This window comes from Streptomyces polyasparticus, from assembly GCF_014493765.1.
Classification (GTDB): domain Bacteria; phylum Actinomycetota; class Actinomycetes; order Streptomycetales; family Streptomycetaceae; genus Streptomyces; species Streptomyces polyasparticus.
The window spans coordinates 57361-170047 of sequence record NZ_JACTVJ010000006.1; the positions used below are offsets into that span (position 1 = coordinate 57361).

At 71.5% G+C, this 112687-nt stretch carries 103 protein-coding genes and 2 pseudogenes (2 of these 105 running past the window's edge); 65 read left to right on the top strand and 40 right to left on the bottom strand.

Annotated features, from left to right (window positions below; all coding sequences use genetic code 11):
- Together H9Y04_RS12270 and H9Y04_RS12275 are read left to right on the top strand one after the other, a co-directional pair.
- Positions 1-1515, top strand: partial view of an ATP-binding SpoIIE family protein phosphatase gene (locus H9Y04_RS12270; RefSeq protein ID WP_187813840.1) — the 3' portion only. It extends 912 nt beyond the left edge of the window; only the last 1515 of its 2427 coding nucleotides appear in the window; the start codon falls outside the window, past its left edge; its stop codon occupies positions 1513-1515.
- Between the two features lie 153 nt (positions 1516-1668).
- The gene (locus tag H9Y04_RS12275; protein WP_187813841.1) at positions 1669-2406 is read left to right on the top strand and encodes a class I SAM-dependent methyltransferase; all 738 of its coding nucleotides are present in this window, start codon (positions 1669-1671) and stop codon (positions 2404-2406) included.
- 89 nt (positions 2407-2495) lie between these two features.
- Here the strand turns inward: H9Y04_RS12275 and H9Y04_RS12280 are convergent, their stop codons facing one another.
- A complete protein-coding gene (locus tag H9Y04_RS12280; RefSeq protein WP_187813842.1) occupies positions 2496-3086 on the bottom strand; it encodes a TetR/AcrR family transcriptional regulator in 591 nt (196 codons plus the stop codon).
- A 247-nt stretch (positions 3087-3333) separates the two neighbouring features.
- Here H9Y04_RS12280 and H9Y04_RS12285 point away from each other — a divergent pair, with 247 nt between their 5' ends.
- Genes H9Y04_RS12285 through H9Y04_RS12300 form a run of 4 tightly spaced genes read left to right on the top strand, consistent with a single transcriptional unit; the run spans position 3334 to position 8153 of the window.
- Positions 3334-3930 (top strand): (2Fe-2S)-binding protein, encoded by a 597-nt coding sequence (locus tag H9Y04_RS12285; protein WP_187813843.1) that lies wholly within the window; start codon positions 3334-3336, stop codon positions 3928-3930.
- A complete protein-coding gene (locus tag H9Y04_RS12290; protein ID WP_187813844.1) occupies positions 3927-4916 on the top strand; it encodes an FAD binding domain-containing protein in 990 nt (329 codons plus the stop codon). Before H9Y04_RS12285 ends, H9Y04_RS12290 begins: the two co-directional genes overlap by 4 nt.
- Positions 4913-7033 carry a xanthine dehydrogenase family protein molybdopterin-binding subunit gene (locus H9Y04_RS12295; protein WP_187813845.1) on the top strand — a complete coding sequence of 707 codons (2121 nt, stop codon included), beginning with the start codon at positions 4913-4915 and terminating at the stop codon, positions 7031-7033. Before H9Y04_RS12290 ends, H9Y04_RS12295 begins: the two co-directional genes overlap by 4 nt.
- A complete protein-coding gene (locus H9Y04_RS12300; protein WP_187813846.1) occupies positions 7026-8153 on the top strand; it encodes an XdhC family protein in 1128 nt (375 codons plus the stop codon). The genes H9Y04_RS12295 and H9Y04_RS12300 overlap by 8 nt, the downstream gene beginning before the upstream one ends.
- A 17-nt stretch (positions 8154-8170) precedes the next feature.
- Here the strand turns inward: H9Y04_RS12300 and H9Y04_RS12305 are convergent, their stop codons facing one another.
- Positions 8171-8815: a VanZ family protein gene (locus H9Y04_RS12305; RefSeq protein WP_236070777.1), complete on the bottom strand. Its 645-nt coding sequence runs from the start codon at positions 8813-8815 to the stop codon at positions 8171-8173.
- Between the two features lie 311 nt (positions 8816-9126).
- Between H9Y04_RS12305 and H9Y04_RS12310 the strand changes: the two genes are divergently transcribed.
- Positions 9127-9579 carry a hypothetical protein gene (locus tag H9Y04_RS12310; RefSeq protein WP_187813847.1) on the top strand — a complete coding sequence of 151 codons (453 nt, stop codon included), beginning with the start codon at positions 9127-9129 and terminating at the stop codon, positions 9577-9579.
- A gap of 99 nt (positions 9580-9678) precedes the next feature.
- Positions 9679-10500: a DUF1206 domain-containing protein gene (locus tag H9Y04_RS12315; RefSeq protein WP_187813848.1), complete on the top strand. Its 822-nt coding sequence runs from the start codon at positions 9679-9681 to the stop codon at positions 10498-10500.
- 30 nt (positions 10501-10530) lie between these two features.
- Here the strand turns inward: H9Y04_RS12315 and H9Y04_RS12320 are convergent, their stop codons facing one another.
- Positions 10531-11226, bottom strand: a complete 696-nt coding sequence (locus tag H9Y04_RS12320; RefSeq protein ID WP_187813849.1) for an aspartate/glutamate racemase family protein — start codon at positions 11224-11226, stop codon at positions 10531-10533.
- 240 nt (positions 11227-11466) lie between these two features.
- Between H9Y04_RS12320 and H9Y04_RS12325 the strand changes: the two genes are divergently transcribed.
- The 4 genes from H9Y04_RS12325 to H9Y04_RS12340 are packed head-to-tail and all read left to right on the top strand — an operon-like array spanning position 11467 to position 16645.
- A complete protein-coding gene (locus H9Y04_RS12325) occupies positions 11467-12300 on the top strand; it encodes a M55 family metallopeptidase (protein ID WP_187813850.1) in 834 nt (277 codons plus the stop codon).
- Complete coding sequence (locus tag H9Y04_RS12330; protein ID WP_187813851.1) at positions 12293-13642, top strand: M20/M25/M40 family metallo-hydrolase; 1350 nt, start codon at positions 12293-12295, stop codon at positions 13640-13642. Before H9Y04_RS12325 ends, H9Y04_RS12330 begins: the two co-directional genes overlap by 8 nt.
- A gap of 4 nt (positions 13643-13646) precedes the next feature.
- Positions 13647-15656: a prolyl oligopeptidase family serine peptidase gene (locus H9Y04_RS12335; protein ID WP_187813852.1), complete on the top strand. Its 2010-nt coding sequence runs from the start codon at positions 13647-13649 to the stop codon at positions 15654-15656.
- A 56-nt stretch (positions 15657-15712) separates the two neighbouring features.
- A complete protein-coding gene (locus tag H9Y04_RS12340) occupies positions 15713-16645 on the top strand; it encodes a S66 peptidase family protein (RefSeq protein WP_187814408.1) in 933 nt (310 codons plus the stop codon).
- Between the two features lie 418 nt (positions 16646-17063).
- Here H9Y04_RS12340 and H9Y04_RS12345 read toward each other — a convergent pair whose 3' ends face one another.
- A complete protein-coding gene (locus H9Y04_RS12345) occupies positions 17064-17888 on the bottom strand; it encodes a class I SAM-dependent methyltransferase (protein WP_187813853.1) in 825 nt (274 codons plus the stop codon).
- A 189-nt stretch (positions 17889-18077) separates the two neighbouring features.
- On the opposite strand from H9Y04_RS12345, the gene H9Y04_RS12350 reads away from it, so the two are divergent.
- The 4 genes from H9Y04_RS12350 to H9Y04_RS12365 all read left to right on the top strand — a co-directional run bounded on the left by H9Y04_RS12350 (position 18078) and on the right by H9Y04_RS12365 (position 20422).
- On the top strand, positions 18078-18317 hold the full coding sequence (locus tag H9Y04_RS12350) for a LapA family protein (RefSeq protein WP_187813854.1): 240 nt from the start codon (positions 18078-18080) through the stop codon (positions 18315-18317).
- Entirely contained in the window at positions 18314-18628 is a 315-nt protein-coding gene (locus H9Y04_RS12355) for a hypothetical protein (RefSeq protein WP_236070778.1), read from the top strand. The genes H9Y04_RS12350 and H9Y04_RS12355 overlap by 4 nt, the downstream gene beginning before the upstream one ends.
- Before the next feature lie 83 nt (positions 18629-18711).
- The gene (locus tag H9Y04_RS12360; protein ID WP_187813855.1) at positions 18712-19257 is read left to right on the top strand and encodes a GNAT family N-acetyltransferase; all 546 of its coding nucleotides are present in this window, start codon (positions 18712-18714) and stop codon (positions 19255-19257) included.
- 61 nt (positions 19258-19318) lie between these two features.
- A complete protein-coding gene (locus tag H9Y04_RS12365) occupies positions 19319-20422 on the top strand; it encodes a methyltransferase (protein ID WP_187813856.1) in 1104 nt (367 codons plus the stop codon).
- 23 nt (positions 20423-20445) lie between these two features.
- Here H9Y04_RS12365 and H9Y04_RS12370 read toward each other — a convergent pair whose 3' ends face one another.
- Positions 20446-20781 (bottom strand): DUF6204 family protein, encoded by a 336-nt coding sequence (locus H9Y04_RS12370; RefSeq protein WP_187813857.1) that lies wholly within the window; start codon positions 20779-20781, stop codon positions 20446-20448.
- Between the two features lie 176 nt (positions 20782-20957).
- Between H9Y04_RS12370 and H9Y04_RS12375 the strand changes: the two genes are divergently transcribed.
- Positions 20958-22931, top strand: coding sequence for a DUF5107 domain-containing protein (locus H9Y04_RS12375; protein WP_187813858.1), 1974 nt, complete (start codon positions 20958-20960; stop codon positions 22929-22931).
- A 52-nt stretch (positions 22932-22983) separates the two neighbouring features.
- On the opposite strand, the gene H9Y04_RS12380 is transcribed toward H9Y04_RS12375, so the two are convergent.
- On the bottom strand, positions 22984-23340 hold the full coding sequence (locus H9Y04_RS12380; protein ID WP_187813859.1) for a VOC family protein: 357 nt from the start codon (positions 23338-23340) through the stop codon (positions 22984-22986).
- A 92-nt stretch (positions 23341-23432) separates the two neighbouring features.
- On the opposite strand from H9Y04_RS12380, the gene H9Y04_RS12385 reads away from it, so the two are divergent.
- A complete protein-coding gene (locus H9Y04_RS12385; RefSeq protein WP_187813860.1) occupies positions 23433-24011 on the top strand; it encodes a phage holin family protein in 579 nt (192 codons plus the stop codon).
- 57 nt (positions 24012-24068) lie between these two features.
- Here H9Y04_RS12385 and H9Y04_RS12390 read toward each other — a convergent pair whose 3' ends face one another.
- Both H9Y04_RS12390 and H9Y04_RS12395 read right to left on the bottom strand, forming a co-directional pair.
- Positions 24069-24656: a nucleoside/nucleotide kinase family protein gene (locus tag H9Y04_RS12390; protein WP_236070779.1), complete on the bottom strand. Its 588-nt coding sequence runs from the start codon at positions 24654-24656 to the stop codon at positions 24069-24071.
- Positions 24657-24735: 79 nt separating this feature from the next.
- On the bottom strand, positions 24736-25833 hold the full coding sequence (locus H9Y04_RS12395; RefSeq protein WP_187813861.1) for an enolase C-terminal domain-like protein: 1098 nt from the start codon (positions 25831-25833) through the stop codon (positions 24736-24738).
- A 128-nt stretch (positions 25834-25961) separates the two neighbouring features.
- Between H9Y04_RS12395 and H9Y04_RS12400 the strand changes: the two genes are divergently transcribed.
- The 12 genes from H9Y04_RS12400 to H9Y04_RS12455 are packed head-to-tail and all read left to right on the top strand — an operon-like array spanning position 25962 to position 34409.
- Positions 25962-27278 (top strand): NAD(P)/FAD-dependent oxidoreductase, encoded by a 1317-nt coding sequence (locus H9Y04_RS12400; protein WP_187813862.1) that lies wholly within the window; start codon positions 25962-25964, stop codon positions 27276-27278.
- Positions 27262-29118, top strand: a complete 1857-nt coding sequence (locus H9Y04_RS12405; RefSeq protein ID WP_187813863.1) for a transketolase — start codon at positions 27262-27264, stop codon at positions 29116-29118. The genes H9Y04_RS12400 and H9Y04_RS12405 overlap by 17 nt, the downstream gene beginning before the upstream one ends.
- Positions 29119-29172: 54 nt before the next feature.
- A complete protein-coding gene (locus H9Y04_RS12410) occupies positions 29173-29583 on the top strand; it encodes a gas vesicle protein GvpO (RefSeq protein ID WP_187813864.1) in 411 nt (136 codons plus the stop codon).
- A gap of 46 nt (positions 29584-29629) precedes the next feature.
- The gene (locus H9Y04_RS12415; RefSeq protein ID WP_187813865.1) at positions 29630-30055 is read left to right on the top strand and encodes a gas vesicle structural protein GvpA; all 426 of its coding nucleotides are present in this window, start codon (positions 29630-29632) and stop codon (positions 30053-30055) included.
- The gene (locus H9Y04_RS12420) at positions 30052-30807 is read left to right on the top strand and encodes a GvpL/GvpF family gas vesicle protein (RefSeq protein ID WP_187813866.1); all 756 of its coding nucleotides are present in this window, start codon (positions 30052-30054) and stop codon (positions 30805-30807) included. Before H9Y04_RS12415 ends, H9Y04_RS12420 begins: the two co-directional genes overlap by 4 nt.
- Before the next feature lie 3 nt (positions 30808-30810).
- Positions 30811-31065, top strand: coding sequence for a gas vesicle protein GvpG (locus tag H9Y04_RS12425; protein WP_187813867.1), 255 nt, complete (start codon positions 30811-30813; stop codon positions 31063-31065).
- Positions 31066-31070: 5 nt separating this feature from the next.
- The gene (locus H9Y04_RS12430) at positions 31071-31712 is read left to right on the top strand and encodes a DNA primase (protein ID WP_306660134.1); all 642 of its coding nucleotides are present in this window, start codon (positions 31071-31073) and stop codon (positions 31710-31712) included.
- Positions 31705-32799 carry an SRPBCC family protein gene (locus H9Y04_RS12435; RefSeq protein WP_187813869.1) on the top strand — a complete coding sequence of 365 codons (1095 nt, stop codon included), beginning with the start codon at positions 31705-31707 and terminating at the stop codon, positions 32797-32799. The genes H9Y04_RS12430 and H9Y04_RS12435 overlap by 8 nt, the downstream gene beginning before the upstream one ends.
- Positions 32796-33158, top strand: a complete 363-nt coding sequence (locus H9Y04_RS12440; protein WP_187813870.1) for a gas vesicle protein — start codon at positions 32796-32798, stop codon at positions 33156-33158. Before H9Y04_RS12435 ends, H9Y04_RS12440 begins: the two co-directional genes overlap by 4 nt.
- Positions 33158-33943, top strand: a complete 786-nt coding sequence (locus H9Y04_RS12445; protein WP_187813871.1) for a GvpL/GvpF family gas vesicle protein — start codon at positions 33158-33160, stop codon at positions 33941-33943. Before H9Y04_RS12440 ends, H9Y04_RS12445 begins: the two co-directional genes overlap by 1 nt.
- Positions 33940-34137, top strand: a complete 198-nt coding sequence (locus H9Y04_RS12450) for a gas vesicle protein (RefSeq protein WP_187813872.1) — start codon at positions 33940-33942, stop codon at positions 34135-34137. The genes H9Y04_RS12445 and H9Y04_RS12450 overlap by 4 nt, the downstream gene beginning before the upstream one ends.
- A gap of 8 nt (positions 34138-34145) precedes the next feature.
- A complete protein-coding gene (locus tag H9Y04_RS12455; RefSeq protein ID WP_236070780.1) occupies positions 34146-34409 on the top strand; it encodes a gas vesicle protein K in 264 nt (87 codons plus the stop codon).
- A gap of 81 nt (positions 34410-34490) precedes the next feature.
- Here H9Y04_RS12455 and H9Y04_RS12460 read toward each other — a convergent pair whose 3' ends face one another.
- Both H9Y04_RS12460 and H9Y04_RS12465 read right to left on the bottom strand, forming a co-directional pair.
- Positions 34491-35300, bottom strand: a complete 810-nt coding sequence (locus tag H9Y04_RS12460; RefSeq protein ID WP_236070781.1) for a class I SAM-dependent methyltransferase — start codon at positions 35298-35300, stop codon at positions 34491-34493.
- 122 nt (positions 35301-35422) lie between these two features.
- Positions 35423-36949: a bifunctional phosphatase PAP2/diacylglycerol kinase family protein gene (locus H9Y04_RS12465; protein WP_187813875.1), complete on the bottom strand. Its 1527-nt coding sequence runs from the start codon at positions 36947-36949 to the stop codon at positions 35423-35425.
- Positions 36950-37594: 645 nt separating this feature from the next.
- Between H9Y04_RS12465 and H9Y04_RS12470 the strand changes: the two genes are divergently transcribed.
- Entirely contained in the window at positions 37595-39214 is a 1620-nt protein-coding gene (locus H9Y04_RS12470; RefSeq protein WP_187813876.1) for an ABC-F family ATP-binding cassette domain-containing protein, read from the top strand.
- 70 nt (positions 39215-39284) lie between these two features.
- Positions 39285-39860, top strand: coding sequence for a TIGR03086 family metal-binding protein (locus H9Y04_RS12475; RefSeq protein ID WP_187813877.1), 576 nt, complete (start codon positions 39285-39287; stop codon positions 39858-39860).
- Between the two features lie 30 nt (positions 39861-39890).
- On the opposite strand, the gene H9Y04_RS12480 is transcribed toward H9Y04_RS12475, so the two are convergent.
- Both H9Y04_RS12480 and H9Y04_RS12485 read right to left on the bottom strand, forming a co-directional pair.
- Positions 39891-40319: a CBS domain-containing protein gene (locus tag H9Y04_RS12480; RefSeq protein WP_187813878.1), complete on the bottom strand. Its 429-nt coding sequence runs from the start codon at positions 40317-40319 to the stop codon at positions 39891-39893.
- 120 nt (positions 40320-40439) lie between these two features.
- Positions 40440-40577 carry a hypothetical protein gene (locus tag H9Y04_RS12485; RefSeq protein ID WP_187813879.1) on the bottom strand — a complete coding sequence of 46 codons (138 nt, stop codon included), beginning with the start codon at positions 40575-40577 and terminating at the stop codon, positions 40440-40442.
- Positions 40578-40903: 326 nt separating this feature from the next.
- Between H9Y04_RS12485 and H9Y04_RS12490 the strand changes: the two are divergent.
- Positions 40904-41695: pseudogene (locus H9Y04_RS12490) on the top strand (RNA polymerase sigma factor SigF); the annotation flags it as partial.
- Positions 41696-41820: 125 nt separating this feature from the next.
- On the opposite strand, the pseudogene H9Y04_RS48445 reads toward H9Y04_RS12490, so the two are convergent.
- Positions 41821-41889: pseudogene (locus H9Y04_RS48445) on the bottom strand (hypothetical protein); the annotation flags it as partial.
- 61 nt (positions 41890-41950) lie between these two features.
- Positions 41951-43072, bottom strand: a complete 1122-nt coding sequence (locus tag H9Y04_RS12495) for a PAS domain-containing protein (protein WP_187813880.1) — start codon at positions 43070-43072, stop codon at positions 41951-41953.
- Positions 43073-43221: 149 nt separating this feature from the next.
- Between H9Y04_RS12495 and H9Y04_RS12500 the strand changes: the two genes are divergently transcribed.
- The 4 genes from H9Y04_RS12500 (at position 43222) to H9Y04_RS12515 (ending at position 47121) form a co-directional block, all read left to right on the top strand.
- Positions 43222-43941: an ANTAR domain-containing response regulator gene (locus tag H9Y04_RS12500; RefSeq protein WP_187813881.1), complete on the top strand. Its 720-nt coding sequence runs from the start codon at positions 43222-43224 to the stop codon at positions 43939-43941.
- A gap of 212 nt (positions 43942-44153) precedes the next feature.
- Complete coding sequence (locus tag H9Y04_RS12505; RefSeq protein ID WP_187813882.1) at positions 44154-44717, top strand: hypothetical protein; 564 nt, start codon at positions 44154-44156, stop codon at positions 44715-44717.
- A 128-nt stretch (positions 44718-44845) separates the two neighbouring features.
- Positions 44846-46093, top strand: coding sequence for an aminotransferase class I/II-fold pyridoxal phosphate-dependent enzyme (locus H9Y04_RS12510; protein WP_187813883.1), 1248 nt, complete (start codon positions 44846-44848; stop codon positions 46091-46093).
- Entirely contained in the window at positions 46090-47121 is a 1032-nt protein-coding gene (locus H9Y04_RS12515; protein WP_187813884.1) for an MBL fold metallo-hydrolase, read from the top strand. Before H9Y04_RS12510 ends, H9Y04_RS12515 begins: the two co-directional genes overlap by 4 nt.
- A gap of 28 nt (positions 47122-47149) precedes the next feature.
- On the opposite strand, the gene H9Y04_RS12520 is transcribed toward H9Y04_RS12515, so the two are convergent.
- Both H9Y04_RS12520 and H9Y04_RS12525 read right to left on the bottom strand, forming a co-directional pair.
- Positions 47150-47785: a DedA family protein gene (locus tag H9Y04_RS12520; RefSeq protein ID WP_187813885.1), complete on the bottom strand. Its 636-nt coding sequence runs from the start codon at positions 47783-47785 to the stop codon at positions 47150-47152.
- Positions 47782-48555 carry an MBL fold metallo-hydrolase gene (locus H9Y04_RS12525; RefSeq protein WP_187813886.1) on the bottom strand — a complete coding sequence of 258 codons (774 nt, stop codon included), beginning with the start codon at positions 48553-48555 and terminating at the stop codon, positions 47782-47784. The genes H9Y04_RS12520 and H9Y04_RS12525 overlap by 4 nt, the downstream gene beginning before the upstream one ends.
- A gap of 115 nt (positions 48556-48670) precedes the next feature.
- On the opposite strand from H9Y04_RS12525, the gene H9Y04_RS12530 reads away from it, so the two are divergent.
- The 6 genes from H9Y04_RS12530 (at position 48671) to H9Y04_RS12555 (ending at position 56242) form a co-directional block, all read left to right on the top strand.
- Complete coding sequence (locus H9Y04_RS12530) at positions 48671-49075, top strand: hypothetical protein (RefSeq protein ID WP_187813887.1); 405 nt, start codon at positions 48671-48673, stop codon at positions 49073-49075.
- A 167-nt stretch (positions 49076-49242) separates the two neighbouring features.
- Entirely contained in the window at positions 49243-51333 is a 2091-nt protein-coding gene (locus H9Y04_RS12535) for a phage holin family protein (protein ID WP_187814411.1), read from the top strand.
- A 19-nt stretch (positions 51334-51352) separates the two neighbouring features.
- A complete protein-coding gene (locus H9Y04_RS12540; RefSeq protein WP_236070782.1) occupies positions 51353-52744 on the top strand; it encodes an amino acid permease in 1392 nt (463 codons plus the stop codon).
- Positions 52745-52876: 132 nt separating this feature from the next.
- On the top strand, positions 52877-53938 hold the full coding sequence (locus H9Y04_RS12545; RefSeq protein ID WP_187813889.1) for an ATP-binding protein: 1062 nt from the start codon (positions 52877-52879) through the stop codon (positions 53936-53938).
- Complete coding sequence (locus H9Y04_RS12550) at positions 53935-55731, top strand: vWA domain-containing protein (protein WP_187813890.1); 1797 nt, start codon at positions 53935-53937, stop codon at positions 55729-55731. Before H9Y04_RS12545 ends, H9Y04_RS12550 begins: the two co-directional genes overlap by 4 nt.
- A gap of 85 nt (positions 55732-55816) precedes the next feature.
- Entirely contained in the window at positions 55817-56242 is a 426-nt protein-coding gene (locus H9Y04_RS12555) for an OsmC family peroxiredoxin (protein WP_187813891.1), read from the top strand.
- A gap of 77 nt (positions 56243-56319) precedes the next feature.
- On the opposite strand, the gene H9Y04_RS12560 is transcribed toward H9Y04_RS12555, so the two are convergent.
- Both H9Y04_RS12560 and H9Y04_RS12565 read right to left on the bottom strand, forming a co-directional pair.
- Complete coding sequence (locus H9Y04_RS12560) at positions 56320-56874, bottom strand: S1 RNA-binding domain-containing protein (RefSeq protein ID WP_187813892.1); 555 nt, start codon at positions 56872-56874, stop codon at positions 56320-56322.
- Positions 56875-56919: 45 nt separating this feature from the next.
- A complete protein-coding gene (locus H9Y04_RS12565) occupies positions 56920-57354 on the bottom strand; it encodes a VOC family protein (RefSeq protein ID WP_187813893.1) in 435 nt (144 codons plus the stop codon).
- Between the two features lie 147 nt (positions 57355-57501).
- Here H9Y04_RS12565 and dnaK point away from each other — a divergent pair, with 147 nt between their 5' ends.
- Positions 57502-59391 carry a molecular chaperone DnaK gene (gene dnaK, locus H9Y04_RS12570; RefSeq protein WP_187813894.1) on the top strand — a complete coding sequence of 630 codons (1890 nt, stop codon included), beginning with the start codon at positions 57502-57504 and terminating at the stop codon, positions 59389-59391.
- A 71-nt stretch (positions 59392-59462) separates the two neighbouring features.
- Here dnaK and H9Y04_RS12575 read toward each other — a convergent pair whose 3' ends face one another.
- On the bottom strand, positions 59463-60431 hold the full coding sequence (locus H9Y04_RS12575) for an ArsR/SmtB family transcription factor (RefSeq protein WP_187813895.1): 969 nt from the start codon (positions 60429-60431) through the stop codon (positions 59463-59465).
- Positions 60432-60593: 162 nt separating this feature from the next.
- Between H9Y04_RS12575 and H9Y04_RS12580 the strand changes: the two genes are divergently transcribed.
- Complete coding sequence (locus H9Y04_RS12580) at positions 60594-61832, top strand: MFS transporter (RefSeq protein WP_438818098.1); 1239 nt, start codon at positions 60594-60596, stop codon at positions 61830-61832.
- Here the strand turns inward: H9Y04_RS12580 and narI are convergent.
- From narI to H9Y04_RS12600, 4 genes are read right to left on the bottom strand one after another with little or no spacing between them, the layout of a single operon-like run.
- On the bottom strand, positions 61760-62485 hold the full coding sequence (narI, locus tag H9Y04_RS12585; protein ID WP_187813897.1) for a respiratory nitrate reductase subunit gamma: 726 nt from the start codon (positions 62483-62485) through the stop codon (positions 61760-61762). The two genes, H9Y04_RS12580 and narI, sit on opposite strands and share 73 nt — an antisense overlap.
- The gene (gene narJ, locus H9Y04_RS12590) at positions 62482-63051 is read right to left on the bottom strand and encodes a nitrate reductase molybdenum cofactor assembly chaperone (protein ID WP_187813898.1); all 570 of its coding nucleotides are present in this window, start codon (positions 63049-63051) and stop codon (positions 62482-62484) included. Before narJ ends, narI begins: the two co-directional genes overlap by 4 nt.
- Complete coding sequence (gene narH / locus H9Y04_RS12595; protein ID WP_187813899.1) at positions 63048-64664, bottom strand: nitrate reductase subunit beta; 1617 nt, start codon at positions 64662-64664, stop codon at positions 63048-63050. The genes narJ and narH overlap by 4 nt, the downstream gene beginning before the upstream one ends.
- A gap of 1 nt (position 64665) precedes the next feature.
- Complete coding sequence (locus H9Y04_RS12600; RefSeq protein ID WP_187813900.1) at positions 64666-68349, bottom strand: nitrate reductase subunit alpha; 3684 nt, start codon at positions 68347-68349, stop codon at positions 64666-64668.
- Between the two features lie 229 nt (positions 68350-68578).
- Between H9Y04_RS12600 and H9Y04_RS12605 the strand changes: the two genes are divergently transcribed.
- The 5 genes from H9Y04_RS12605 to H9Y04_RS12625 all read left to right on the top strand — a co-directional run bounded on the left by H9Y04_RS12605 (position 68579) and on the right by H9Y04_RS12625 (position 72009).
- Complete coding sequence (locus H9Y04_RS12605) at positions 68579-68746, top strand: hypothetical protein (protein ID WP_187813901.1); 168 nt, start codon at positions 68579-68581, stop codon at positions 68744-68746.
- A 30-nt stretch (positions 68747-68776) separates the two neighbouring features.
- Positions 68777-69931, top strand: a complete 1155-nt coding sequence (locus tag H9Y04_RS12610; RefSeq protein WP_187813902.1) for a sensor histidine kinase — start codon at positions 68777-68779, stop codon at positions 69929-69931.
- Complete coding sequence (locus H9Y04_RS12615; protein WP_187813903.1) at positions 69919-70563, top strand: response regulator transcription factor; 645 nt, start codon at positions 69919-69921, stop codon at positions 70561-70563. The genes H9Y04_RS12610 and H9Y04_RS12615 overlap by 13 nt, the downstream gene beginning before the upstream one ends.
- 73 nt (positions 70564-70636) lie before the next feature.
- On the top strand, positions 70637-70930 hold the full coding sequence (locus H9Y04_RS12620) for a hypothetical protein (RefSeq protein WP_308800961.1): 294 nt from the start codon (positions 70637-70639) through the stop codon (positions 70928-70930).
- A gap of 92 nt (positions 70931-71022) precedes the next feature.
- A complete protein-coding gene (locus tag H9Y04_RS12625; RefSeq protein ID WP_187813905.1) occupies positions 71023-72009 on the top strand; it encodes an aldo/keto reductase in 987 nt (328 codons plus the stop codon).
- 4 nt (positions 72010-72013) lie between these two features.
- On the opposite strand, the gene H9Y04_RS12630 is transcribed toward H9Y04_RS12625, so the two are convergent.
- Positions 72014-74530, bottom strand: a complete 2517-nt coding sequence (locus tag H9Y04_RS12630; RefSeq protein ID WP_187813906.1) for an ABC transporter permease — start codon at positions 74528-74530, stop codon at positions 72014-72016.
- Positions 74527-75315 carry an ABC transporter ATP-binding protein gene (locus H9Y04_RS12635; protein ID WP_187813907.1) on the bottom strand — a complete coding sequence of 263 codons (789 nt, stop codon included), beginning with the start codon at positions 75313-75315 and terminating at the stop codon, positions 74527-74529. Before H9Y04_RS12635 ends, H9Y04_RS12630 begins: the two co-directional genes overlap by 4 nt.
- 394 nt (positions 75316-75709) lie before the next feature.
- Here H9Y04_RS12635 and H9Y04_RS12640 point away from each other — a divergent pair, with 394 nt between their 5' ends.
- Positions 75710-76129 (top strand): hypothetical protein, encoded by a 420-nt coding sequence (locus tag H9Y04_RS12640; protein ID WP_187813908.1) that lies wholly within the window; start codon positions 75710-75712, stop codon positions 76127-76129.
- A gap of 9 nt (positions 76130-76138) precedes the next feature.
- Here H9Y04_RS12640 and H9Y04_RS12645 read toward each other — a convergent pair whose 3' ends face one another.
- The gene (locus H9Y04_RS12645; protein ID WP_187813909.1) at positions 76139-76966 is read right to left on the bottom strand and encodes a helix-turn-helix domain-containing protein; all 828 of its coding nucleotides are present in this window, start codon (positions 76964-76966) and stop codon (positions 76139-76141) included.
- A gap of 107 nt (positions 76967-77073) precedes the next feature.
- Here H9Y04_RS12645 and H9Y04_RS12650 point away from each other — a divergent pair, with 107 nt between their 5' ends.
- The 5 genes from H9Y04_RS12650 (at position 77074) to H9Y04_RS12670 (ending at position 80642) form a co-directional block, all read left to right on the top strand.
- Positions 77074-77379, top strand: coding sequence for a 4a-hydroxytetrahydrobiopterin dehydratase (locus H9Y04_RS12650; RefSeq protein ID WP_187813910.1), 306 nt, complete (start codon positions 77074-77076; stop codon positions 77377-77379).
- Positions 77380-77418: 39 nt separating this feature from the next.
- The gene (locus tag H9Y04_RS12655; RefSeq protein ID WP_187813911.1) at positions 77419-78147 is read left to right on the top strand and encodes a class I SAM-dependent methyltransferase; all 729 of its coding nucleotides are present in this window, start codon (positions 77419-77421) and stop codon (positions 78145-78147) included.
- A 194-nt stretch (positions 78148-78341) separates the two neighbouring features.
- Complete coding sequence (locus H9Y04_RS12660; RefSeq protein WP_187813912.1) at positions 78342-79280, top strand: class I SAM-dependent methyltransferase; 939 nt, start codon at positions 78342-78344, stop codon at positions 79278-79280.
- Between the two features lie 127 nt (positions 79281-79407).
- Positions 79408-80034 carry an ATP-dependent Clp protease proteolytic subunit gene (locus tag H9Y04_RS12665; protein ID WP_187813913.1) on the top strand — a complete coding sequence of 209 codons (627 nt, stop codon included), beginning with the start codon at positions 79408-79410 and terminating at the stop codon, positions 80032-80034.
- 2 nt (positions 80035-80036) lie between these two features.
- Positions 80037-80642 carry a ClpP family protease gene (locus H9Y04_RS12670; protein ID WP_187813914.1) on the top strand — a complete coding sequence of 202 codons (606 nt, stop codon included), beginning with the start codon at positions 80037-80039 and terminating at the stop codon, positions 80640-80642.
- 89 nt (positions 80643-80731) lie between these two features.
- Here the strand turns inward: H9Y04_RS12670 and H9Y04_RS12675 are convergent, their stop codons facing one another.
- Positions 80732-81148: a helix-turn-helix domain-containing protein gene (locus tag H9Y04_RS12675; RefSeq protein WP_187813915.1), complete on the bottom strand. Its 417-nt coding sequence runs from the start codon at positions 81146-81148 to the stop codon at positions 80732-80734.
- A gap of 92 nt (positions 81149-81240) precedes the next feature.
- Positions 81241-81570, bottom strand: coding sequence for a helix-turn-helix transcriptional regulator (locus H9Y04_RS12680; protein WP_187813916.1), 330 nt, complete (start codon positions 81568-81570; stop codon positions 81241-81243).
- A 171-nt stretch (positions 81571-81741) separates the two neighbouring features.
- Between H9Y04_RS12680 and H9Y04_RS12685 the strand changes: the two genes are divergently transcribed.
- Positions 81742-82440 (top strand): ANTAR domain-containing protein, encoded by a 699-nt coding sequence (locus H9Y04_RS12685; RefSeq protein WP_187813917.1) that lies wholly within the window; start codon positions 81742-81744, stop codon positions 82438-82440.
- 76 nt (positions 82441-82516) lie between these two features.
- Here the strand turns inward: H9Y04_RS12685 and H9Y04_RS12690 are convergent, their stop codons facing one another.
- The 7 genes from H9Y04_RS12690 to H9Y04_RS12720 form a co-directional block, all read right to left on the bottom strand.
- The gene (locus tag H9Y04_RS12690; RefSeq protein ID WP_187813918.1) at positions 82517-83350 is read right to left on the bottom strand and encodes an aldo/keto reductase; all 834 of its coding nucleotides are present in this window, start codon (positions 83348-83350) and stop codon (positions 82517-82519) included.
- 229 nt (positions 83351-83579) lie between these two features.
- Complete coding sequence (locus H9Y04_RS12695) at positions 83580-84353, bottom strand: ABC transporter ATP-binding protein (RefSeq protein ID WP_187813919.1); 774 nt, start codon at positions 84351-84353, stop codon at positions 83580-83582.
- Positions 84350-87286, bottom strand: a complete 2937-nt coding sequence (locus H9Y04_RS12700) for an ABC transporter permease subunit (RefSeq protein ID WP_236070783.1) — start codon at positions 87284-87286, stop codon at positions 84350-84352. The genes H9Y04_RS12695 and H9Y04_RS12700 overlap by 4 nt, the downstream gene beginning before the upstream one ends.
- A gap of 12 nt (positions 87287-87298) precedes the next feature.
- Complete coding sequence (locus H9Y04_RS12705; RefSeq protein ID WP_187813920.1) at positions 87299-88561, bottom strand: ABC transporter substrate-binding protein; 1263 nt, start codon at positions 88559-88561, stop codon at positions 87299-87301.
- A gap of 142 nt (positions 88562-88703) precedes the next feature.
- Positions 88704-90530 (bottom strand): AMP-dependent synthetase/ligase, encoded by a 1827-nt coding sequence (locus tag H9Y04_RS12710; protein ID WP_187813921.1) that lies wholly within the window; start codon positions 90528-90530, stop codon positions 88704-88706.
- Between the two features lie 204 nt (positions 90531-90734).
- Positions 90735-91208, bottom strand: a complete 474-nt coding sequence (locus tag H9Y04_RS12715; protein ID WP_187813922.1) for a hypothetical protein — start codon at positions 91206-91208, stop codon at positions 90735-90737.
- Positions 91209-91267: 59 nt separating this feature from the next.
- The gene (locus H9Y04_RS12720) at positions 91268-91756 is read right to left on the bottom strand and encodes a hypothetical protein (protein WP_187813923.1); all 489 of its coding nucleotides are present in this window, start codon (positions 91754-91756) and stop codon (positions 91268-91270) included.
- A 39-nt stretch (positions 91757-91795) separates the two neighbouring features.
- Here H9Y04_RS12720 and H9Y04_RS12725 point away from each other — a divergent pair, with 39 nt between their 5' ends.
- Complete coding sequence (locus H9Y04_RS12725) at positions 91796-92746, top strand: helix-turn-helix transcriptional regulator (RefSeq protein ID WP_187813924.1); 951 nt, start codon at positions 91796-91798, stop codon at positions 92744-92746.
- Positions 92747-92857: 111 nt separating this feature from the next.
- On the opposite strand, the gene H9Y04_RS12730 is transcribed toward H9Y04_RS12725, so the two are convergent.
- Together H9Y04_RS12730 and H9Y04_RS12735 are read right to left on the bottom strand one after the other, a co-directional pair.
- Positions 92858-93151 (bottom strand): DUF1905 domain-containing protein, encoded by a 294-nt coding sequence (locus H9Y04_RS12730; protein WP_187813925.1) that lies wholly within the window; start codon positions 93149-93151, stop codon positions 92858-92860.
- Positions 93152-93186: 35 nt separating this feature from the next.
- Positions 93187-93975 carry an ABC transporter ATP-binding protein gene (locus H9Y04_RS12735; RefSeq protein ID WP_187813926.1) on the bottom strand — a complete coding sequence of 263 codons (789 nt, stop codon included), beginning with the start codon at positions 93973-93975 and terminating at the stop codon, positions 93187-93189.
- 180 nt (positions 93976-94155) lie between these two features.
- Between H9Y04_RS12735 and H9Y04_RS12740 the strand changes: the two genes are divergently transcribed.
- A complete protein-coding gene (locus tag H9Y04_RS12740) occupies positions 94156-95145 on the top strand; it encodes an ABC transporter substrate-binding protein (protein WP_187813927.1) in 990 nt (329 codons plus the stop codon).
- On the opposite strand, the gene H9Y04_RS12745 is transcribed toward H9Y04_RS12740, so the two are convergent.
- The gene (locus H9Y04_RS12745; protein WP_187813928.1) at positions 95120-96463 is read right to left on the bottom strand and encodes a M20 family metallopeptidase; all 1344 of its coding nucleotides are present in this window, start codon (positions 96461-96463) and stop codon (positions 95120-95122) included. The genes H9Y04_RS12740 and H9Y04_RS12745 overlap by 26 nt on opposite strands.
- A gap of 170 nt (positions 96464-96633) precedes the next feature.
- Here H9Y04_RS12745 and H9Y04_RS12750 point away from each other — a divergent pair, with 170 nt between their 5' ends.
- From H9Y04_RS12750 to H9Y04_RS12760, 3 genes are read left to right on the top strand one after another with little or no spacing between them, the layout of a single operon-like run.
- Entirely contained in the window at positions 96634-104079 is a 7446-nt protein-coding gene (locus H9Y04_RS12750) for a non-ribosomal peptide synthetase (protein ID WP_187813929.1), read from the top strand.
- A complete protein-coding gene (locus H9Y04_RS12755) occupies positions 104076-104279 on the top strand; it encodes an MbtH family protein (protein WP_187813930.1) in 204 nt (67 codons plus the stop codon). Before H9Y04_RS12750 ends, H9Y04_RS12755 begins: the two co-directional genes overlap by 4 nt.
- Before the next feature lie 17 nt (positions 104280-104296).
- Complete coding sequence (locus H9Y04_RS12760) at positions 104297-105730, top strand: DHA2 family efflux MFS transporter permease subunit (RefSeq protein WP_187814412.1); 1434 nt, start codon at positions 104297-104299, stop codon at positions 105728-105730.
- 53 nt (positions 105731-105783) lie between these two features.
- Here H9Y04_RS12760 and fes read toward each other — a convergent pair whose 3' ends face one another.
- On the bottom strand, positions 105784-106971 hold the full coding sequence (gene fes, locus H9Y04_RS12765; protein WP_187813931.1) for an enterochelin esterase: 1188 nt from the start codon (positions 106969-106971) through the stop codon (positions 105784-105786).
- Between the two features lie 31 nt (positions 106972-107002).
- Positions 107003-109144 (bottom strand): Fe(3+)-hydroxamate ABC transporter permease FhuB, encoded by a 2142-nt coding sequence (fhuB, locus tag H9Y04_RS12770; RefSeq protein ID WP_187813932.1) that lies wholly within the window; start codon positions 109142-109144, stop codon positions 107003-107005.
- Between the two features lie 111 nt (positions 109145-109255).
- Between fhuB and H9Y04_RS12775 the strand changes: the two genes are divergently transcribed.
- From H9Y04_RS12775 to H9Y04_RS12785, 3 genes are all read left to right on the top strand, one after another.
- Complete coding sequence (locus H9Y04_RS12775) at positions 109256-110053, top strand: 2,3-dihydro-2,3-dihydroxybenzoate dehydrogenase (RefSeq protein ID WP_187813933.1); 798 nt, start codon at positions 109256-109258, stop codon at positions 110051-110053.
- A gap of 122 nt (positions 110054-110175) precedes the next feature.
- Complete coding sequence (gene dhbC, locus H9Y04_RS12780) at positions 110176-111375, top strand: isochorismate synthase DhbC (protein WP_187813934.1); 1200 nt, start codon at positions 110176-110178, stop codon at positions 111373-111375.
- A protein-coding gene (locus H9Y04_RS12785; protein WP_187813935.1) for a (2,3-dihydroxybenzoyl)adenylate synthase crosses the window boundary here: on the top strand, positions 111372-112687 show its 5' portion. Its footprint extends 307 nt past the window's final position; only the first 1316 of its 1623 coding nucleotides appear in the window; its start codon is at positions 111372-111374; its stop codon lies off the right edge, out of view. Before dhbC ends, H9Y04_RS12785 begins: the two co-directional genes overlap by 4 nt.

Consider the following 112687-nt stretch of genomic DNA (forward strand, 5'->3'; position numbering starts at 1 on the left):
TTCCCCGACGGACCGCCGGACGCCACGACGATGTGGCACCGGGTCGCCCTCGAGCACACCGACGAGCCGGGGCGCTGGGACGACGTGGTGCCGGTCGGCGAGTCGATGCCGTTCCCGGTGCACACGCCGTTCTTCCAGTGCATGACGACCGGGCAGCCGGTCCTGGTGCCGCGGATCAGCGAGGAGATGGGCACCAAGATCGCGGCGCAGTTCGAGAAGCGGGACATCCGGCCGCTGATCAACAACCGCTCGATGCTGGTCGTGCCGCTCAAGGCCCGCAATGTGGTGCTCGGCTTCATGATCCTGCTGCGCCACCCGGAACGGGCGGTCTTCAACGATATGGACCGCGTCACCGGAGCCGAACTCGCCGCGCGTGCCGGCCTCGTGCTCGACAACGCACGGATGTACACGTACCAGGAGAGCGTCGCCGAAACCCTGCAGGACTCGATGCTGCCCCATATCGCCCCGCGCATGGCGGGCTGTGACATCGCCACGCGCTATCTGCCGGGCACGCTGCTCGGCCGGGTCGGCGGCGACTGGTTCGACTCGGTGAAGCTGCCGGGATCGCGGACCGCCCTCGTCGTGGGCGACGTGATGGGGCACGGGCTCAACTCGGCTGCGATGATGGGCCAGTTGAGGACCGCCGTGCAGACCATGGCGGCGCTCGACCTGCCGCCCGCGCAGCTCCTGCGCAATCTCGACGATCTCGCGCAGCGGCTCGGCGAGCAGTACCTCGCGACCTGTCTGTACGCGGTGTACGACCCGATCGCCGGCGAGCTGCAGATCGCCAACGCCGGGCACATCCCGCCCGTCGTGGTGCGCGCCGTGGACGGCCGCAGCGAGCTGCTCGACCTGCCGACCGGCGCGCCGATCGGTGTCGGGGGAGTGCCCTTCGAGACCGTACGGGTGTCCGTGGAGCCCGGGGACCGGCTCGTGATGTGCACCGACGGTCTGGTCGAGATGCGCGGCGAGGACATCGGCGTGGGCCTCGCGACCCTCTGCGAATCGGCCGCGCACCCGGCCGCGTCCATGGACGACGCCTGCGACACCATCATCCGCGCGCTCAACACCCGCGGGGGCCGCAAGGACGACGTGGCGCTCCTGATGGCCCGGCTCAACGGGGTGACGCGGCAGGACGTGGCGAACTGGCGGCTCGCCCTGGACCCGCGCGAGGTGGGTCGTGCGCGGCGCCTGGTGCGCGAGAAGCTGGTGGCCTGGGGGCTGCAATCGGCGGTGGAGAACGCCGAGTTGCTGGTCAGCGAGCTGGTCACCAATGCGGTACGGCATGCGCACAGCCGACAGATCGAACTGCGGCTCGTACGGACCGACGTCCTGTTCTGCGAGGTCGAGGACGACGACCACACCCTGCCCACGCTGTGCAGCGCCGGACCCGAGGACGAGGCCGGACGCGGTCTGAACGTGGTCGAGCGGGTGGCCGTCGAGTGGGGCGCGAACCGGACCGCGGCGGGCAAGTCCGTCTGGTTCGAGCTGGCGTTGCCCAAGCGCAGGGGCTGACCGCTGCCGCAGGTGAGGCAGGGGGCGCGCGAAGGCGCGCAAGAGGCGTGCGCGGCTCGAACGATGAGTGAAGGTGTGCGCCCGTGGGTTGTCCGGGGACCCCTGCCGAGGGTAGACCGATCTCTACATGCGGCAACCTGGGGAGAGTCGGTCATGAGCGTGACGAGCCGGTACAAAGAGGCCTGGGAGGGATTCTGGCGCGAAGCGCCGGAAGAACAGGGCGCGGTGTTCTGGGATGCGGAGCCCGCACTCACCGCGGGGCTCCATCTCGCCCTGGCCGAACCGCACTTGGCGGCCCCGGGCCTGCCGCTGGTCGACCTGGGCTGCGGCAACGGTACGCAGACCCGCTTCCTCGCGGACCGCTTCCCGCGCGTCGTCGGCGTCGACCTCTCGCAGGCGGCGATCGACCACGCCGAACATGCGGACCACGCCGCACCCGACACGACCGGCCGGGCCGAGTACCGGCAGCTGGACGCGGTCGACAAGGCGGCCATAGAGGCGCTGCACGACGAGCTCGGCGATGCCAACGTCTATATGCGCGGTGTCCTGCACCAGTGCGAACCCGTCGACCGCCGCCCGTTCGTCGACTCGATCGCGGCTCTGGTCGGTACGCGCGGCCGCGCCTTCGTGGTCGAGCTCTCCGAACGGGCGGGACCGATCCTGATGGGCCTCGCCCAGGGCCCGGCCGGCCCGCCGCCCAAGCTGCTCCCGGTGTTCCAGCACGGCATCGCCCCCGCGGAGGTCTCCGACGAGGCCCTGTCCGAGCTGTTCGCCGCGGCCGGTCTCGGCATCCTCGCGAGCGGTGAGATGCCGCTGATCACCACGGACTTCACGCCGGACGGCTCACGTATCGAGCTGCCGTCGAGGTGGCTGGTGGCGGGGCGGCCGTGAGGATCGGGTGACCGGGGCGATCGGCATTCGCTGACCGGAGCGATCGGTATTCAGCGACCGGGGCGATCAGCATTCAGTGACCGGGGCGATCAGCTGGGCGCCCCGGTCCGCAGGCTGTCCATCACCAGATCGAGCAGCCGCGTCGACCGCTCCTTCCACTGCTCGTCGGCCGGAATGCTGAACAGGCCCGCGATCAGGTAGAAGAAGTCCTCCGCCGTCACCCCGGTGCGGATCGTGCCGGCCTCCTGGCCCGCGGTGAGCAGGGTGCTCACCGCCGCCATGAGGTCGGCGGGCGAGGGCTTCTGTGCGCCGGTCGCGCTCATGGCGCGGCGCAGCGCCTCCATCAGGCCGGCCTTCGCCAGCGCGTGCTCGGCGAGGCGGTCCATCCAGGCGCGCAGCGCCTCGTCCGGTGCCATGGTCCGCAGGAGCTGGCCCGCGCTCTCGGCCACCTGCGTCATCTCGTGCCGGAACACTTCGAGGACCAGTGCGTCGCGGCTGGGGAAGTTCCGGTAGAAGGTGCCCTGCCCGACGCCCGCCGCGCGGGCGATCGCGCTCAGCGGTACCTCCGGGTCGCGGGTCATCTCGGCCAGGGCGACCTCGAGGATCCGCTCACGGTTGCGCTGGGCGTCCGAGCGCAGGGCGGCGGGCTTCTGCGGCTCGTCCGGTCGCTGCTCCGCCATGGGCTGCCTCATTCCTCCTGCCACGTTCCCCGCGTCCCTTCGGGTGGCCGTGGCCGTGTTCTCTCGCGCCGCGCGTTCGCCCGCGAGTGTGTTCTCTTGCGAAGCGGACAGCTGTCCGGTACGTTCCGGGTTAACGGACAGCTGTCCGCTTGGCTCCAGAGTACCGAGATCCGCAGCTGTTGGACACCGCCGATCCGGCGGGCCCGGTCTGCACCCCCACCGCGGCCACGCGAAAGAGGGCTAGCTCATGATCACGTCCGATCCGACCGCATCCCAGACGGCCGGCGCCATCATCCTCCACGTCAACGGCGAGAAGCACGCGCTGACCGTCGACCACCGCACCACCCTGCTCGACGCCCTGCGCGAGCGGCTCGATCTGACCGGCACCAAGAAGGGCTGCGACCACGGACAGTGCGGGGCCTGCACGCTCCTGGTGGACGGCCGCCGCTCCCTGTCCTGTCTGCAGCTCGCCGTCGCGGCCGAAGGGCGCGAGATCACCACCATCGAAGGGGTGGCCGGGCAGGGCGCCGATGAGGGTGAACTCCACCCCGTACAGCAGGCGTTCCTCGAATTCGACGGCTTCCAGTGCGGCTACTGCACACCCGGGCAGATCTGTTCGGCCATCGCCGTGATCGAGGAGCACGCGGCCGGCTGGCCGAGCGCCGCGACCGGTGATGTGCATCCCGGGGCCCCGCCGGAGCCCCTGACGCCGGAGGAGATCCGGGAGCGGATGAGCGGCAATCTCTGCCGCTGCGGGGCGTACACCTCGATCGTCCGGGCCGTGGCCCATGCGGCCGAGGCCGGTGCGGTACGGGACGCGCGTGACGAGGAGGCCGCGGCATGAAGGAGTTCAGCTACCGGCGCGCCACCGATGTCGAGGGCGCCGTGGCGCTGCTCGACGCCGATCCCGGCGCCCGCTTCCTCGGCGGGGGCACCAATCTCGTCGACCTGATGAAGGCCGGTGTCGAGAGCCCCGAGCGGCTGGTCGACATCCGTGAGCTGCCGCTCGACGGCATCGAGGTCACCGGGGACGGCGGTCTGCGGATCGGCGCGACGGTGACCAACAGCGATCTCGCCGCCCACCCCGAAGTACGCCGCCGCTACGCGGCGTTGAGCCAGGCGGTGCTCGCCGGGGCGTCCGGGCAGCTGCGGAACATGGCGACCGTCGGCGGCAATCTGCTCCAGCGCACCCGCTGCGGCTACTTCACGGACATCAGCAGCCCCTGCAACAAGCGCGAACCCGGCAGCGGCTGCCCCGCCGTCGAGGGCGAGCACCGCAACGCCGCCATCCTCGGCGCGTCCGGCCACTGCGTGGCCGTGCACCCCTCGGACATGGGCGTCGCCCTGGCCGCCTTCGACGCGGTGGTCTCGTATCGCACGCAAGAAGGGGAAGGGGAGTTGGCGCTCGCCGACTTCTACCTTCCCGTCGGCGACACCCCGCACCGCGAGACCGCGCTGCCGCCCGGTGCCCTGATCACCGCTGTCACGCTGCCGCCCGCGCCGGTCCGCTCCCGCTACCGCAAGGTGCGCGAGCGCGCCTCGTACGCCTTCGCGATCGGTTCGGTCGCGGCGGCCCTCGACGTACGGGACGGGGTGGTGCAGGACGTCAGGCTGGCGTACGGCGCCGTCGCGTCCCGGCCGTGGCGTGCGCGGGCCGCGGAGGCCGCGCTGCTCGGCGCCCCCGCCGCGGCCGCCTCCTTCGCGGCGGCCGCGGACGCCGAGCTCGCCGCCGCCGTGCCGCTCGCGGACAACGCGTACAAGGTGACGCTCCTTCGCAACCTGACGATCGCGGTGCTCACCGAACTCCAGCAGGAGGGAACGGCCCGATGACCACCACGCTGCCCACCACCACCGCGTTCGGTACCTCCCGTACCCGCGTCGAAGGCCGCGAGAAGGTCACCGGCGCCGCACGCTACACCGGCGACATCCCGCTCACCGGGCTCGCCCACGGCAGCCTGGTGCTCTCCACGATCGCGCGGGGCCGCATCCGGGCGATCGACGACGCCGCCGTCCGCGCGATGCCCGGCGTCCTGGCCGCGCTGCACCACCTCAACGCCCCACGCGTGGACGGCGATTACGCCAGTCTCATGGGCATGGCCCCGGACCCCACGGTGCGGGCCTTCCAGGACGACCGGGTGCCGCACTGGGGCTGGCCCGTCGCGCTCGTCGTGGCTGAGACGCCCGAACAGGCGCGGGCGGGGGCCGACGCGCTGGTCGTCGAGTACGCGGCCGAGGCGCATGACACGGCTTTCTCTGCGGAGCGCGCGGACGCGTACGGCGTGGACGGCGTCGTGCCCGCGACCCTCGCCAAGGGAGACGAGGACGCCGGGCTCGCGGCCTCCGCCGTGGTGGTCGACGCCTCGTATACGACGCCGGAAGAGCACCACAACCCGATGGAGCCGCACGCCGCCACCGCGTACTGGCAGGACGGCCGCCTGGAGGTCCTGGACTCCAATCAGGGCGCGAGCTGGGTCGCCGAGGACCTGGCCAAGGCCTTCGGCCTGGCCCCGGGCCTGGTGCGGGTGCGCTCCGAGCACGTCGGCGGAGGCTTCGGATCCAAGGGCGTACGGGTGCATCAGATCGCGGCCGTGATGGCGGCCACCGAGCTGCGGCGGCCGGTGCGGGTGGCGATGACCCGCCGGCAGATGTTCAGCCTGGCCGGCTACCGCAGCCCCACGGCGCAGCGGGTACGGCTCGGCGCGGACCCCGACGGGCGGCTGCGGGTGCTGTCGCACGGTTCGGTGAGTCAGACTTCGAGTGTGTACGAGTTCGTGGAGCCGGCGGCGGCCGCGGGCCGTGTCCTGTACGACGCGGACGCGCACCGCACGAGCGCCCGGGTGGTCCGCCTGGACGTGCCCACGCCGACGTCGATGCGCGCGCCCGGCATGGCGCCCGGCTCCTTCGCGCTCGAATCCGCGCTCGACGAGCTGGCCGAGCGCTGCGGGACCGACCCGGTCGCGCTGCGGCTGCGCAACGAGCCCGCGGCGGGTCCGCTGAGCGGGCTGCCGTTCGCCGGGCGGAATCTGCTCGCGTGCTTCGAGGAGGGTGCCCGGCGGTTCGGCTGGGCGGACCGCGATCCGCGTCCGCGGGTACGGCGCGAGGGGCGCTGGCTGCTCGGGACGGGGACGGCCGCGGCCACGTTCCATGCCTTCGCGGTGCCGTCCACGGCGGCGGTGACGGCCTGGGCGGACGGCACGTTCACGGTACGGATCGCCGCGGCCGACATCGGTACGGGGTCGCGGACAGCGCTCCAGATCGTGGCGGCCGATGCGCTGCGGGTCGCGCCCGAGCAGGTCGACGTCCGGATCGGGGACAGTGCGTTCGGGCCCGCTTGGCTCGCGGGCGGCTCGGCCGGCACCAGCTCCTGGGCCTGGGCGATCACTCCGGCGGCCGAGGAGCTGCGCGAGCGACTCGCACTCGGCGCGGACATCCCCGCGGACGGCCTGACGGTCCGCTCGGACAGCACGGCCGCGCTCGCCGGACAGGAACCGGCCGAACGGCACTCCTACGGCGCCCAGTTCGCCGAGGTCGCCGTGGATCCCGGGACCGGTGAGGTGCGGGTGCGGCGGATGCTCGGGATGTTCGCGGCCGGCCGGATCGTCAACCCGCTGACCGCACGCAACCAGTTGGTGGGCGGCATGGTCTGGGGCGTCTCCATGGCCCTGCACGAGGAAGCGGTACGCGACCGGGCCTCGGGCGCTCTCGTCGGCGCCGACCTCGCGGGCTACCACGTCGCCTCGCACGCCGATGTGGCGCACATCGAGGCCGACTGGGTGGACGACCCCATGCCCGGCGATCCGATCGGGATCAAGGGCGTCGGAGAGATCGGCGTCGTCGGTGCGGCCGCGGCGATCGCCAACGCCGTATGGCATGCGACCGGCGTACGGCACCGGCAGCTGCCGATCCGTCCGGACCGGGTCATCGCCGGGGAGTCCCCCGATGCTTGACATCGCCGCCGACCTGAACCGGTGGCTGTCCGAGGGCCGGGCCTTCGCCGTCGCCACGGTCGTCGGCGCGAGCGGCAGCGCGCCGCGCGGTCCGGGCGCGGCCCTCGCCGTGGACGCCGAGGGCACGGTCGTCGGCTCGGTCTCCGGCGGGTGCGTCGAGGGCGCCGTCTACGAGCTGTGCGCACAGGCCCTGGCGGACGGCGTGCCCGTGCTCGAACGGTTCGGGTACAGCGACGAGGAGGCCTTCGCGGTGGGGCTCACCTGCGGTGGGGTGATCGACATTCTGGTCACACCGGTGGGTGCCGACTCCGGTCAACGCTCCCTGTACGGCAAGGCTGTTGAGGCCGCCGTACAGGGGGAGGGGGTCGCGCTCGCACGCGTGGTGCGGGGGCCGGTCGAGGTGGTGGGGCGGGCGTTGGTGGTGCGGGCGGATGGGTCGTACGAGGGGAGCCTGTCGGGATCGCCGTCGGATCCGCCGTCGGATCCGCTCGCGTCGGCGCCGGCCGGGACGCTCGCCGAGGAGGCGAAGGCGCTGCTCGACGGCGGCCGCACCGGCACCGTGGAACTGTCCGAGGACGGTTCGCGGTGCCCGGGCGGGCTCCACGTGTTCGTGGAGTCGAGCCTGCCGCCGCCGCGGATGATCGTCTTCGGGTCGATCGACTTCGCGGCGGCACTGGTCAGGGCGGGCAAGTTCCTCGGCTATCACGTGACGGTGTGCGACGCCCGTGAGGTCTTCACCACGCGGGCCCGCTTCCCCGAGGCGGACGAGATCGTGGTCGAGTGGCCGCACCGGTATCTGGCCCGCACCTCCGTCGACGCGCGCACGGTGCTGTGCGTCCTGACCCACGACCCCAAGTTCGATGTGCCGCTCCTGGAGCTGGCGTTGCGGCTGCCGGTCGCCTATGTCGGGGCGATGGGCTCGCTGCGTACCCATGAGGACCGCAACCGGCGGCTGCGGGAAGCGGGCGTCGGGGAGGCCGAGTTGGGGCGGCTGAGGTCGCCGATCGGGCTCGACCTCGGGGGACGTACGCCCGAGGAGGTCGCGGTCTCGATCGTGGCGGAGACGGTGGCGGTGCGGTACGGGAGGGGTGGCGGGCCGATGAGTTCGGGGCTCGGCTGAGGGCGGTGGGCTCCTGGCTACTTTCGCTTGCGACTCGTATGGCGACTCGTATGGCGACTCGTGTTACGGCTCGTACGAGGATCTTCCGCAGCCGGATCAGGCCTTCCGTACCACCAGAAGCGGCGCCGGCGCGGTGGGTGGATCGAGCGGGAGAGCCGGCGGCCGATCAGGAGATAACCGAGCAGCGCCCCACCGGTGTTGAGCAGGACGTCGTCGATGTCGAAGGCGCGGCCGGTGATCACCGCGCCCTGCACCACCTCGACCGCCAGCATGACCAGGGTGGTCAGGGCGAGAACCCGCAGGATGCCGCGGGCTCCTGGGGCCACCAGCGGCAGCAGGACACCGAAGGGGACTCCGAGGAGGATGTTGCCGCCGAGCTGTTTGACGGTGTCGCGAAACGCGGGCTGTGCGAGATAGTCGCGAATCGAGTCGCCCGGGCGCAGGTTGGTGTGCGTGAGCGGTACCGAGGCGGAGGACGGCTGCAGGGTGAGCCGGGCGAGCACCACGCCGAACGCCACCATCGCGGCGCAAGCGAGCAGCATCACCAGGGCGCGGACAAGCCAGGGGACAGGGGCGCGCGGCGGCGCGACGGGTCGCTCTCGTCGACCGCGGATGCGGCCCCCGGTCTTTCGGGTGGCGCGCCGGACGGTGGACTGCGCCATCACTGCTCTCCGGAGGTGGCGGGCGGGCAGGGGATCCCGGGTGCCGGGGCGGGCAGGAACTCCCGGGTGTGCGAGCGGGAAGAACTTCCGTGTACCCGGGTGGAGTTGAGGCAATCGGTCCGTGGCGGCGCATCTCGCGCCCACGGGCGCACGCCGTCCGTCGGCGGGCGCCTCTGCGCAGGATGTGCGCCCCCTCCCGGGGGTTCGCGGCCCGCGTGCCCGGGAGATAGGTCTGAAGGTGCGCGCAACCGCGCCCTCCGCACGATCGGGCGGACCGGCCTTGAGCGAACTTGAGTGAAGGGGAGATCCCCATGGCGTCCTACGACACCGGGCGGCTGACTGCGATCGTCAAGATCCTCGACCACGCGGGTACTCAACTGCGGCTGGCAGCACGGGAGCAGGGGATTCTCGTGACCGGGCCCCTGTCCTGCCAGCCGGCCGACGCCCAGGATCTGTCGGGCATCACCTCACTGCTCGCGGTGGTGGAGCGGGCCTCGGGCGGTGTGCGGCGCGCGCTGGCACACCTGCGGGCGGGCGACACGGGACAGGCCCAACTGGCCCTGGAGGCGGCGGGGACCGGCCCGCGCCTCGACGCCCTGCCGCTTGCCGCACTGCCGCGGCCGCTGCCCGGCCGGGTCACCGCGGCCCTGCAACTGATGCGCGGCATCTCGGGCTTCTTCGCGGCGGACACGGAGGAATTCCTCGTGCGCCAGCTCAGTCCGGCGGGACGGGTGACGGGGCGAGTGGCGGCAGGGGTCGGCTGAGGCCGGCCGGATGGCCGAGCCCTGCCGTATATCGGCCAAGGCCTGTCGGATGGATCACGCCGGAGTGTAAATACGGCAGGCCGGGCTATCCGTCCCGCCATGGTGGAACTCTCCCGCCGGGCCCGCCGCTTGGGCCGCCGCGCGGACAACAGCGACTGGGTGGACCGGGCGGCCGGCCTCGGGCTGATCGCCTACGGCGTGGTGCACCTGGTGGTGGGCTGGCTCGCCGTGCAGCTGGCGGTCGGTGACCACTCGGGCGAGGCCTCGCCGACCGGAGCCATCGGCGAGCTGGCGGACCGGCCGTACGGAGCGGTGATCGTGTGGGCCACCGCGGTGGGCCTGTACCTCCTGGTGATCTGGCAGCTGATCGAGGCCGCGGCCGGGCACCGGTTCGCGCGCAGGCGGACGTGGAAGCGCCTCCTGTCGGGCTGCAAGGCGATCGTGTACGGCGCTCTGGGCACCAGTGCGCTCAAGGTGGCGCTCGGTTCGGGGGCGCAGGGGAACGAGCGGAAGACCGACGACGCGACGGCCCGTCTGATGGATCTGCCGGCCGGCCAGGCGCTCGTCGCCGCGGTCGGCGCGGTGATCATAGGGATCGGTGTGAACCTGCTTCGTCTGGGGTTCACCGACAAGTTCCTGAAGTCCTTCGACGGCAAGGGCCGGTCCGGCACCACCGGCACCGCGTACACCTGGCTGGGGCGCGTGGGGCATGTGGCGAAGGGCCTGGCGCTGTGTATGGTCGGTGTGCTGTTCGGCTGGGCGGCGCTCACCCACGACCCCGACCGCTCGGGCGGCCTCGACGCCGCGCTGCGCGAGGTCCTGAGCCAACCGTTCGGACCGGCCCTCCTGACGGTGATCGGGCTCGGGTTCTGCTGCTACGGGCTGTACTGCTTCGCCTGGGCGCGGCACTTGGACCGTTAGGGCGATGGCGGGGCGGGCCGGGTTCTCGCTTCAGCTGCCGGACAACGCCAGATCCACCGCAGCCTGCGCATGCAGGCGTGCCGTTGGGAAGACGGGGACGGGGCTGTGCTCGGGGCCGATGAGCAGCTCGATCTCGGTGCAGCCCAGGACGACCCCCTCCGCGCCCTCCCCGACGAGCCGGTCGATGACGGCCCGGTACGCGGTGCGGGACTCCTCCCGTACGACGCCCAGGCAGAGCTCCTCGTAGATGACACGGTGCACGAGCGCGCGCTCCTCGGGGCCGGGCACAAGGACGTCGAGCCCGTGGGCGGCGAGGCGGCCGCGGTAGAAGTCCTGCTCCATCGTGAACGCCGTGCCGCGCAGGCCCACGCGGCGCATTCCGGCCGAAGTGACCGCGTCCGCCGTCGTGTCGGCGAGGTGGACCAGCGGAACCGGGATCGCCTCCTGCACCGCGTCCGCGACCTTGTGCATCGTGTTGGTGCAGATCAGGACCATGTCCGCGCCCGCGGCCACCACACTGCGCCCGGCGTCCGCGAGGATCTTTCCGGCCGCGTCCCACGCGCCGGCCACCTGGAGCTCCTCGATCTCCGCGAAATCCACGGAGTACAGCACGCAGCGCGCGGAGTGCAGCCCGCCCAGGCGTTCGCGGGTGAACTCGTTGAGCAGTCGGTAGTACTCGGCGCTCGACTCCCAGCTCATCCCGCCGATCAGCCCGATGGTCTTCATACCCGTGCCTCCTGCTGCCGGTCGCCGCCCATGCCGCGGTCAGTGCACGTGCCGGCGCCACTGTCCTTGTCGCGGTCACTGTCCTTGCTGCCGTCACTGTGCCGCATAAGCGAATCTTTGCCCTGCTGCAGGGTGTTGCCGAGGTGCCTGGCAACCCCTGTGGAAAAGCCAGAGGTCCAGTCCAGCGACAGTTATCCACAGCTCTGGTTCCGCCTCGGCGCAACGCGTACGGTCTTCCGCATGAAGATCCTCATCAGCGCCGACATGGAAGGCGCCACCGGTGTGACCTGGCCTGCCGACGTGCTGCCGGGCCATCCGCAGTGGGAGCGCTGCCGCTCCATGTTCACGTCCGATGTGAACGCCGCGGTGCTCGGCTTCTTCGACGGCGGCGCCGATGAAGTCCTGATCAATGAGGCGCATTGGTCGATGCGCAATCTGCTCCTCGAACAGCTCGACGACCGGGCCGAGATGCTCACCGGACGGCACAAGTCCCTGAGCATGGTCGAGGGCGTGCAGCACGGCGACGTGGACGGCATCGCCTTCGTCGGCTACCACACGGGCGCGGGTACGGAAGGGGTGCTCGCGCACACGTATCTGGCCAACTCCATCACCGGCGTGTGGGTCAATGACGTGCGGGCGAGCGAGGGCCTGCTCAACTCCCATGTGGTGGCCGAGTTCGGTGTCCCGGTGGTCCTGGTCACGGGCGACGATCTGACCTGCGAGGACGCCCTCGGCTATGCGCCGGGCGCGCTGAAGGTCGCGGTGAAGGATCATGTGTCGCGGTATGCGGCGGTGTGCCGCACCCCGGCCCGTACCGCCGCCGACATCCGGGCCGCCGCGAAGGAGGCGGCCGCCCTGGCGGTGCGTCATGAGCCGGTGCGGGGCGGGCCGTTCACCGTGGAGCTCGAGTTCGACGCGGATCATCTGGCGGGGGCCGCCACCGTCGTACCGGGGGTCGAGCGGTCCGGCGAGCGGAGAGTGGCATACACCAGTCCGACCATGTATGAGGGGATTCGTACGTTCAAGGCGGTCACCACGGTCGTCTCCGCCGCGGTCGAGGAGCAATATGGCTGAGCAGAGCACGCAGCAGACGGACAGCGAGGTCGATGCGACCGGGCTCGACGAGGTGGTCGGGTTCACCTCCGACCTGATCCGCATCGACACCACCAACCGGGGCGGCGGCGACTGCCGCGAGCGGCCCGCCGCGGAGTACGCGGCGGAGCAACTGGCGGGCGCCGGGCTCGAACCGGCCCTCCTGGAGCGCACGACCGGGCGCGCCAATGTCGTGGCACGGATCGAGGGCACCGATCCCTCGGCCGACGCGCTTCTCGTGCACGGTCATCTGGACGTCGTGCCGGCCGAGGCCAAGGACTGGCAGGTGGACCCCTTCTCCGGGGAGATCCGCGACGGGGTCGTCTGGGGTCGTGGTGCGATCGACATGAAGAACATGGACGCGATGATCCTTGCGGTCGTCCGCTCCTGGGCCCGCCAGGGCATCCGCCCCCGGCGCGATCTCGTGATCGCCTTCACCGCCGACGAGGAGGCCAGCGCCGAGGACGGCTCCGGCTATCTCGCCGACCGGCATGCGGGACTCTTCGAGGGCTGTACGGAAGGCATCAGCGAATCCGGGGCGTTCACGTTCCACGCGGCCCCCGGGATGGCGCTTTATCCGATCGCGGCAGGGGAGCGGGGCACCGGCTGGCTGAAGCTCACCGCCCGGGGCCGGGCGGGCCACGGCTCCAAGGTGAACCGGGCCAATGCGGTCACCCATCTCGCCCAGGCCATTGCCCGGATCGGCGAGCACCAGTGGCCGGTGCGGCTGACGCCGACGGTACGGGCCGCGCTGAGCGAACTGGCCCGGCTGCACGGCGTCGAGACCGACGTCCACGCACCGGACTTCGACGTGGACGCCCTGCTCGGCAAGCTGGGCCGGGCCGCCGCTCTGGTGGAGCCGACCGTACGCAACAGCGCCAACCCGACGATGCTGCAGGCCGGATACAAGGTCAATGTGATCCCGGGCGAGGCCGTGGCCTATGTGGACGGGCGCTATCTGCCCGGCGGCGAGGAGGAGTTCAGGGCCACGCTCGACGAACTCACCGGACCCCATGTGGACTGGGAGTTCCACCACCGCGAGGTCGCGCTCGAAGCACCGGTCGACTCCGCCACGTACCGGAAAATGCGCGCGGCTCTCGAGGAATTCGAACCGGAAGGGCATGTCGTTCCGTACTGCATGTCAGGAGGGACGGACGCCAAGCAGTTCTCCCGCCTCGGCATCACGGGGTATGGCTTCTCGCCCCTCAAGCTGCCGGAGGACTACGACTATGCGGCGATGTTCCACGGCGTCGACGAACGGGTGCCCGTAGAGGCGCTGCACTTCGGCGCACGGGTGCTGAGCCGCTTTCTGCGAACGGCTTAGCGGGATGGGGGACATGGTGCGCACCGAGCCATACGGGGACTGGCCCTCGCCGATCGACGCCGCGCTCGCCGCCTCGCACGACGGCCGGCCCGACTGGGTCGGCTTCGTCGGCGACGAGGTGTGGTGGACCGAGCCGCGCCCGGCCGAAGCGGGCCGCCGTGCCCTGGTGCGCCGGCGCTCCGACGGGCGCTCGGAGCCGGTACTGCCCGCGCCGTGGAATGTGCGCAGCCGCGTCATCGAGTACGGCGGCCGTCCCTGGGCCGGGACCGAGGGGCCCTCGGGACCGCTCGTCGTCTTCTGCGACTTCGCTGACCAGCGGCTGTACGGGTACGAGCCGGATGCGCCCGGAGCGGTGCCGCGGGCGCTCACTCCGGTGTCGTCCGTGGGCGGCGGGCTGCGCTGGGCCGATCCGCAGATCCGGGTCGAACGCGGTGAAGTGTGGTGCGTTCTGGAGGAGTTCACCGGAGAGGGGCCCGAGGAGCTGCACCGGGTCCTGGTCGCCGTGCCGCTCGACGGTTCGGCCGCGGACGACCGCGGCGCGCTGCGCGAACTGTCCGACGGACGCCACCGGTTCGTGACCTCGCCCCAGGTGTCACCGGACGGAAGGCATGCCGCCTGGATCGGCTGGGACCATCCGCGGATGCCCTGGGAGGGTACGGAGCTGCTGGTCGCTGAAGTGACGGCGGACGGCACCTTCGGCACGGCCCAGGTGGTCGCGGGCGGGCCCGAGGAGTCCATCGCCCAGGCCGACTGGGGCCATGACGGGACCCTCCTGTTCGCCTCCGACCGCAGCGGGTGGTGGAACCTCTACCGCGGTGAACTGCGGCCCGGGCACGGCGAAGCACCGGCCTTGCACGTGACGGCGCTGTGTCCCCGCGCCGAGGAGTTCGCCGGTCCGCTGTGGACGATCGGGCAGCGCTGGTTCGCCCCGCTGGAGAACGGCACGGTGGCCGTCGTGCACGGCGTGGGCACCACCGCGCTCGGCATCCTCGACCCCGAGACCACGGATGTCGTGGACGTGGCGGGTCCCTGGACCGCCTGGTCGGCGACGCTCGCCGCGCACGGCTCCCGTGTCGTGGGGACGGGGGCGAGCCCGCGCAGCGCGGCCGAGGTCGTCGAGCTCGACATCCGCACGGGCCGCGCCCGGGTCATCGGCGCCCCGCACGACGACCCGGTGGACCCCGCGTACTACCCCGAGCCGCAGCTGCGCACCTTCAGCGGACCGCTCGGCCGGGACATCCACGCCCACATCTATCCACCGCACAACCCCGGTTATCGGGGGCCCGACAATGCCCTGCCGCCCTATGTCGTGTGGGCGCACGGCGGGCCCACCGGGCACGCGCCGCTGGTGCTCGACCTGACCGTCGCCTACTTCACCTCGCGCGGCATCGGCGTCGCCGAGGTCAATTACGGAGGCTCGACCGGCTATGGCCGCGCCTACCGCGAGCGGCTGCGGGAGCAGTGGGGCGTGGTGGACGTCGAGGACTGCGCGGCGGTCGCCCGCGCGCTCGCCGAGGAGGGCACCGCCGACCCGGACCGGCTCGCCATCCGCGGCGGCAGCGCGGGCGGCTGGACGGCGGCGGCCTCGCTCGCTACCACCGATGTGTACGCATGCGGCACCATCATCTATCCGGTGCTCGACCTCGAAACGTGGGCCACCGGGACCCATGACTTCGAATCGCACTACCTCGAGTCGCTCATCGGCCCGCTCGCCGAGGTCCGCGGCCGCTATGCCGAACGCTCGCCGCACACCCAGGCCGAGCACATCACCGCGCCGTTCGTGCTGCTCCAAGGGCTCGACGACGTGGTCTGCCCGCCGAGCCAGTGCGAGCGGTTCCTCGCGCGGATGGCCGGGCGGCAGGTCCCGCATGCGTACATCGCCTTCGAGGGCGAGGGGCACGGCTTCCGCAGAGCGGACACGATGATCAGGGCGCTGGAAGCCGAACTCTCCCTGTACGCCCAGGTGTTCGGGCTCAATCCGCCCGGGATCGCCAGACTGGAGCTGAGCAAGTGAGGCGAGAAGGAGAGTCGATGGCGAGCGGCTGGGACGATGCCGGAACGCCCCGGGGCATCGCGCCCCTCACCCGGCCGCAGCGGCTCGCGCCCGGCGCGCGCGTGGCCGTCGTCGCGCCCAGCGGTCCCGTACCGGAGGAGCGGCTCGAAGCCGGCCTGGACATTCTGCGCGGCTGGGACCTGGACCCCGTCGTGGCGCCCCATGTCCGTTCCACCCACCCGGAGTTGGGCTATCTCGCCGGAGGCGACCGCGAGCGCGCCGCCGATCTCCAGGCCGCCTGGTGCGACCCCGCCGTGTCGGCGGTGTTCTGCGCGCGCGGCGGCTACGGGGCGCAGCGCATGGTCGATCTGCTCGACTGGGATGCGCTGCGGGCGGCCGGGCCGAAGGTGTTCGTGGGGTACAGCGACATCACTGCGCTCCACGAGGCGTTCGCGGTCCGGCTCGGCCTGGCCACGCTGTACGGGCCGATGACGGCGGCGGCCGACTTCCTCAAGAACGCGCGGGCGCAGGAGCATCTGAAGGCCACGCTGTTCGCGCCCGAGACGGTGCAGACGATCGCGGGCGGCCGGGTCCTGGTGCCGGGGCGCGCCCGCGGGGTCCCGACCGGCGGCTGCCTCAGTCTGCTCACCGCCGACCTGGGCACCCCGCACGCCCGGCCGTCCGCCCGCGGCGGTCTGCTGTGCATCGAGGATGTCGACGAGGAGGACTACCGCATCGACCGCCACCTCACCCAACTCCTGCGCAGCGGCTGGCTTGAGGGCGTGGCCGGGGTGCTTCTCGGCTCGTGGGAGGAGTGCGGTCCGTCCGAGCAGGTCCGCGCCGTGTTCACCGACCGCCTCGGCGGGCTGGGCGTCCCCATGGTCGAGGACTTCGGCTTCGGCCACTGCGACGGGGCCCTGACGATGCCGTTCGGGGTGCCGGCGGTCCTTGAGGCGGAGACGGTGGGGGGTGCGGCGGAGCTGCGGGTGGAGGTGCCGGCGTTGAGGTGAGGTGACGTCGTTGAGGTGAGGGGCGGGTGTTGGGGTGAGGGGCGGGTGTTGGGGTGAGAGGGCCCTGGGCGGGGCGAGGTGGGGTGACAGGGACGAGGTGGGGTGCAGGGGTGGGGTGAGGTGACAGGGCGGGGCGGAGTGAGGGGTCCGGGAGAGGGGTCGGGGTGAGTTGAGAGAACTCGGTGAGGGGCGGAGTGAGGCGTCCGGGCGCGGGGTCGGGGTGAGTTGAGAGGGCCTGGTGTGGGGCGGAGCGAGGCGTCCGGGAGAGGGGCCAGAGTGAGCTGAGAGAACTCGGTGAGGGGCGGAGTGAGGCGTCCGGGCGCGGGGCCGGAGTGAGTTGAGCGGGCCCGGCGAGGGGCTTAGTGAGGCGTCCGGGCGAGGTGTCGGCCCCGACCTGGGCGCGGGGTGCGGGGTGCGGTCAGGACGTCACGGCGAAGCCGTAGCGTACGAAGCGCAGGGCGTCGCCCACGCCAGGGACCTTGCCGAGGCCCCGCAGGGCCGTACGGGAGACCGTGCCTCGGCGGCAGCGGCCGAGTTCGTCCAGGGCCGGGATGTCGCTCAGGAGACGCAGCGGCGGGTGCGCGCGGGCGAAGGACGTGGGGGAGTGCAGCGCCCAGCGGAAACGGGTGTCCGCGCGGCGCAGCGCCGGGTGGAGCCCGGACACGGACCTCACCCAGGGCACCACCGCGTCGAACACCAGCCGTCCTGACGGGAAGTGTCCCACGACCCGGTTCACGAGGCGGCTGACGTCGTCCGGCGACAGATACATCAACAGCCCCTCGGCGAGGACCAGCGCCGGCCGGTCGGCAGGCACCTCGTCCCACCACCCCGGCTCCGTGACCGAGGCGCTCACCGTCCGCACCCCGTCGACCGGCCCGTACACGCGCTCGCGCAGCGCGACGACCTCCGGATAGTCCACGTCGATCCACACGGTCGACGCCGGCCGCGCCACGCGCAGCGGACGGCTGTCCAGGCCGCAGGCCAGATGCAGCACCACGGCGTCCGGGTGCTCGTGCAGGAACTCGGCGGTCCAGGCGTCGAAGCGCCGCGCACGCGCCGCGACCAGGGAAGCGCCACCGCGCAGGCCCCGCAGCCGCCCGAAGTCGTAATCGATCTGCGCCATGACCCGCTGCGCATGAGGGTCACCGAGGACGGGCCGCGCACGCCCGCTGTCGACCGCGCGCAGGTACAGCGTCATCAGGAGCGTTTCCTGCTCACGGCCGAGGTGGACCTGCTGCGTCATCGACCGTCTCCGTTCCCGAGGAAACTCCCTGCACCCAGTGAGCCGGAACCCCGCGCCCGCGGCCACCCGCCCTCACCCGTTAGGCCCACCGAGCCACCCCCAGGGGTACCGGCCGCGTGCGCCACCGGCGCCCACCTGCTCATGCTGGGCCCAGGGGGCGACGGCGCTACTCCGGACGGAAGGTCCCGCATGAGCTCCAACGACTCCAAGAGCAGCGGCGGCGGCAAGGCCAAAGGGCTGATGACACCCGGACGTCTGACCGTCGCCGCCATCGGCATCCTCGGCCTGATCTTCATCTTCGAGAACACCCGCAACACCAAGATCCGCCTGCTGATCCCCGAAGTGACCATGCCTCTGTGGATGGCACTGCTCGGCACGGGGCTGATCGGTGCCCTCTGCGGGGCCTACCTCATCAGGAGACGGAAGTGACACCTCTCATCCAGCGCGCAGCCGTGCTCACCGGCACCGTGCTCGCCGCGACCGCCCTCACCGTGACCACTGCCGCGGCGGCCGGTCCGCCCATGCCGGACTTCAGGGGCAAGGCCCTGATGGACGTCTTCCAGACGGTGGACTACCGCACCCGCGTCGACCTGCACGACGTCAGCGGCTTCCAGCGCCATGTCCTGTGGCCGCTGAACTGGAAGGTCTGCACCCAGACCCCGGCCCCCGGCGTCGAACTGAACGGTCAGGCGCTCGACATCGGCGTCGTGAAGAAGACGGAGACCTGCCCCAAGAAGTAGCCCCGCCCCAAAGGCAGCCCCGCCCCCAAGGTGGCGCCGCCCCCAATCAGCAACCCCGCCACCGGGGTTCTAGGGTTTCGGGCATGCCCCACCGCACCACTTTCCTTGCCGCCGGGCCTCGCGTCGGCATACGTCGTCTCACGTATGCCGACGGCGAGGCCTTCACCGTGTTCGCCCGCGCCAGCCGCGAGCTGCACCACCCGTGGCTCGCGCCCCCGGCCACGGCCGAGCAGTTCACGACGTACGCCCAGCGGCTGATCGAGGACCCCGCACGCGCCGGCTTCGTCGTCTGCGAGCGTGACAGCGGACGCCTCGCCGGCTACGTCAACATCAACAACATCGTCCACGGTGCCTTCCGCTGCGGCGCGCTCGGCTACGGCGCCTTCTCCCACGCCGCCGGCAAGGGACTGATGACCGAGGGGCTGCGCCTCGTCGTCGGACATGCCTTCGCGCCTCCGCTCGACCTGCACCGCCTGGAGATCAACGTCCAGCCGCGCAATGCCGCATCGATCGGGCTCGCCCGCCGCTGCGGCTTCCGCTTGGAGGGGTTCTCGCCGGACTTCTTGTACATCGACGGGGCGTGGCGCGACCATGAGCGGTGGGCCCTCACGCGGGAAATGGTCCGGTAGCGGACACCATCGCGTTCACCGGCGGGGAGAGGGCCCGGGGGAGCTGGGGAGAGGACGCGCCATGACTGCGGACATTCCGGGCAGCGGGACCGAGGGTCCCTCCGAAGAAGCCGGCCCACGGGCCACCGCGTTGACTCCGACTCCGACTCCGCCCCCGGACCCTGCCGCCGCGCCGCCCGGGCAGCCGGAGCTGGCACGGCTGGCCGACCTGGCCACTCCCGTGGCCATCCGCGCGGCCGCCACCCTGCGGATCGCGGAGTCCCTCGACGACGGTCCGCGCACCGCACGCGAACTGGCCGCCGTCGTGGGCGCCGACGCCGACGCCCTGGAGCGGATGCTCGCGCATCTCGCGACGAAGGGTGTGTTCGACCGTGACGGGGACGGCCGGTATGCGCTCACGGAGCTCGGTGCCCCCCTGCACTCCGCCCACCCCTCCGACCTGCACCCCTGGCTCGACATGGGTGCCCCGGTGGGGCGGGCCGATCTGTCACTGGTGGAGCTGCTGCACTCCGTACGGACCGGGCTTCCGGGGTTTCCGCTGCGGTACGGGGCGTCGTTCTGGGACGACCTGGCCACGCAGCCGGAACGGCAGGAGCGTTTCGACGCGCACATGAGCCGGGACATCGCCGCCGACGGGCCCGCGATCGCCGCCGCGTACGACTGGACCTCGCTGGGACGTGTGCTCGACGTCGGCGGGGGCAACGGAGCGCTGCTCATCGAGCTCCTCAAGGCCCACCCCGAGCTGCACGGCACGGTGCTCGACCGGGACCGTACCGCCGAGTCCGCCCGGATACGGTTCACCGCCGAGCGGCTCAAGGGGCGGGCCGACGCGGTCGAGGGCAGCTTCTTCGACGAACTCCCGACCGGCTACGGCGGCTATCTGCTCTCGTCGGTCCTGCACGACTGGGACGACTCCTCCGCCCTCGCGATCCTGCGCCGCTGCGCCGAGGCGGCCGGCAGCACCGGCCGGGTCTTCGTGATCGAGAAGATCGGCGGCGACGGCGAGCAGGTCCGAACGGACATGGATCTGCGGATGCTGGTCTTCTTCGCGGGCAAGGAGCGCCCCGCGTCCCAACTGGCCGAACTGGCGGGGGAGTCGGGACTCAAGCTGGTCGCGGTGCACCCGGCGGGCACACTCGCCGTCGTCGAGTTCGCGGCGGGGTGAAGCGAGGTCGTCACCGAAGGCGCTCAGCGGCCCTTGCGGTTGATCTTCATGGTGTCCATGTCCGTCACCGTCGACTTGAGCGCCCCGTGCCCGGTCCCCAGCTCCCGCAGCGCGCCTTCGGCCCGGTCCTCCGCGATGGCGCCGGCCATCTCCTCGCCGTCCTCGCTGTCCGAGACGGCGACGTAGCGGAACGAGAAGTGCTTCAGCGTCCGGTCGTAGGCGAGCGAGCCCTCCTCGGAGAAGCGCATCGCCGTCATGCCGTGCTCGTCGACCTCGGCGAGCAGCCGGGCGCGCGTCTCGTCGCCGAGGTCCTCGAAGGCGCCCCGGACGATGACACGGTACGTGTGCGCTGCGCCCATGCCGTGCTGCTTCCCTCGGAGTCGAATGGGGCATGAGATCCCGTGAATGCGGGACGGAAGATCCCCTGAATGCCGTCGGCGAACCACCTTACGTGGCCCCTGCATCTTTCGCCTTTGCGTAATTCTGACCAGGAGGTCCCCTGGTCACCGGTGCGGACAGCGGGTTCCATGGTCGGGTGACGACGATCCGACGTGCCGAACTGACCTTGCCCGGTGCCCCCTTGGGGCCGGCGAACCCGCTGCCCGCCCTCTGCCCGCCGGCCAAGGTCCACGCGGTCTCCGTGGACGAGCGCCTGCGCGAGACGCTGCCGCTCGACATGCGGCGCCAGCTCGGCTACCGGCCGCTGCGCAGCATCCTGCCCGTGCCGGTGCTCGATGGCTACGACCGCACGCGCGAGGACCTCACCCTCGAGGCGCTGATCCTGGAGAACTCCCGCCTGCGCGTCAGCGTCCTGCCGGGCCTCGGCGGCCGGATCCACTCCCTGCACCACAAGCCCACCGGGCGTGAACTCCTCTACACCAACCCGGTGTTCCAGCCCGCGGCCTTCGCGCTCAACGGCGCCTGGTTCTCCGGCGGCATCGAGTGGAACATCGGCGCCACCGGGCACTCCACCCTGTCCTGCGCCCCCGTCCACGCCGCCCGCGTGGACGGCCCCGACGGCACGCCGATGCTGCGCCTTTGGGAGTGGGAGCGGCTGCGCGACACCCCCTTCCAGGTCGACCTCTGGCTGCCCGAGGACTCCGACTTCCTGTACGCGGCCGTCCGGATCCGCAATCCGCACGAGAAGCCCGTGCCCGTCTACTGGTGGTCGAACACCGCGGTCCCCGAGGAGCACCGGGTGCTCGCCCCCGCCGACGAGGCCTGGCACTACGGCTACGAGCGCGCCCTGAACCGCGTGCCGATCCCCGAACTGGACGGCACCGACCGCTCGTACCCCCTGAACAGCCCGCATCCCGCGGACTACTTCTACGAACTGCCCGACGGCACGCGCCGCTGGATCGCCGCGCTCGACGACCGCGGCCACGGACTCGCGCAGGCCTCCACCGACCGGCTGCGCGGCCGCAAGCTGTTCACCTGGGGCGGCTCCACCGGCGGCCGGCGCTGGCAGGACTGGCTCACCGAGCCCGGCACCGGAGGCTACGCCGAGATACAGGCGGGCCTCGCCCGCACCCAGCTGGAACACCTGCGCCTGGAGTCGGAGGGCGAGCTGAGCTGGTGCGAGGCGTACGGGCCGCTCAGCGCCGATCCCGTACGGGTGCACGGCGAGGACTGGGCCGCGGCGCGCCAGGAGGCGGAAGCGCGGCTCGAAGAGGCGCTGCCGCGGGCCGCCGTGCAGAAGGCGTACGAGCAGTGGCGGCAGTGCGCCGACACCGAACCGGGCGAGCGGCTCGCCACCGGATCGGGCTGGGGCGCACTCGAAGTGCTGCGCGAACGGCTCAAGCTCCCGGGCACCCCGTTCGACGAGTCGACCCTCGACGCCGAACAGGCACCTTGGATCGAGCTGGCCCACTCCGGCTCGTATCCCGAACCGCGCCGGGTGACGCCACCCGGCCCTACGCTCGTAGCCCGGCATTGGCGGAACATGCTGGAGACCGCTCCCGCCGCGCCGCTCACCGAGTACCACCTGGGCGTCGCGCAGTGGCATGCCGGGGACTTCGCGCAGGCGGTGCGCAGCTGGGAGCGCGGGCTCGAACTCGCCCCGTCCGTCTGGCCGTTGCTGCGCTGCCTCGCGGTGGCCGACCGTGAGGCCGGACAGCTGCAGCGCGCCGCCGACCGCTATGCCGAGGCCTTCGCCGACCTGTGCGCGGAGCGTCGCGAAGCCGAGGTGTGGACGGCTGCCTGCGCGGCGCTCGGCCGCGAGGCCATCGAGACCCTGATCGCCGCGGGCCGCCTTGAGCAGGCGCGCACGGTGTGGGACGGGCTGCGCCCGGTCACCCGCACTCGGGGGCGCTTCCGGCTCCTGGAGGCCCGGCTGCTCCTGGCCGAAGGGGACAAGGAGGCGGCCCGGCGCATCTTCGAGGAGGGCTTCGAGGTCGCCGACCTGAGCGAGGGCTCCGAGCTGATCGCCGAACTCTGGGCGGCCGTCAGCGACGAACCGGTGCCCGCGCGCTACGACTTCCGGATGCGTCCCGTACGAGAGGACGGCTGACGGACGCGTACGAAGGCAACGATGACCGGCAGCCCCCGTCCGGGGCGGCCGGCTATCCCCGTACGGAACGCTGGTCCGCGTACTCGAAGACGGTGCCGTCCGGGTGGACCGCGATCAGATTGCGGCCCGCCGGGGTCGGCACCGGGCCCGCCACGATGTGGGCCCCGGAGGCGGCGAGCACCTGCTGCGCCTCCTCCACATCGGGGACCGCGATGGTCGCGGTGACCTTGCGGAGCACTTCGAGCTCCGCCTCGGGCCCGCTCATCAGCAGAAAGCAGCCGACCGCGGCGACCTGCACCCCACCGCGCTCGAAACGCAGCGCTCTGGCGCCCGCGAGCCGCTCGTAGAAGGCCACCGAGGTGTCCAGATCCTCGACGCAGATCCGCAGCGTGGTCCCCAGAATCTCCATGGCACCGAGGGTAGTTGGGGCGCGGCGGCGGGGAGATCGTTTCGCGGGAACGCCCCGCGTTAGGTGCCGGGACACAGGGGTACCCGGCCGCCATGGAACGCACTGGACCTATCACCACGGAGAACCCGGCCGAGAAGGCCATGAGCGACACCCTCGCGCAGGTCGTACGGGACACGGTGCGTGCGGAGATCCGGGACGAGCTGCGCACGGAGCTGCGGGAGGAACTGCGCAAGCAGACCCGCAAGCAGCGGCGCACCGCCTCGCTGTACGCGGCGTCCGGCGCCGTCGCGCTCTATGCGGGCGCCGCCTGTGCGCTCGCGCTCGGCCTGGTGTTCGCGATCGGGCTGCCCGACTGGGCCGCCGCCCTGATCATGGGTGTGCTCCTGGCCGGCGCGGCCTACGCACTGCGCAACGCGGCCAGGCCGCACCCGGCCCGTCCCCCGCACCAGGGCGAGATGCCCGACCAGACCCATGCGTACGAGGGCATGGCCCCGCACCCGCCGCCGTCACCTCCCGGCGGCGCGGCACAGACCCCCGAGGCCACCGCGGCCCCGGGTGTCCCGCCTGTCTCGCCGCCCGGCGGACCTCCCGGCACCCCCGCCCCGCCGGTCGAGCCCCCGCGCGAACCGCGCCTCGGCCCCGCCGACAGCCGCTATCCCGAGGGGCGTTGATCCCCTCCGGATCGCTTTCGGACGCGGGACCGGCCGACCGTGGAGGCGGCCGCGGGATCACCAGCCCGCAGCGGCGATGACCTCGCGGGCCACCTCGGTGACCGACCTGGCGTCGGTGGCCACCCGCACCGTGCCCGGCGCGGCGTGCTCCTCGAGCCGCCGCGCCATATGGGCGCTTCGGCGCAGCTGCTGTTCCAGCTCGGAGCCGATCTCGCGCCTGCCGAGCCGGACGGCCGCCGTCTCGTCCGAGGCCGTGAGCAGCACGGGGTGCATCCGGACGGCCGGCCCCAACGCCCGCTCGAACAGCCACTGCGAGCCGTCGAGCACGGCGGCCGTGTTCGTGTAGATCAGGCGCCGGCAGCCGAGCTCCGTGTAGTTCGCCCACAGCGCGGCGAGATTGCGCGCGGTGATCTCCGAGCGGTCCGGATCGCCCGGCGGCGCGGGATGGATGTGGTCGAGGACATCGCCCTCGATGAGGGCATGCGCCACCGAAGCGGCCCGCAGCAGCGCCGACACCTCGTAGCCGACGGAGGACTTGCCGACCCCGCTGCGGCCGCCGATCAGGATCACTTCCGGGAGTACCTCCGCGCTCCGGCCGAAGGTCCCGCCCCTGACAACGCCTCCGGCGCCTTCCTTGCTCTCCATGCGCCAGAGGCTCGCACGGCGGCCACGAGCCACGCCACGCAATGGCCCGCGCGCGATCGGCAAGGGCCCGCCCGTGCCTCTACGCCACCCTGTACTTCTCGATCTCCTCCGCCCGCAGCCGGAGCCCGTGCCCGATGCCGCCGTCCGGGCGCACCACGCCGCCCGTCGGATCGAGGACCCCGTCGAAGAACATCGACTCGACCCGTACGTGGTCGTGGAACCACTCGATGTGGCGCAGGTTCGGCACGCTCGCGGCCGCCGCCGCGTGGACATGCGGCGCTCCGTACGCGGAGATCTCCAGACCGTGCGCCTGCGCCAGCGCGGCCGCGCGCAGCCAGGCCGTGAGCCCGCCGATGCGGGTGGCGTCGGCCTGCACGCAGTCCACGAGCGTGGCCGTACGCGCCAGTTCGGCCAGATCGTCGGCGTACCCGCCGGCGGTCACATCGCAGACCACACCCTCGCGCACCAGGCCGAGGCCCGTCGGATCCGCGCGCGGCACGGGCGCCTCGAACCAGCCCACCTCCAGCTCGGCGAGCGCCCGTCCGACGCGGACGGCCTGCTTGCGCGTGTAGGCGCCGCCGGCCGCCACGTACAACTCCGTGCGCGGGCCGATGACATGGCGTGCCGCGCGGACCCGGGAGAGATCCCGCAGCACCGCGCGGCCGTGGCTCTCGCCGATCCGGATCTTCACCCGGGGGATGCGCTGGCCGTGCACCCAGCCGCCGAGCTGAGCCGCCAGATGGGCGTCGTGATACGTCGTGAAGCCGCCGCTCCCGTACACCGGGACCGCGTCGAGCGCGGCGCCGAGCAGCCGCAGGAGCGGCAGTTCGAGGAGGCGGGCCTTGAGGTCCCACAGGGCGATGTCGACGGCCGACAGGGCGCACCCCGCGAGGCCGCCCGGGCCCGCCTCGCCCAGGGCGTCGCGCATCGCCTCGTGCACGGCCGGGATGTCCAGGGCGTCGAGACCCGTCACGACCGGGCCGAGCTGCTCGCGTACGACATCCGCGGCGGTCGCGGGCGCATACGTCCAGCCGGTGCCGGTCGTGTCCCCGGCGCCGATCGCGACCACCACCACGGAGGTGGTGTCCCAGCTGCGGTTCCCGTCGGCCTCGGGCGCGTCGGTGGGCACGGTGTAGGCGCAGACGGCCGGGGCCCGCAGGGGCACGGTGTTCTTCATCGCGAACCGGCTCTCGGGCGAAGGGGAGGTGTGAGGCGGGTAACCCCGGCTGCGGCACGGAAACGTTTGGCGGTACGGCGCACGGGCACCCGGGACGCTCCCCGACCACAGCCGGAGGCTGAACCATCGTGAGCCGTACCCGCATCGTGATCGTCGGGGCCGGCTTCGCCGGATACCGGGCCGCCCGCACCCTGTCCCGGGTCGCCCGCGACCGCGCCGAAGTGGTCCTGCTCAACCCCACCGACTACTTCCTGTACCTGCCACTGCTTCCCCAGGTCGCCTCGGGCGTCCTGGAACCGCGCCGGGTCACCGTCTCCCTCTCGGGCACTCTGCCCCGGGTGCGCCATGTGCTCGGTGAGGCCGAGGGGCTCGACCTCGAAGGACGCACCGTCCGCTACCGCGATCCCGAAGGCACCGAGGGGACCCTGTCGTACGACCGTCTCGTCCTGGCCGTCGGCAGTGTGAACAAGCTGCTGCCCGTACCCGGTGTGACCGAGCACGCGCACGGTTTCCGCGGGATGCCCGAGGCGCTGTACCTGCGCGACCACGTGATCCGCCAGACCGAACTCGCCGCGAACGACAAGGACCCCGCCCGCTGCACCTTCGTCGTCGTGGGCGCCGGGTACACCGGGACCGAAGTCGCCGCGCACGGGAAGTTGTTCACCGACTCGCTGCTGCGGCGCCACCCGGACCTCGAAGCACGCTGGATGCTGCTCGACATCGCGCCCCGGGTGCTGCCCGAGCTGGACGAACGGCTGTCGAAGACCTCGCACAAGGTGCTCCGGCAGCGCGGTGTCGACGTGCGCACCGGGACCTCCGTCAAGGAGGCCACCGCGGAGGGCGTGTACCTGGACGACGGGGAGTTCATCGACACCCGCACCCTCATCTGGTGCGTGGGCGTCCGTCCCGACCCGCTGGTGGAGGCCACCGGCCGGCCCCTCGAACGCGGACGTCTGCTCGTCGACCCCTTCCTTCAGGTGCCGGGCCACCCCGAGGTGTTCGCGTGCGGCGACGCGGCCGCCGTACCGGACCTGGCCAACCCCGGCTCGTACACGCCGATGACCGCGCAGCACGCGTGGCGGCAGGGTGCGACGGCGGGGCGCAATGTGGCCGCGTCGCTCGGGCTCGGTGCGCGCAAGCCGTACAAGCATCACGACCTGGGCTTCACCGTCGACCTCGGCGGGGTGAAGGCCGCGGCCAATCCGCTCGGCCTGCCGCTCGCGGGACCGCCTGCAGCGGCCGTCACCCGCGGCTACCACCTCGCCGCGATGCCCGGCAACCGCATCCGGGTCGCCGCCGACTGGCTGCTCGACGCCGTACTGCCTCGTCAGGCCGTGCAGTTGGGCCTGGTGCGCTCCTGGTCCGTGCCGCTCGACACCGCCTCGCCCGAACTCGCCCGACTGCCCGCACCACCCAGGGAGGCCCCCGATGACGCAGCCGACTGACGACGAACTCGCCCGGCTCGCCCAGCAGTTGCGGGTCGACTCGATCCGGGTCGCCGCCGCCGCGGGTTCCGGGCATCCGACCTCCTCGATGTCCGCGGCCGAGCTGATGGCCGTGCTGCTCGGGCGCCATATGCGCCATGACTTCGGGCGGCCCGAACACCCCGGCAACGACCGGTTCATCCTCTCCAAGGGCCATGCGTCACCGCTGCTCTACGCCTCGTACAAGGCGCTGGGCCTGATCGACGACGACGAGCTGCGGACCTTCCGCGCGCTCGGCAGCCGGCTCGAAGGCCATCCGACGCCGCGCACCCTGCCGTGGGTGGAGGTCGCCACCGGATCGCTCGGCCAGGGCCTGCCCGTCGGGGTCGGCATGGCCCTGGCCGGCAAGCGCCTGGAGCGCGTGGGCTACCGGGTCTGGGTGATGTGCGGGGACAGCGAGCTCGCCGAGGGCTCCGTATGGGAGGCCGTCGAGCACGCCGGTCACGAGCATCTCGACAATCTCACCGCCCTCGTCGACGTCAACCGGCTCGGCCAGCGCGGCCCCACCCGGCACGGCCACGACCTGGACGCCTACGCCCGCCGGCTGCAGGCCTTCGGCTGGCACACCGTCGAGTGCGACGGCCATGACGTGCACGAGGTCGACCGGGCGCTCGCCGAGGCCCGCTCCACACTGGGCCAGCCGACGGCCGTGCTCGCCCGCACCCTCAAGGGAAAGGGCGTGGCCGCCGCCGAGGACCGCGAAGGGCTGCACGGGAAACCGCTCAAGAACCCGGAGGAGGCCATCGCGGAACTCGGCGGCGTGAGCGACCTGCGCGTCGAGGTGCAACAGCCGCCGGCGGCACGGGTGTTGCACGCCGTGCACTCCGGGCACCTCGACCTGCCGCGCTACGAGAAGGGCGAGGAGGTCGCCACCCGCTCCGCCTACGGTCAGGCGCTGACCGCCCTTGGTGCGGCCCGGGGCGACGTGGTCGCACTCGACGGCGAGGTGAGCGACTCCACCAAGGCCGAGCTGTTCGGCAAGGAGCATCCGGAGCGGTTCTTCGAGTGCTACATCGCCGAGCAGCAGCTGGTGGCCGCGGCCGTCGGGATGGCGGCGCGCGGATTCACCCCGTACGCCTCGTCGTTCGCGGCCTTCCTCACGCGCGCCCATGACTTCGTCAGGATGGCGGCCGTCAGCGGCGCCAACATCAACCTGGTCGGCTCGCACGCGGGAGTGGCCATCGGCCAGGACGGGCCCTCGCAGATGGGCCTCGAGGACTTGGCGATGTTCCGCTCGGTGCACGAATCGACCGTGCTCTACCCCTGCGACGGCAACCAGACCGCCCAGCTCGTGGCCGAACTCGCCGAACGCCCCGGCATCGGCTATCTCCGGACGACCCGCGGCGCGACCCCTGTCCTCTACGGACCCGACGAGAGCTTCCCCATCGGCGGCTCGAAGGTCCTGCGCTCCTCGGACAAGGACCGGGTCACACTCGTCGCGGCGGGCGCGACCGTACGCGAAGCCCTGGACGCCGCGGACCAGTTGGCGGAGATCGGCATCGCCTGCCGGGTGATCGACCTCTACTCGGTCAAGCCGGTGGACACCACCACGCTGCGGGCGGCCGCCGAGCAGACCGGCTGCCTCCTGACCGTCGAGGACCACCGGCCCGAGGGCGGCATCGGCGACGCGGTGCTCGAAGCGTTCGCCGACGGACGGCCCGTGCCGCGGTTCGTCCGGCTCGCCGTCCGCCACATGCCCGGCTCGGCGAAGCCCGCCGAGCAGCTGCGGTCCGCCGGTATCGACGCGGCCGCCGTCGCCGCCGCCGTACGGCTGCTCGTGGAGACCGCGGTGGTGCGCTGACGTGCGCGGGGGTTTGGCCAAGGGGGTGCGGGTCACTCGGAGCGGGAGGTTGTGATGACAGAAACCGAGAAGGCAGAAAGCGGCAAGTCGGAGAACAGCAAGAACGAGGCGGACAAGAGCAAGACAGACAAGCGCGAATCCGGGAAGACCCGCAAGGAAACCCGAACCGGCTCCGGGGCCGAATCGAACGGTGCCGGGCAGGCGCCACGGCCGATGGCCGTGCTGCGCGAGGCCATGCTCCAGCTGGCGGAGCTCACCGGGATGGAGGCTGAGAGCGCATCCGCCTTCGAACGCACTGAGGACGGCTGGCACCTGGAGATAGAGGTGCTCGAACTCACCCGCGTCCCCGACACCATGAGCCTGCTCGCCACCTACGCCGTCGACCTCGACCCGGAGGGCCAGCTCATGGGCTACCGCCGTGTCCGCCGCTACGAACGCGGACGCGCGGACGCCCAGCGGCGCTGAAAAGGGGTCATGCCCACCGATACCACACAAGGAGGAACGGTCCGTCATGACCGTTGTCCCAGCACAGCAGACCGGCGGTTCAGGAGGCACCAGTGGCTTGTACGACGTCCTGGAACTCGTGCTCGACCGCGGCCTCGTGATCGACGCGTTCGTGCGTGTCTCCCTGGTCGGCATCGAGATCCTGAAGATCGACATCAGGGTCGTCGTTGCCAGTGTCGATACGTATCTGCGCTTCGCCGAGGCCTGTAACCGCCTCGACCTCGAAGCCGGCCCGCGCAAGAGCCCGGGTCTGCCCGATCTCGTCGGCGAGATCACCGAATCCGGCGCCCGCGGCAAGAGCAAGGGCGCGCTCGGCGGGGCCGCCGAGACCATCTCGGACGCGTTCCGCCAGGCGCGCGAGGAGGGCCAGGAGGCACCGCGGCGCACCACGAAGCGGACGGCTTCCCGCAAGCGGCAGGAGGAAGCGGAGTGACCACGTACATCTATGGCATCGTGCGGCGTTCGCATCCGAACCCGCCGAAGGACATGGGCGGCATCGGCGATCCCGCCCTGCCCGTGCGCATCGTCACCGGCGGCGAACTCTCGGCGCTGGTCAGCGACGCGCCCGAGAACCTGCGGCCCAAGCGCAATGACCTCCTCGCCCATCAGAACGTGCTGAGCGAGGCGGGCGCCGGCGGCCCCGTGCTGCCGATGCGCTTCGGCTCGACCGCGCCCGACGACAAGACGGTGGCCGCGGTGCTCGAAGAGCGGGCCGCGCACTACGCCGAGCGGCTCGAAGCCCTCGACGGCAAGGTCGAGTACAACGTGAAGGCCACGCACGACGAAGAGGCCGTGCTGCACCGTGTGATGGGGGAGAACCCCGAGATCCGCACCCTCACCGAGGCCAACCGGCAGGCGGCGGGCGGCACTTATGAGCAGCGGCTGCGGCTCGGCGAGATGGTCGTCCAGGCCGTGCAGGCCCGTGAGGCCGCCGACGCGGTGGAGATACAGCAGGAGCTCGAAGGCGTGGCCGCCGACGTGAGCGTCGGCCCGCAGAGCACCGGATGGCTGGCCAATGTCTCCTTCCTGGTGGACCGCGACGACACCGAGCAGTTCCTCGCCTCGGTCGACAAGCTGCGCGGCGACCATCCGCACCTCGACCTCAGGGTCAACGGCCCCCTGCCGCCGTACAGCTTCGTCGAGCCGGGCCCGGCGCCGCACGCCGCACAGACGGCCGGGCACTGACCGATGGGCCTGACAGGTCTGGTGAAAGAGCTCGTACTGCTGCCGTTCGCCCCGGTCCGCGGTTCCTTCTGGGTGATGGAACAGGTCGTGGACGAGGCCGAGCGGCAGTACTACGACCCCGGGGTGATCCGCGCCGAACTCGGCCGTCTCGAAGAGCAGTTGGAGGCGGGCGAGATCGACGCGGACACCTTCGACCGGTTGGAGGACGACCTCCTCGACCGGCTCCAGTACGCGACGGAACGGACGAACAGACAATGAACCGAATGGCACTCGGCCTCGCCGTGGGCGCCGGATACGTGCTCGGCCGCACGAAGAAGATGAAGCTGGCGTTCGCGGTCGGCACCCTCGTGGCCGGCAAGAAGCTTCCGCTCTCGCCGCGCGCGCTCGCCGACCTCGTACAGCAGCAGCTGCTCAACAACCCGCAGTTCAAGGAGATCGGCGATCAGCTGCGCCAGGACATGCAGGGCGTGGGCAAGGCCGCCACGGGCGCGGTGCTCGAACGCGGCCTCGACGGGATCTCGGACCGGCTGCACAACAGGACGCTCGGGGTGCAGGACCGGCTGTCCGGAGTGATCCCGGGCCAGGCGAAGCGCCAGGAGGACGAGCCGGAGTACGACGAGGAGGAGCAGGAGCAGGAGTACGAGGAGGAGCGGCCCGCGCCGAAGCAGCAGGCGCGCAGGACCTCCGGCGAGGAGACCTCCCGTAACCCGAGGAAGTCCGACGAGACCTCCCGCAGCCCGCGGAAGACCGCGTCGGGCGCGAAGTCCGCGCCCGCGAAGAAGTCCGCGCCCGCGAAGAAGTCCACGGCCGCCAAGAAGACCACGGCCGCGCAGAAGACCACCTCGGCGGCGAAGAGCACCGCCCGCCGCACCGCCCGCGCGAAGGGAGGCCGTGACGATGGCTGACGCCAAGGACAATCCGGTCACCGGTCTCGCCAAGAGCGAGGCCGCCGACCGCCTCAAGGCCGAAGCACAGGCCTTCATGCTCGCCCAGCTGGAACGCGCGCTCGTGGGCGTGGGCCACAAACTCGGCTCCACCACCGTCAAGTTGAACGACATCGCCGAAGGCCGCAGCCCCGGCTTCGCACAGCTCGCCCTGCAGGGCGGCCGCAAGCTCGCCGAGGGCAAGGGGCCGGTGCGCAGCGCCGTCGAACTCACCGGGAGCCGTCTCAAGGAGCGGCTGATGGGCGCGGTCAAGGGACTCGGCGGCAAGCGCAAGAAGGGCGGTGCGGGCCAGAAGCCGACCGTCATCCTCGAATACGTCGACGTCGGCGTCCCGGTCCGCGAGGCGTACGACCAGTGGACGCAGTACCAGGAGTTCTCCACCTTCGCCAAGGGCGTCAAGGGTGCGACCGTCGCCGATGACACCTCGTCCGACTGGAAGCTCAAGGTCTTCTGGTCGAACCGGAGCTGGAAGGCGCACACCACCGAGCAGGTACCCGACCAGCGGATCACCTGGACCTCGGAGGGCGCAAAGGGCACCACCAAGGGCGTGGTGACCTTCCATGCGCTCGCGGAGAACCTCACCCGCATCCTGCTGATCATCGAGTACTACCCGAAGGGTCTGTTCGAGAAGACCGGCAACATCTGGCGCGCCCAGGGCCGCCGCGCCCGCCTCGACCTCAAGCACTTCGCCCGCCACATCTCGCTGCGCGGTGAGGCGAGCGACGGCTGGCGCGGAGAGATCCGCGACGGAGAGGTGGTCGTCTCGCATGAGGACGCCATCGCCGAGGAGGAGCGGGACGAGGACGACTCCGCGCAGGGCTCCTCGGAGCTGGAGGAGGCCAAGGGTGAGCAGGACGAGTACGCGGAGGAGTACGAGGACGAGCCCGACGGCGAAAACGAGGAGGCGTACGACGCCGAAGGCCGGGAACGCGCCGAAGACGAAGACGAAGACGACGTCGAAGGCGAGGAAGACGAGATGGCCTACGAAGAGGACGAGGAATACGACCCGGAGCACCAGGACGAATACGCAGAAACCGGGCGCCGATGACGACCGCGAGCAGACTGCCGGACCCCTACGGAGGGCAGGGCAGCAGCGCCAACCTGGCCGACATCCTGGAGCGGGTCCTCGACAAGGGCGTGGTGATCGCGGGTGACATCCGCATCAACCTGCTCGACATCGAGCTGCTCACCATCAAGCTCCGCCTGATCGTCGCCTCGGTCGACAAGGCGCGGGAGATGGGCATCGACTGGTGGGAGGACGACCCGTCGCTCTCCTCCGGCGCGCGGCGCCGTGAGGTGGACCGCGAGCGCTCCGACCTCGCCCTGGAGAACGAGCAGCTGCAGGCCCGGATCGCCGAGCTCGAGGCGGGTGCCAAGGAGCTCCGACGGGAGGGAGAGGGCTCCTGATGAACGACCTCCGTTACGTGTACGCGGTGTGCCGGCCCTTCGAGGCCGCCCTGCAGTCGGATCTGGTGGGCGTGGGCGGCGCACCGCTCAAGCAGCTGGCGCACGGCGGCCTGGTCGCCGTGCTCAGCCAGGTCCCCGAGGCGGACTTCGGCTACGAGCCGTTGCGCGCCCATCTGGAGGACCTCGACTGGCTCACCGGGACCGCCCGCGCCCACCAGGCAGTGATCGCCGCCTTGACCACGGTCACCTGCCCGGTGCCGCTGCGCCTGGGGACCGTGTTCCGCGACGACAGCGGCGTACGGACGATGCTCCAGGACGAGGGCGAGCAGCTGCGGGAGCTGCTCTCGCGCATCGACGGCTGTGTGGAGTGGGGCGTCAAGGTGTACGCCGAGCCGACGAGCGAGCCCGAACAGGCCGAGGTGCCGCAGCACGGGCCGAGCGCGAGCGGCCGGGACTATCTGCGGATGCGCCGCGCCCGTCAGCAGGGCGCGGACCGGATGTGGGCGCGCGCCGAATCCTTCGCGGACAAGCTGCACCGCGACCTCACCGCCCGCGCGGCGGCGACCCGGCTGCACCGTCCGCAGAACCCGGAGCTCTCGCGCGTGAGCGGCCGGAACATTCTCAACGGGGCCTATCTGGTGGGCCGTTCGGCCTCGGAGGAGTTCGTGGAGTGCGTCGAGCGCACCAAGGACCAGGAACCGGAACTGCGCGTGGAACTCACCGGCCCCTGGGCCGCGTACTCGTTCAGCAGCCCCGACAGCGAGAACGGTGAGGAGGTCTGGTGACCGTCATAGAACGCCGGGAGATCGCTCTCGTCGATCTGCTCGACAGGCTGCTCGCCGGCGGTGTGGTCGTCGCGGGCGATCTCACGTTGCGGATCGCGGACGTCGATCTTGTACGGATCGATCTGAAGGCCCTGATCAGCTCGGTGAGCGCTCAGGTCCCCTCGCCCTTCGAGGTCCTGGAGGCCAGGCGATGAGCAGGCGGATGGACCTTGACCCCGACACGGTCGAGCGCGACCTGGTGAAGCTGGTGCTCACGGTCGTCGAGCTGCTGCGCCAGCTGATGGAGCGCCAGGCGGTGCGCCGCTTCGACACCGGCGAGCTGAGCGAGGAGCAGGAGGAGCGGATCGGCCTCACGCTGATGCTCCTGGAGGACCGGATGGCGCAGCTGCGGGACCGCTACGGGCTGCGGCCCGAGGACCTCAATCTCGACCTCGGGCCGCTGGGGCCGCTGCTGCCCCGTGAGTGAGCACTTGCTGGGTCCTGTCATCCGAGGATCACCTCATCCGCGGATCGGCTCAGGCGTGGATCACCTCAAGCGCGGATCCGCTCAGACGCGGATCAGCAGCTCCCCGTGCAGCACGCAGAACCACCCGTCCTCGGCCTGTCCCCACTCGCGCCAGGCCGCCGCGATCCGCTCCAGTTCCTCCGTGCTCGCATGTCCGCCGTCGACGGCGATCCCCGCGTACGAGGAGGCCGTCGTGCGGTCCGCCCACAGGCCGCTCCACCAGGCGCGCTCGTCCGGAGTGGAGTACGTCCAGGTCGAGGACGTCGCGGTGATGTCCTTGCAACCGGCCTGCAGCGCCCAGGACTTGAGGCGTCGTCCGGCGTCCGGCTCGCCGCCGTTCGCGCGGGCCACCCGGCGGTACAGGGCCAGCCAGCCGTCCAGGACCGGCTGCTGCGGATACCAGGTCATGGCCGCGTAGTCCGAATCGCGGACGGCGATGATCCCGCCGGGCCGGGTCACACGGCGCATCTCGCGCAGCGCCTGCACGGGGTCGCCCACATGCTGGAGCACCTGATGGGCGTGCACGACGTCGAAGCTGTCGTCGGCGTAGCGCAGCCGGTGCACGTCCGCGGTCTCGAACTCGGTGTTCTCCAGGCCGCGTTCGGCCGCCACGGACCGCGCCTGGTCCAGGACGCCCGCCGCCAGCTCCACGCCCGTCACATGCCCCTGCGGTACCAGGGCCGCCAGGTCGGCGGTGATGGTGCCCGGTCCGCAGCCGACGTCCAGGATCCGGTGGTCGGCCTCGAGCTCCGGCAGGAGATAGGCGGCCGAGTTGGCGGCCGTGCGCCAGGTGTGCGAGCGGAGCACGGACTCGTGGTGTCCGTGGGTGTAGACGGCGGTCTCCTGGGCCATGACCGGTTCCCCTTCCGGCAGTGCCCCGGGCATCTTCACCCGGGGCGTTGAGGAAGACCGTACGCGCCCGCGCCGAATAATGAGATACGTATCTTGCTATACGAGACGCAGCTGATGTGTCGTCAGACGCCTTCCGGCCGGTACACCGTCAGCGCCTCGGGCAGCTTGTCCAGCTCCAACTCGCCGCCGGCAGTGATGACTTCACCGTCGTACGCGACAGGGGTACCGGCGGCGAGTCGGGTGACCCGCAGCCTGCGCACCCGTACGGCGGCGTGCGCGGGGGAGCGGCTGAGCGGCCCCGCGAAGGCGGCGGCGAGCAGTCGGGCGCCGGGCCTGCGGCCGCCGTGCGCCACCCGTACGTCGAGCAGGCCGTCGGCCAGGTCGTGGCGGCGGGCGGGGGCGAGGCCCATGCGGTGATACGTACCGTTGCCGGCGAACAGCAGCCACAGCGCGCGTCGTTTGCCGCCGATCTCGACCTCCAGGGGCCGCTCGGAGCCCAGCACGTCACCGGCCGCGAGCACACCGGCCGGCCAGCCGCCGATCCGGCGGGCCCAGCGGTCGCGGTGGCGTACGAGCTCCGGGTACACGCCGAGGCTGAAGGTGTTGAGGAAGAACCCGGTGGTCTCCCCGACACGGAAACGGCCCACGTCCACGGCGACCGCCTCGCCGTGCGACACGGCACGGGCGAGATCGCGCTCGCCCTCCACACCGAGGTCGTACGCGAAGTGGTTGAGCGTGCCGCCGGGCAGCACCGCGAGCGGAAGGCCGTGCCGCAGCGCCACCTGGGCGGCCGTGTTGACGGAGCCGTCGCCGCCGCAGACGCCGAGCGCGCGGGCCCGCGTGGCCGCCTTCTCCAACTCGTCCTCGAACACGGAGGGTTCGCACTCCACCAGTTCCGCACCGGGCAGCGCGGCGAGGAGCGCCCGCGCACGGTCGGCGGTCTTGGCACCGGAGTTGACCACCATCACCAGACCCTCGCCGTCCGGCAGGGCGGGTGCCTCGGCGTGCGGACGGCCGGGGGCGCGGTGCTGGTCGCGGGTCGGGACGAGTCCCCGTACGGCGAAAGCGGCGCCCATGCCGAGCGCCGCTCCCGCGAGGACGTCCGCCGGATAGTGGACGCCGGTGTAGATCCGCGACAGCGCGACGGCTCCGGCCACCGGCGCGACGACCGCGCCCCAGCGCCGGGACTCCAGGAGGACGCCGGTCGCGAAGGCGGCGGCGGAGGCGGAGTGGCCTGAGGGGAACGAGGTGGTGATCGGCTGCTGCTTGAGCTGGCGGATCAGCGGCACGTCGTCGCGCAGCGGGCGGGCGCGGCGGACGGCGCGCTTGCCGAAGGTGTTCACGGTGCCGGACGCGAGCGCGAGCGAGGCGAGTCCGCGGGCGGCGGCCCTGCGGGCGCGCGGTGAGCGGGTCGCGGCGAGTGCGGCGGCGGTGGCGAACCAGAGCACGCCGTGGTTGGCGCTGCGGCTGAGCCACGGCAGCAATGGGTCGGCGCCGGGCCAGTGGCGGCGGGCCACACCGTCGAAGATCTTCAGATCGAGGGCCACGATCCGCGACCGTCCTGCGGACACCACGGCCACGGGGCCCTTCACGTGCGGATCCGCGAACACATCGACCCGCGCCTGCGAAATTTCGTCACGACTACCCATGGTCCCCGCGTACCCCTGTCCCGCAAGATCACCACGCCCGACCGAGTCCGCGGGGCGGGGCGTCCTTGCGGCGGGGGTGCGGCGGCGGGTGGGTCTCCGGTCGTGGCTGAGGGGTCCTGGTCGGCCGTTCGCTGTGGGGCCCACCGGCGGGGGTATCGGGGGCGGAGCCCCCGTGGCCCGCCGGGGCGGTCGAGCAGGACGGCGAAGAGAGCACCCACCGCTCCGCCGCCGCGGGGCTCCGCCCCGGTACCCCGGAGGGTGTCCCCTGCGTGGTCGTGGGCGGGCTTCCCCGCGCACTTAGGCGCGGGCCCCGGCCCTGGGCGCGTCCGCGGCGTCACGTGCTCGTACGCGGGCCAGGCGTCTGCCCACCTCGCGCACCCGCACGCGGGCCCGGCCCTGGGAGCATCCGCAGCGTCACGTGATCGTACGCGGGCCAGGCGTCTGCCCACATCGCGCACCCGCACGCGGGCCCGGCCCTGGGAGCATCCGCAGCGTCACGTGCTCGCACGCGGGCCAGGCGTCTGCCCACCTCGCCCACCCGCACGCGAGCCCGGCCCCAGCAGCGTCCTCCCACGTCACACCAGAAGCCGACCCGTCGAAAACCGGTTTGCCGGATGGCAGGGGCAGCACGGAGAATCGCGCCCCATGGGACATCTGGAAGCCGCACATCTCGAGTACTACCTGCCCGACGGACGGGCGCTGCTCGGTGATGTGTCCTTCAGGGTGGGCGAAGGCGCCGTCGTCGCGCTCGTCGGGCCGAACGGTGCCGGCAAGACCACCCTGCTCCGGCTCCTGTCGGGAGAGCTCCAGCCGCACGGCGGCGGCGTCACCGTCAGCGGCGGGCTCGGCGTGATGCCCCAGTTCATCGGGTCCGTACGGGACGACAGCACGGTCCGTGACCTCCTCGTCTCCGTCGCCACTCCCCGTATCCGGGAAGCCGCGAAGGCCGTCGACGAAGCCGAGCACGCGATCATGACGGTCGACGACGAGGCCGCCCAGATGCGGTACGCCCAGGCGCTCTCCGACTGGGCCGAGGCGCGCGGCTACGAGGCCGAGACCCACTGGGACGTCTGCACCATGGCGGCGCTCGGCATCCCCTACGAGCGCGCCCAGTTCCGCGAGGTCCGCACCCTCAGCGGCGGCGAGCAGAAGCGCCTCGTCCTGGAGTCCCTGCTGCGCGGCACCGACGAGGTCCTCCTTCTCGACGAGCCCGACAACTACCTCGACGTCCCCGGCAAGCGCTGGCTCGAGGAGCGTCTCAAGGAGACCCGTAAGACGGTCCTGTTCGTCAGCCACGACCGCGAGCTCCTCGCCCGCGCCGCCGAGAAGATCGTCAGCGTCGAGCCGGGCCCGGCGGGCGCCGACGCCTGGGTGCACGGCGGCTCCTTCGCCACCTACCACGAGGCCCGCAGGGAGCGCTTCGCCCGCTTCGAGGAGCTGCGCAGGCGCTGGGACGAGAAGCACGCCCAGCTGAAGAAGCTGGTGCTCAATCTGCGCCAGGCCGCGGCGAACAGCCCCGACATGGCCTCCCGCTACCACGCCGCCCAGACCCGTCTGCGCAAGTTCGAGGAGGCCGGACCGCCCCCGGAGCCGCCGCGCGAGCAGGACATCACGATGCGTCTGCACGGCGGACGTACGGGCGTGCGCGCGATCACCTGTGAGGGCCTGGAGCTCACCGGCCTGATGAAGCCCTTCGACCTGGAGGTCTTCTACGGCGAGCGCGTGGCCGTGCTCGGCTCCAACGGCTCCGGCAAATCCCACTTCCTGCGCCTGCTCGCCGGTGGCGACGTCGACCACACGGGCCTGTGGAAGCTGGGCGCCCGCGTCGTCGCGGGGCACTTCGCGCAGACCCACGCCCACCCCGAGCTCTTCGGCCGCACCCTGCTCGACATCCTCTGGCACGACCACGCCAAGGACCGCGGCGCGGCCAGCTCGATGCTCCGGCGCTACGAGTTGACCGCGCAGGCCGAGCAGCCCTTCGACCGGCTCTCCGGCGGCCAGCAGGCCCGCTTCCAGATCCTGCTGCTCGAACTCCAGGGCTGTACGGCGCTGCTCCTCGACGAGCCGACGGACAACCTGGACCTGGAGAGCGCCGAGGCGCTCCAGGAAGGCCTCGAGTCCTTCCAGGGCACGGTTCTCGCGGTCACCCACGACCGGTGGTTCGCGAAGTCCTTCGACCGGTATCTGGTGTTCGGGTCGGACGGAAAGGTCCGGGAGTCGGACGGCCCGGTCTGGGACGAGCGACGGGTCGAGCGGGCGCGCTGAGCCGGCCTCCAGGGGCGCGCATCCGTGGCGCGCCCCTGCGCGGAGGCCGCCGCAGCGGGACACTGGACGCATGGCTGCCGCAAGCGTGCTCACCCATCACCGCGATGCCCTGGCCGAGTTCACCGACCGGGTGCACCGCATCACCGACGACCAATGGACCGCCGCCACACCCTGTACGGAGTGGAACGTCCGCGACCTCGTCAACCACCTGGTCTCCGAACAGCTCTGGGCCGTCCCGCTCGTACGGGACGGCGCGACCATCGCCGAGGTCGGTGACGCCTACGACGGCGATGTGCTCGGCGACGACCCTGTCGGCGTCTGGGACCGCACCTCACGCGCCGCCCACGAGGCCTTCGCCGCGCCCGGGGCGCTGGAGCGCACAGTGCAGCTCTCGTACGGCGAGAGCACGGCCGCCGCGTACTGCGCGCAGATGACCACCGATCTCGTCGTGCACACCTGGGACCTGGCGCGCGCGATCGGCGCGCCGGAGCGCCTGCCGCAGGCGCTGATCGACGCGGCGGTACGCGAAGTCGCCCCGTACGCGGCCGACTTGGACAAGAGCGGGGTCTTCGCGCCGGCCGTGGAGCCGCCGCCGGGCGCCGACGCCCAGACGAAGCTGCTCTGTCTCCTCGGGCGCAATCCCTGACCTGCGGGTCCTGACGTCCGTCAGCTGTCCTCAGCCCGGCCAGCTGTCCGGCTCGGTGCCGCTGATCTGTGCCAGCGTCGAGTCCGGGTCGAGCGCGATGGCCAGATCGCCCAGGCTGACGATCCCGACCGGGCGCCCGTCCTCGATGACCGGCAGCCGGCGCACGGCGTACTCCCGCATCAGCGCGACGGCCGCCCTCACCGAGTCCTCGGGGGAGACGGCGACCGGATGGGGTGTGCACACCGCCTGGGCGCTCACGGTCAGCGGATCCGCGCCGTCGGCGACGGCGCGCAGGGTGATGTCGCGGTCGGTGAGCACGCCGAGCACCGTCCCCCCGGCGGCCACGAGCACCCCGCCGATGTCCTGGGCGCGCATCAACTGGGCGGCCTCGACCAGCGAGGCATCAGGGCGTACCGCCACGACACCCGGAGTCATCACGTCCCTGACGATGTCGGCCATGGCGGGCCCTTCTCTGCGATTGCCCGGTGGACGGGTCGACCCGGTCCCCGGCGGACGGGTTTCCGTCCCCTGCAGACGGGTTACCCCGGTCGCAGTACCCCCATGGGCCGCGGCCAAGCCTCAGAGGGTGGGCAACTCCCGGCCGATACCCGCCTCTTCGGTGTCGTCCGCGGATGGCAGGAGGAGTTCCTCGTAACGGCCGAGTGCGAGAACCACACCCAGCATGACCAGGGGTGTCAACACAGCGAGCAGTGCCATGATCGGGCCCTTCCCCGGCGGGATGTCGCAGCTCGGGTCTCCCCGTCAAGCCAGGGCAAACACCGCATGAAGGGGCGGACCGCGGCGGATCCGCCTTTCGTGCGGCACGACGTGGCCCGAAGTCAGCGCCTGTGACGACCGGCGCAGCCTGTAGGGCGTTTGAGCCCCTGGACCAAGGGCAGACGCAACACGTGCTTCGGATCGGAGGCACATCCGCGGGAGCAGTCGCGCCCGTCCGGATGGGCCCCGCGTGCATCCGTTCCGGCCGCGCTCCTCCCCGGTGTCCGTCGCCAACAGCGAGCACCTCTTTGGGAGTTGCAGCTACCATGCGTACCTCCGCAGGAGTCAAACGCCATCCGCACGACGACGCCCCCGACACCGCCGCCGCCTTCCGCAGGCTGGCCGCACTGCCGGACGGGCCCCAGAAGGACGCACTGCGCCAGGAGCTCGTCTGCGCCTGGCTGCCCATGGCCGACCGTCTCGCGGGACGCTTCCGCGGCCGCGGCGAGTCCTATGAGGACCTGCGCCAGGTCGCGGCACTCGGCCTGGTCAAGGCCGTCGACCGTTACGACCCCGAGCGCAGCCACGCGTTCGAGAGCTATGCCGTGCCCACCGTGACCGGCGAGATCAAGCGCCATTTCCGCGACCACATGTGGACGCTCCATGTGCCGCGCCGCGTACAGGACCTGCGCAACCGCGTACGGTTCGCGGCCCAGGACCTCGCGCAGACCATCCCCGGCCGGGCCCCGACCATCGAGGAGATCGCGGAGCGGGCCGGCATGAGCGTGGAGGACGCGAAAACCGGACTCGAGGCCCTCGACAGCTTCACCGCGCTCTCCCTGGACGCCGAACTCCCCGGCAGCGACGACGGTTACGCGCTGCGGGACGCGCTCGGCGCCCCCGACCCCGCACTCGACATCGTCGTCGACCGCGAGGCGGTCAAGCCCCGCCTCGCGGCGCTGCCCGAGCGCGAGCGCGCCATCCTGTACATGCGCTTCTTCGGCGACATGACGCAGAGCCGTATCGCCGAACGCCTCGGCATCTCGCAGATGCACGTCTCCCGGCTGATCAGCCGCTGCTGCGCGTCGATGCGCGAAGAGGTCCTGCACGGCGAGGCCGAGGAGACAGCGGCCGCCGACGGGACAGCGGCTGAGGAGACCGCGTCCGGCAAGACCGCGCCCGGCAGGACTGCTGCCGGCAAGACCGCGCCGCGCAAGTCCACGACCGGCAAGACCGCGCCGCCTAAGTCCACGACCGGCAAGACCGCGCCCCGTAAGTCCGCACCCCGTAAGTCCGCGACCCACAAGACCACGACCGAGACCGAGCTGCCCAAGGCGGCGTGAGCGGGCGCGTCCCGCGCACGGCGGACCGGATCACCTCAGCTTGCGCAGAGCCAGCGCCACATGGCGGGACATCACATCCACCGCCTGGGCCTCCGCCAGCGAGAACGCGAGCCGAGCCCCGCAGCGGAACAGCGTGAGCACCCCCTCGACAGGTCCGCCTTCGGGACCGGAGAGCGGAACGCACAGCAGTGAGGTCACATCGGCGCGGACCAGCACCGGCACACCGTCCGCGTCGCCGCCGAACGCGTCCGGATCCTCCGGGCGCACCTGCAGCGCCGTGGACCCGCCGCGCGCCGCCTCCACCACGAGGGGGCACGCGGCGGGATCCTGCCGTGCGACCGCGTCCACCGCCTCGCTCTCCTGCGTGGGCCCGAGCACCTGGGTCCGTACGGGCTGACGCGCGCCGAGATCGGCGACCACCCAGTCCGCGAAGCGCCCGTGCAGCACCGCCGCCACGCGGCGAAGCAGCGCGGCACGGTCCCCGGCGGGCGCCGAGAGCAGCTCGGTGGTCATCGCGTCGTGCAGATCGAGCAGTGACGCGTTGCGGGTCGCCTCCGCGAGATCCGGCTCCGGAGCGGACAGGCGCTCGGGCCGCGGCAACCGATGTGAGGTGCCGGGCTGCAGCACCACCAGGACCACCGGATGGCGTTCCGCCCCCGGGCGCAGGGCCGTCAAGGTGGCCCGTATGCCGTCCGAGGGCTGCTGCTGCAGATGCAGCGTCAGACTGCGGTCGCCCTCGCCGCGCGCCACCGCCGCGGTCTGTGCACGCAGCGCGGCACGGTCGGCGTGCGCGAACACCCCGGCGAACGGACGGCCCGTGGCGTAGCCGGCGCGTACAGCGGTGAGGCCGGACGCGGCGAAGTTCATCCGCCGTACGACGGTGTCGCGGTCCATCAGGACGACCGGCAGCGGCAGCCGCTGGAAGACGGCGCGGAGCAGCTGCTCCTCCTGGCGGCTCGCGAACTGGCCCCTGGTGGCGGCGAGTTGCTCGAAGCGCGGCCACAGCTGCTCGGCCACATGGTCGAGTTCGAACAGGGCCGTGTCGAGGACGGAGCGCAGGTCACCGTCCGGAACCGTCCGTGCCGCTCTCAACTCCCCTACACGGCGCAGGAAATCCGCAAGGTCCTCACCGAACTCATCCGCATGCGCCATGGAGCGAAAGCTAGCCAATGCGCGCCCGTTCGCGCAGGTGCTGTGATGACCTGCAGAAAAAACCTCCGCAGCACGCGGCGCCTTCCGGACGCCGAGGCGTTTCCGCAGGGGTCCGGCGGGCACCCGGACCAAGAGAGGAGGAACCCGCGATGCCGGATCCGGCGTGGTGCACCCCCGCCACCGTTCTGCCCGGACGCCATCTGTCCGGGCTGGCCGAACAGGCCGTGCGGTGCACGGCCGACTGCTGCGGAGCCGACGCGACCGCGACCGAGCCGGGCGCCGAAGGAGTACGCGCAGGACGGGCGGGCCCCGTCGCGGTCACCCATCCCGACCTCGCCTCCGTCGTCACGGCCCAGCTGCGCTCGGGCGAGGGACCCATTCCGGAGGCGATCGCCACCGGCGCGCCCGTCGGGGCCGACGACCTGCTGCTCGAACAGCGCTGGCCCGAGTTCCGCGCCCGCGCCCTCGACTCCGGAGTGCGCGCCGCCGTGACCCTGCCCTTCCTGCGGGCCGGCCTGACCGTGACGCTCAGCCTCTACAGCTTCCGCAGCGGCACCATCACCCCGACGGCCTGCGGCCCGGCCCGCGCGCTCGGCGAGCTCGCGGCCACCTGCCTCGTCCGCGACGAGCGCTACCGCGCCGCACTCGCGGAGATCGACCAGCTGGGCGCGGCGCTGCGCAGCAGGCCCGTGGTGGACCAGGCCAGCGGCATCGTGATGCATGTACTCGGCTGCGACGCCGAGGAGGCCTTCGGCATCCTGCGGCGGATCTCCCAGCACTCCAACGAGAAGCTCGTGGACGTCGCGGCCGCGGTCGTACGCCGCAGGGGCCGCGGCCTCGAGAAGGAACTCTCGACCCTGGCGACCTGAGACAGTCCGGCGACTTCACCACATTCCGGCGACCTGACCACGGTCCGGCGCCCTGAGAACAGGCCCCTGACCTCGGCGGATCTCACCCAACCGGCCCCAGCCGTCCCGCGAATGGCCCGTCGGCGCGGGCGGGTGATGAGGGGTCAGGTTTCCATGGGTGCGCGGCACGAAGCACGTGGCCGCAGCCGAAGCTGTCGAAGGAGCAAGCACCCATGCGTATCGCCCGAGTGTTCGCAGTCGCCGCGCTCGCCACGGCCGCCGCGGCCGGCGCCGCACCCGGCGCGTACGCGGCCGAGACCGCCGCCGAGGTCAGCCCGCGCACCGTCGCCCCCGGCGGCATGGTGACGGTCTCCGTCTCCTGCCCGTACGCGGACCGCGGCTACTACCCGGACTCCATCAGCGCGAGCTCCCAGGCCTTCGAAGGCGGCACGGTCCGCCTCCACAAGGTCGACAACGCCGCCATCCCCGGCGTCGGCCCCGCCTACAACGGCACGGCCAGGATCGCCCCGAACGCCAACTTCACCTCCAGTGGCCCCAATCCCGTCGGCCACATCTCCGAGTGGGGCGTCGACGGTACCTGCCCGGGCGGCTCCCAGTGGAACGCGAGCTTCACCGTCGCCCGCAACGCCCCCACCCACTACGGCGTACGCGGCGGCATCGGCGGCAGCTTCACCGACTCCACGCAGACGATGCTCACGGGCGCGGTCCTGGTCCTCGGCGCACTCGGCGCCACGTACTACGTGATCCGCCGCCGCCAGAACGACACGGAGAGCTGACCGCGGCCGGAGCCGGCGGCCCGAGGTCCCGTCCGCCGGATCCCGCCCGTATCCCGACGCCTTCGACCGGGCAGGGATACGGGCGGCGGCACGTCCACCCGCACCCCAGGCAGATCACGGAGGCAGGCATGCCGCGGACGCTCCCCGAAGGCCACGGCCCGGTCCGTTACGGGCCACCCGCCCCCGACCCCGGACTGCCGGTGCTGCCCGAACTCGCCGCGGTCCTCGCGGCCGCCGCCGGGCGCGCCCACAGCGAACCCCCCGGCGGGGGCCCCGCACTCCTCGACGCCGCCGCCGGCTACTGGCGGCGGCGCGGTATGCCGGCCGAGCGCTCTCAGCTCGCGGCCGCGTCCGGTGCCGCGCCGCTGCTCTGCGCGCTGATCGCCGCGACCGGCGGCGATGTCCTCCTGCCGCGCCCGTGCACGGCCTGGTGGGCGCCGCAGGTACGTCTCCTGGGCCGGCAGGCCTTCCATGTGGCCACACCGGCCGAGTGCGGGGGAGCGCCCGATCCGTACGTGCTCCTGGAGACCGTACGAAGAGTGCGCGCCGAAGGCGGTGACCCCCGGCTGCTCGTGCTCTCCGTCGCCGACGACCCCACCGCGACCGTGCCGCCGCCCGAGGTGCTGCACGCCACCGTCGAGGCGGCGCTCGGCGAAGGGCTGCGCATCGTCTCGGACGAGACCTGGCGCGACACCCTGCACCATCCCGAGGAGACGGTCCTGATCGGCCCCGCCGAGATGGTGCCCCAGCACGTCACGGTCCTCACCGATCTCGCGGGTGCCTTCCTGCCGGGCGACTGGCCTGCCGCCGTCGCCCGCTTCCCGGACACCGAAGAGGGCGCGCGGCTGCGGGCCCGCGCCCTGGACGTCCTGACCGTGCTCGGCTCGTCCGTGGCGGCGCCCGTCGCCGCGGCCGCCGCGTACGCGCTGGGCGAACCGGCCGAGGTGACCGGCCGGCTGACCGCCGCCGTACGGCTGCACGGCAAGGTCGCCGAAGCGGTGCACCGCACCGCGCTCGCCGCCGGAGCGCTCGGCCGCGCGCCCGTGGCCGGACGCCATCTCTACGTGGACTTCGGCCCGCTGCGCGACGCCCTCTCGGAGCGCGGGGTCAGCGACGCGATGGAGCTCGAGGACCATCTCACCGAGCGGCTCGGCATGCCGGTGCCCGGCGGCCACCGCTTCGGCGACGACCTCGGCGCGCTGCGCGCCCGTATCCCGGTGGGCCCGCTGCTCGGCGCCGACAGCGGACAGCGCCTGTCCGCACTCACCGCTTCCGACCCCCTGGAACTCCCGCATGTGGAAAGGGCGCTGGCGGCCGCGGCCGGCGCGTTCGACGATCTGCAGGCCGACGTCCAGCGAACGGAGCCGCCTCGATGAACCATCAGACGCAGCAGCAGTCCCTGACGCCCGCGCCGGACCGCACCCTCGCTCCCACCTCGCTGCGGCCGCTCGCCGAACGCCGCACCTGGCCGCGCTCCTTCGCGGACCGGCTGACCGCGCCCCTGCCCGGGGTGAAGGCCCTGGCCCGGTTCGCCCGGGAAGGCGCCGTACGGCCGGACCGTTCCTGCATGGAGGACGTTCCTCAACTGCCGTTCGAACCCGGCCCGTTGCCCAGGACGGACGCCGACACCGTGGCCGTCACCTGGGTCGGGCACGCCAGCTGGGTGCTGCGGATCGGCGGGCTCACGGTGCTCACCGACCCCGTGTGGTCCCGCAAGATCCTCGGCACTCCGGCCCGCGTCACCCCGCCCGGAGTCGCCTGGAACGCGCTGCCGCGCATCGACGCCGTGGTCATCAGCCACAACCACTACGACCACCTCGACGCCCCCACCCTCAAGCGACTGCCGCGCGAGACACCGGTGTTCGTGCCCGCGGGCCTGGGGCGCTGGTTCCGCCGCAGGCGCTTCGTCCGCGTCACCGAGCTCGACTGGTGGGAGGCGGCCGAGCTGCACGGTGTGCGCTTCGACTGCGTGCCCGCGCACCACTGGTCCAAGCGCGCTCTCACCGACACCTGCCGCACGCTGTGGGGCGGCTGGGTCCTCACGGACCGGAACGGCCAGAAGGTCTACTTCGCCGGTGACACCGGCTACGGCCACTGGTTCGAGCAGATCGGCGCCCGCCACCCGGACATCGATCTCGCCCTGCTGCCCATCGGTGCGTACGAACCCCGCTGGTGGCTGCGCGATGTGCACTGCGATCCGGAGGAGGCGGTGCGCGCGATGGACGACCTGGGCGCACGGCGCATGGCGCCCATGCACTGGGCGACCTTCCTGCTCTCGGCCGAACCGGTGCTCGAACCCCTGCACCGCGTCCGCGAGGCCTGGCGCGCGGCCGACCGGTCCCGCGCCGACCTGTGGGACCTGGCGGTCGGAGCGTCCCGCGTCATTCAGAAACCGGGCGGCTGAGCGCAAGCCCGAACCGGTTCGCCGGGCGTCAGCCGGAAGCCGGGCGCCTGCTCCGCGCCCGCACCCGCCGCCACACCATGGGCGCCGCGCTGATCACCACGGTCAGACCGATCGCGGCGGCCACGCCCTCCCACGGCTCGGGGAACAGCGATCCGCCCAGGATCCCGATGAGTTGATACGTCACGGCCCAGGCGAGGCACGCGGGCAGATTGCCGCGGGCGAAGCGGCGCAGCGGCCACTTGGCGAGCAGGCACGCGAGCATCACCGGGATACGGCCCGCGGGCACAAGGCGGGACAGGACGAGCACCGACACGTTGTGCTCGTGCAGCTTGCTCTGCGCCTGCTCCAGACGCTCCTGCGGGGCGCGGTCGCGGATCGCGTTCAGCCAGCGAGAACCGTTCTTCGAGCGCATCCCGCGTGCGCCGAGCCAGTACAGGATCGAGTCCCCGAGGAACGCGGCGAGCGCGGCCACCAGGAACACGTACAGCTGCGACTGGGGCGCCGAATGATGGAAGGCGAGGGCCGCCGCCGAGCTGACCAGGGCGCCCGTCGGCACCACGGGCACCAGTGCACCGAGCACCACGAGCAGGAACAGCGACGGATACCCGACGGCCTGTTGCGTCGAATCCGCTGTCACGGACTCGGCGATCGCGAGCAGGCTCACTTGGCGACCTCCGGCCGCACGCTCTCGCCCTGCGCGAGCAGATGCACGGCCACCTCGGGCGCCCGCAGCGCGGCCTGGCGTACGAACTCCGCGCCGGGAGCGTGGAATTCATGCGGCCGCACCGCGTCCATCCCGATCGGCCAGTACGTGCCGAAGTGCACCGGCACCGCGCTGCGCGGCGCGATACGGGCCAGCGCCTCGGCGGCGAGTGCGGCGTCCAGATGCCCGTGCCCGAGGAACGGACCCCAGCCGCCCACCGGAAGCAGGGCCACATCGACCTCGCCGACCGCCTCGGCCATCTCGTCGAACAGACCGGTGTCCCCGGCGAAGTACGTCCGCGCCGCGCCCTCGACCACGAACCCGAGCGCGGGCGCCCTGTGCGGCCCGACCGGCACCCTGCGCCCGTCGTGCCGGGCCGGCACCACCCGTACCGTCACCTCGCCGATCCGCACCTCGTCACCGGGCTCGACCTCCACGAACCGCAGCCGCCGCAGCCGCCGAAGGCCGGGCACCGCGGCGCGTGCCCCGCGCGGCAGCACGATCTGCGTACCGTCCGCGAGCTTCGCGAGGGAGGGCACATGCAGATGGTCGGCGTGCAGATGCGAGACGAGCGCGGCCTGCGCCTCGGCCGCCCGCGGCGGCGGCAGTTCGCCGCGCCGGCGGCGCAGATGCGCGAGGCGCCGGGCGAACAGCGGATCCGTGAGCACCCGGGTGCCCGAGTCCTCGACCGTGCAGGTGGCATGCCCCCACCAGGTGATCTCCACCGGCACCGAGCTGTCCCTTCCCTGGCCTGTTCCGACTCTGTTCGCCTCATGTACCTCCTATGACCATACGGTGCGCAGTAGGGTCGGCGCGGAAACGCGGGACTGTGCCCCAGGGGGATGGATGGCTCTGCTGCGGATTGCGGCGATCACGAGCCTTGTGCCGTTGGAGGAGCTCGACCGGGACCCGTTCCTGGTGGACAGCCGTGCCCAGTACGCGATGTGCGCGAGGTGGGCTGCGGGCCACGGCCACGTCATCACGCGCGAACTGCTCCTGCACGGGTTACCCCCGGGCCACGCGGCCCTGTGGCGCGATGTGGACGCGGGTGACGTGCAGGCCTTCGTCGTGCCGAGCGAGCGGGTCCTGGAGCGTGCGCTGAATCCGGCGGCGGAGTTCGCCGCCGAATGCGCCCGCCGGGGTGTGCCCCTGGAAACGGCGGACGCCCCCGAACCCGCTTACGACGCGGAGACGAAGGCCCGGGTGCACCGCCGTCTGTCGATGCCGACCGCCGGCTACAGCGGCTGCTGATCCCCGTTCCGGGCACACGGCCGACCCCGTTACGGGCACACGACCTACACCGTCACAAACCACCCCCGCCCGTATGAAACCCTGGGGGCCGGGCAGTCAGGCGCCCGGAAGGCGAGGTGGACGTGGCCGAAGGACGATGGCGGCGAACCGGCGGTGTCCTGTGGCGGATGGTCGCGGTGTGGGCGGCGAGCACGCTCACCATGCTGATCCTCGCCGGACTCCTGCCGGACTTCCGCCTCCAGCGGGAGTCCGGCGACAGCGCCACACAGATCGCGACCACCGCGGGCATCGGGGCGGCCGTCTTCGGGGTGCTCAGCGCCCTCGTATGGCCTCTCGCCGTCCGTGCTCTGCTGCTCGTCCCCGCCCTGGTGCTCGGCCTGCTCGTCTTCTTCCTCAACGGCTCGCTGCTCCTGCTCGCCCTGAGTCTCATCCCGGACGGCAGAGGCGAGGCCGACCCCGAGACCGCCGTGGTCGTGGCCGCCGTGATGTCCGCCGTCGCCTCCGCGACCGCTGCCGCACTCGCCGTACGCGACGACGAGGCGTACCGCCGCAGGCTCTACCGGCTCGCGGACCGCAGACGCCGCAAGCAGGCCGCCGCCCGCGGCCCACGCGTGCCCGGCACCGTCTTCCTGCAGCTCGACGGCGTCGGCCACGGCGTGCTCCAACGGGCCGTGGACGACGGCCATATGCCCACCGTCGCCGCCTGGCTGAAGGACACCCACCGCCTCACCGCCTGGCGCACCGACTGGTCGAGCCAGACCGGCGCGAGCCAGCTGGGCATCCTGCACGGCGACAACCACGACATCCCCGCCTTCCGCTGGTACGAGAAGGACACCGGCGAGGTCATGGTGTGCAACCGCCCCGCGAGCGCCGTCGAACTGCAGCGCCGCGCCATCGCCCGCACCGGGGACGGCGGACTGCTCACCGTGGACGGCGCGAGCCGCGGCAACCTCTTCAGCGGGGGCGCCGACCAGGTCGCGCTCGTCCTGTCGATCGCGGCCCGGCGCGGCAAGGAGAACCGTTCGCGCGCCGGGTACTTCGCCTACTTCTCCGACCCGGCCAACGCCGTGCGTACCGCGATGTCCTTCATCGCCGAAGTGGGCCGGGAGATCGGGCAGTCCACGCGCGGCCGGCTCAGGAAGACCCGCCCGCGGGTCAAGCGCGGCGGCCTGTATCCGTTCATCCGGGCCTTCGCCACCGTCGTCGAACGCGATGTCGTGGTCGCCGCGGTGATAGGGGACATGCTCGTCGGCCGCACCGCCGTGTACGCGGATCTGGTCGCGTACGACGAGGTGGCCCACCACTCCGGGCCCGGCAGCAGGGACGCCGCGCTCGTGCTGGAACGGCTGGACCGATCGATCGCCCTGATCGCGAAGGTGGCCGAGCACGCGCCCCGCCCGTATCGGATCGTGCTGCTCTCCGACCACGGCCAGAGCCCGGGCGAGACCTTCCGCTCGCGCTACGGCCTGACCCTCGCCGACCTGGTACGGGCCGGATGCGGTCTGCCCGTACCGCGCAGGGCGCGCGGCACCCGCAGCGGCGCCGAGGCCCGTTCCGCGGTGCGGGCCGCGATGCACCGGCCCGTCGAGGAGGGCAGGGACGAGCACCGTCCGCCGCCCGGCAAGGACCCTCTGGTGCTCGCCTCGGGCAACCTCGGCCTGGTCTCGTTCCCGGACGTGCCCGAGCGGATGACCCGTGAGCAGATCGACGCCCGGCACCCCGCGCTGCTGCCCACGCTCGCCAACCACCCGGGCATCGGCTTCCTGCTCGTACGGTCCGAGCGCGGCGGTGGCGTGATCCTCGGCGCCCGCGGCGCCGAGCTGTACCTCGACGACCTGGACGAACTCGCCGACGGCGGCGCGGACTTGGGGCCGCTTGCCGACTTCGGACCGGGCGCCCTGGCTGCCGTACGCCGCACCGACTCCTTCCCGCACACCGCCGACATCATGGTCAACTCGGCGGTCGAGGAGGGCGAAGTGCTCGCCTTCGAGGAGCAGATCGGCTCGCACGGCGGACTCGGCGGCGAGCAGAGCCACCCGTTCCTGCTCTCACCGCGCGCGCTGTCCGCACCGGTGGCCGAGGGCTGCGAACTGGTCGGCGCCGAACGCGTCCACCGCGTCCTGCGCCGCTGGCTGCGCGAGGCGGACGGCCCGCAGGTCCCGGTCCCCGAACCGGATCCGGTGGAGCTCGACGCACTGATGCGGCCGCCCGGTGATGTTGTCGCCGACCACCGCGCCGTACCGGACAAAACCGGCTGAAGTGGTGCAGCGTGTCCGCATGGACCGCACCCCCACCCCTGTTCCCACGGTCGAGCCGGACGAGCCCGACGAGCTCAGCAAGCACGCACGCCGTTTCGGACTGCCCATCGCCACCTGCCTCGTGATGGGCAACATCGTCGGCGGCGGCATCTTCCTGCTGCCCGCCTCGGTGGCCCCGTACGGCACGATCGCCCTGGTGGCCTTCGCCGTGCTCACGCTCGGCGCGCTCGCCCTCGCCCTGGTCTTCGGGCGGCTCGCCCAGCGCGATCCCCGGACCGGCGGCCCGTATGTCTACGCGCGTGAGGCCTTCGGCGACTTCGCGGGGTTCCTCGCGGCCTGGTCGTACTGGATCACCGCCTGGGTCTCCAACGCCGCGCTCGCCGTGATCGCGGTCGGGTACCTCGGGGTGCTGTTCCCCGCCATCGTCGAGCACAAGTGGTCCATGTGCCTCGCGGCGCTCGTCGTGCAGTGGCTGCCGGGCTTCGCCAACTTCGCCGGCACACGCTACGTCGGCGCCGTCCAACTCGTCGCCACCGTCCTGAAGTTCGCGCCGCTGCTTCTCGTCGCGATCGGCGGGCTCTTCTTCTTCGACTCCGGCAACCTCGGGCCGTTCCTCGCCGACGGCGACAGCCCGCTCGGCGCGATCTCCGCGGCGGCCGCGATCCTGCTCTTCTCGTATCTCGGCGTCGAGTCGGCCGCCATGAGCGCGGGCGAGGTGCGCAACCCGCGGCGCAATGTCGGCCGCGCCACGATCCTCGGCGTCCTGTGCGCCGCCGTCGTCTATCTGCTCGGCACGCTCGCCGTGTTCGGGATGCTGCCGCACGAGCAGGTGGTGAACTCCACGGCGCCGTTCTCGGACGCGGTCGACGTGATGTTCGGCGGCACCTGGGGCGGCACCCTCGTCGCCTGGGCCGCCGTGATCTCCATCCTCGGCGCGCTCAACGGCTGGACCCTGCTCAGCGCCCAGGCCCCGTACGCCGCGGCCAAGGACGGCCTGTTCCCGCAGATCTTCACGCACAAGGAACGCGGCGTCCCGACCGTCGGCGTCGCCATCACGGTCGTCCTCGCCTCGCTCCTGACGATCTACCAGTACGCGGCCGGGGCGGACGGTGTCTTCACGCTCCTGGTCACCGTCACCACCTTCATGGCCACCGTGCCCTACCTCCTCGCCGCGGCCGCGCAGATCTACCACCTGCTCATCGGTCGGGGCGACCTCGTCAACCGAGGCCGCCTCGTGGGCGACTCGATCGTCGCCCTGGCCGCGTTCGCCTTCGCGATGTGGCTGGTGGCCGGGGCCGGCTACCAACCCGTGTACCAGGGCGTTCTGTTCCTCTTCGCGGGCGTGCTCGTATACGCCTGGATGTCCGCCCGGAAGGTGCGCGCGGCCCGGGGAGCCGTGGGGGAGGCCTGAGCGCCGGGCGGAAAATGAGCTGCGCCCGGGCGCACACCCACCCACACTGTCCGTACCGGACCAGCCCGTGGGTGCGCGGCTGCACAGCCGAGCCCGGGCCCTCATCCTTCCGCCGTCACCAGGAGCTCCCGTTTGCAGTCCGCTGTCACCGTCACGCCCGCCCGCGTCCCCGAGCTGCTGCTCGGCCTCGCCACCGTGCGTCCCGTGTTCCTCTGGGGCGCGCCCGGCATCGGGAAGTCCTCGCTGGTACGGGCGTTCGCGGACTCGCTCGGCCTGGAATGCGTGAGCCTGCTCGGGACACAGCTCGCCCCCGAGGACCTGATCGGTGTGCCCCAGATCCGTGACGGCCGCTCGGTGTTCTGCCCGCCGGAGTCGATCGCCCGCGACGAGCCGTACTGCCTCTTCCTCGACGAGCTCAACGCGGCGACACCGGACGTCCAGAAGGCCTTCTACTCGCTGATCCTGGACCGCCGTATCGGAAGCTACGAGCTGCCCGAGGGCTCCATCGTCATCGGCGCGGGCAACCGCTCCACCGACAACGCGCTGGCCCGCCCCATCGCCTCCGCCCTGGTCAACCGCCTCACGCATGTCCACCTCCAGGCCTCGTCCGAGGACTGGCTCGTGTGGGCGCACAGCAACGGGATCCACCCCTGGGTGCTCGACCACCTCACCGACCGGCCCGACCACCTGTGGTCCAAGCCGCCGAAGACCGAACAGCCCTTCTCCACGCCCCGCTCGTGGCACATGCTCTCCGACGCGCTGCACTCCTTCGGGCCCGCGCTGGACGAGGAGACCCTCAAGGTCATCGCCCACGGCTGCCTCACGCCCGCGCACGCCGTGTCCTTCTGCGGGTACGTGAAGATCGTGCGCCATGCGTACGGGATCGAGGCGATCATCAAAGGGGAGGCGTCCTGGCCGCGGCGGATCGAGGACCGTGACCTGCTCTACTTCCTCGCCGAGGCGTTCCGTGCCCGGCTGCGCAAGGAACTGCCCGCGTCCAAGGAGCACGTGGGCGCGAACGGGCGTCAACTCGCCTATCGCGCCAAGTCGTTGCTGGTGCAGCTCGCGGAGATCTCCGTGGAGGTCGCGCAGACCGTCATCGCGGACGACGCCGACGACCAGCCGGTGCTTCCGGCCTGGTTCCTGATCGAGGCGGCGCGGGACATGCCGCGCCTGGTGGAAGCGCGGCGATGAGCCGTAAGCCACAGCGGAAGGCGGCGGTCACGCCCGCGACCCGGGCCTTCGAGGCAGGTCTGCAGCAGGTGAAGGCCAATCCCGCACTGCGGGCCGTCGAGGCCAGGTTCTGCCGGACCGAGAAGTGCGGCTCGGCTCCGCAAGGCGGTCTGGCCGTCGTCGACTCCAACGGCACCGTGCACGCCCACGCCACCCGGTACGCCGACCCTGCGACCTGGGCCTGGACCCTCGCGCACTGCGTCATCCACCTCGGCTTCGGCCATGTGCCGGCTGCCAAGGGGGAGCGGGAGCAGCCCGACCGTTTCGACCTGGCCGCGCGCTGTGCGGTGGTCAACCGCTTCCTGCTCACCTTCCCCGTCGGCCGTCCGCCCGACGATCTGCCGGCCTCCTATCCGGGCGGCGACGAGGAGCAACTCGCCGCGTCCTGGCGCCGGGACGGCATTCCGAGCGCCTATGCCCACTGCGGTACGGCGGGCGGTGCGCCCGACCAGGTACTCGCGCCGTGGCAGGTCTACTGGAACGATCCGCCGGACTGGCAGGCCGCGTTCGCCCGGGCCCTGACCCGCACCATGTCCCAGGCGATGGACATGGCGGGCGGTCTGCGCGACAGCCTCGACGGTGAACCGCACCGCCGCCAGGCCTGGGACCAGGCGCTCAACTGGTTCGTCTCCTCCTACCCGCTGCTCGGCGGTATCGCCGCGGGCATGACGGTGGTCGCCGACGCCGAACTCGCCCGCGCCCACCAGATCTCCGTGGCCGCCGTGAACGCCGCGGCAGCCGAGATCTACATCAACCCGCTCGTGCGCATGACGTCCGAGGAATGGCGCTTCGTGCTCGCCCACGAAATGCTGCACGCCGCGCTGCGGCACGCGGACCGGTGCGGTGCGCGCGACCCGTATCTCTTCAATGTCGCGGCCGACTACGTCATCAACGCCTGGCTGATCGAGATGGACATCGGCACGATGCCCTCGGGTCTGCTCTTCGACCCGCAGCTCGCGGGCCTGTCCACCGAAGAGGTCTACGACCGCATCGCCGGCGATCTGCGGCGGCTGCGCAGGCTCGCGACCCTGCGCGGCAAGGGACTCGGCGACGTCCTCGGTCACCCGATCACCCCACCCGCCGCCTACGTGGACCTCGACGAGTACTACCGCCGCGGACTCGCCCAGGGCTTCGATCTGCACCAGGCCCGCGGCCGCGGCACGCTTCCGGCCGGGCTCGTCGAGGAGATCAAGGCGCTGTCCCAGCCCCCGCTCCCGTGGGACGCCCGACTGGCCGAGTGGTTCGACGAGTTCGTGCCACGGCCCGAACCCGTCCGCAGCTTCGCGCGGCCCGCGCGCCGTCAGGCCTCCACGCCGGACATCCCGCGCGCGGGACGGTACTTCCCGCCGGAGGAGATCCGGCGCTGCACCTTCGGTGTGGTCCTCGACACCTCGGCCTCGATGAGCCGCACGCTGCTCGGCAAGGGGCTCGGCGCCATCGCCTCGTACGCGACGGCCCGCGATGTGCCCGCCGCGCGCGTCGTGTTCTGCGACGTGGCCCCGCACGACGCCGGCTATCTGCCGGTCACGGACATCGCCGAGAAGGTACGGGTACGGGGCCGTGGCGGCACCGAACTGCAGCCCGGAATCGACCTGCTGCACACGGCCGAGGACTTCCCGGCGCACGCGCCGGTCCTGGTGATCACCGACGGCGACTGCGATGTCCTGCGGATCCGTCGGGAGCATGCGTTTCTGCTGCGCGCAGGCGGATCGCTTCCGTTCACTCCCAAAGGTCCCGTTTTCCGGGTGACCTGATCGCGAGCACTGTCCTGGATGTGGTCGGATGGGACCTGGACGTCACCCAACCGTCAGCAGACGTCCCGCAGAGGAAGGAATTGTCGTGGCCACCACGCGCAGCGCACACACCGTCTGGGAAGGGTCCCTCATGGAGGGGGCCGGCACCGTCACCTTCGACTCCTCCGGCATCGGCTCGCAGCCGGTGTCCTGGCCCTCGCGCGCCGAGGAGGCGAACGGCAAGACCAGCCCGGAGGAGCTGATCGCGGCCGCCCACTCCAGTTGCTTCTCGATGGCCCTCTCGCACGGCCTCGCCGGTGCGGGCACCCCGCCCACCAAGCTCACCACCTCGGCGGACGTCACGTTCCAGCCGGGCACGGGCATCACCGGCATCCACCTCACGGTCGAGGGCGAGGTGCCCGGCCTCGACGACGCGGCCTTCGTCGCCGCCGCCGAGGCGGCCAAGGCGGGCTGCCCGGTCAGCCAGGCGCTGGCCGGCACCACGATCACCCTGAGCGCCAAGCTCGCCTGATCGGTTGCACGCGTACGCCCCCGGTCCGGACTTCGGGTCCGGGGCGGGGGCGTTGTGCTGCCGCGACCGCTGGGCGGTCAGGGCCAGGCGAGCGAGATCCGCCGACGGTCACGGTCGAGCTCGGTGATCACCACGGTTACGGGCACACCTGGTTCGAGGGTGTCCCACTCGGGCCCACCAGCCAGATCCCGGTGCACACGACCTTCGAACGGGTCGTCGCCGATCCGCACGAACACGCCGAACGGCACCACCTTGGTCACGGTGCCCGGCACAACATCTCCGAGGGCACGTTCGTCCGCGAACGCCTGGAAGGGATCCGGCTGCAGAATTTTGAGCGAGAGACGTGCCTCGCCCTGGTGGGTGTCGAAGCCGAGGAACTGGCACGTGATGTGCTGGCCCACTTCGATGATTTCGTGCGGCGATTCGAACCGGACCCAGGACAGTTCGGGGATCGTGATGAACCCGACTCCTGGGTACACCGGATGGCGGGGCCCCTCATCCAGCTCCACGAACACCCCGAAGTTCTCGATGCCCGCGACCGTCCCGCTGACATGCGTGCCACGCTCAAGGCCACTGAGGAACGTCCACAGTTCCGGGTACTCGGCGCCCTGACGGGCGGTGTCGAATATCATCCCGTGAGCATTTCAGGACGCGTACGTCGCGGGGAAGGCAGCTGCTCAGGCGGCGCCGAAGTCCGGCAACGTAAGCGAGCCGTCCTCCGCCAGGGGGAAGCCCGGGTTGTGGGCCACCTCCCACACGTGGCCGTCCGGGTCCGCGAACGCCCCCGAGTAGAAGCCGACGACGTTCACCGCGGCCGGCTTCGTGACGCGGGCGCCCGCGCGCTCGGCAGACGTGAGGAGTTCGTCGACCTCCTTGTCCGAACGGACGTTGTGGGCGAGGACGATCCCGCCGAAGCCGCCCGCCGTACCCGGTGAGACCCCCGAGTCCGCCGCCAGCTTGTCCCGGCTCCACAGGACGAAGCCCAGGCCGCCCGCCTGGAAGAAGACCGTCTCCTCGACCTCCTGGCCGCGCCAGCCGAGGGCCTCGTAGAAGCGTTTGGACCGGGCGAGATCGGTCACTCCGAGAGTGATCAGGGTGATGCGCTGCTCCATGCCCCCGACCGTACAGCCGTGGGCACGGAGCACAACCGACAGGCGCAACCGAGGCGCACCACCGGACCGGCCGTCCGGGGCATTGACAACAGCCCGCTCAAGTTTTGTGCTGGACATCCGGGAGTGGGTTGTCGGAAGGGGACTGACATGGCACGCGCGGTCGGCATCGATCTCGGTACGACGAACTCCGTGGTCGCTGTCCTCGAAGGCGGCGAACCCACCGTGGTCGCCAACGCCGAAGGAGCACGTACGACGCCGTCCGTCGTCGCCTTCGCCAAGAACGGCGAGGTCCTCGTCGGCGAGGTCGCCAAGCGGCAGGCGGTCACCAACATCGAGCGCACCGCCCGGTCCGTGAAGCGCCATATGGGCGACACGAGTTGGCGCTTCCCCGACGAGGGCACCATCGACGGCAGCAGGCTGCGCGCCCAGGAGCTGTCCGCGCGTGTGCTGCAGAAGCTCAAGCGGGACACCGAGGCGTATCTGGGCGAGACGGTCACGGACGCCGTGATCACCGTGCCCGCGTACTTCGACGACACCCAGCGCCAGGCCACCAAGGAAGCCGGTGAGATCGCGGGCCTCAAGGTCCTGCGGATCATCAACGAGCCCACGGCCGCGGCCCTCGCGTACGGACTCGACCGCGGCGACGAGCAGACCGTGCTGGTCTTCGACCTCGGCGGCGGCACGTTCGACGTGTCGCTGCTCGAGATCGGTGACGGGGTCATCGAGGTCAAGGCGACGAACGGCGATACGAAGCTGGGCGGCGACGACTGGGACCAGCGGGTCGTCGAGCATCTCGCGAAGCAGTTCAAGAACGGGCACGGCATCGATCTCGCCCAGGACAAGATGGCCGTGCAGCGGCTGCGCGAGGCAGCCGAGAAGGCGAAGATCGAGCTGTCGTCCGCCAACGAGACCACGGTCAACCTGCCGTACATCACGGCGAGTTCGGCCGGACCCCTGCACCTGGAGGAGAAGCTCACCCGCGCCCAGTTCCAGGAACTCACCAAGGATCTGCTCGACCGCTGCAAGGAGCCCTTCCACCAGGCCGTCAAGGACGCCGGCATCAAACTCTCCGCCGTGGACCATGTGATCCTCGTCGGCGGCTCGACCCGGATGCCCGCCGTCACCGACCTGGTCAAGCAGCTCACCGGCAAGGACCCGCACAAGGGCGTCAACCCCGACGAGGTCGTGGCCGTGGGTGCCGCCCTGCAGGCCGGAGTCATCCGCGGTGACGTGAAGGACGTGCTGCTGCTCGACGTCACGCCGCTGTCCCTCGGGATCGAGACCAAGGGCGGCATCATGACCAAGCTCATCGAGCGCAACACGACGATCCCGACGCGCCGTTCGGAGGTCTTCACGACCGCGACCGACAACCAGCCCTCGGTCGGGATCCAGGTCTTCCAGGGAGAGCGGGAGATCGCCGCGTACAACAAGAAGCTCGGCGTCTTCGACCTCACCGGACTGCCGCCCGCACCCCGTGGCGTACCGCAGATCGAGGTGACCTTTGACATCGACGCCAACGGGATCATGCACGTATCGGCGAAGGACCTCGCGACGGGCCGCGAGCAGAAGATGACCGTCACCGGGGGATCGGCGCTTCCGAAGGACGACATCGACCGGATGATGCGCGAGGCCGAGCAGTACGCGGACGAGGACCGCAAGCGCCGCGAGGCCGCGGAGACCCGCAACGGCGCCGAGCAACTGGCCTACCAGACCGAGCGGTTCATCGCGGACAACACCGAGCGGATCCCGGCCGACACGAAGGCGGAGGTGGAGGACGCCCTCGCGAACCTGAAGCGGGTGATCGGGCAGTCGAGCGCCGACACCGAGGAGTTGCGGGGCGCCACCGAGAAGCTGGCCACGGTCAGCCAGCGGATGGGGCAGGCGATGTACGCCCAGGCGCAGGGGGCGACGGAACAGCAGCAGCCCCAGGACGCGGACGCCGGGGCGCAGGACGCCCCGCCGCAGGACGACGTGGTCGACGCGGAGATCGTCGACGACGAACGCGACGACCGTGACACCAAGGGAGGGGCTGCGTAGGGGCCCAGGTCCTCGGGCGAAGGCTCCCGCCCCGTCCCCGTTCAGGGCCCCGCCCCGCCACCCTCCCCGGTTCAGGCCCCCGCCCCCGCCACCAGCACCTCCGCCGCCCGCGTCCGCGCGTAGAGCACCGAGCGCCCGGCCCGGTGCGCCGACACCAGACCCGCCGCGCGCAAGGCGGACAGGTGTTGGGACACCCCGCCCGCGGAGAGCCCGACGCGCGGGGCGAGCTCGGTGGTGGAGGCGGGAGTCGACAGCTCGGCGAGCAGCCGTGCGCGGGCCGCGCCGAGTACACCGGCGAGCGCGGCGGAGGCGGGGGAGGGCGGCGCCGTCCACAACTGGCCGACCCCGCGCGGCGGGTAGCGCAGCGTCGCCTGGTACTTGGCGTCCGTCTTGGAGAACACCCGCGGCCAGACGAACACGGAGGGCACGAGCAGCAGGCCGTGCCCGTCGAGGCGCCGCACGCCGTGGAAGAACTTGTGGCGGATCTGCAGACGCCCGGAGTCCCAGGTGACCTGTTCGCCGAGGTCCTCGAAGAGACAGCCCGTCCCGCCCTCGGCGAAGCGCCGCGCCCGGTACTGGATGTCCGCCTCGTACAGCCCGGCCATGCGCGGCCAGAACGGCGCCATCGCGAGCTCCCAGTACGCGGTGATCACGTCGGCGAGCTTCCCGAGCCCCCGTTCGCGGTCCGCGAGCAGCGCCGCCACGGCCGGCTGAGCGGCTTGCGAGGTGGTGCGAAGGAGCTCCGGCGGGGTGGCGCGCAGTGCGGCCAGTTCGACGTCGAGAGAGGGCCCGGGCGTCGTGGGAGGCGGGCTGAGGAAGCTCGGGATCTGCTGGTCGGCCGGCGGAAGGAGCGAGGTCAGCGGGGTGAGATCGAGCTTGGCCGCGGCGATACGGGTCCGGGTCCGCTCGGCCCACCGCCGGTGCAGGTCCTGGCTGCCGGCGCCGCTGAGGATCCGTACGCCCGCGATGACCTCCCACAGAGGGGAGACCGCGAACCGTGTCCGCGCCACGTCCTCGGCCGAGAACTCGATCTCCAGCATCCGCCCCCACCCTCCCCTTGGTTCCAACCCTTCAGATTTAGCTGAGCCTAAAACATTCGCCCCGGCCTGCACTGCCCGGGCACTGTTCCTGCCATGCCCACCGAATCCCCTTGGCGGATACGCCAGTTCCGCACGCTGTTCTCCTCAAATGTCCTCAGTGTCATGGGGAGCAACGTCTCGTACGTGGCTGTCCCCATGGTCGCCGTCGTCGCGCTCGACGCGGGCCCCGGACAGGTCGGCCTGCTTGCCGCGCTCAGCACGATCGCGTTCCTCCTGATCGGACTGCCCGCCGGCGCCTGGGTGGACCGGATGCGCCACCGCCGGGTCCTGATCGTCGCGGAACTGTCCCGCGGCGCCCTGCTGGGATCGGTACCGCTGGCCTGGTGGCTGGACACGCTGACCTTCGGTCATCTGTGCGCGGTCGTGCTGCTCGACGGAGTGAGCACGGTCTTCTTCGACGTGACCGCGCAGAGCACCCTGCCGAAGCTGGTGGGACGAGAAGCCCTGGTGCCCGCCAACGCGGCCCTCGTGAGCCTGTCGGCGGCGGGCAACGTGACCGGCCGGGGCGCGGGCGGCGGGCTCGTCGAACTGCTCACCGCACCCTTGGCCATGGCCGTCTCCGCGGTGGGGTACCTGGCGAGCGGCCTGCAGCTCCTGCGTCTCAAGCCGATGGACGACGGCGCCTCCGCGAAGGCCGTACAGCAGGTCCGGCTGCTCACGCAGATCGGCGAAGGCCTGCGCCACGTCCTGCGCGACGGCGAACTGCGCGCCCTGGCCCTCACCGGCACACTCGGCAATCTCGGCTCCGTGATCATCAACACCATGCTGCCGGTCCTGTTCGCCCGTGAACTCGGCCTCTCCACCGGACTGTTGGGCCTCTACTGGGCGATCGGCGGCATCGGCATCTTCGTCGGCGCGCGCTGCGCACAACCCCTGGCCGCCCGCTTCGGCCTCGGGCGCACCATGGTGCGGCTCAACCAGTGGGTGGCCCCCGTGGCGGTGTTCCTGCCGCTGATCGACCGTGGCGCATGGCTGTGGCTCGCGGCCGGCGCGTGGTCGGTGTTCACCTTCAAGACCGGCGTCGCCAACGTGCTCGGGGTGAGCCTGCGCCAGCGTCTGACGCCAGGACCGCTGCTCGGCCGGATGAACGCGACGTTCCGCTTCATGTTCACCGGGTCGATGGCGATCGGCGCGTCGCTCTCCGGCCTGATCGGCGAGTACGTCTCCCTGCGCGCGGCACTCTGGACGGGCGCGGTCTGCCTCGCCCTGAGCGTGCTGCCGGTGGCTCTCTCCCCGATCAGGCACCGCACCGCATTGCCCGACGCGGACTACGAACCGGTCCGCTCCCAGCCCCGCCGCTCCTTGCGCGAGCCCAACTGCGTCTCGTCCCGGCTGCGGTAGACCACGTACGGGCGGAACAGGTACTGCACGGGCGCGCTGAACATGTGCACCAGGCGCGTGAAGGGGATCAGTGCGAAGAGCAGCAGTCCGATGACGGCGTGGATCTGGTACGTGAGCGGTACGCCCACCATCTTGTCGATGTCGGGCTGCAGCGTGAACAGGGAACGGGCCCAAGGCGCGATCGTCAGACGGTAGTCGTAGCCGTGCGAGGGCGAGGAGTTGGTGAGCTTGGCCCACATGCCCATCACGATCCCGCCGAGCAGCACCAGGTACATGACCTTGTCGTTGACCGTGGTCGCCTTGAAGACGGGCGTGTTGGTGCGGCGCCGGTAGAGCAGCAGCAGAATCCCGGCCACCGCGAGCACACCGGCCGCCGTACCGCCGTACAGCGACAGCTTGTGATACATCGACTCGTCCATGCCGACCTTGTCGGTCCAGGACTCGGGGATGAACAGACCCATCAGATGCCCGACGAACACGAAGAGCAGCCCGTAGTGGAACATCGGCGAGGCGATGTTGAGCAGCTTCGACTCGTACACCTGTGAGGAGCGGGTGGTCCAGCCGAACTTGTCGTATTTGAAGCGCCAGAACGTGCCCGCGATCAGGAGCGCGACGGCGACATAGGGCAGGACCCCCCAAAGGAGCGTGTTCATGAGGGCTCTCCCACGAGGCTGAAGGGTTCGAGACCGACGGTTTCGATGGGCGGACCGCACTTGGCCATCGCCATCGCCGCGGCCTTGTCCTTCGGGGACGGTCCGGGCAGCGTGCGGCAGACGGCGTCGAGCACGCTCGCGTAGGGCGTGCCGTGATCGGTGAGGGCGAGGCGCAACAGCTCCAGGCCCGGCCGGAATTCGAGCAGCAGCCGGGTGTCGACCTGCGCGGAGAACTCCAGGACCGCGGGCAGGAAGTCCGGCAGTTCCTCGTCGGAGAACTCCAGGCCGTGCTCGCGGTAGACCTGCTTGAAGCCGACGAGCGTCATGCCGCGCCGCCGGGTGTCACCGTCGCGCCACCAGCTCAGATACAGGCTGTGCCGGTTCTTGAAGTCGAAGACCTTCACATAGTGCGCGGCCAGCTCGGTGGGGCAGGTCGCGTCCGCGAAGTCCAGGAACTTCCGCAGTTCGGGGGCCGCTTGGCGCAGGAGCGGCAGACGCGCCCGGAACTCGTCGTCGGGATACGACAGGCACAGCGAAGCCGCCTGGTACAGAACCGCCTTGCTCACTGCTGCTCCCTCACATCGGCCGGCTCTTCGTCGGAGGTCTGGCGCTTGCGGGCCGCGTGGAAGTTCTCGATCGAGACCAGCGGCAGCTGCTTCTTGCCGGAACCGGAGTCCTGGCCGAACGGCCCGTCGCCGCCCATGCCCGGACCGCCCTCGTGGTCCAGCGAGCAGGTGTCGGGGACAGCCGACTCCTCCAGGGCCTTCGCGTCACCGACCGCCGCCGTCGGAATCACATAGCGGTCCTCGTACTTGGCGATCGCGAGCAGCCGGTACATCTCCTCGATCTCCTGCGCGCTCATCCCCACCGAATCGGCGATTGAGTGGTCGGGCCGGTCGCCGAGGTTGATGGCCCGCATGTGGGAGCGCATCGCGGCCAGCTTGTTGAGCGAGGAGCGCACGGGCGCGACATCGCCCGCGGTGAAGATCTCCGCGAGGTATTCGAGCGGGATACGGAGGGTGTCGATCGCGCCGAACAGGTTGCCCGCGTCCTCGCCGTCGTGGCCCGTCTCGGTCAGCGCGTCGACGACGGGGGAGAGCGGCGGGATGTACCAGACCATCGGCATGGTGCGGTACTCCGGGTGCAGCGGCAGCGCCACCTTGTACTTGCTGATCAGCGCGCGCACGGGGGAGCGGCGGGCCGCCTCCATCCAGTCGTACGGGATGCCGGCCTTCTCGGCGGCCCGCTGGACCTCGGGGTCGTCGGGGTCGAGGAAGACGCCCAACTGGGCCTCGTACAGCGCCTTGTCGTCCTTCGTGGACGCGGCGGCCGTGACCTTGTCCGCGTCGTACAGGATCACGCCCAGGTAGCGCAGCCGCCCGACGCAGGTCTCGGAGCAGACCGTCGGCAGGCCGACCTCGACGCGCGGGTAGCACATCGTGCACTTCTCGGCCTTGCCGGTGGAGTGGTTGAAGTAGACCTTCTTGTACGGGCAGCCCGTCACGCACTGCCGCCAGCCGCGGCAGCGGTCCTGGTCGACCAGGACGATCCCGTCCTCGTTGCGCTTGTACATCGCGCCCGAGGGACAGGAGGCCACGCACGCCGGGTTGAGGCAGTGTTCGCAGATGCGCGGCAGATAGAACATGAAGGTCTGCTCGAAGGCGAACTTCACCTTCTCCGCGGCCTGTTCACGGACCTTCTCGATCATCGGGTCCTGCGGCCCGTGCTCCGTGGCGCCGCCCAGGTTGTCGTCCCAGTTCGAGGACCACTCGATCTTCATCGGCTTGCCCGAGATCAGCGAACGGGGCTCCGCCACCGGGTAGTCGTCGCCGAGCGGGGCGTCGGTGAGGTTCTTGTAGTCGTACGTCCAGGGCTCGTAGTAGTCCTTGATCTCCGGCAGCTTGGGGTTGGAGAAGATGTGCGTGAGCTTCTTGAACCGGCCGCCGTTCTTGAGCTTGAGCGCGCCGCGCTTGTTGAGGACCCAGCCGCCCTGCCACTTCTCCTGGTCCTCGTACCGCCGGGGGTAGCCCTGTCCGGGGCGGGTCTCGACATTGTTGAACCAGACGTACTCCATGCCGGTCCGGTTCGTCCATGCCTGCTTGCAGGTGACCGAGCAGGTGTGGCACCCGATGCACTTGTCGAGGTTCATCACCATCGCCACTTGGGCCATCACGCGCATGTCAGTACTCCACATCCTGCGAGCGGCGACGGATGACCGTGACCTCGTCGCGTTGGTTGCCCGTCGGGCCGAGGTAGTTGAAGGCCCAGGAGAGCTGCGCGTAGCCGCCGATGAGATGGCTGGGCTTCATCAGGACCCGGGTGAGCGAGTTGTGGATGCCGCCGCGCTTGCCGGTGGTCTCCGTCTTCGGGACGCCCACCGTGCGCTCCTGCGCGTGGTGCATGTAGACCGTGCCCTGCGGCATCCGGTGCGAGACGATCGCGCGGGCCACGACCACACCGTTGCGGTTGACCGCCTCGATCCAGTCGTTGTCCTTCACGCCCACCGCGTCCGCGTCCTGCGGGGACATCCAGATGCACTGGCCGCCGCGCGAGAGCGACAGCATGAACAGGTTGTCCTGGTACTCGGAGTGGATGGACCACTTGTTGTGCGGGGTGAGGTACCGGACGGTGACTTCCTTCGTGCCGTCCGCGCCGAGCCGCGGTTCGCCGAACAGACGGTGCATGTCCAGCGGCGGCTTGTAGACGATCAGCGCCTCGCCCAGCTCGTGCATCCAGTCGTGGTCGAGGAAGAAGTGCTGGCGTCCGGTGAGGGTGTGCCAGGGCTTCAGATGCTCGGTGTTGAGCGTGAAGGCCGTGTACCTGCGGCCGCCGGACTCGCTGCCCGACCACTCGGGCGAGGTGATCACAGGTACGGGAGCGGCCTGCGTGTCCGCGTACGTGATGCGCTTGCCCTCGTGCTCGGCCGCGAGGTGCGCCATCTCCTGGCCGGTGCGCTTCTCGAGCGTGTGGAAGCCCTGGGTGGCGAGCCGCCCGTTGGTCGTGCCGGACAGCGCGAGGATGGTGTTGGCCGCCTTGATCGCGGTGTCCAGGAGTGGGCGGCCGTCCGCCGGGCCGCCGCGTACCGTGCCATTGCGCTGCTTGAGCTCCTCGACCTCCTGGTCGGGGTTGAGGGCGATGCCCTTCGCGGGCAGGCCCAGCTTCTCGACCAGCGGGCCGAGCGCCGCGAACTTCTCGCCGATCGCCGTGTAGTCACGCTCCACGACCGTCAGGTTCGGCATGGTCTTTCCGGGCACCGGCTCGCACTCGCCGCGCTTCCAGTCGAGCACCACACCGCCGGGCTGGGCCATTTCGCCCGGGGTGTCGTGCTGGAGGGCCGTGGCCACCAGGTCCTTGCGGGTGCCGAGGTGGGGGCGGGCCAACTCGCTGAACTTGCGGGCGAGTCCGAGGAAGGTGTCGAAGTCGGTGCGGGCCTGCCACGGCGGGTTCACCGCCGGCGTGAACGAGTGCACGTAGGGGTGCATGTCCGTGGTCGACAGGTCGTGCTTCTCGTACCAGGTGGCGGCGGGCAGTACGACGTCGCTGAGCAGCGTCGAGGACGTCTGCCGGAAGTCGAGCGAGAGCAGCAGATCGAGCTTTCCCTCGGGGGCTTCCTCGTGCCACTTCACATCCCGCGGCCGTACGTCCGGACCGGCCTCCTCGGCGCGCAGGGAGGACTGCGTGCCGAGCAGGTGCTTGGTGAAGTACTCGGCGCCCTTCGCGGACGAGCCGAGCAGATTCGCCCGCCACAGGGTGACGACCCGCGGCCAGTTCTCCTCGGCGTCCGGGTCCTCACAGGCGAACTTGAGGGTTCCCGCCTTGAGTTCCGCGACGGTGTCCGCCACCGGGTCCGCGGACTCGGCGAGATCGAGCGGGTTGCGGTTGAACGTCGGATACGAGGGCATCCAGCCCGAACGCGCCGACAGGGCAAGGCAGTCCGCGCCCGTCATGCCCTCGAAGCGGCCCTCGCCCAGTGGCGAGGCGAGCACATCGGCCTGGAACTTGTCGTAACGCCACTGGTCGGTGTTGAGGAACCAGTACGCCGCGCCGATCATCTGCCGCGGCGGCCTCGACCAGTCGCCCGCACCGGCGAGCGTCGCCCAGCCGGTCACCGGGCGGCACTTCTCCTGGCCCACGTAGTGCGCCCAGCCGCCGCCGTTGCGGCCCTGGCAGCCCGTGAGCTGAAGGAGGGCGAGGAAGGAGCGGTAGATCTGCTCGGAGTGGAACCAGTGGTTGGTACCGGCGCCCATCAGGATCATGCAGCGGCCGCGGGACTTCTCCGCCGTCTGCGCGAACTCCCGGGCGATCTTGACGGCCTTCGCGGCGGGCACGGAGGTGTGCTGCTCCTGCCACGCCGGGGTGCCCGGGGTCTCCGCGTCCTCGTACGAAGAGGGCCACTGGCCGGGCAGGCCCTCGCGCGCCACCCCGTACTGCGCGAGCTGCAGATCGAAGACGGTGGTGACGAGAGGTCCGTCCTGGCCGCCGAGCCGCGTGGCCGGGACCCCGCGCGTGAGCACCTCGCCGCGGCCCTGGCCGTGTTCGCCGCCCTCGGTGTCGAAGCGGGGGAGCAGGACCTCGACGCCGGTCGCGAACTCCGTCCCGTGCAGCGAGAGTTGCGGGGTGATCGAGCCGAGCTGGAGATTCCACTTGCCGTTGCCGGACTCCGTCCAGCGAAAGCCGAGCGAGCCGTTGGGGACGGCCGGCTGACCGGTGGTCTCGTCGAGGACGACCGTCTTCCACTCGGCGGCCTCGCTGTCCTGCCCGATGTCCGAGGCGCGCAGGAACTTCGAGGGCACGTACGCGCCGTCCTTCTCGGTGAGCGTCACCAGGAAGGGCAGGTCGGTGTACTTGCGGACGTAGTCGTCGAAGAAGTCGGTCTTCTTGTCGACGAAGAACTCCTTGAGGATCACGTGCCCCATGGAGATGGCGAGCGCGGCGTCGGTGCCGGGGTGCGGGTGCAGCCACTCGTCGGCGAACTTCGCGTTGTCCGCGTAGTCCGGCGCGACCACGACCACCTTCTGGCCGCGGTAGCGGGCCTCGGCCATCCAGTGCGCGTCGGGCGTACGGGTCACGGGGACGTTGGAGCCCCACATCATCAGATACGCGGCGTCCCACCAGTCACCTGACTCGGGCACGTCGGTCTGGTCACCGAATACCTGCGGGGACGCGACCGGGAGGTCCGCGTACCAGTCGTAGAAGGAGAGCATCGGGGCGCCGATGAGGCTCATGAACCGGGCGCCCGCCGCATGCGAGACCATCGACATCGCGGGGATCGGCGAGAAGCCGGCGACGCGGTCGGGACCGTACTGCTTGATGGTGTGGACGTGCGCGGCCGCGACGATCTCCAGAGCCTCGTCCCAGGTCGCGCGCACCAGGCCGCCCTTGCCGCGGGCCTGCTGGTACGTGCGGCGCCTGGCCAGGTCGTTCTGGATGTCGGCCCAGGCCTGCACCGGGTCGCCGATCCGGGCCTTCGCCTCGCGGTACATGTCCAGGAGGACACCGCGGATGTACGGGTAGCGGACCCGGGTCGGCGAGTACGTGTACCAGGAGAAGGCCGCGCCCCGGGGGCAGCCGCGCGGCTCGTACTCCGGGCGGTCGGGGCCCACCGACGGATAGTCCGTCTGCTGGGTCTCCCACGTGATGATGCCGTCCTTGACGTACACCTTCCAGCGGCACGAGCCGGTGCAGTTCACGCCGTGCGTGGAGTTCACGACCTTGTCGTGGCTCCAGCGGTCGCGGTAGAAGGTGTCGGCCTGCCGTCCGCCCTTGAGCTGCACGCTGTGCATATCGGGGGCGGCCTCGCCGCGCCGGAAGAACTTCCCGGCGCGCAACAGCGCGGCGCCCGGCTCGGTCACTTGGTCGGTCACCGCTCGGCTCCCTCGGTCGGCACGTGCGGACACGTATGCGATCGACGGTAAGGCCGGGGGACGAACGGCACATTTCGGCGGACTCCGTAAGGGGTGCGGCCCCGGGGTGTAGCCCGCTACACCCCCTATCGACCAGTGGGCACTGTCGTCACGGCCCCGGGCCGCTCGCGAGGATGGATCACGTCAAGCCACGTCCACCTGGTCAAGCCAGGTCCACCTTGGAGTCCTCATGAAGCCCCTGCTCTGGCCGCTGCTCGTCGTCGCCCTCGTCGTCAACGTCTCCAGCAACTTCCTGTGGGAGAGCGTGCCGCAGGTCGCCGTCTCCGCCCCCTCCGGCGTGGTGTTCCTCGGCTCCGCCCTCGGCCTGTACCTCCTGCGCGACAAGCAGCAGGCGTAGCGCACCGCCGCGGCATTTAGCCTGATCACCATGGACGCGGCAATACGACGGGCATGGCTCGCCACCCGGTACCTCCTGATCGGTGCCGGGGTGAGCCTCGCCTGCTATCTGATGGTCGGGCTGCTTCTTCTCGGGCTCGCCGCGACCCTGCTCGTCGTCGGCGCCGGCATCCTGCCCGAGACCGTGCAGACCGTACGGCGCTTCGCGTCCTTCGAGCGGCGCCGGGTCGGGGCCCGTACGGGCGAGGGGGTGCCCGAGGCGTATCTGCCGCTGACCGGGCCGCTCGCCGAACGTCTGCGCCACGCCACCACCGATCCCGCCACCTACCGTGACCTGCGCTGGGTCCTCGCGCAGCTGCTCTACGGCCTGGTGCTCTGGTATCTCTCCCTGCTCCTGTGGGTGCCCGCGCTCATCGTCGACGGCATCTGGTGCGGAGTCCTCGGGCGGCGTCCCGTGGTCCTGCCCGTCATCGAGGTACTCGCCGATCTGTCCTGCTCCTGGACGCGCGCCCTGCTCCAGCCCCCGCCCGGGGCCGACCTCGCCCAGCGCGTGGAGCAGCTCACCGAGACCCGCGCGGGAGCGGTGGCCGCGCACGGCGCCGAGCTGCGCCGGATCGAACGCGATCTGCACGACGGCACCCAGGCCCGGCTCGTCGCACTCTCGATGCGGATCGGGCTCGCCAAGCGGGCCTACGACCGCGATCCGGAAGCGGCCCGCAAACTCCTCGACGACGCCCAGGACCAGGCCGAACAGGCCCTCGCGGAACTGCGCCATGTCGTACGGGGGATCCATCCGCCGGTGCTCACGGACCGCGGGCTCGACGGGGCCGTGCGGGCGCTCGCAGCCTCCAGCGGCCTGACCGTGGAGGTGTCGGCCGACGGGGTGGCCGACGGGCCGCGGGCACCGGCCGCCGTCGAGGCGGCCGCGTACTTCGTGGTCGCCGAAGCGCTCACCAACGCCGCCAAGCACAGCGGGGCGGACACCGCCGAGGTCGCGCTCTCGCGCATGGACGGAAAGCTCCGGGTGCTCGTACGCGATCACGGTCGTGGGGGAGCGGACGAGTCGGCCGGCAGCGGTCTGGTCGGGGTGCGTCGCCGCGTGGCCGCACTTGATGGCACCGTGTCCCTGACCAGCCCCGTCGGAGGGCCGACCGAGATCGAAGTGGAGCTGCCGTGCGCGTGGTGATCGCCGAGGACAACGCCCTCCTGCGGGAGGGCCTCGTCCTGTTGGTGCAGTCGGCGGGCCACGAGGTGGCGGGCGTCGCCTCGACCGGACCCGAGATCCTCCCGCTGCTGCTCGAACACCGCCCGGACGCGGCCGTGTTGGACGTACGGATGCCGCCCGGCTTCCGGGACGAAGGGCTGCGCGCGGCCCTCGACGCCCGTGAGTCGCTGCCGGACCTGCCCGTCCTCGTCCTGTCCCAGTACGTCGAGGAGACCTACGCCGCCGAGCTGCTCGGCGGCGGCGCGCGGGGCGTCGGGTATCTGCTCAAGGACCGGGTCGGCCGGGTCGACGAGTTCCTCGACGCGCTGGAGCGGGTCGCGTCCGGTGGAACCGCACTCGATCCCGAGGTGGTCACGGAACTGCTCTCACGGCGGCGCAAGGACTCACCCCTGGAGACGCTCACGGCACGCGAGCGCGAGGTCCTCCAGCTGATGGCCGAGGGCCACGACAACGCGACGATCGCCAAGTCCCTGGTCATCACGGAACGCTCGGTCCACAAACACATCGGCAACGTCTTCACCAAGCTGGAACTCCCGCCTACGGAGGGCGGGCACCGGCGGGTGCGGGCGGTGCTGGCTTATCTGAACGGATAGCCGGCTTCCCGCGTTTGCCGTGCGGACCCCGGGCTGGTGGTGGTGAGATGCCCGCATGCGGCCCGAGCATTGCGTGACCAGGAACCACATCGACGTATGGCACACGCGCGCCATGCCGTCGGGCGCGGTGCGGATCTCGTTCCGGACGGTGCTGCGCTGCTCGCTCCTGCCACTGGTCATCTGGACCGGCATCGCGTGCTTCGCGTACGTCGTCTACCACCCTGTCGTGGCGATGGTCCTCGGCGCGATTCTGCTGATGTCGTTCTGCGTGGGGTTCGGGCTCCGGCGCACTGCGGGGCACTCGGTGCGCTGCAGTGCCTACGGGGCGTTCGGCGGAGTGCTGGACAAGTCGATGGCCGGATTCTGACGCCCACAACCCCCTTGCCTTCGCGTGCACTTCAACACGCAGACTCCTCCGCAGAAGGGCCCGCACCCCGCGGCCCACCACGGAGGACACCCATGCGTTACCGCACCCTTGGCAGCAACCCCGCCACCCACCGCAAGGTCAGCGTGCTCAGCCTCGGTGCCATGCTGTTCGGAACCCGGACCGACGAGGCGACCGCGTTCGCGATCCTGGACCGGTTCGTCGAAGCCGGCGGCAACTTCATCGACACCTCCAACAATTACGCGTTCTGGAACACCGGCGGCCAGGGCGGCGACAGCGAGACCGTCATCGGCAACTGGCGCCGCAGCCGCGGCATCGGCGACGAGGTCGTCATCGCCACCAAGCTCGGCGCCCGCCCCCTCGCCCCCGGCACCAGCTACACCGACAACCCCGAGGGCCTGAGCGCCAAGGCGATCCGCGAGGCCGCCGAGGGCAGTCGCGAGCGCCTCGGGATGGAGAAGCTCGACCTGCTGTACGCGCACATCGAGGACCCGAGGACCCCGCTCCAGGAGACCGTCGAAGGCTTCGCCGCGCTCGTCGAGGAAGGCACCGTCGGCATGCTCGGGGTGAGCAACCACTGGACGTGGAAGGTCGAGCGGGCCCGCGCCATCGCGGCCGCCGCGGGCCTGCCCGGCTACGAGGTGCTGCAGTACCACCACACGTATCTGCGCCGCCGCGCCGACATCCCCGGCCAGCTCTCGCAGGACGGCGACATCGGCTGCTTCACCGGCGAACTGCAGAGCTACGTACGCGCCAACCCGGAGCTCACCCTGGTCGCGTACAGCCCGCTGCTCGCCGGCGCCTACACCCGCGCCGACAAGCCGCTCGACTACCCGCTGGAGCACGCCGGCACGACCAAGCGCCGGGCTGTCCTGGACGAGGTGGCGAAGGAGACCGGGGCCACCGTCAACCAGGTCGTGCTCTCCTGGCTGATCGACAGCGACATCCCGACCGTCCCGCTCGCGGGCGCGTCCTCGCTGGAGCAGCTGGAGGAGAACCTGGCCGCGGTCGACCTGGTGCTCAGCGCCGACCAGCGCGCTCGGCTCGACGCCGCCAACTGACGGCTCACCGCGCGGCCGCACGGGTCGGCAGCAGCGTGCCCGCGCAGGCCGTGACCGCCACCGCGCCCACGATCGACACGGCCGTTCCCAGGGGGAGATACGGGAGTGCGTGCGCGGTGGAGAAGGCGAAGGCGAGCAGGGGGACGGCGGCCACCACCGTCCCCACCGCCAGACCGGTCAGGGTCACGACGGCCGCCTCGGCGCGCAGCATCCCGCGCACCTGCCGGCGCCCGGCACCCACCCGGCGCAGCAGTCGAAGGCCGGGCCTGCGGCCCACGCCGATCAGGGTGAGGGTGCTGAGCACCGCGATCATCGTGAACGCACCGATGGCGGCCACGGCCACCTGGCTCAGCCGCTCGTTGAGCGTCTGGTCGGGGAGCGTGAGATGCAGCGGACGGGCCTCGGTCACCTCGGCGCCCGGGTGCCGCTCCAGTGCGGAACGTATCGCCGGGACATCGGCATCCGGCGCGGTCGCCACCAGGATCTCGCCCGCGCCGGGGGACGTCATGTGGCGGGCCAGCTCCTCGCGCGAGAACATCAACTCACCCAGTGCCAGGCCGCGTTCGTGCACGGCGACCACGGTGAGCGTGCGCTCCTCGCCGTCGCCGAAGCGCACCTGTACGCGGGATCCGATGTGCAGGGCCTGGGCCCGTGCGCGGTCGCTGCCGACCGAGACGGTGCCGGGGCGCAGCTCGTCCAGCGAGCCCTCGACCGTCTTCGGGTCGAGCGTCCGCGTCAGTCCCCCGGGCGTGACCCCCAGTGCCGGGAGCCGGTCGAGTGCGGGCGAGCCCGCCTGCTTGGCGGCCACGACGACCGTGCTGCGGACGACCTCCGTGGCGGCCGTGACGCCCGCCATGCGGCGGATCTCCTGGGCCGATCCACCACCTGTCACCTGCAGTTGGGCGTGCAGGGCCGCGGCGGCCTGGCGCTCACCGGTCTGCTGCATCGTCGCTCCCGCGCCGAGCTGCACCACGGCGAACGCCGTCACCAGCACGATCGGCGTGATCGCCGCACCGAAGCGGGCGGTGTGCGCCCTCAACTCGGCCGCGGCGAGCTGCCCTTGGGGCCCCGTCCGGCGCAGCCACGGTCCGATGACGGCGAGCGCACCACGCGCGATCCACGGCCCCAGCACCGCACAGCCGATCACCATCGTGAGCGCCGCCGTGCTCGCCGCCATCGCCGCGGCGGCACCGCTCTGCGTCACGGACACCCCTGCCGAACCGACGCCGAGACCGAGGAGCACGAGCCCGGCGATACGACGCCCCTGGCCGGGCGTCGCCACGGCGCCGCGTGCCTCGCCGAGAGCCCGCGCGGGCCTGATGCGAGCGGCTCGCGCACAGCCGAACAGCGCGGTCAGGCGGGCCGCTCCGATCGTGAGTCCGGCCGTGACCAGGGGGGCGGTGAACAGCCAGGCAGGGGTGGGCAGTTCGAGGCCGGACGGCAGAGCGCCGCCGGCCTTGAGGAGCTGCAGCAGACCGAGGAAGGCCGGTACGGACAGGAGTGCGCCGAGCAGTGCGGGGCGCACGCTGACGCGCAGCACCTCGCGGCCGACAGTCGCGCGGAGCTGACGCGGGGAGGAGCCCACGGCCCGCAAGAGGGCGAGTTCCCCCGAGCGCTGCCGCAGGGCCTGGCCCACCAGTGAGGAGATCACGAGGAGGGCGACCATGAGCAGGGTCGCCGCGATCGATCCGAGCAGTTCCAGCGCACCGGTCCGTGCGGCCGGGGCGTCGAGGTGCTCGGCGAGACCGCGCCCGTCGCCCGTGAGCACCCGCAGGGGCCGGACGTCGTCCTGCGCGCGGTGCGGGGCGCTGACGTCACGGGCTCCCGCCTTGTCGAGCGCGGCTCGTGCCCGCTCGTACAACTCCTGCTGACCTACGCCGCGTTGCGGCAGCAGACCGATGACGTCGACGGACCCGGGGTGGCGCCCGAGGGCGCGCGTCTGTGCGTCCGTGAAGTACGCGGCGCCGTGGCCTTGTGCCACGCCTACGACCTCGTACGACTGCGAGGTGCCGTTCGCGTCCAGGCTCAGCGGCCGGCCGAGCCCGGGGTTCCGGTCCTGCGACACGACGACCTCGCCGGGGTGCGCGGGCGCCCGGCCCTCCAGGAGTGCGTACGGCGCCAACTGCGCCGCGCTCCACGGGTGTCCGTCGACCTCCCGGCCGTCGCCCGAGGTCAGAGGAATGGACACGTCGGGTACGGCGGCCCGCACCCCGTCCACGCCCCGCAGTACGTCGACCGTCGAACTCGGCATCCGTACGCGCTCGGTGAGCGCCGCCGTCGCCGTCTCCGGGTCCGAACCCCAGGGCTTCGCCGTGTACCGGGTGGACTGGTCGCCGGCCACCACGACCGGAGCGGCGGCGTACCGTTCGACGCGTGCGTGCCCGAGCGCCGTGGCGGCGATCGCGAGCGCGAACGAGCCGAGCAGCGCGGAGGTCAGGACGAGCGCGGCGGTCACCGCGGCCCAGGACCTGCGGTGCATCCGGTGTGCGCGGACGGCCGGCAGGGAGGCTGCGCTGCTCATGCCGCCGCCCTCCGTGTGTGCCCCAACGTCCGCAGAACGTCCCGTACTTGACCCGCGACCGGCCGCTCCACGCGGTCCACCAGACGCCCCTCGTGCAGGAACACCGCCTCGTCCGCCCACTCCGCGGCCACGGGATCGTGCGTGACCATCACCACGGCCTGGCCGTGCATGTCCACCGCATTGCGCAGCAATGCCAGCACCTCCGCCGCCGTCACCGGATCGAGCGCCCCGGTCGGTTCGTCCGCGAACACCACCGCGGGCTCCGTGACCAGGGCGCGGGCGATGGCCACCCGCTGCTGCTGACCGCCGGAGAGCTGCGCGGGGGAGTCCTCGGCACGGTCGGCCAGACCGACCGAGGCCAGCGCCCGCAGGGCACGCGCGTCACGGTCGTCGGACGCACCGGCGAGCAGCAGAGGCAGCCCGGCGTTCTCCAGGACGCTGAGCGAAGGCACCAGATTCAGCGCCTGGAACACGAAGCCCACCCGGTCACGCCGTACCCGGGTCAGCGCGGCCTCGTCGAGCCCTGACAGATCCGTGCCCCCGATCCGTACCGTCCCCGTGCTCGGCCGGTCGAGCCCGGCCGCGCACTGCAGCAGCGTCGACTTGCCGGACCCGGAGCGGCCCATGACGGCCAGCAGCCGCCCGGCGGGAACGCGGAGCGTGACCTCGTCGAGCGCGCGCACCCCTGCGCGGTACTCGCGCGTCACGCCGTCCAGCTCAAGAGCGGCCACGGGCCCGGCCACCGCCGTCCCACCCGTGCCTGAACCCCTGCTTCGCCTGAACATCCCGTCCGCCTTCCCGAGCTGGATCCGTCAGGAAGACGTTCGCAATCCGGATGCCCCCACCACGAGACAGCAGACTCCCCAGCCGGGGTGTAGCTCGCTCCACCCCCTGCCTCAGGTGTACGGCGTCATTGCTCGTGGTCCGTACATCCAGAGTCCTGCCGGCCGCCCGGTCCGGCACGCCGGGCGGCCGCCTGGTCCGGCAGGGCGAGCGGTGGGCCGGGATGGCGCGGCGGGGCTGTCTGGAGGCCGACGGGCCGGCGGGGCCTCGGCATTACCTCTGACGTAATCGACCACCCCACCCCCCGCCCGGCATGGTGATCTCACGGCCACCGGGGCGGCGCACTCCGGCCCGGCGGCCGGCTCACTCATTCGTATCGCGTCGGAGGTAGATCCCATGTCCGCGTTCACTGTCGCCGGCCCCCTGCGTACCCGCGAACCCCGCGCCGCGCTCCGTCTCTTTCTCGGGCTCGACGCCGTCGTCACCGGGGCCAACGGGCTCGCCTACGCCGTGGCCTCCGGGCCGCTCGGGCGCCTCCTGGGGGTCGACGACGGGCTGCTGCTCGCGCTCGGCCTCGGCCTTCTCGCCTACGCGGCCGGGGTCGGCGTCCTCGCCGCCCGCAAGGAGCCGCCCGTGCTGCCCGTACGCGCCGTCGTCGAGATCAACCTCGCCTGGGCGGTGATGAGCGTCGTCGCCCTGGTGGTGTGGTTCAGCCCGAGCACCGCGGGCACGGTGTGGATCCCGATGCAGGCCCTGACCGTGGCCGGCTTCGCGGCGCTCCAGTACACCGCTCTGCGGGCGATGGCCAAGGGCTGAAGCGGGGCGTCAAGGAAGCAGACTCTGAAGGTACTTGACCGTCGCCGGGTCGGCCGGGAGCAGCGTCTCGATGGCCAGCTCGGCCACGGTCACGTCCATGGGGGTGTTGAACGTGGAGATCGACGAGATGAAGGACAGCGTCCGGCCGTCGTGCTCGATCTGCAGTGGCAGCGCGACATACGCCGTGGGCGAGGACCCCGCGGCGCTCTCGCCCGGATCGTCCACCGGATACGCCGCCACCTCCTCGTACAGCTCCCTGAGCGCATCCGAACGGAACAGGGCGATCTGCCGCTCCATCTGGTGCAGGAGATGCCCCCGCCACTCGGCGAGATTGCGGATCCTCGGCGCGAGGCCGCGCGGATGCAGGGTCAGCCGCATCGCGTTCAGCGGCGATGTCAGCAAGTCCTCGGACAGGCCGTCGAGCAGCATCGCGATCCCGCGGTTCGCGGCGATCACGTTGTACGTCGCGTCCACGATCAGCGCCGGATACGGCTCGTATCCCTGCAGCAGCTGTTCGAGGCCCTCGCGCAGGGTGCCGAGCTCGTCGAGCGGGGTCTCCGGGAAGCGCGGGGCGTAACCTGCCGCGAGCAGCAGGGCGTTGCGTTCGCGCACCGGAACGTCCAGGTGGTCGGCGATCCGCAGCAGGAACTCCTCGCTCGGGCGTGAACGCCCCGTCTCCACGAAGCTGATGTGGCGGGCGGAGGAGTCGGCCCGCAGCGCCAGTTCGAGCTGGCTGATCCTGCGCTGTTCGCGCCAGGCCCGAAGGAGTGGTCCCGCGCCCTTGGCCGGGGCGGGCTGCTGGGCGGGTGCCTTCTCGGTGGCTGCGACGGGAGTCATGGATCCGACGGTAGAGCATCCGTGCGACCGCGGGGCATCCGTCGTCGCAGGTCTGTGGCACGCTGAAGGTGCCGATGGGTTTCCGGCGCGTAGCTGAGGAGTACGCCATGTCTGTCGAACCGCTGTCGCAGAAGGACATCGAGGACCGCCTGCGCGAACTGCCCGGCTGGTCACTCGCCGTTGACCGCCTCGAGCGCACCTACCGTCTCGGATCGCATTTCGCGGCGACCGCGATGGTGGTGCATATCGCCCAGGTCCAGGAGGAGTTGGACCACCACTCGGACCTCACGCTCGGCTACAACACCGTCGGTTTGTCCGTGAACACGCACAGCGTCGGCGGCGCCGTCACCGAGCTCGACTTCGCGCTCGCCGAGCGCGTGGAGGCGCTGGCCGCAGGACACGGAGCGAGCTGAGTGCTGGACTGCACCATCGAAGGATACGGAGCGAGCTGAGTGCTGGACTACACCGCCGAGGCCGCCGTCTACGACCGTACGCGCGGCGGGGTGCCGCGGGCCGAGGCCGCGGCCGCCGCGGTACGCGGGCTCCTTCCGGCGGACGCCCGGCGACTGCTCGACCTGGCCTGCGGTACGGGGATCGTGACGGAGCGGCTTGGTCGTCCCGGCCTGCAAGTGATGGGCGTGGACGCGGCGTTCGGGATGGCGGCGCGGGCGGCCGAGCGGCTGCCGGGGCGCGTCGTCCTTGGCGACGGCACGCGACTGCCGTTCGCCGCGGGCGCGTTCGATGCGGTCAGCGCGGTGTGGCTGCTGCATCTGCTGCCGGACGTGGAGCCGGTGCTCGCGGAGTGTGCGCGGGTGCTGCGGCCGGGTGGGGTGCTCCTGGCCACGGTGGACAAGGATGCCGGGCACAATGTGGGCTCGGACATCGACGCGGTGTTTGCTCCGTATCTGCGGCCGCATGCGTCGGACGAGTTCGAGCTGGTGTGCGCGGCGGCGGGACGGCACGGGCTGCGTACCGTGGCTGAGACCGTCTTCCCCGGTCATGGCCAGGGGCGCTCGCCGCGGACGGTGGCCGCTGCGCTGCGGGCGGGCCGGTATGTCTCGCGGGTGGCTGCGGTGGGCCCGGACCTGGAGGCGCTCGCCGGGGCGGTGGAGTCCCTGCCGGACCCGGACGGGCCGCGCCCCGAGCCCCGCTTCCGTCTGGTCGCGCTCCAGCGTTTCTAGCCCCCACCCCGCCCCTTCCCGAAACCGAGGGCTCTGCCCCCTGCACCCCCACTGGGGCTGCGCCCCCAGACCCCGCCGTCCTCAAACGCCGGACGGGCTGGGTTTGCCGGAACCGCAACAGAACTTGCCACCCCGCCCGGAGGCCCGGACGCTGGAGGCGACCGATGAGGACGCACACGGCGCGGGAGACAGACATGGCACATGACGGGCACAACCACGGCAGCCACACCGACCACGCGAGCCACAGCCACACGCACGCCCACGCTCACGCCCATGAGAGCAAGGACCTCGACTGGGGCGCGATGGCCGAGTACCTGGAGCAGCGCGCCACCGTCTTCGCCCCGCAGTACACGGGCATCATCGAGGACCTCGCCGCCGACCTCCGCGACCGCTCCCACACCCCCAAGCGCATCTTCGACGCGGGCGCCGGCCCGGGCATCCTCACCTGCCGCCTCGCCGAGGCCTTCCCCGAGGCCGAGGCGTACGCGGTGGACGCGGCCCGCCCGCTGCTCGAGCGGGCGCAGGAGCGCGCCAAGAACAAGGGCCTCGACACCCGCGTACGGACGCACGAGGCCGAGCTCCCCGACGGGCTCGACGCGCTCGGGCAGGCCGATGTCATCTGGCTCGGCCAGTCCCTGCACCACATGGGCGACCAGCAGGCCGCCCTCACCAAGCTCGCCGGATCCCTGGCCCCCGGCGGTGTGCTCGTGCTGCTCGAAGGCGGTCTGTCCACGCGCTTCCTGCCCAGGGACTTCGGGTTCGGACGGCCGGGTCTGGAGAACCGGATCGAGGCCGTACGCGACAACTGGTTCAACGAGATGCGCGAGTCCCTGCACGGCGCCAAGCGCGAGACCGAGCACTGGCCCGCGATGCTGGTGGCGGCCGGCCTGCGCCCCACCGCCACCCGCAGCTACCTGATCGACCGGCCCGCCCCGCCCTCGCCCGAGGCCCGCGCGCACATCCTGGACACGTTCACGCGCAGCCGAGAGATGGTCGGCGAGCACCTGGACGCCGAGGACCGCGCCGCGCTCGACCGGCTCCTCGACCCCGCGGACGAGCTGAGCCTGCACCGGCGCGACGACGTATTCGTACTCGGCGCGCAGAGCGTGCACTTCGCGGTGAAGCAGCCGTAGCGCGGTCGTCGTCGGATGCGCTCTGCCCTCGGCGAATCTGCCGAGGGCCAAGATCCCTTACGCCGGCGATCCCGGGCGCCGAAGGTGGAGACACAGCAAGCCGGCACCCACCACGTAAGGAGGAGCGATGATCCCGTATGCGAACGACGGCGACACCGCCCCCAGCCGCTACGACGACCACCTCGCCGCCCAACTCCTCAGCCAGCGCATCGTGTTCCTGGGCACCCAGGTCGACGAGGTGTCCGCGAACCGGATCTGCTCGCAGCTGCTGCTCCTGAGCGCCGAGGACGCGCGCACCGACATCAGCCTGTACATCAACAGCCCCGGCGGCTCCGTGCACGCCGGGCTCGCGATCTACGACACGATGCGGCTGATCCCCAACGACGTCTCGACGCTCGCGATGGGATTCGCCGCGAGCATGGGCCAGTTCCTGCTCTGCGTCGGCGCCCCGGGCAAGCGCTATGCCCTGCCGAACGCGCGGATCATGATGCACCAGCCGTCCGCCGGCATCGGCGGGCAGACCGCGGACATCGCGATCCAGGCGGAGAACCTGGAGTTCATGAAGAAGTCCATGGAGCGCCTCACGGCCGAGCACACCGGGCAGAGCCCGGAGACCATCGCGCGCGACGGCGACCGCGACCGGTGGTTCACGGCCGAACAGGCCAAGGAGTACGGGATGGTCGACCACGTGCTCGCCTCCCTCGACGACGTACGGCCGAAGAGTGCGAAGCCGCGTATCGGACTGGGGGTCTGACGATGGGGCAGTACACGATTCCGAGCGTCATCGAGCGCACTGCGCAGGGTGAGCGGGTCGCCGACATCTACAGCCGTCTGCTCTCCGAGCGGATCGTCTTCCTCGGCACGGAGATCGACGACGGCGTCGCCAACGTCATCATCGCGCAGCTGCTGCACCTGGAGTCCTCGGCGCCCGAGCGGGAGATCTCGATCTACCTCAACTCGCCGGGTGGATCGTTCACTTCGCTGATGGCGATCTACGACACGATGTCGTTCATCACCGCCCCGATCGCCACGTTCTGTGTGGGCCAGGCCGCCTCCACCGCGGCGGTGCTGCTCGCCGGCGGTGATCCCGGGCGGCGGTTCATCCTGGAGCACGCGCGGGTGCTGCTCGGGCAGCCCGCGGCCGGCGGGTCGCAGGGCACGGTCTCCGATCTCGCCCTGCAGGCAAAGGAGATGGTGCGGATCCGGTCGCAGGTCGAGGAGGTGCTCGCCCGGCATACCCGCCATGACGTGGCGACCCTGCGGGCCGACATGGACCGCGACAAGGTGTTCACGGCCGAGGAGGCCGTGGCGTACGGACTCGCGGACGAGATTTTGAGCCGCCGTCTGGTGCGGGCGGCCTGAGGTACGGCACAGCAAAGGTGGGGTCCGGCCGTCTGCCGGACCCCACTTGAGTGTGTTCAGGCCGCGAGCGGGACCCCGCTCCCGTGTGTTCAGGCCGCGAGCCGGACCTCGCCCCGGCCGAGCGTGGACACGCTCGTCGAGACGCCCGTCGAGGCCTGCGCGGGTGCGACGGAGGTGAGGGCGGTGACCTTCACGATCTCGCCCTGCACCCGTCCGAGCAGCTCGGCGAGGGAGAGACCGAGGGCCCGGGCCGCGGCGGCGAGCACCTCGGACGAGGCCTCCTTGCGTCCGCGTTCGACCTCGGAGAGATACGGCATCGAGATGCGCGCCTCGTCCGCGACGTCCTTCAACGTCCGCTGCTGCGCGAGCCGTTCACTGCGCAGGACATCGCCGACGAGGTCCCGCCAGAGCGGCTCCCGGGGCGGGGCGGCCTGGGGCGCGGAGCGTCCGCCGGGCCGCAGCTGGATGACACGGGCGTCTTTGGACCTGCTCTCGTGGCTGCTCACCTCTCCAGCCTAGGAGGGGAGGTGCGGCCTGGCGTGCCGGAACGTTCTGCTGTCGGCAGAAGCAGACGCCGCGAAACCGGCAAATGGTCCGATCAAGGGTGCGCCGGCTGGCTGCCGCGCTCCTCGTCATGCCGGGCGAGAAGCGCGAGCAGGGTCGCCACCGTCACGCCGGCATCGGCCGGATGACGCAGTGGCGTGCCTTCCTCGATCCGGTACGTGTTGGACCGGCCCTGCCGCGTGTGCGAGAGGTAATCCGCGGATTCCAGGTCGGCGATGATCCGCTGGACCGCACGCTCCGTGAGTCTGCAGTGCGCGGCGATGTCGCGGATGCGGGCGGAGGGGTCGTCGGCGATCGCGGCAAGCACCCGGGCGTGGTTGGTGAGGAACGTCCAGCCCGAGTGTGCTTCAGGTACAGCTCCCATCCGTTCAGCATAGGACGTTGCTTTCGCGTATTCCAACAGGCGAATCAGGATTGGCGTATTGCAATAGACGAAATCTCTTTCGGGCATCTCTTGACGGGTGAAGCTCTCATGCGGAGGCTTTAGGGGAGTGGAACGTACCTGTGCGCAGGAAGAGCTCGGGGAGTCAACGTCATGGCAGAGCAGTCGAGTTCGTCGGCCGACTGTGCGCGCCCGCTGGAGCTCGGCGTCCATGTCGTCGGCGACCGCTGGCTGGTCGTGGTGGGCGGCGACGTCGACGCGCAGGCGGCGCCGCTGCTGTACGGAACGCTGCGCGAGGCGCTCGGGCGTGCGCGCGGAGGGATCGAACTCGACCTGGGCAAGGTGGAGTTCTGCCACTGCTCAGATCTCAACACCTTGCTGCTGATCCGCGGACAGGCGCTGGACAGCGGCAAGACGGTCACCGTACGGGAGGTGAGCACCGCAGTGGGACGGCTGCTCGATGTCACGCACACCCGGCCGCTGTTCATGTCCGAGAGTGCACCCGTCACGCCGGTGGGCGAGGACCAGGATGACGCTCGGCAGGAGCCGGCGGGCGGTCTGCCCGTGGACGCGGCGCAGGATCTCTTTCTCGAAGTGGTGCAGCTGCGGCGGGCCATGGAGACACGTCCGGTCATCGACATGGCCAGGGGTGTGCTGATGGCGTCGTTCGCGCTCAATCCGGACGACGCGTGGAGCGTGCTCGTCGAGGTGTCGCAGCACAGCAACACCAAGCTGCACCGCCTCGCCCAGGACCTGGTGGACTCCGTCACGGGCGGTGCGTTACCGCCGGACGTACGGCAGATGCTCGCCGCCGCGGTCGAGGCGCACACGGCCGCCGGACGCACGGTCTGAGCCGGCACCCGTCTTGTACGGGCGGCGGCTCAGGCCGTGCGAGGGGATCCGGCGGCAGGTGGCCGGCGGCCGGCGATCAGGCGACGTCGAAGACGGCCGGGTCCGGGCCCAGGCGCTTGCCCTCGTCGAGGGCGGCGAGCGCGGTGAGGTCCTCGGTGTCGAGCTCGAAGTCGAAGACGTCGATGTTCTCGGCGATCCGCGAGGGGGTGACGGACTTCGGGATCACCACGTTGCCGACCTGGAGGTGCCAGCGCAGCACGATCTGGGCCGGGGTGCGGCCGTGCTTCCGGGCGATCGCGACGATCGTCGGCACCTCGAGCAGGCCCTTGCCCGAGCCGAGCGGCGACCAGGCCTCGGTGGCGATGGAGTGCTTGGCGTGCAGGGCGCGCAGTTCGGCCTGCTGCAGCTGCGGGTGCAGCTCGATCTGGTTGATGACCGGCACGACAGAGGTCTCGCCGAGCAGGCGCTCCAAGGTCTCGACGGTGAAGTTCGAGACGCCGATCGCCTTCGCGCGGCCGGACTCGTAGATCTTCTCGAAGGCCTTGTACGTGTCGAGGTACAGGTCCTTCGACGGTAGCGGCCAGTGGATGAGGTACAGGTCGACGTAGTCGAGGCCGAGCTTGGCCAGCGAGGTGTCGAAGGCGCGGAGCGTGGAGTCGTAGCCCTGGTCGGAGTTCCAGAGCTTCGTGGTGACGAAGAGCTCCTCGCGGGCGATCCCGGAGGTGGTGAGGGCCTTGCCGGTACCCGCCTCGTTGCCGTAGACGGCGGCGGTGTCGATGCTGCGGTACCCGGCCTCCAGGGCGGTGGCGACAGCCCCGGTCGCCTCGGCGTCCGGCACCTGCCAGACGCCGAAGCCGAGCTGGGGCATCGGGACGCCGTTGTTGAGGGTGATGGTGGGGACCTTGCTCACGAGCTCTTGATCCTTTGCGTGGTGGGGTGGGGCCTGTTTGTTCATCTTCGACCCTAACGGTCCCTCGGCTTGACCGCGTGCGGTCAGAGGGCTCGGGGTGGGGGTGGGCCGCCGTTGCGCCGACGGCGGGCCTTTTCCCCACCCCGCCCCTTCCCGAAACCGGGGCTTCGCCCCGGACCCCCTCATCCGAACTTCGTTCGGATCTGCTCAAACGCCGCAGGGGCTGAAGTTACGCCGCCGTTCCCAGGTACGCCTCCCTCACCTTCGGGTCTGCGCGGACTTCTGCTGCCGGGCCCTCGGCCAGGACTGTGCCCAGGTCGAGGACGATGACGCGGGCGCAGAGTTCCATGACGAAAGCGACGTTGTGCTCGACGAGGAGGACCGCGCAGCCCTCCTCGTTCGCCAAGTGGCGGATGACCGACGCAAGTTGGGAGCGTTCCTCGGCCGTCATGCCCGAGGCCGGCTCGTCCAGGAGCAGGACGCGCGGCGGGTCGGCCAGGGCCCGGGCCAGTTCGACCATGCGGGCCCGGCCCACCGGCAGGGCGCCCGCGTAGTCCTCGGCGAGGTGCTTGAGGCCGCAGGAGCGCAGGACCTCCGCGGCCCGCTTCCGGCGTGCTGTCTCCCGCGCGCGCCGGGTCGGCGAGGACAGCAGGTCGGCGGCGAGGCCGCCCCCTCCGCCCCGCCACTCCTGGGCCACCACCAGGTTGTCGGCCACCGTGAGCTGGCCGAACAGCTGCTGGCGCTGGAACGTACGGCGCATCCCGTGCCGCGCCCGCCAGACCGGGGAGCGGCGCGTGATGTCCGTACCGTCGAGGAGCACCCGGCCGTCGTCGGGCCTGCGGATGCCGGAGACCACGTCGAACAGAGTGGTCTTGCCGGCGCCGTTCGGACCGATCAGACCGCAGACCTCACCCGGCGCGACACCGAGCGAGACATCGGTGAGGGCCTTGATGCCGCCGAAGCGGACGCCGATGCGGGAGGCCTCCAGGATGTATCTGCTCATGGCCTGGCCACCTCCGTCGAGGACGACTCGGATGGATCCGTGCTGGTGCGGGTACTGGTGCCGTCGGAGTCGGAGTCGGAGTCGGAGTCGGAGTCGGTGCCGCTGTCGGTGTCGGTGTCGGTTCCCGTGCGGGGCTTCTCGCCCGTCCCGGTGTCGGTTCGCGTCCGGGGCTTCTCGCCCGTCCCGGTGTCGGTTCGCGTCCTGGGCTCCTCGACCGCCCCGGCGTCGGCATCCGCCCCTGCACCGGCGTCACCGCCGCCGCCCGCCGTCGACCCGTCCGTGCCCGCGATCCCCAGGTACGCCTCCGTCAGCCGGTCCGCCTGGACCTCGGTGCGCGGACCGCACCACGTCACCTTGCCCTGGGACAGGTACGCCACCGTGTCCGCGACGCCCAGGATCTCCGCCGCCTTCTCCTCGACGAGCAGCAACGCCGTTCCCGCGTCCCGGAGTTCGGTGAGCAGCCGGAACACCTCGTCCACGACCCGCGGGGCGAGACCGAGCGACGGTTCGTCGGCGATCAGCACCTTGGGCGGATCCTGGAGCAGCGGCGCGAGCGCCAGCATCTGCTGTTCGCCGCCCGAGAGGGAGCCTGCGGTGACCTTGCGGCGCTCCGACAGGGAGGGGAACCGTGCGTAGACCTCCTCGCGCGCCTCGCGTGAGGGCAGGTGCAGCGCCAGGTTCTCCTCGATGGTGAGCGAGGGGAAGATGCCCCGGCCCTCGGGGGCGAGCACGACCCCGGCCCGCGCCCGCCGTACCGCACCGTGACGGGTGGCGTCGTGCCCGGACACGTACACCGTGCCGCCCTGCGCCGTGAGGAGCCCGGCGGCGACCTTGCACGTGGTCGACTTCCCGGCGCCGTTGGGTCCGAGCAGCGCGAGGATCTCGCCGGAGCGGACCGTGAGGTCGACCCCGGTGAGGACCGGTGCGCCGTCGTATCCGGCCCGCACACCGCGCAGTTCGAGCGCCGCGCCCTCCGGCGGCGGCCCGGCCTCGCGCGTGACCGCGGTCGTCGGAGTGTGCTGCACGGCCGCCTTGCGCCGGTGACGCCGTACGGAGGCGGCCGCCGCGTAGCCGTCCGGATCGTTGGCGAGCGCGAGGCCCGCCAGACCGAAGAGGATCACCGGAAGATGCGCGGACTCGGTCACGTAGTCCGAGATCAGCGGCGGCATGATCGCGAACACCAGTCCCGCCACGACCGCGAACTGCGGCCTGCGCACACCGGCGGCGACCACGACGGCGAGCCAGATGAGGCCGGTCATCGCGGTGAAGTCCGTGGCGGTGATGCGGGTCTGGTAGGAGGCGTACATCACGCCGCCGAAGCCCGCGAGCCCCGCCGACAGCGTGAACAGCATGAGCTTCGTGCGGACCACGGAGACACCCGAGGCCATCGCCGCCGCCGGTGCCGAGCGGACCGCGAGCATCGCGCGTCCGGAGGGCGAGTTGCGCAGTGCGCTCACCGCGGCGACGGCCGCCACCACCAGGACCACCATGGCGACGCCCATGGCGCGGTCGTCGGTGAGATCGACCGGGCCGAAGACGGGGCGGGGGATCTCCCAGCCCGTGTCGCCGTTGCGCAACCAGCCCATCTGGAACAGGACTTGATCGGCGAGGAACGCGAGCGCCAGCGTCGCGAGTGCCAGGGAGCGGCCGCCGAGCCGCAGCGCGGGCAGCGCGACCAGCGCGCCGAGCAGGGCCGCCACACAGGTGCCGACCACCGCCGCGCCGATGAATGGCCAGCCGTGGCTCATCAGCAGCCCGGCCACCATCGCGGCCCCGGTGACGAAGGTCGCCTGGGCCAGGGAGACCATCGCGCCGAGTCCCGTCACCACGGTGAACGAGATGAACACCAGGGAGATGGCGAGCCCTTGGGTCAGGGTGCCGCTCCAGAACGGAGTGGTGACCGTGTAGAAGGCCAGCGCCAGGAGCACCGCCCCTGTCGCCCACGGACCCCATTTCCGTATCCACGACTTGCCCGCGAGATAGTCGATCGGCGGAGCGTCCACGGCCGCCGTGCCCGCGGTGCGCTGCCGGCGGGTCATGATGAGCAGCCCCGCGAAGAGGATCAGGAACGGCACCGCCGTACGGAATCCGGTGATGCCGTCCGCGAACGAGGCGTATCCCGCGACCAGGTTCTGCAGCACCCCGAGCCCGAGCCCGCCCGCGAAGGCGAGCGGGACGGACATGAAGCGCCCGAGCACCGCGGCGGTCGCGGAGATGAACAGGAACAGCGTGTAGTCGTGCGCGGACAGGGCGAGCAGGGGAGTGGCGAGCACTCCGGCGAGCCCGGCGAGACCCGAGGACAGCATCCACGCAAGGGACGAGAGCCGGTCCGCGCTGATGCCGCGCAGCTCGACCAGGGAGCGGTTGTCGACGGAGGCGCGGAGCTTGAGCCCGAGCGGTGTGTGCCGCATCAGGATCCACAGCGCCACCGCCACGATCGCCGTCGCCACCCAGGTGATCAGCTGGTCGGAGTCGATGCCGACCCCGTCCATCAGCTGCCATGACTCGGCCGGTGAAGGACCGACACCCGGCAGGCCGAACTGGTTCTCCGCGGGCACCACGGAGGCGCCCGCGTCCTCCAGGAGTTCGACCACCCACAGACCGAGCGCGGGCAGCGCGACGAGCAGACCGATCGTGGCGACGATCTGCGCCGTCTCGCCGACCCGTGCCAGTTTGCGGAACATCAGGCGGTCGAGCGCCCAGCCGAGGGCCGGTGCGATCACGAACACCATCAGGATCGCGGTCGGTATCGCGGGCCAGCCGAACCCCGAGTGCAGCTCGTGGAAGCCGAGCGCACACAGGTAAGCGGTGGCGCCGTGGGCGAAGTTGAAGAGTCCGGAGGCCGAGTAGGACAGGACGAGCCCGGTCGCGAGCAGGGCGTACAGCGCACCCGAGACCAGACCGCTCAGCACGAAGCCAAGAAGGTCAGCCATGCCCGTGACCCCCTACTTGAAGGGGATGGGTTCGTAGCACTTGAAGGGCGAGGACACCACGTACTTGCCGTCCTTCAGCTGTACGAGCGCACCGCAGCCGAACGCTTCCTTGTGGCCCTTGGGTCCCGAGCGGTCGCCGACCATCGTGCCGGTGTCGGAGTAGGCCGCCGCGGCCTTCTGGAAGGAGTCCACGGTCAGGTCCTTGCCGGCCTTCTCGGCGATGGAGAGGAAGTAGTCGGCGGACATGTAGCCGGTCATCATGTGCATGTTGAGCGGCACATCCTTGCCCGCGGCCTTCTTGATGTCCTCCTTGAACTGCGCCATCTGCGGGCTGTCCGACTCGAACGGCTCGAAGGAGAGCAGGACATGCACGCCGTCGAGCGCCTGCGCGGTGGTGTCCTTGGCGAGCAGCCCCGGGTCGTAGTCCGTCGGGTCGGTCAGCACACCCTTGTAGCCGGCGCGCTTGAGCGCGGTGAACAGACCGATGTTGTACGGGGTCTGCATCACGGAGACGACCACATCGGGGGCCTTGCCGCCGTTGGAGCGCAGGATCTCCTTGGTGTACGCGGACCAGTCGCTCGGCGTCGAGGTCGCGGGCACGGAGGCCTTGGCGTAGGCGACCTTGAAGCCGCCCGCCGCGAAGCCCTGCTGGTAGGTGCGGATGGCGAACTTGCCGGCGTCGTTGTCATTGGCGAGCACCGCCACCGACTTGCCCTCCGCGCCGCCGAGCACATGCGCGAGACCCTCGGGCCAGGACTGGGTGATGGTGCCGCCTGGCATCGGGACGAGGCAGCCGTTGAACCCGTAGATGTACTCGCTGTTGCAGAACTGCGGGATGGTGCCCCAGCCGAAGGTGGGCACCTTCTCCTTGCTGAGGAGGTCGGCGCCCGAGAAGGTCACCGAGCTCATCGGCGAGACGGCGAACACCTTCTCCTGCTGGACGAGTTTGCGGGCCGCGGTGAGGTTCTTGCCCGGGTCCTGGCCGTCGTCCTCGGCCCCGATGTAGTCGATCTTGCGGCCGTTGATCCCGCCCTCCGCGTTGGCGCGGTCGTAGCGGGCCTTGGCGCCCAGGTCGGTGTCCTTCTTGCTGTAGCCGCTCGCGGTGGTCATGGAGACGATGCCGCCGACCTTGATGGAGTCGTCGGTCACTCCCCGTACCGAACCGCCCTTGCCCGGATTGTCCGAGCCGCCGGCTGAGTTGGAAGCTGAGTTGCATGCAGTGGCGAGCAGCAGCGCTGCCGACGCTGCTGCGATGGCGCGGAACGATCGCAACACGGCCCTGTCCCTCCGTCGAAGTCTCCGCATTCTGTGGGGGACCTGATGAACCGTCAATAAGTGACGCATCGCCAATTGATGACCCGTCAGAAACGGAAGGCGGGCGTATCCCGGGCCCGCTCAAGTGTGGTCCCGGGATACCTCAGCTGCTGTAGAGCGCCTCGACCTCGGTGGAGTACGCCTGCTCAATGGCCTTGCGCTTGAGCTTCAGGGACGGCGTGAGCAGCCCGTGCTCCTCGGAGAACTGGTGGGCCAGTATGCGGAACGTACGAATGGATTCGGCCTGCGAGACAAGGGTGTTGGCCGCCACGACCGCGCGCCGCACCTCCATCTCCAGGTCCGGATCGCGCACCAGGTCCGCGGGCTCGAGCGAGGGCTTGCCGCGCATGGCGAGCCAGTGCTCCACGGCGTCGGAGTCCAGGGTGACCAGGGCGGCGATGTACGGCCGGTCGTTGCCGACCACGATGCACTGCGCGACCAGCGGGTGGTCGCGCACCCGCTCCTCGAGCTGCGCGGGCGAGACGGACTTGCCGCCCGAGGTCACCAGGATCTCCTTCTTGCGCCCGGTGATCGTCAGATAGCCGTCCTCGTCCAGGGCGCCGATGTCCCCGGTGGAGAGCCAGCCGTCGTGCAGCGTGGCGTCGGTGGCCTTGGGGTCGCCGAGGTAGCCCTGGAAGATGTGGCTGCCGTGCAGCCAGACCTCGCCGTCCTCCGCGATGTGCACGGTCGTGCCGGGCAGGGGCAGGCCGACGGTGCCGAAGCGGGTGCGCTCGGGCGGGTTGGCGGTCGCGGCGGCCGTGGACTCCGTGAGTCCGTACCCCTCGAAGATATGGACGCCCGCGCCCGCGTAGAAGAGTCCGAGCCTGCGGTCCATGCCCGAACCGCCCGACATGGCGTGCCGCACCCGCCCGCCCATGGCCTCGCGGACCTTGGCGTAGACGAGCTTCTCGAACAGGCTGTGCTGCATCCGCAGCGCCGCCGAAGGGCCGGGCCCGGTGCCGAACGCCTTGTGCTCCTGCGCCTCGGCGTACTTCACCGCGCAGTCCACGGCCTTCTCGAACGGGCCGAGTTTTCCGCCCAGTTCGGCCTTGCGGCGGGCCGCGTGGAAGATCTTCTCGAAGATGTACGGCACGGCGAGGAAGAAGGTCGGCCGGAACTCCGCCAGATCCGGAAGCAGCGCCGCCGCGCTCAGCTCGGGCTGATGGCCGAACTTGACCTTCGCGCGTACGGCGGCGACCTGCACCATCCGTCCGAAGACATGGGCGAGCGGCAGGAAGAGCAGCGTCGAGGGCTCGTCGCCGGGCTTCGTGTGGAAGACGGGCTCCCAGCGGGCGGCGATGGTGTCGCACTCCCACATGAGGTTGGCGTGCGTGATCACACAGCCCTTGGGGCGGCCCGTGGTGCCGGAGGTGTAGATGACGGTGGCGACCGAGTCGGGCATCACCGCACGGCGGTGGCGGTGCACCATCTCGTCCTCGATGTGCTCGCCGGCCGCGGTGAGTTCACCAACCGCCTGCGCGTCCAGCTGCCACAGACGCTTCAGTGCGGGCAGCCGGTCGATCACCGAACCGATGGTCATCGCGTGGTCCTCGTGCTCGACGACGCAGGACGAGACCTGTGCGTCGTGCAGCATCCAGAAGACCTGCTCGGCCGAGGAGGTGGGATAGATCGGCACGACCTGGGCGCCGACGGTCCACAGCGCGAAGTCGAAGAGCGTCCACTCGTAGCGTGTACGGGACATGATCGCGACGCGGTCGCCGAACCGTACGCCTTGCGCGAGCAGCCCCTTGGCGAGGGCGAGCACCTCGGCGCAGAACTCGGCCGAGGTGACGTCCGTCAACTGCCCGTCGGTCTTGCGGCCGAGGGCGATGTGCAGCGGGTCCTCCTGGGCATGGTCGAACACCGCGTCCGCCAGGCCGCCCACCACGGGCGCCGGGGACGCCAGGGGAGGTGAGGTGAACTCGCGCAAGTGGTCTCCTTGTGGCGCTCCTTGATGCGCGGTGAAGGTACCCCACACGGGGCCCGGGCGGGAGGGGGCGTTCCGCTCCGGGCGCCGTGCCGATACGTCCAGGTCAGCCGCTTAAATGGGGCCACAAGGTAGGAGGGTGGGACAGATTACTGACTTGCGGGTAAGTTTCGGTGGCGTAATCTCCACCGAATTTGTACGACGTGGTCACCGCCCCGTCGTCGTCTCGCGGGCGAACTCCATGATCCAGTTCGTGGCCCAGGTGCGGCCGTCGTCGGCCGAGAACGCCTGCTCCCAGCGGGCGGTGCTCCCGGAGATGTCCGACCAGCGGAAGCGCACCCTGACCGGCTTGCCCTCGTGGCTGTCGTCCCCGAAGAATTCCCCGGTTCCGTCGTCACCGAACCGTCCCTTCACCGGCGGATAGAGCTTGCCGCACCTGCTGTCCGCCCAGTACAGCGACCACTCCTTGGTCTCTTGGTCGAAGAGCCGCAGCGTGAGGCCCGAATAGTCCGGCATCGCGTTCTCGTCGAAGTGCGCGGCCCCGCCGAAGTGCGTGCCGCCTTCGGTGACGGAGTCGAACTCCTGCCAGCCGGCCGCCTCGGGGTTGAGGAAGTCGAGTGCCTTGCGGTGGTGGACATTCCAGCGGCCGACGAGGAAGTCGAAGTCGTACGAGGTGGTCATGCGGGGTCTCCTGGTGGTCGTGCGGGTCGCTGTGCTGGTCGTGCGGGTTCCTGTGCAGGTCACGCCGGGGGCGCGAACGGGCCTGTGGTGCCTTCCGGCAGGGAGTCGGCGAGGTAGCCGTCCAGGTCCGGGGAGTCGGGCGCGAGCATGTGGCGGACCCATGCGTCGCGTTCGTGGGTGAGCGGCGGGAGCTCCCATACGCAGCCGATCCAGGGCGACGAGATCCGGACAAAATGCGAGGGGTCGCGGTCCGGGCAGTCGAGCACCGGCTGACCGGCGGCCGCGCCCGCGAAGTGCAGCACGTTGTCCCAGACCCAGCTGTACGCGTTGAGATAGGCGCCGTCGTCCCCGCCCCGGTGCAGCACCACGAACGTCGCGGGCGGGGTCCCGTCCGCCTCCGGAAGCAGCTCGGGCAGGATCGCGTACGCCGCCTTCTCGACGTCCGGCGCGATGCCCGCCGGGTCGGCGGTGACGTGGTAGCGCTTGATGTGCCGACCGCCCATGGTCAGGGGCGGCGGCGTCCACAGGTACTTCTCGCTGAAAGCCATGCCTGGACCGTAGGAGGACTTCACTGACATCTTGTGTCAGTGAAGTCCAGTCGTCTCGTCTCGATCCTGCTGCTCCTGCAGAGCCGCGGCCGTCTTACGGCCGCGCAGCTCGCCGAGGAGCTCGAGGTGTCGGTGCGCACGGTGTACCGCGATGTCGAGGCGCTGCACGCCGCGGGCGTGCCGCTGTACGGGGACGCCGGGCACGACGGCGGCTATCAGCTCGTCGACGGCTGGCGCACCCGGCTGACCGGTCTCACCACGGGCGAGGCCGAGGCGCTGTTCCTCTCCGCGGTGCCGGGGGCCGCCGCCGAACTCGGTCTCGGCTCCCTGCTCACCGCCGCCCAGCACAAGGTCGAGGCGGCGCTCCCGCCCGAACTGCGCGCGCACAGCGCCCGTATCAAGTCCCGCTTCCACCTGGACGCGCATGGCTGGTACGCGGACGCCGACGAGGTCCCGTATCTGACGGACGTCGCCCACGCGGTCTGGAACCGCAAGGTGCTCCAAGTGCGCTACCGCCGCTGGAAGGAGCCAACCGAGGTGGACCGGCGTCTCGAACCGTACGGCCTGGTCCTCAAGGCGGGCCGCTGGTACGTGGTGAGCGGGCCGCGGCCGGTCACGTACCGCGTCGACCAGATCCTCCAAGCCCGCGCCATGGAGGAGGAGTTCACGGCGCCCGACGACTTCGACCTGGTCGCGTACTGGCGGCGGCACCAGGAGGAGTTCCAGGACCGCCTCTACACCGGTACGGCCCTGGTCCGCCTCACCGATGCGGGTGCGGCCCGCCTCACGGGGCGGCAGGCCGCGGCCTTCGCGGCGAACTGCCGCCCGGACGGGCCGGGCCGGCATCTGGCCGAACTGCCGGTCGAGTCACCGGACGTCACGGTGGGGGAGCTCCTGCGGCTCGGGGCCGAGGTCGAGGTGCTCGGACCCGCCGAGCTGCGGGAGCGTATGGCCGAGGTCGCACGCGAGCTGGCGGCGCGCTATTCGTAGGCCTGCGCGCCGTCGGGGGTGTTCCTCCGGGTGCGGAGCCTGACGGTTCAGGTCCGGGGTCCGGCAGGTCCGGTGCCCGGCGGGTCCAGTGCCTGTCAGGTCCGGTGGCCGTCACGTCCGGAGCCTGACCGTCATCTCCACTGTCACGTCGTCCCCCGCCGTCAGGTCCTGTGGTTTGCGTACGGCGGCCTTGAGTGGTAGCAGGTAACCGCCGTCCTTGGGGAAGAGCGACGTCTCGAAGGCGGTCTCGCCGATCCGGGCGCGGACCGGGATCACTCCCCAGCCGTACGTGGCCATTGCGGCCACCTCGCGGATGTCGGCGGACTCCTCGTCCGGCACCGGAACGAAGTAGTGGGGCGACGGGCCGCGCCATTCGATCACCTGGGCGGAGAAGACGAGTTCCATGCGGCAAGTCTCCTCCACCGGCGATCACCGCGGGGCTACGCGGGCAGCCGGTCCCGCGCCGTCGGGATCACCACCGGGGCGCCGTCTCCCGGGGCTTGGAGGATATCGGCGTCGATGCCGTAGAGCTGCCGGACGAGGCCGGCCGTGACGACCTCGCGGGCCGGGCCGTGGGCGACCACGCGTCCCGCGTGCATCGCGACGATGTCATCGGCGTAGCGCGCGGCGCCGGCCAGGTCGTGCAGCACCATCAGGACCGTACGGCCCGCGGCGGCCACCTCCCGTACGAGTTCCAGGACTTCGACCGCGTGGCCGAGATCCAGCGCGCTGGTCGGCTCGTCGAGCAGGACCACCGGGGTCTGCTGCGCGAGCACCATCGCGAGCCAGCAGCGCTGGCGTTGGCCGCCGGAGAGCTGGTCGAGGCGGCGGTCGGCCAGGGACGCGGTACCGGTGGCGGCGAGTGCGTCGCGCACCGCCTCCTCGTCCTCGCGGGACCACTGGCGGAACAGGCCCTGGTGCGGATGGCGGCCGTAGCGGACCAGGCCCGCGACCGTGACCGCCTCGGGAGCCTGTGGGGACTGGGGCAGCAAGGCGATGCGGTGGGCGGCCCGGCGCTGGGTCACGCGCCAGATGTCGGTGTCGCCGACGCCGATCCGGCCGGACTCCGGGGGGTGCAGCCGCGCGATGGTGCGCAACAGCGTTGATTTTCCGCACCCGTTGGGGCCCACGACGGCGACCACCCGTCCGCTGGGGACCTCGAGATCCACCGCGTGGACCACGGGGTGGCCGGGATAACCGGCGCTGAGACCTTCGACGGATATCTGCACCGGAATGGGGTCCTTTCATCTCTTCTGTCACCCGCAGGCGATTGCTTTATGAGGTAAGGCTAACCTAATCTCTGCTCGTTGTCGGCGCCCGCCCTCACCGGTGGTCGGCCGTCCCGACGCATGCCTGTGGCCGGCCCCGAGCCGGCTCTCACGTCCCCTAGCGCAATCCGGAGCATCCTCATGAAGTCCCTTACTCTCACCGGCAGTCGTGCACTGCGCGGACTCGCCGTCGCGGGAGCGGCCGCCCTGCTGCTCGCCGGCTGCGGCGGCTCCGACTCGGAGGGGAGCAAGGCGAAGTCCACGGACAAGGCGGCCGCCGCGGGCGGCACCCGTACCGTCAAGGACGCCACCGGCAAGGCGATAGAGGTCCCCGCCAACCCCAAGCGGATCGTCACCCTCACCCAGGAAGACCTGGACGCGGTGCTCGCCCTCGGGCTCAAGCCCGCAGGCATCACCAACGGCCAGGGCCTCAGCAAGCCGCCGGCCTATCTGGAGGACGAGGTCGAGGGCGTGCCCGTCGTCGGCAACCTCCTGCAGCCGGTCATGGACAAGGTGATCGCCGCCAAGCCCGACCTGATCCTCGCGGGCGACATGCAGGACGAGCGTGTCCTGAAGCAGCTGCGTGAGATCACCCCGGCCACGCTGGTCACCATGGCGCCGACCGACGACTGGAAGCTGTCGCTGCGCGGCATCGGCAACGCCGTGAACAAGCTGGACGCCGCCAACAAGGTCATCGCCGACTACGACTCCGCCGCCAAGTCGGCCGGTGACGCACTCGGCAAGGCCAAGGGGTCCGAGGTCAGCATCGTGCGCTGGAACCCGGACGGGCCGAGCTGGATGGAGAACAAGCAGTTCGCCGGCGGGGTCGCCCTGGACATGGGTCTGAAGCGGCCCAAGGCCCAGGACAAGGACGGCAATGCGCACACGCCCGCGCTCAGCCTGGAGAAGATCAACGAGATCGACGGCGACTGGCTGTTCCTCTCGACCCTGACGCCGGACGGTGAGAAGGCGCTCAAGGAGGTCCAGGGCAAGCCGGCGTACAAGGAGCTGGGCGCGGTGAAGAACAACCACGTGACGACCGTGGACGGTTCGGTCTGGTCGACGCGCGGCGGGCCGCTGGCGGCGCTGGTCGTGCTCGACGACATCAAGACGGCGCTGACCGCCAAGTGAGCCGCCGGCTGCCGTGATCCGTCGCCGACTGCCGCCCGCCCAGGGGTTCCTGGGCGGGCGGTCGGTGTACGCGGCCTCGGTTCCGGCGCGCGGTGGCGAGATCCGCGGCCGTCCACGCGAGGCCGACCGCTCCGTCCAGGAGGGCCTGCTCGCCGCGCGGGGAGCGCGCGGCCGCCGCGAACTCCGGTTCGTGCGGGCCGCAGGCCCCGCCCGTGATGTCGAGCACCGGGTGGATCGCCGGGACGAGATGGCTGACGTTGCCCATGTCCGTACAGGCGAACGCGTCCTTCGACACCGGCTCGGGGCGCCCGAGTCCGGCGGCGTTGGCGCGCCACAGGGCGATCAGCTCCGAGTCCGTGCGGAAGTCCAGATAGTCGGGCTCGGGCCGGGTCAAGGTCACTTCGCAGCCGGTCGCGAGCGCCCCTGCGCGGAAGCAGGCCTCTACGCGCTCGCGCAGCTCCCGCAGATCCCCGGCCGCGGCGGCGCGTATCTCGTACGAGGCGGTGGACCGGTGCGGGATCAGGTTGGGCCGCTCGCCGGCGAAGGTCGTGACGCCGTGCACCTTCCAGTGCGGGGGCAACTGCTGGCGGAGCAGGCCGATGGCGACCTGCGCGACCGTCATCGCATCGGCGGCATTGCGGCCCTCGTGGGCGTCGAGGCTGGGGTGCGCGGGCTTCCCGGTGAACTCCACCTCCAGCGTGCCGAGCGCGAACGAGGTGAACTCCGCCACCTCGAACGGGCACGGATGCACCATCATCGCCGCGTCCACCCCGTCGAAGGCGCCGGCCTCGATCAACAGCGCCTTGCCCGCGCCCCGTTCCTCCGCCGGAGTGCCCAGGACCTTGACGGTCAGGCCGAGTTCCTCCGCGTACGGGGCGAGGCCCAGCGCCGCGCCCACCGACGCGGCCGCGATCAGGTTGTGGCCGCAGGCGTGGCCGAGTCCGGGCAGGGCGTCGTACTCGCAGGCGAGTGCGACGGTCGTCGGTCCGCTGCCGATCGTGGCCTCGAAGGCCGTCTTCAGGCCGTACGCGGGCGCGGTGACGAAGTAGCCGTGCTCCTCCAGGAGTTCGGCGCACCACGCGGCGGCGCGGTGCTCCTCGAAGGCCGGCTCGGGGTGGTCGTGGATACGGCGGCTCAGCGAGAGCAGGGCGTCACGGTGACGGGTGGTGATGCGATCCCTGATGTCGGCCTTGAGGGCGGCTGGAGCGGCCGGAGTAGTCGGAGCGGCCGGAGCGGCTGGGGCGGCCGGAACAGCCGGAGAGGCCTTTGCGGGTGGCGTGTTCGCGGGGTCCGGTGTGGGGGTGGCGGCGATGGTCATGATTCGTAAGATAGCTTAGGCTTACCTAAGTTCTTCGCCCCGGCTCGGGGCATACCGGCGGCCCGCCGTACCCGATTCGGGTCGGTGGCACCGCATTTGGGGCATCGCATCGCCCCGCGCCTGACTGTGCGCACCAGCCGACCAGCCGTACACCCCGGGGGAGTCATCCCATGCGTCACCCAGAGACCGAAGACCTCGCGGCAGCGTGGAACCCGTTGTTGGCGGCCCAGTCCGGTATCTGGCACGCACAACGGCTCGACCCCGCGAACCCGGTCCACAACACCGGCGACCGCGTGGAGATCATGGGCCAGCTCGACGGGCAGCTCTTCGAACAGGCCCTGCGCCAGGCCGTGGACGAGGCCGAAACCCTCAACCTCGCCTTCCACGAAGGCGCCGACGGACCGCTGCAGCGGGTACGGCGCGCACCCGACTGGGCACTGCAGTCCCTCGATCTGCGCGACGAGTCCAGCCCGCGGGAGGCCGCCGAGGCGTGGATGCGGGCGGACCTGGAACGTCCCGTCGACCCGGCGGCCGGACCGCTGATGACCCAGGCCCTGCTGCGGATCGACGACGAGACGCACTGGTGGTACCAGCGGGTGCACCACATAGCCGTCGACGCCTATGCGCTCACTCTGCTCTCCTCTCGTGTGTCCGCTCTCTACACCGCGTTCGTGAAGGACGAGGCACCGGAGCCGAACCCCTTCGGCTCACTCGATGCGCTGCTCATGGACGAACAGTCCTACCTTCAGGGTGAACAGCGCGACACGGACCGGGAGTTCTGGCGGGCACGCTTCGCCGACCGGCCGCGCGCGGTCACGCTCTCCGGGAAGCCGGCCGCCCCCGCGCGGCACGTCCTGCGGCGCGGGCGCGACCTTCCGGCGGGCGAAGGGGACCGGCTCGCCGAGGCGGCGCGCGCGGTCAAGGCGACCTGGGCCGAACTGGTCGTCGCCGCCACCGCCGGCTACACCCACCGCATCTCCGGCGCCGAGGACATCGTGCTCGGCCTGCCGCTGATGAACCGCCGCGGTCCGGCCGCACTGCGCACGCCCGCGATGCTCGTGAACGTGATGCCGCTGCGGATCGCCGTACGCCCCGGCGACACGGGAGCCGAACTGCTGCGCAGGGTCGTCCTCGAGGTCCGCTCCGTACGCCGCCACCAGCGCTACCGCCTCGAGGAGCTCCGCCGCGACCTCGGCCTCGCCGGTGACCCCGCCCCGCTGTTCGGGCCGATGGTCAACATCAAGGCCTTCGAGGACGAGGCCCTCGACTTCGCCGGACTGCCCGGGGTGGTGCACAACCTCGCCGCAGGTCCCGTGGACGATCTGGCCGTCACGGTCTCGCCCGGCCGCGCGGGCGGCCTGCGGCTCGGCCTCGACGCCAACCCGGCCTGCTACGACGCCGGTTCACTCGCCGCCCACGAACGCGGTCTCCTCCGCTACCTCGACGCCCTCGCCTCCCTTCTGCTGGACGACCCCCACCGGGCCATCGGCACCCTCGACCTGCTGGACGCCGACGAGATCCATGCCGCGACCGTCGGACGCACGGAGGAGCCGTGCGCCCGCACGCTGCCCGAGCTGTTCGCCGAGCAGGCGGACCGGACGCCGCACGCCGTGGCGGTGCGCTCGGTCGACGCGGCGCTGACGTATGCGGAGCTCGACACCTCCGCCAACCGCCTCGCCCATGAACTGCTTGCGGCGGGCGTCGGACCCGGCACCCCCGTCGCGCTCGCGCTGCCGCGCGGGACCGACACCGTGCTCGCGCTGTTCGCCGTTCTCAAGGCGGGGGGCGTCTGCCAGTCCCTCGACCTGGGACACCCCGAACAGCGCCTCGCCGCCGTGATCGAGGACGCCCGCCCGGTCTGCCTGCTCGGCCACGCGGAGACCGTGCGCGCTCTGCCCGCGAGCGTGCGGGACGCGCTGCCCGCCCTGCTGTTGGACGAGGCGGCGACCCGTCGGCGCATCGCGGACCGGCCGGCCACGGCACCGCCCGCGCCGCACCCCGGGCAGGACGCGTACATCATCCACACCTCCGGCTCCACCGGCCGCCCCAAGGGCGTCGTGGCCACCCACGCCTCCCTCGCCAACCTGCACGCCGGACACGGCACGGACCACATCGCGCCCGCCCTCGTCCGCACCGGCCGCGACCGGCTCACCGTCGCGCACAGCGCCTCGTTCGCCTTCGACGCCTCCTGGGATCCGCTGCTCTGGATGGTCCACGGGCATGAGCTGCATGTGCTCGACGACGCCACCTACCGCGACACGGGAGCGCTGAACGCCTACGTCCAGGAGCACCGCGTCGACTACCTCGACGTCACCCCTTCGTATGCCGAAGCGCTCATCGCGGAAGGCCTGTTGGACGAGGGCAGGCACCACCCCGCCGTGATCGTGGTCGGCGGCGAGACTGTGCCGCCCGCGCTCTGGCAGCGGCTCGCGGCCACGCCCGGTGTGCGGCCGATCAATCTGTACGGTCCGACGGAGACGACCGTCGACGCGTACTACTGGGTGCCCGGGGAGGCTGCGGGCGACTCGGTGCCCGAGGGGGCAGCCGGCGGCCGTACGCAGGAGCGGGGCCGCGAGATCGGCCACCCCGTCCGCGCCTCCCGTGCCTACGTGCTCGACTCCTCGCTCCGTCCGGTTCCGGCCGGTGTCACGGGTGAGCTGTACATCGCCGGAGCCTGCCTCGCCCGCGGCTATCTCGGCCGCCCGGACCTCACCGCCGAACGGTTCGTCGCCGACCCCTTCGGCCCCCTGCACGGGCAGCCCGGCGCGCGGATGTACCGCACCGGCGACCTGGTGCGGCGCCGGACCGACCACACCCTCGAATTCCTCGGGCGCGCCGACGACCAGGTGAAGATCCGCGGCTTCCGTATCGAACTCGGCGAGATCCAGGCCGTGTTGGCGGCCCACCCCGCGGTCGCCCAGGCCGCGGTGATCGCCCGCGACTCCGCGTACGGGAAGCGGCTGCTCGCCTATGCCGTCCCCGCGAGCGGCGCCCGCACGGACGCCGCCGCGCTCCGCGCCCACCTCGCCGAGCATCTCCCCGAGCACATGGTCCCCAGCGCCCTGGTCCTCCTCGACGCCCTGCCGCGCACCGCCAACGACAAGCTCGACCAGCGGGCTCTGCCGGATCCCGAACCGTCCGTGGAGACGCCGGACTCCGCGGAGCAGCAGCAGAGCACGCCGCAGGAGGAACTGATCCGCGGCCTGTTCGCCCAGGTCCTGGAGCTGCCCGAACTTCCCTCCGCGCACGCCGACTTCTTCGCACTCGGCGGGCACTCGCTGCTCGCCGGCCGTCTCGCCGCGCGTCTGCGCGAGGCCTTCCGGTCCGACGTCACCCTCGCCGACGTCTTCCGCGCGCCCACGCCCCGCGGCCTGGCCGACCTGTTCCGCGACGCAGCGCACGACACAGACCGGCCTGTGCTCGCTCCGGTCCGGAACGCGTCGGACCAACCTGCGGACGCTGCCGACAAACCGGCGCACAGCGCCGACCACCACACTTCCCACCACAACCGCCCCCCGCTCTCCCCGGCGCAAAAGCGCCTCTGGTTCCTGCATCGCCTCGAAGGCCCCAGCGCCACTTACAACATCCCGCTCGTCCTCACCCTCACGGGCCCCCTCGACCCGTCCGCGCTCCGCGCGGCCCTGGCCGACCTCACGGAGCGTCACTCAACACTGCGGACCGTATACGGCGCCACTGACAACGAGCCGTTCGCGCAGGTCATCCCGGCTGCCGCGGTCCGAGTCCCGTTCACGACCGAACCGCTCACGGACCCCGCCCCGCCCGCCGACCGCCTCCGCACGGCCGTCCGCCACGCCTTCGACCTCACTGCCGATGAGGCCGAATCCGCGGAGGCAGCCGATGCAGCCGATGCGGCGGAAACGGCCGAAACCGTCGAACTCCCCATCCGGGCGACGCTCTTCACGGACGGAGCCGAGCAGCACACCCTCCTGCTCCTCCTCCACCACATAGCCGCCGACGGCGCCTCCACCACACCCCTCGCCCGCGACCTCACCACCGCCTACACCGCCCGCGCGGCCGGAAGCGCCCCCCAATTCACGCCGCTGCCGGTCGAATACGCCGACCACACCGCCTGGCAGCAGCGACTCCTGGGCACCCCCGACGCCCCCACCCCGTACGCCACCCGGCTGCTCGACCACTGGCGCGAGACCTTGCGCGGCCTGCCCGACCAGCTCGAACTCCCCACCGACCGGCCTCGCCCCGCCGTCGCCTCGTACGAAGGGGACACCGTCCCGTTCCGTATCGACGCGGCTGCCCACACCGCGCTGCGGGCGCTCGCCCGCGACACCGGCACCACCGCCTTCATGATCGTCCAGGCGGCACTGGCCACCCTGCTCACCCGGCACGGCGCCGGCACGGACATCCCCATTGGCACCCCGGTCGCCGGCCGTGACGAGGAGGCGACCGCCGATCTCGTCGGCTTCTTCGTCAACACGCTGGTGCTGCGCACGGACACATCCGGAGCCCCGACCTTCCGGGCGCTCCTCGACCGCGTGCGGGACACCGTGCTCGCGGCTCACCAGCACGCCGAGCTGCCCTTCGACCGCCTCGTCGAAGACCTCAACCCGCCGCGCTCGCTGGCCCGCCACCCGCTGTTCCAGACGATGCTGGCCTGGCAGTCCGTCCCGGACGCGGAGTTCGCGCTCGGCGACCTCACCGCACGGATGGGCGCCGTGCCCTCGGGCACCGCCAAGTTCGACCTCACCCTGAACGCGGGGGAGTTGAACGAGGGCGGGATCGCCGGCTTCCTGGAGTTCCGCACCGATCTCTTCGACCGCACCACCGCCCAGGCCTTCGCCGACCGCCTGACGCGCCTTCTCACCGCGGCCGTCGAAGCCCCCGACACCCCGATCGGCCTGCTCCCTCTGCTCTCACCCGAAGAGCACCGGCAGTCGATCGAGGACTGGAACCAGCAGACCGTGCTCCCGCAGCCCGCACTCCAGCAGGCCCCACTCCCACAGACCGCACTCCCACAGCCCGCAGACGCAACGGCCTCACAGCCCCCGCGCCCCACCCTCGCCGCCCGCTACGAACAAGCCGCCGCGCAGTACCCCCACCGCACCGCGGCCACCTGCGGCGACGAGCGCCTCACCCACGCCGAGCTCTCCGCCCGCGCCAACCGTCTCGCCCGGGGCCTCGCCGCCCAGGGCATCGGCCCCGGCGCCATCGTCGCGCTCGCGCTGCCCCGCTCCCTCGACCTGGTCGTGGGCCTGCTCGCCGTGGCCAAGTCCGGTGCCGCGTACCTCCCGATGGACCCCGACTACCCGGCGGACCGCCTCGCGTACATGCTCCAGGACGCGTCACCCGCCGCCCTGATCACGGACACGGCCACCACCCGCAAACTCCCCGCCAACGACCTCCCGCTCGTGCTCGTGGACGCCCCGCACGACGAACACCCCGACCACGACCTCACCGACGCCGACCGCACCCGCCCCCTGCGCCCCACCGACATCGCGTATGTCATCTACACCTCGGGTTCCACCGGCCGCCCCAAGGGTGTCCCGGTCACTCACCACAACGTGCTGCGCCTCTTCACCGCCACCGACCACTGGTTCGGGTTCGACGAGCAGGACGTCTGGACCCTCTTCCACTCGTACGCCTTCGATTTCTCCGTCTGGGAGCTGTGGGGCGCCCTGCTGCACGGCGGCCGCGTCGTGGTCGTGCCGCACCTGGTCAGCCGCGACCCGGCGGCCTTCCTGGACCTGCTCGCCCGCGAACGGGTCACCGTCCTCAACCAGACCCCCTCCGCCTTCTACCAGCTGGTCGCCGCCGACCGGGAACGTCCCGGCAGCGAACTCGCCCTGCGGTACGTGGTGTTCGGCGGCGAGGCCCTCGAACTCGGCCGGCTCGACGACTGGTACGCACGGCATGCGGACGACGCCCCGGTCCTGGTCAACATGTACGGGATCACCGAGACCACCGTCCACGTCTCGTATTTCCCCCTCGGCCGCGAGACGGCCGCCGCGAGCGCGTCGAGCACCATCGGCGTCAACATCCCCGACCTGCGCGTCTATGTGCTCGACGAGTATCTGCAACCCGTTCCGCCCGGAGTCACCGGCGAGATGTACGTGGCCGGCGAAGGCCTCGCGCGCGGCTACCTGGGCCGGCACGCCCTGACGGCGGAACGGTTCGTCGCCGACCCCTTCGGCCCGCCCGGCACCCGTATGTACCGCTCGGGGGACCTGGCACGCCGCCGCACCGACGGCCGTCTCGACTACTTCGGGCGCGCCGACCACCAGGTCAAGATCCGTGGCTTCCGTATCGAACTCGGCGAGATCGAAGCCGTCCTGGCCGCCCACCCCGACGTGGCCGACGTGGCCGTGATCGTCCGCGAGGACACCCCGGGCGACAAGCGCCTGGTCGCGTACGCCGTGAGCAACAACCGCAGTGACAGCACGAGCACCGCCCTGCGCGAGCACGGCGCCCGTGACCTGCCCGTCCACATGGTCCCGTCCGCCGTTGTCCTGCTCGACCGGCTGCCGCTCACCGCCAACGGCAAACTCGACCGCAAGGCTCTGCCCGCCCCCGACCACTCCGCGGCCGTGACCGAGGGCCGGGCGCCGCGAGGCCCCCGGGAGGCCCAGCTGTGCGAACTGTTCGCCGAGGTGCTCGGCCTGCCCCGGGTCGGCGTCGACGACAACTTCTTCGATCTCGGCGGCCATTCCCTCCTCGCCGTCCGTCTCGCGGGACGCATCAAGACGGCGCTCGGCCGTGACGTCACCATCGGCACGGTCTTCCAGGCCCCCACTCCGGCAGCCCTGGAGACCGTCCTCGACACCGAGAACCAGTCCGACCCGCTCGACGTCCTGCTGCCCCTGCGCCCCGACGCCCCCGGCAACCCCCTGTTCTGCGTCCACCCGGCCGGCGGCCTCAGCTGGTGCTACGCCGGCCTGATCCGCCATCTCCCCGACGACATCCCCCTGTACGGCCTCCAGGCGCAAGGCGTGGGCGCCGCCACGGCGGACGAGCCTCTGCCGAAGACCCTGGAAGAACTCGCCGCGCACTACGTGGACCGGCTGCGCGAGGTGCGCCCCGAAGGCCCGTACCGCCTGCTCGGCTGGTCGACCGGCGGCATCATCGCCCACGCCATGGCCACCCGCCTCCAGGACCTCGGCGAACAGGTGGAGATCCTCGCGATCCTCGACGCCTACCCGGCCGAGGGCTTCCGTGAGCTCCCCGTACCCGACCGGGCCGAGGCGCTCGAAGCGCTGCTCACCATGGGCGGATACGGACCCGAGAGCCTCGACGGACAGCCCCTCGAACTGGCCGCCGTCACCGAGGTGCTGCGCCGCGAGGGCTCGCCCCTCGCCAGCCTCGACGACCGCACGATCGAGGCGCTGAACGCCCTCTACCTCAACACCAATCACCTGGTACGCGGCTTCGACCACCGGGTCTTCGACGGCGACGTCCTCTTCTTCCGGGCCACCGTCGACACCATCGACGACACCCTCACGCCCGAGACCTGGACCCCGTACGTCACGGGCCGCATCGACAACACGAACGTGGCCTGTTCGCACAAGGACATGACCCTGCCCGAGCCCATCGCGCACATAGCGCGGGTCGTGGCGGACCGTATCGACACCCTGGAGAACCGATGAGCGACGCCCCCGCCAACCCCTTCGACGGCGACGGGGAGTTCCTCGTCCTGGTCAACGACCAGGACCAGCACAGCCTCTGGCCCTCCTTCGCCGCCGTACCCGAGGGCTGGACGGCCGCCCACGGCCCGTGCGAGCGGCAGCAGGCGCTCGACTGGATCACCGTGCACTGGACGGATCTGACGCCGACCACGGCGCGATGACCGGGGACCTGCCGAAGATGCCCACGTCCTCGCCGGACCTGCCGAAGATCCCGGTCTCCCCGTCCCGCGCCGCCGTCGTGATCGTCTACACCGCGGCCATGTGCATGAACGGCCTGGACTCGACGATCGTCAATCCGGCCCTGCTCACCATCGCCCGCGACTTCGACCAGCCCGTCTCGGCCGCGAACACGGTCGAGGTGGCCTTCCTGGTGAGCCTCGCGGTCGCCCTGCCGGTGGCCGGATGGCTCGGCGACCGGTTCGGCACCAAGCGGGTGTTCCTCGGCGCGCTCGCCGTGTTCACGCTCGCCTCGGCTGCCTGCGGGCTCTCGCAGTCCCTGACCGCCCTGGTGCTCTCCCGCGTCCTGCAGGGCCTGGCCGGCGGACTCCTGACGCCCGTCGGCATGACCCTGCTCTTCCGTACGTTTCCGCCGCATGCCCGCGTGAAGCTGGCCAAGGTCCTGATCGTGCCGACGGCTCTGATGCCGGCGCTCGGCCCGCCGCTCGGCGGCTTCCTCACCGAGCATCTGTCCTGGCACTGGCTGTTCTTCGTGAACGTGCCGATCGGCGCCGCCGCCGTACTGATCGGCCTGGTCGGCATCCGCGAACACGTGGAAGGCACCGAGGGCGGCTTCGACACGACGGGCTTCCTGCTCGCGACACCGGCGCTCGGCTTCCTCACGTACGCGCTCGGCTTCGGCCCGTCGCACGGCTGGACCAGCCCTTCCATCGCCCTGAGCGCGGTCGCGGGCCCAGTTCTGGCCGGGGCGGCGGTGGTTCATCAACTCAAAGCAACCACACCCCTGTTGGACCTGAAGCTCTTGCAGGACCGGGTCTACGCCTCCGCGACCGTCCTCGCGCTGGTGACCTCGGCGGGCCTGATGGGTGTGCTCTTCGTGTTCCCACTCCTCTATCAGGCGGTCCTCGGCGCCTCTGCGCTCGACGCGGGACTCAGCGTCTTCCCCGAAGCGCTCGGTCTGATGGGGGCTTCCCAGGTCGTCGACCGGCTGCTGCCGCGGCTCGGCCCCCGCCGTCTCGCGGTGCCCGCCCTCGTCGTGGCCGCGGCGGTGTTCGCGGCGCTCGCGCTGCCGGCCGTCGCGGAGAGCGACTGGGGTGTACGGATCCTCATGTTCGCGGTCGGTCTGGTGCTGGGCACCGCCGTCCTGACCCTCCAGATCGCCGGTTTCGCCGAGGTCGCCCCGCCTCGAATGGGCCAGGCGATGGGCCTGTTCACGATCGTGCGCACCCTGGGCGGAGCGCTCGGCATCGCGGCCACGGCCGCGGTCGTCTCGGCGCTGGGGGCATCCGGTCACGGGGACGCGGAGGCGGGACCGTACCGGATGGCGATCCTCGTGACCGCCGCCCTGATCGCCCTCGGCGTGATCTGGGCGCTGCGGCTGCCGCGGCAGGCGCCGGCGCCCCCGGTCATGGACGAGGAACCGGCAGCGGTGTGAGACCCGGCAGCGGTGTGAGACAGGGGGCGGGCCCGAAAGCGGGCCTGCCCCTTTCACCATCCCTTGGCGAGCTGCACCAGCCCGTCGAGCAGCCCGCCGCGCCAACACGCGTAATCGTGTCCGCCGTTGAACTCCCGGTACGTCACCTCGTACCCCTTCGCCTCGAGCACATTGCGCAGATGCCGGTTCTGCGCGAGCAGCATCCACTCCTGGAGGCCGACCTCCAGGTAGAAGCGCACGGCACGCCGCTCGGTGATCGCGTACTGCCGGGTCAGCCACTCGCTGTCCGCGTCGAACTCCGTGTCGTCGGGCCACCAGAAGGACCCGGACTGCGACAGCGCGTTGCCGAAGCGCTCCGGCCGCCGGAACGCCGCGAACGCGGCGGTGAGTCCGCCGGCGCTCTGCCCCGCGATCACGGTGCGCGCCGGATCGTGCGTGGCGCCGAACTCGGCGCGTGTCCACGGCAGCAGCACATCGGCCAGCCAGTCCACGAACTGGCCGCTGCAGCTCAGATCCCGTACGCGCGCATCGCGGCCCATGGTGTCCACCATGACCGTGACCATGGGCGGCAGCAGTCCCTCGGCCACCGCGGCGTCGAGGTCGCGCCCGAAGCGGAGCCGCGGCCCCCAGACCTCGCCGTCGAGCAGCACGGCCACGGGGTGCGGGCCGGGCCGGGACGGCAGATGCACGTATACACGCCGCCCGAAGGCCTCGGTCTCGAAGGTCTGATCGTCCCCGCCCCCGGTCAACTGGGCGGGGGCATCCGGCAGTTCGAGGACCGACGACGGACGGCGCCGCCCGTCACCCGGGAGCTGCGGAAGCCGGTTGAGCGGATCGGGCACCGCCCCGTCGAGGGTCCGCAGCCATGCCTCCCGATGGGTGCCGAGGGTCTCCTCGCGCGGACCGCGCGCCACATGGAACTGATACGAGGCCCGGTGGTCCGCCCGCAGCCGATAACTCCCCGCCCACACGTCCGTGCCCTCGATCCGCCGCATCAGATGCGGGGTGAGATCCCCGGCGTGCCGGTCCTTGTCCGTGACGGTGTGCAGCAGCACCACGACATCGTCCGCGGGCGTCCCCGGGTCGTCACGCCATACGAAGGTCACCCGGCGGTACGCGGGATCCTCGGCGTCGGCCTCGACCAGGGGCGCACCCGTGGCTTCGAGGCGGTTCCAGAACTCCCGGACGGCTTGCGGCCCGCCGTCGCGCAGAGCGGTGAGGGCAGGGCTTTCGTACGACATCGAGCTCCTTGTGTGGGGGGAGGAAAGAAGGTCAGAGGCGGGCGGCCGAGGAGCGGCCGAGCAGCACCCACAGGAGGAAGGGTCCGCCGAGCACGGTGGTGACCACGCCGACCGGCACCTCCACGCCGTCGAACACGGTCCGGCCCAGGGTGTCCGCGAGCAGGATCAGCGCGGCGCCCACCAGGACCGAGCCGAGCACCGGCACCTTGAGCGGACCCGCGAGCCGCGAGGCGATCACGGGCGAGGCCAGCGCGACGAAACCGACCGGGCCGCAGATGCCGACGGCGAGCCCGGCGAGGGCGACGGCGAGCAGCATGCACACCAGGCGCACCCGGGCGGGGGAGACCCCGAGCGAGGCGGCCGTCGCGTCGTCGAACCGCAGCACATTGAGGTGGCGGGCCACGACCAGGGCGGCCGGGACGAGCACCGCCAGCCCGATGAGGACGGGCCAGGCCACGTCGTACGAACGCCCGTTGAGGCTGCCGGAGGCCCAGGTGTACAGCGAGCTCGCCGAACTGAGCGAACGCCGGGCGAGCACCACCTGGGTGGCGGCCGAGGCGAGGGCCGACATCGCGAGCCCGACGACGAGCACGCGGTAGCCGCGCTGCCCGAGCCCGCCCGCGACAAGGGTCACGACGAGGACCGCGACCAGCGCGCCGAGCGGCCCCGCCCACCAGGCGCCGAACGTGCCGGAGAGCGTGACGGACACCAGGATGGCCGCCGTCGCCCCGTCGTTGACGCCGAGCAGCTCGGGCGTGGCCAGACGGTTGCGGGCCAGGGTCTGCGTCAGACAGCCGGCCAGACCGAGCGCGGCGCCCGCGGTGAGTGCGGCGACGATCCGGCCGAGGCGGAACTGCTGCACGAGCAGTACGTCGAAGTGATCGCCGAGACCGAAGATCGCCCGGAACGTCCGCGGTATGTCGAGATCGCTCTGCCCGGCGTACGCGGCGAACACCACGGCCGTGACGAGAAGGGCGGCCAGCGCCACCGCGGCGAGCGCGGGCCTGTGGGCGACGAGCAGCGAGAACGGGCCACGCCGCAGCACCAGTTGACGGTCGGCGGGTACGTGCTTGCGTCCGGTGGCCGACGGCGCGTCCGAGTCCGTCATTCCCAGGGCACCGAGCCGCCTGGAGCGCACGATCCCGATCAGGACGGGCGCACCGATCAGCGCGACGATCACCGCGACCGGCGCCTCGTACGGCTTCGACACCACGCGTGCGAGGACGTCGGCGCCCGTGAGCACCCCGGCGCCGATCAGTCCCGCGAGGCCGATCTGTGCGAACAGCCGCGGCCCGGCGAGCGCGCGGGCCACGAACCCTGCGAGCAGGCCCAGGAACGAGATCGGCCCGACCAGCGCCACCGCGGACGCGGTGAGCAGGGTCACGGAGAGCGCCACGACCACCCGTACGACACCGGGGCGGTGGCCGAGACCGCGCGCCAGATCGTCACCGAGCGCGAGGGCCGAAAGCGGACGCATCACACAGAGGGCGACCACGAAACCGAGGGCGAGCACCGGGGCGAGCAGGCGCAGTTCGCCGAAGCCCTCGATGCCCGCGAGCGAGCCGAGCACCCACTGCCGGAAACCGTCGTAGGCCTGAGCCGAGTTGACGATGATCAGGCTGGTGATGCCGCCGAAGGTGGCGCCGAGCGCGGACCCGGCGAGGACCAGCCTCAGAGGTGAACTGCCGCCCGATCCGCTCGATATCAGCAGGACGAGCCCGCTGGCGAGGACGGCGCCCGCGAACGCCCAGACCAGATGGCCGAAACCGGTCTCCACCCGCAGGAAGGCGATGCCCGCGACCACGCCGAGGGACGCTCCGGCGTTCACGCCGAGCAGTCCGGTTTCGGCCAGCGGGTTGCGGGTCACGGCCTGGAGCAGACAGCCCGCGATGCCGAGCGCGGCGCCCACGAGCAGGGCGGTGGTGGTGCGGGGCAGGCGGAGTTCGCCGACCACCAGGTGCAGCCGGGCGCTGTCGCTGCCGCCCAGATAGTCGAGGACACCCGCCGCTCCGACCTCGCCGGCGCCGATGCACAGGGAGGCGGCGGCGAGCGCGCCGACGACGGTGAGGAGTACTGCGGACGTCAGGGGTACGCGCGCGTGGAGCGGAGGTCGGGCCGGCGGGGAGGGTTCCGGATCGGCCAACTCGGCGCGTTCCCCTTGCAGTAGAGACATAAGGTAAGGCTAACCTAATGACTCCGGCCAACCCCCCGCCGCCCTCCAAGATCGCTGTGTTAGGTTAGCCTTACCTAAATCGATCGGTCCAGGTGGTCCAGGGGGACTCTCGTGCAGCAGCCAGAACTCGACGGGCGGATCGCGCTCGTCACCGGTGCCGGGCAGGGCATAGGCGAAGCCGTCGCCCGTACCCTGGCCGCGCGGGGTGCCCGCGTCGTCGCCGTCGACCGGAACGCAGCCGCGGTCAAGGCACTTGAGGACGCCTACCGCGCAGACGGCGGCGAGCCCGCCGTCCTCGCCCGCCCCGCCGACATCACCGACGCCGCCGCGGTCGACGCCCTCGTCGACGAAGTGGAGCGCACGGTCGGACCGCTCGGCATCCTGGTCAACGTCGCCGGCATCCTGCGCCCCGCACCCGTGGTCGAACTCGGCGACGCCGACTGGGCCGAGACCTTCGCCGTGAACACCACCGGCGTCTTCGCCGTCTCGCGGGCCGCGGCCCGGCGGATGCGCGAGCGCCGCTCCGGCTGCATTGTCACCGTCGGCTCCAACGCGGCCGGAGTGCCGCGCGCCGGAATGGCCGCGTACGCCGCGTCCAAGGCCGCCGCGACCATGTTCACCAAGTGCCTCGGGCTCGAACTCGCCCGTGACCAGGTGCGCTGCAATGTGGTCTCGCCCGGCTCGACGGACACCGCGATGCAGCGCCAACTCTGGGACGGCGACGCGGAGTCCGCGCGGCGGCGCGTGATCGACGGCGACGCCAAGGCGTACCGCGTGGGGATTCCGCTCGGCCGGATCGCCGAGCCCGTCGATGTCGCCGAGGCCGTCGCCTTCCTCGTCTCCGACCGGGCGCGCCACATCACCATGCACGACCTGTACGTGGACGGCGGCGCGACCCTGCGCGCCTGATCCGTCCTGCGCTTCCCGTGATTCCCGCGGTCTCGGACCACCTGTCCGCGGCCCGCTGCTCCCGGCCCCACCCGGCCCTGCGCGGAGCTTCCCCCCACACACCGAACACCTAGGAGTAACTGGTGACCACGGCACACGAGGCGCCGGCCACCCCCGAGGGCGCCGAGAGTATCGTCGGCGCCGCCACCGGGCTGCTCGACGCCTACGCGCCCGGCGACGCCCGGTTCTTCGCCTCGCCCACGCGCACCCTGCTCGCGCACGGCACTCTTGCCGAAGTGCCGCACGACGAAAGGCCGTTGCCGCTGCGGGTCGCCGAGACGCTCGCCGCGCAGCATCGCGCGGGCAACCGGGCGCCGCTGGTCGTCGGCGCCGTGCCCTTCGACCCCGCCGCGCCCGCGCGGCTCGCCGTGCCCGAAGTCGCCCACTGGGCGCCGCCGTTGCGCGAGGACCCGCTGATCGCGCTGCCCGCGCCCGCCCCGCACACGGCCGACTGGGAGCTGCGGCAGGTGCCCGCGCCCGAGCAGTACGCGGCCTCCGTCGCCGAAGCCGTCAGACGGATGAAGGCCGGCGAGTTCGCCAAGGTCGTGCTCGCCCGCACCCTCGAACTGCGCACCGGACAGGCCCTCGACATCCCCGCGATGCTCCAGCGCCTGGCCCGCCGCGACCCCGCCGGCTACACCTTCGCCGTCCCCTCGGGGCCCGGCCGCACCCTCCTCGGCGCCAGCCCCGAACTCCTCGTCTCGCGTCGCGGCACAACCCTGACGGCCAACCCCCTCGCCGGCTCCACGCCGCGCAGCGCCGACCTCGCCGAGGACGTCCGCCGGGCCGCCGCCCTCCTGGAGTCCGCCAAGGATCTGCACGAGCACGCCGTGGTCATCGACGCGGTGCGCGCCGCGCTCTCGCCGTACTGCAGCGTCCTCGACGTACCCGACCGCCCGACCCTGGTGCGCACCGCCACCATGTGGCACCTGTCCACCACGGTGACCGGCACGCTGCGCGAACCGGCCGTCTCCGCACTGGAGTTGGCGTACGCGATGCACCCGACCCCCGCCGTCGGCGGCACCCCGACCGCCACCGCGCGCGAGGTCATACGCGAGCTGGAACCCTTCGACCGCGGCCTGTACACCGGCATGGTCGGCTGGGGCGACGAGGGCGGCGACGGCGAGTGGGTGGTCACCATCCGCTGCGCCGAGGCCGAGCGGGAGACGCTGCGCCTTTACGCGGGCGCCGGAGTCGTCGCCGACTCCTCGCCCGCCGCCGAGACCGCCGAGACCGGCGCGAAGTTCCGCACCTTCCTGGACGCCGTGGGGGTCGACCGATGAAGCACCCCGACGCACCGCTGTGGCCGCAGGACTTCGCCGAGCGGTACCGCGCCGCCGGGTACTGGCGCGGAGAGACCTTCGGCTCGATGCTCGCCGAGCGCGCCGCGACCCACGCCGAGCGGATCGCGATCGCCGATCCCGCGCGCGGGATCCGCTGGACCTACCGCGAGCTGGACGAGCGCGCCCGCAGGATGGCCGCCGGATTCGCCTCGTACGGCATCGGCAAGGGCGACCGTGTGGTGGTCCAACTGCCGAATATCGCCGAGTTCTTCGAGGTCGTCTTCGCGCTCTTCCGGATCGGTGCCCTGCCGGTCTTCGCCCTGCCGGCGCACCGGCACACCGAGATCCGCTATTTCTGCGAGTTCACCGAGGCCGTCGCCTACGTCGTTTCCGACGCGCGGCTCGGCGGCTTCGACTTCCCGGCGCTCGCGAGCCGCGTACGGGCCGAAGTCCCCACGCTGCGCGAGGTGTTCGTGGCCGGCTCCGACACCGGGCCGCACACCCCCCTTCGAGACGTCCCCACCGAGCCCCATGCCTACCCGTACGAGCAGCCCGAGCCTTCCGACCTGGCCTTCCTGCAGCTGTCCGGCGGCAGCACGGGCGTGCCCAAGCTGATCCCGCGCACGCACGACGACTACCTCTACTCGCTCTGGGGCTCCAACGACCTCTGCGGGGTGACCGAGGACTCGGTCTATCTCGTCGTGCTGCCCGCCGCGCACAACTTCCCGCTCAGCTCTCCCGGTTCGCTCGGTGTGCTGTACGCGGGCGGGCGGGTCGTGCTGTGCCCGGCGCCCGATCCGGACACCGCGTTCCCGCTCATCGCGAGCGAACGGGTGACGATCACCGGGCTCGTACCGCCGCTCGCCCTCGTATGGACCGAAGCGGCCCCCGACTCCCGGCACGACCTGAGCAGCCTCGACGTGCTGCTCGTCGGCGGCGCCAAGTTCAGCGAACAGGCCGCGCGACGGGTCGGCCCCGCCATCGGCTGCACCCTGCAGCAGGTCTTCGGCATGGCCGAAGGCCTCGTGAACTACACACGCCTGGAAGACCCGTACGAGACGATCGTCACCACCCAGGGCCGGCCGATCTCACCCGACGACGAGATACGGATCGTCGACGACGAAGACCACGAGGTAGAGCCGGGGGAGACCGGGCATCTGCTGACCCGCGGCCCGTACACGATCCGCGGCTACTGGCGGGCGCCCGAGCACAACAAGCGCTCCTTCACCGAGGACGGCTTCTACCGGACCGGTGACATGGTGCGGATGACCGACAGCGGTCATCTGGTCGTCGAAGGCCGGGCCAAGGACCA

What these genes read in the sequence shown, in the direction of transcription:
- H9Y04_RS12275 (WP_187813841.1), top strand. Translation starts at nt 1,669, where the DNA reads ATGAGCGTGACGAGCCGGTACAAAGAGGCCTGGGAGGGATTCTGGCGC.
- H9Y04_RS12280 (WP_187813842.1), bottom strand. Translation starts at nt 3,086, where the DNA reads ATGGCGGAGCAGCGACCGGACGAGCCGCAGAAGCCCGCCGCCCTGCGC.
- H9Y04_RS12285 (WP_187813843.1), top strand. Translation starts at nt 3,334, where the DNA reads ATGATCACGTCCGATCCGACCGCATCCCAGACGGCCGGCGCCATCATC.
- H9Y04_RS12290 (WP_187813844.1), top strand. Translation starts at nt 3,927, where the DNA reads ATGAAGGAGTTCAGCTACCGGCGCGCCACCGATGTCGAGGGCGCCGTG.
- H9Y04_RS12295 (WP_187813845.1), top strand. Translation starts at nt 4,913, where the DNA reads ATGACCACCACGCTGCCCACCACCACCGCGTTCGGTACCTCCCGTACC.
- H9Y04_RS12300 (WP_187813846.1), top strand. Translation starts at nt 7,026, where the DNA reads ATGCTTGACATCGCCGCCGACCTGAACCGGTGGCTGTCCGAGGGCCGG.
- H9Y04_RS12305 (WP_236070777.1), bottom strand. Translation starts at nt 8,815, where the DNA reads ATGGCGCAGTCCACCGTCCGGCGCGCCACCCGAAAGACCGGGGGCCGC.
- H9Y04_RS12310 (WP_187813847.1), top strand. Translation starts at nt 9,127, where the DNA reads ATGGCGTCCTACGACACCGGGCGGCTGACTGCGATCGTCAAGATCCTC.
- H9Y04_RS12315 (WP_187813848.1), top strand. Translation starts at nt 9,679, where the DNA reads ATGGTGGAACTCTCCCGCCGGGCCCGCCGCTTGGGCCGCCGCGCGGAC.
- H9Y04_RS12320 (WP_187813849.1), bottom strand. Translation starts at nt 11,226, where the DNA reads ATGAAGACCATCGGGCTGATCGGCGGGATGAGCTGGGAGTCGAGCGCC.
- H9Y04_RS12325 (WP_187813850.1), top strand. Translation starts at nt 11,467, where the DNA reads ATGAAGATCCTCATCAGCGCCGACATGGAAGGCGCCACCGGTGTGACC.
- H9Y04_RS12330 (WP_187813851.1), top strand. Translation starts at nt 12,293, where the DNA reads ATGGCTGAGCAGAGCACGCAGCAGACGGACAGCGAGGTCGATGCGACC.
- H9Y04_RS12335 (WP_187813852.1), top strand. Translation starts at nt 13,647, where the DNA reads ATGGGGGACATGGTGCGCACCGAGCCATACGGGGACTGGCCCTCGCCG.
- H9Y04_RS12345 (WP_187813853.1), bottom strand. Translation starts at nt 17,888, where the DNA reads ATGACGCAGCAGGTCCACCTCGGCCGTGAGCAGGAAACGCTCCTGATG.
- H9Y04_RS12350 (WP_187813854.1), top strand. Translation starts at nt 18,078, where the DNA reads ATGAGCTCCAACGACTCCAAGAGCAGCGGCGGCGGCAAGGCCAAAGGG.
- H9Y04_RS12360 (WP_187813855.1), top strand. Translation starts at nt 18,712, where the DNA reads ATGCCCCACCGCACCACTTTCCTTGCCGCCGGGCCTCGCGTCGGCATA.
- H9Y04_RS12365 (WP_187813856.1), top strand. Translation starts at nt 19,319, where the DNA reads ATGACTGCGGACATTCCGGGCAGCGGGACCGAGGGTCCCTCCGAAGAA.
- H9Y04_RS12370 (WP_187813857.1), bottom strand. Translation starts at nt 20,781, where the DNA reads ATGGGCGCAGCGCACACGTACCGTGTCATCGTCCGGGGCGCCTTCGAG.
- H9Y04_RS12380 (WP_187813859.1), bottom strand. Translation starts at nt 23,340, where the DNA reads ATGGAGATTCTGGGGACCACGCTGCGGATCTGCGTCGAGGATCTGGAC.
- H9Y04_RS12385 (WP_187813860.1), top strand. Translation starts at nt 23,433, where the DNA reads ATGGAACGCACTGGACCTATCACCACGGAGAACCCGGCCGAGAAGGCC.
- H9Y04_RS12390 (WP_236070779.1), bottom strand. Translation starts at nt 24,656, where the DNA reads ATGGAGAGCAAGGAAGGCGCCGGAGGCGTTGTCAGGGGCGGGACCTTC.
- H9Y04_RS12395 (WP_187813861.1), bottom strand. Translation starts at nt 25,833, where the DNA reads ATGAAGAACACCGTGCCCCTGCGGGCCCCGGCCGTCTGCGCCTACACC.
- H9Y04_RS12405 (WP_187813863.1), top strand. Translation starts at nt 27,262, where the DNA reads ATGACGCAGCCGACTGACGACGAACTCGCCCGGCTCGCCCAGCAGTTG.
- H9Y04_RS12410 (WP_187813864.1), top strand. Translation starts at nt 29,173, where the DNA reads ATGACAGAAACCGAGAAGGCAGAAAGCGGCAAGTCGGAGAACAGCAAG.
- H9Y04_RS12415 (WP_187813865.1), top strand. Translation starts at nt 29,630, where the DNA reads ATGACCGTTGTCCCAGCACAGCAGACCGGCGGTTCAGGAGGCACCAGT.
- H9Y04_RS12425 (WP_187813867.1), top strand. Translation starts at nt 30,811, where the DNA reads ATGGGCCTGACAGGTCTGGTGAAAGAGCTCGTACTGCTGCCGTTCGCC.
- H9Y04_RS12430 (WP_306660134.1), top strand. Translation starts at nt 31,071, where the DNA reads ATGGCACTCGGCCTCGCCGTGGGCGCCGGATACGTGCTCGGCCGCACG.
- H9Y04_RS12435 (WP_187813869.1), top strand. Translation starts at nt 31,705, where the DNA reads ATGGCTGACGCCAAGGACAATCCGGTCACCGGTCTCGCCAAGAGCGAG.
- H9Y04_RS12440 (WP_187813870.1), top strand. Translation starts at nt 32,796, where the DNA reads ATGACGACCGCGAGCAGACTGCCGGACCCCTACGGAGGGCAGGGCAGC.
- H9Y04_RS12445 (WP_187813871.1), top strand. Translation starts at nt 33,158, where the DNA reads ATGAACGACCTCCGTTACGTGTACGCGGTGTGCCGGCCCTTCGAGGCC.
- H9Y04_RS12455 (WP_236070780.1), top strand. Translation starts at nt 34,146, where the DNA reads ATGGACCTTGACCCCGACACGGTCGAGCGCGACCTGGTGAAGCTGGTG.
- H9Y04_RS12460 (WP_236070781.1), bottom strand. Translation starts at nt 35,300, where the DNA reads ATGGCCCAGGAGACCGCCGTCTACACCCACGGACACCACGAGTCCGTG.
- H9Y04_RS12465 (WP_187813875.1), bottom strand. Translation starts at nt 36,949, where the DNA reads ATGGGTAGTCGTGACGAAATTTCGCAGGCGCGGGTCGATGTGTTCGCG.
- H9Y04_RS12470 (WP_187813876.1), top strand. Translation starts at nt 37,595, where the DNA reads ATGGGACATCTGGAAGCCGCACATCTCGAGTACTACCTGCCCGACGGA.
- H9Y04_RS12475 (WP_187813877.1), top strand. Translation starts at nt 39,285, where the DNA reads ATGGCTGCCGCAAGCGTGCTCACCCATCACCGCGATGCCCTGGCCGAG.
- H9Y04_RS12480 (WP_187813878.1), bottom strand. Translation starts at nt 40,319, where the DNA reads ATGGCCGACATCGTCAGGGACGTGATGACTCCGGGTGTCGTGGCGGTA.
- H9Y04_RS12485 (WP_187813879.1), bottom strand. Translation starts at nt 40,577, where the DNA reads ATGGCACTGCTCGCTGTGTTGACACCCCTGGTCATGCTGGGTGTGGTT.
- H9Y04_RS12495 (WP_187813880.1), bottom strand. Translation starts at nt 43,072, where the DNA reads ATGGCGCATGCGGATGAGTTCGGTGAGGACCTTGCGGATTTCCTGCGC.
- H9Y04_RS12500 (WP_187813881.1), top strand. Translation starts at nt 43,222, where the DNA reads ATGCCGGATCCGGCGTGGTGCACCCCCGCCACCGTTCTGCCCGGACGC.
- H9Y04_RS12505 (WP_187813882.1), top strand. Translation starts at nt 44,154, where the DNA reads ATGCGTATCGCCCGAGTGTTCGCAGTCGCCGCGCTCGCCACGGCCGCC.
- H9Y04_RS12510 (WP_187813883.1), top strand. Translation starts at nt 44,846, where the DNA reads ATGCCGCGGACGCTCCCCGAAGGCCACGGCCCGGTCCGTTACGGGCCA.
- H9Y04_RS12515 (WP_187813884.1), top strand. Translation starts at nt 46,090, where the DNA reads ATGAACCATCAGACGCAGCAGCAGTCCCTGACGCCCGCGCCGGACCGC.
- H9Y04_RS12530 (WP_187813887.1), top strand. Translation starts at nt 48,671, where the DNA reads ATGGCTCTGCTGCGGATTGCGGCGATCACGAGCCTTGTGCCGTTGGAG.
- H9Y04_RS12535 (WP_187814411.1), top strand. Translation starts at nt 49,243, where the DNA reads ATGGTCGCGGTGTGGGCGGCGAGCACGCTCACCATGCTGATCCTCGCC.
- H9Y04_RS12540 (WP_236070782.1), top strand. Translation starts at nt 51,353, where the DNA reads ATGGACCGCACCCCCACCCCTGTTCCCACGGTCGAGCCGGACGAGCCC.
- H9Y04_RS12550 (WP_187813890.1), top strand. Translation starts at nt 53,935, where the DNA reads ATGAGCCGTAAGCCACAGCGGAAGGCGGCGGTCACGCCCGCGACCCGG.
- H9Y04_RS12560 (WP_187813892.1), bottom strand. Translation starts at nt 56,874, where the DNA reads ATGATATTCGACACCGCCCGTCAGGGCGCCGAGTACCCGGAACTGTGG.
- H9Y04_RS12565 (WP_187813893.1), bottom strand. Translation starts at nt 57,354, where the DNA reads ATGGAGCAGCGCATCACCCTGATCACTCTCGGAGTGACCGATCTCGCC.
- dnaK (WP_187813894.1), top strand. Translation starts at nt 57,502, where the DNA reads ATGGCACGCGCGGTCGGCATCGATCTCGGTACGACGAACTCCGTGGTC.
- H9Y04_RS12575 (WP_187813895.1), bottom strand. Translation starts at nt 60,431, where the DNA reads ATGCTGGAGATCGAGTTCTCGGCCGAGGACGTGGCGCGGACACGGTTC.
- H9Y04_RS12580 (WP_438818098.1), top strand. Translation starts at nt 60,594, where the DNA reads ATGGGGAGCAACGTCTCGTACGTGGCTGTCCCCATGGTCGCCGTCGTC.
- narI (WP_187813897.1), bottom strand. Translation starts at nt 62,485, where the DNA reads ATGAACACGCTCCTTTGGGGGGTCCTGCCCTATGTCGCCGTCGCGCTC.
- narH (WP_187813899.1), bottom strand. Translation starts at nt 64,664, where the DNA reads ATGCGCGTGATGGCCCAAGTGGCGATGGTGATGAACCTCGACAAGTGC.
- H9Y04_RS12605 (WP_187813901.1), top strand. Translation starts at nt 68,579, where the DNA reads ATGAAGCCCCTGCTCTGGCCGCTGCTCGTCGTCGCCCTCGTCGTCAAC.
- H9Y04_RS12610 (WP_187813902.1), top strand. Translation starts at nt 68,777, where the DNA reads ATGGACGCGGCAATACGACGGGCATGGCTCGCCACCCGGTACCTCCTG.
- H9Y04_RS12625 (WP_187813905.1), top strand. Translation starts at nt 71,023, where the DNA reads ATGCGTTACCGCACCCTTGGCAGCAACCCCGCCACCCACCGCAAGGTC.
- H9Y04_RS12630 (WP_187813906.1), bottom strand. Translation starts at nt 74,530, where the DNA reads ATGAGCAGCGCAGCCTCCCTGCCGGCCGTCCGCGCACACCGGATGCAC.
- H9Y04_RS12635 (WP_187813907.1), bottom strand. Translation starts at nt 75,315, where the DNA reads ATGTTCAGGCGAAGCAGGGGTTCAGGCACGGGTGGGACGGCGGTGGCC.
- H9Y04_RS12640 (WP_187813908.1), top strand. Translation starts at nt 75,710, where the DNA reads ATGTCCGCGTTCACTGTCGCCGGCCCCCTGCGTACCCGCGAACCCCGC.
- H9Y04_RS12645 (WP_187813909.1), bottom strand. Translation starts at nt 76,966, where the DNA reads ATGACTCCCGTCGCAGCCACCGAGAAGGCACCCGCCCAGCAGCCCGCC.
- H9Y04_RS12650 (WP_187813910.1), top strand. Translation starts at nt 77,074, where the DNA reads ATGTCTGTCGAACCGCTGTCGCAGAAGGACATCGAGGACCGCCTGCGC.
- H9Y04_RS12660 (WP_187813912.1), top strand. Translation starts at nt 78,342, where the DNA reads ATGGCACATGACGGGCACAACCACGGCAGCCACACCGACCACGCGAGC.
- H9Y04_RS12665 (WP_187813913.1), top strand. Translation starts at nt 79,408, where the DNA reads ATGATCCCGTATGCGAACGACGGCGACACCGCCCCCAGCCGCTACGAC.
- H9Y04_RS12670 (WP_187813914.1), top strand. Translation starts at nt 80,037, where the DNA reads ATGGGGCAGTACACGATTCCGAGCGTCATCGAGCGCACTGCGCAGGGT.
- H9Y04_RS12680 (WP_187813916.1), bottom strand. Translation starts at nt 81,570, where the DNA reads ATGGGAGCTGTACCTGAAGCACACTCGGGCTGGACGTTCCTCACCAAC.
- H9Y04_RS12685 (WP_187813917.1), top strand. Translation starts at nt 81,742, where the DNA reads ATGGCAGAGCAGTCGAGTTCGTCGGCCGACTGTGCGCGCCCGCTGGAG.
- H9Y04_RS12695 (WP_187813919.1), bottom strand. Translation starts at nt 84,353, where the DNA reads ATGAGCAGATACATCCTGGAGGCCTCCCGCATCGGCGTCCGCTTCGGC.
- H9Y04_RS12700 (WP_236070783.1), bottom strand. Translation starts at nt 87,286, where the DNA reads ATGGCTGACCTTCTTGGCTTCGTGCTGAGCGGTCTGGTCTCGGGTGCG.
- H9Y04_RS12715 (WP_187813922.1), bottom strand. Translation starts at nt 91,208, where the DNA reads ATGACCACCTCGTACGACTTCGACTTCCTCGTCGGCCGCTGGAATGTC.
- H9Y04_RS12720 (WP_187813923.1), bottom strand. Translation starts at nt 91,756, where the DNA reads ATGGCTTTCAGCGAGAAGTACCTGTGGACGCCGCCGCCCCTGACCATG.
- H9Y04_RS12730 (WP_187813925.1), bottom strand. Translation starts at nt 93,151, where the DNA reads ATGGAACTCGTCTTCTCCGCCCAGGTGATCGAATGGCGCGGCCCGTCG.
- H9Y04_RS12740 (WP_187813927.1), top strand. Translation starts at nt 94,156, where the DNA reads ATGAAGTCCCTTACTCTCACCGGCAGTCGTGCACTGCGCGGACTCGCC.
- H9Y04_RS12745 (WP_187813928.1), bottom strand. Translation starts at nt 96,463, where the DNA reads ATGACCATCGCCGCCACCCCCACACCGGACCCCGCGAACACGCCACCC.
- H9Y04_RS12750 (WP_187813929.1), top strand. Translation starts at nt 96,634, where the DNA reads ATGCGTCACCCAGAGACCGAAGACCTCGCGGCAGCGTGGAACCCGTTG.
- H9Y04_RS12755 (WP_187813930.1), top strand. Translation starts at nt 104,076, where the DNA reads ATGAGCGACGCCCCCGCCAACCCCTTCGACGGCGACGGGGAGTTCCTC.
- H9Y04_RS12760 (WP_187814412.1), top strand. Translation starts at nt 104,297, where the DNA reads ATGCCCACGTCCTCGCCGGACCTGCCGAAGATCCCGGTCTCCCCGTCC.
- fes (WP_187813931.1), bottom strand. Translation starts at nt 106,971, where the DNA reads ATGTCGTACGAAAGCCCTGCCCTCACCGCTCTGCGCGACGGCGGGCCG.
- fhuB (WP_187813932.1), bottom strand. Translation starts at nt 109,144, where the DNA reads ATGTCTCTACTGCAAGGGGAACGCGCCGAGTTGGCCGATCCGGAACCC.